Consider the following 111,704-nt stretch of genomic DNA (forward strand, 5'->3'; position numbering starts at 1 on the left):
CGTCAGGAGGCGCCGGCCGTGTTCCGTACGGAGTTCGGCCCGCGGGTCGACCGGGAGGCCGTGGAAGGAGAGCCCGGCCTCGCGGACCAGGCCGGCGAAGGACTCGTGGGTGACGACGGTGACGTCGTGGCCGGCGAGCGCCAGCCCGTGGCCGAGCCCGGTGAAGGGCGCGACGTCACCGCGGGAGCCTGCTGTGATCAGTGCGACACGCATCGTGACCAGTATGGCCCCGGAACGGCCGTCAGCTTCGCCGCCGCTCCCTGCGTGTTCTTCCCGCCGTGCGGTCGGCCGTGCGCAAACATACGGTCGCAAAGGCACCACCGAAACGCACGACCACATCGCACCACCGAGAAGAACGAGCACAGGAAGAAGGGGCGGACGTGTCCGGCAGCGAGAGCGAGAACCCAGCAATCCCCTCCCCCACCCCCACGCCGACCCGGCCGAGGACGAACAGGGACTGGTGGCCGAATCAGCTGGACCTTCAGGTTCTGCACCAGCACTCGTCCCGTTCGAATCCCATGGACGAGGATTTCGACTACGCGGCGGAATTCGCGACCCTGGACGTCGACGCGCTGAAGCGGGACGTCATCGCCGTGATGACGGACTCGCAGGACTGGTGGCCCGCCGACTACGGTCACTACGGGCCGCTCTTCATCCGGATGAGCTGGCACGCCGCCGGCACGTACCGCATCGCCGACGGCCGGGGCGGCGGCGGCAGCGGTGCCCAGCGGTTCGCGCCGCTCAACAGCTGGCCTGACAACGCCAGTCTGGACAAGGCGCGCCGGCTGCTGTGGCCGGTGAAGCAGAAGTACGGGCGGAAGATCTCGTGGGCGGACCTGCTGGTGTTCGCGGGCGACTGCGCCATGCAGTCCATGGGATTCAAGACCTTCGGATTCGGTTTCGGCCGCGAGGACATCTGGGAGCCCGAGGAGATCTTCTGGGGCCCGGAGGACACCTGGCTCGGCGACGAGCGTTACAGCGGTGACCGGGAACTCGCCGGCCCGTTCGGCGCCGTGCAGATGGGACTGATCTACGTCAATCCGGAGGGCCCGAACGGAAATCCGGATCCGCTGGCCGCCGCTCGCGACATCCGCGAGACGTTCGGGCGCATGGCCATGAACGACGAGGAGACGGTCGCGCTCATCGTCGGCGGCCATACCTTCGGCAAATGTCACGGCGCGGTCGATCCCGAGTACATCGGTCCGGAGCCCGAGGCCTGCCCGATCGAGCAGCAGGGCCTCGGCTGGCGCAACACGCACGGCACCGGCGTGGGCGTCGACGCGCTCACCAGCGGGCTCGAGGGCGCCTGGACGACGGCGCCGACGACCTGGGACAACGGCTACCTGGACAACCTGTTCCGCTACGAGTGGGAGCTGACGACCAGCCCCGCGGGCGCCCAGCAGTGGAAGCCCACCGACCCGGCGGCCCAGGGCACCGTGCCGGACGCGCACGACGCGTCGAAGCGGCACGCTCCGATGATGCTGACGACGGATCTGGCGCTGCGGGAGGACCCGGTCTACCGGCCGATCGCGAAGCGCTTCCACGAGAACCCGGACCAGCTGGCCGAGGCGTTCGCCAAGGCCTGGTACAAGCTGCTGCACCGTGACATGGGGCCGCTCTCGCGCTATCTCGGCCCGTGGGTCCCCGAGCCCCAGCTGTGGCAGGACCCGGTGCCCGCGGTCGACCACGAGCTGGTCGGCGACGAGGACATCGAGGCCCTCAAGCGCCGCGTCCTCGACTCGGGCCTGTCGATCCCGCAGCTGGTCTCCACCGCCTGGGCGTCGGCGGCGAGCTTCCGCGGCACCGACAAGCGCGGCGGGGCCAACGGGGCGCGGATCCGGCTCGCGCCGCAGAAGGACTGGGAGGTCAACGACCTGCCCGAGGTGACCGAGACGCTGCGCGCGCTCGAGGGCGTCCAGCGGGACTTCAACGCGGCGCAGAGCGGCGGGAAGAAGATCTCGCTGGCCGACCTGATCGTCCTGGGCGGCTGCGCGGCGGTCGAGCAGGCCGCGCGGAACGCCGGTCACGACATCACCGTGCCGTTCGCACCGGGCCGTACGGACGCCTCGCAGGAGCAGACGGACGTGGAGTCGTTCGCGGTGCTCGAACCGCGGGCGGACGGCTTCCGCAACTACCTGCGGGCGGGCGAGAAGCTCTCGCCGGAGACGCTGCTGCTCGACCGCGCCAACCTGCTGACGCTGACCGCGCCGGAGATGACGGTCCTGGTGGGCGGCATGCGGGCGTTGAACGCCGGCTTCCGGGGTTCCGCGCACGGTGTCTTCACGCAGCGCCGGGAGGCGCTGACGACCGACTTCTTCGTCAACCTGCTCGACATGGGTACGGAGTGGAAGGCGTCGGAGTCGGACGAGAACGTGTTCGAGGGCCGGGACCGGGCCACGGGCGCGAGGAAGTGGACCGCCACGGCCGTCGATCTGGTCTTCGGCTCGAACTCGCAGCTCCGCGCCGTCGCCGAGGTGTACGCCGCCGGTGACGCGGAGGAGAAGTTCGTCCGCGACTTCACGGCCGCGTGGAACAAGGTGATGAACCTCGACCGGTTCGACCTGCGCTGATCCCGGCGCCCGGCCGGCCGTCCCGCCCGCGGGTCCGGCCGGCCGGGCGCCGTGTACCCCGCAGCGGAGGCATGAGTCCCGGGGGCGGGGACATCCGCGCCCCTATGACACGTACACCTGAATCCGAGCACAGGGAGCCGCGGCACGCGAAGCCCGCACGCCGGGACACGGCTCCGGACCGGCCGGGCGACCTGCCCCGCGGGACGTGGAAGCGGGTGCTGCGCGGGACGGTGCGGGAGTTCAGGAACGACGAGCTGACCGACCGGGCCGCCGCGCTCACGTACTACGGCGTCCTCGCGCTCTTTCCCGCCCTGCTGGTCCTGGTGTCGCTGCTGGGCGTCGCGGGCGAATCCGCGACCCGGCAGGTCCTGGACAACCTCGAGCGGCTCGCTCCCGGCTCCGTCCGTGACGTCGTGGGCGACGCGGTCCGGCAGTTGCAGGGGAACGCCGGGATCGGTTCGCTCCTCGCGGTCGTGGGACTGGTTCTGGCGGTGTGGTCCGCCTCGGGCTACGTGGCCGCGTTCATCCGCGCCGCCAACGCCGTCTACGACGTGCCCGAGGGCCGGCCCGTCTGGAAGGTGCTGCCGCTGCGGCTGTTGCTGACCGTGGCCCTGCTGCTGCTCGCGGTCGCCAGCGCGCTGATCGTGGTCTTCACCGGCGGTCTGGCGCGGCAGGCGGGGGCGGCGCTGGGCGTCGGCGACAGCGCGCTGGCCGTCTGGTCGATCGCGAAGTGGCCGGTCCTCGTCCTCCTCGTCATGCTCATGATCGCGCTCCTGTACTGGGCGGCGCCCAACGCCAAGGGCCGCGGTCTGTGGTGGATCACCCCGGGGAGCTTCATCGCGCTGGCCGTCTGGATGGCGGCCTCGGCCGGCTTCGCCTTCTACGTCGCGCACTTCGGCTCGTACAACAAGACCTACGGCACGCTCGCCGGCGTGATCGTCTTCCTGGTGTGGCTGTGGCTCACCAACCTCGCGTTCCTGCTCGGCCTGGAGTTCGACGCCGAGCTGAGCCGTCGGCGCGCGGTCGCCGGCGGTCTGCCGGAGGGCGAGGAACCGTATGTCGAGCCCCGGGACACGCAGGCATGGACCGAGGACGAACGGGCGTGAAACGGACGTGAAACGGACGGGGGCGGGCACACGCGCAGAGAACGCACGAACGTACGAGGACGACGAGGAGGCGCTGTGCCGTGACTGTCGTGGCCGTTCTGCTGCTGCCCGTCCTGGGGCTGATGCTGTACGCGATGGACCGCATCGAGGACCGTCTGACGGGCCCGCCGCCGAAGCCGGCGCGGCACGCCCGGGAGCGTCACCTGCGCCTGGTGCCGCCGCATCGGGATCCGCCGGCGCGCGAGGAGGGCCGGGACGCGGCCTGAGGTCCCGGGCGGCCTCGAAGGTCAGGGGCTCGCGCCGCCGGTCAGCTCGGAGAGCGGCCGGTCCGGGGAGAGCGCGACGCCGAGGGCCCGCAGGTTGCCGTCGAGGACCGACCAGATCGAGCAGGTCAGCAGGTCCGCGAGCTGGGGCCCGGTGAGTTCGTCGTGCCGGTCGGAGAGCCAGTGGTTGACGGTGGCGTCGACGAATCCCACGATGCCGAAGGCGATCGACGGCGCCAGGGCGGAGTCCCGGCCGAGGGCCTTCAGCACCACCGCGAACAGTTCTCCCACCTGGACGGCGATGGCCGCCTTGGTGCCCGCGACGACTCCGGCGCCCTCACCCGGTGCGGGAGCTCCCGCGCCGAGGAAGGCGTGCAGCCGGGGATGCCGGCGGATCCAGTCGAGATAGACGTCGACCGTCCGGCGGATGGCGTGGATGACGGTGCCGTCGGGCTCCAGCGTGGGCGCGAGGTCGGCCATGAGGGAGTCGACGATGCGCCTGCGGATGAGTTCGTCGAGGTCCGCGCGGTCCTTGAAGTGACGGTAGACCACCGACCTCGGAAGCCCGAGCCGGTCGGCGACCTGCTTGACGCCGATGCCCGGCCCGTCCTCCTCGATGGCGGCCACGGCGGCGTCGACCAGATCGCTCTGGCGCCGGGCCTTGTGCGCGTTCCATCGTGTCGCGCGCCCGTCGGGCCCGGCCTCCCGGTTCGATGTCTCCGCCATCCCGGCAGGATACGTGCGCCCCGGCGGCCCGGCCGCGGGCGGGTGGGAGCCGTGGAGGCGGTTCAGGAGCCGCTCCGGCCGGAGCCGCCGAGCCGTCGCCCGGGCAGACGGCGCGGCGTGCCCGGGACCGCGGCCTTGGCGGAGTCCGGTGGCGGGACGGCGGAACGGGCGGTGGCGAGCAGCGCCGCACGGTCGGTGATCTTGACGCGCGGGCGTCCCTGTGCGGCGCCGGCCGCGCGCTCGGCCGCGTCGACGGCCCGCCAGCCGTCGAGGTCGACGGCGTCCGGGAGCGGCGCGGCGAGGGCCGTGGGGCCCTCGCCGGCCGGTGCGGTGAGCAGACCGGCCTCGAAGTCGTCGAGGAGCGCGGTGACGGTCTCCCCGGCGCAGGTCTTGTTGGTGCCGATGAAGCCGGTGGGTCCGCGCTTGATCCAGCCGGCGACGTACACGCCGGGCGCGACCCGGCCGCTCTCGTGCGGCACGGTGCCGGTGGTCTCGTCGAACGGCAGTCCGGGGACCGGCTGTCCGCGGTAGCCCACGGCGCGCAGGACGAGCCCGGCCTCCAGGACCTCGCGTCCGGCCGTGACGACGGCCCGTACCGTGCCGTCGTCGTCCGTGCGTGGTGCGGTCCTGGCGACCTCCACGCCGGTCACCCGGTCGTCGCCGAGGATGCGCGTCGGGGCCGTACGGAAGCGCAGGACGATGCGCCGCCGTCCGGCGACGGGCCTGCGGGCGGCGAGTTCGGCGAGCACGGCGGCCTTGGTCGGGGCGACGGACGCGGCGGGCGCGGACGGGACGGCGGGCGCGGCGGGCGCGGGCGGGGCGACGGACGCGGGCGGGGCGACGGACGCGGCGGGCGCGGTGGGCGCGGACGGCACGGCGGGCGCGGACGGGACCGCGGCGGGTGCGGGCGCCGGTGCCAGGTCGTCCGGGTGGCCCTCGACGAGGACGTCGACGTCGTCGAGCGCGGCGAGCGCGAGCAGCTCCGGCAGCGTGAACGCGGCCTCGGCCGGGCCGCGCCGGCCGAGGACGACCACCTCGCGGATGCGGCCGGCGCGCAGCGCCGCCAGGGCCCGGTCCGAGACGTCGGTACGGGCCAGGACGGCGGGGTCGGCGGTCAGGAAGCGGGCGACGTCCAGGGCCACGTTGCCGTTGCCGATGACGACGGCGCGTTCGCCTGCGAGGTCGTGCACGTCGGCGCTGTGGTCCGGATGGCCGTTGTACCAGGCCACGAAGTCGGTGGCGGAGACGCTGCCGGGCAGGTCCTCGCCCTCGATGCCGAGGCGCCGGTCGGTGGCGGCGCCCACCGCGTAGACGACGGCGTGGTACTCGCGAACCAGGTCCTCGTGGCGCAGGTCCCGGCCCATCTCGATGCCGAGGCGGTAGGCGAAGCCCGGCTGGGACTCGATCGCCCGGAAGAGCCGCGTGACCTGGCGGGTGTCCTGGTGGTCGGGGGCCACGCCGGTGCGCGCGAGGCCGTACGGGGTGGGGAGCCGGTCGTGGACGGTGACGCGCACTCCGGGGTGCCGCAGCAGCTCGTCCGCGGTGAACATCCCGGCCGGCCCGGCGCCGACGACGGCGACGCGCAGCTCGCCCGCCGGGAGCCGGCGCGGCCGGGGCACGAGGGCCAGCGGGGTGCGCTCGGCGTGCGGGTGCGCGTCGTAGTAGGCGGCGTTGAGGGCGAGGTAGGGCCGCTCGGCGGGCGTGAGCGTGGTGTGCGGCTTGAGCGCGTCCACCGGGCAGGCCGTCACGCAGGCGCCGCAGTCGACGCAGGTGCGCGGGTCGACGTACAGCATCTCGGTCTCGGCGAAGCCCGGTTCGCCCGGCGCCGGGTGGATGCAGTTCACCGGGCAGGCGAGCACGCAGGAGGCGTCGGCGCAGCACGACCGGGTGACGACGTAGGGCATGGCGGGCCTCTCTCCGCTTCGGGAACTCACACGGCTTCGGACGGGCGCGCGGGTCAGGCGGGCTGGCTGCGGTAGCGGGACGGGCGCCCGTCGATGCGCAGCATCCGCCACACCCGCCGGGACGCCTTGTTCATCAGACCGATGTCCTCGGCGAGCATGCGCACGTCGGCATAGAGGTCGCGCAGCAGCGTGCGGCCGTCCTCGGACCGCCAGAACACGTCCTTGATCACCTGCTGGGGCACGCCCATCTTCTCGGCGGTCCTCCGGTCGGGTATCACCATGACGTCGCCGAGGACCCGCATGATCACCGGGAACGTCAGGGACAGCGCGCCCCGGCGCACCTTGCCGTATCCGGGCACCTTGTCGCGCAGGAAGGCGTGGGCGAAGGAGATGTGCCGGGCCTCCTCGGCGACGTGGATCTGCATGATCCGGCGCAGCAGCGGATGGCCCTGTTCGCCGGAGCGCAGGATCGCCTTCTGGAGGTGGTCGATCGGCTCCTCGCCGGCGAGCACGCCGGTGAAGAACGCCTCTGGCAGTACGGAACCGGCCAGCGGCAGCAGGCGGCTGACCAGCCGGAAGGACAGGCGGCCGCCGTGGACGTCGACGCCGGTCCGGTTCACGAACTCCTGGAACATCTGGGTGTGATGGGTCTCCTCGGTGATCTCGTGGGTGAGGTAGCGGAATTCGGGGTCCTGGTTGGGCAGCGAGAAGAGGTAGTCGAGCGCGCCGCGCATGAGCACGTTCTCGAACTGCATGCCCACCTTGGCGATGTTGGCGTACCGCCACAGCCCGATCTCCGCCTGGCGCTCGGGTGTCTGCGCCCGGTACCAGGGGTGGCCGCCCAGCGGGTCGGCCTCGGGCAGCACCCAGCGCGGGTCCTTCGGGTCGACCGCGAAGTCGGGGTTGTCCCAGTCGATGTCGGTGAAGGCGTCGAAGTGGACGCGCACCGAGCCCTCGGACAGCGTCCGGAGCGTCTCGTCGTACGTCTGCCGGCTGGTCGTCATCACGGTCCTCGATCCCTGGGTGTGGTCGGGTGTGCCTTCCTCACGCCGCGGGCGCGCCCGCGGAGTCCTCGCGGTCCTCGCGGTCCTCGCCGCCCCGGCGGCCCTGGGCCTCCCGGCGGTCCTCGCCGCTTCGGCGGTCCCGGCCGTCCTCGTGCGGGGCGCCGGCCGGCCGGGTGCCGCCGAAGCGGAGCGCCGGGTCGTCGATCGGGGAGCGCCGCAGGGCGCGGCGGTCGCGGTAGTAGTCGTTCCTGATGCGCCACGGGGCGCGGGTGCCCTGGCGGGGCATGACCGCGTCGCCGCGGGCGATGTAGCCGGACGTCAGGGAGTCGCCCATGGCGGACTCCGCGGCGCGGTCGGCGTCGGTGGCCACGGGGGTGACGTGGGTGTGGCCGTGGGCGTCCATGTGGGCGATCAGGCGGCTGAGGTAGGCGGACGCCAGGTCGGCCTTGAGGGTCCAGGAGGCGTTGGTGTAGCCGAGGATGATGCCCAGGTTGGGGACGCCGTCGAGCATCACGCCCTTGTAGACGACGTGGTCGCGGGTGGTGACGGGTCGGCCGTCGACCTCGAGGCGCGCGCCGCCGGCGATCTGGACGCGCAGGCCGGTGGCGGTCACGACGATGTCGGCCGGGATCTCCTCGCCGGAGCGCAGGACGACGCCGGTCTCGGTGAAGCCCGCGACGTGGTCGGTGACGACGGACGCCCGGCCGCTCTTCAGCACCTTGAACAGGTCGCCGCCGGGCACCACGCACAGCCGCTGGTCCCAGGGCCGGTAGGACGGCGTGAAGTGGCGCATGTCGACGTGCGTGCCGAGCTGCGCGCGCACGCGGGCGAGCAGCAGCCGGCGCATGGTGCCGGGAGCGGTGCGGCACAGGGCGTAGAGGGCGCGCTGCAGGGCGATGTTGCGGGACCGGCCGAACCGGTGGACCAGGCCGGCCGGGACGCCGGCCTTGCGGAGCAGGACGGCGAGCGGGTCGTGGCGGGGCAGGCTCATGACGTACGTGGGCGAGCGCTGGAGCATGGTGACGTGGGCGGCGTCGTCGGCCAGGGCGGGAACGAGCGTGACGGCGGTGGCGCCGCTGCCGATGACGACGACGCGCTTGCCGCGGTGGTCGAGGTCCTCGGGCCAGTGCTGCGGGTGGACGAACGTGCCGCCGAAGCGCTCCTCGCCGGGGAAGCGGGGCCGGTGGCCGGCGTCGTGGTCGTAGTAGCCGGTGGCGTTGACGAGGAAGGCGCAGGTGTGGGTCTCGGTCGCGCCGGTCTCCTCGTCGCGGGTCTCGACGGTCCAGCGCTCCGTCCGGCTGGACCAGCTCGCCCGTACGGCCCTGCGTCCGAAGCGGATGTGCGGGCCGACTCCGTACTCCTCGGCGGTCTCCTGGACGTAGCGCCGGATGTCGGCGCCGTCGGCGAGGGTCTGGGTGCCGTGCCAGGGGCGGAAGCGGTAGCCGAAGGTGTACATGTCGGAGTCCGAGCGGATGCCCGGGTAGCGGAAGAGGTCCCAGGTGCCGCCGATCCGGGTGCGGCGCTCCAGGACGGCGTAGGTCTTCCCGGCGTTGTCCCGGGTGAGGTGGCAGGCGGCGCCGATGCCGGACAGTCCCGCGCCGATGATCAGGACATCGACATGAGGTTGCTGCTGCACGGGCCGTCTCCCTTGTCCACGTGTCCTGCTGTCCGTTCCTCGGCAATGTACCTGCGACACGATGTTTCAGATACCGCCGGTAACGTGATCTGGGTCACAGCATCCCGCCTTCCACCCGTCCCGGAGGAATGCCATGCGGCATCTCGGAGCAGGCGCAAAACTGGTCAATGCCATACCCAAGGGGCCAAAGCCGTGCGCCCGCGCCCGGGGCCCCTCGTCCGTGCGCCCGCCTGCCACCTTAGGAAAGGACCTCCGTCATGACCGCAGCGCCCTCGGCCGTCACGCTCGGCCCCGAAAGCGACCTCTCCGAGGTCTTCGAACTCGCGCAGCAGCTGAGGGTGGACTCGGTGCGCGCCAGCACGGCGGCGGGATCCGGCCATCCCACCTCGAGCCTGTCCGCGGCCGATCTGATGGCGGTGCTGATGACCCGCCATCTGCGCTACGACTGGGAGGCGCCGGACAACCCGGCGGCCGACCACCTGGTCCTGTCCAAGGGCCACGCCTCGCCGCTGCTGTACGCCATGTTCAAGGCCGCCGGCGCGATCGACGACGACGAGCTGATGACCACCTACCGCCGCTTCGGCCACCGCCTCCAGGGACATCCGACGCCCGTCCTGCCCTGGGTCGACGTGGCCACCGGCTCGCTCGGCCAGGGCATCGCGTACGGCGTCGGGATCGCGCTCGCGGCCCGCGACCTGGAGAAGCAGCCGTCGCGGGTGTGGGTGCTGTGCGGCGACAGCGAGATGTCCGAGGGCTCGGTCTGGGAGGCGCTCGACAAGGCCGGCCACCACCGGCTCGCCAACTTCACCGCCCTCGTCGACGTGAACCGCCTCGGCCAGAGCGGCCCGACCGAACTGGAGTGGGACACGGACGCCTACGCCCGGCGCGCCGAGGCCTTCGGCTGCCGGGCGATCGTCGTCGACGGCCACGACCTGGAGGCGGTCGACCGGGCCCTGACCGTGGCCGCCGACGGCACGGCGCCCACCGTCGTCGTCGCGCGGACGGTCAAGGGCCGCGGCGTGTCGGAGGTGGCGGACAAGAACGGCTGGCACGGCAAGCCGCTGCCCGAGGACATGGCCGAGCGTGCCGTCGCCGAACTCGGCGGCGTCCGCCGTCTGGCCGTGCGCGGTCCCCGGCCGCCCGCCACGCCGGACACCGCCCGGCCCGCGGACGCCTCGAAGGCGGCCACGGTCGAGCTGCCCCGCTACGAGATCGGGGACAAGGTCGCCACCCGGGCCGCCTTCGGCGCGGCCCTCGCCGCGCTCGGCGCCCGTCCCGAGGTGGTCGCCCTGGACGCCGAGGTCGGCAACTCCACGCACACCGAGGACTTCAAGAAGGCGCACCCGGAACGCTTCTTCCAGACGTACATCGCCGAGCAGCAGATGATCGCCGACGCCGTCGGCATGGCCGTGCGCGGCTACCGGCCCTACGCCACCACCTTCGCCGCGTTCCTCACCCGCGCCCACGACTTCATCCGCATGGCCGCCGTCTCGCAGATCACCATGGCCCTGTGCGGAACGCACAGCGGCGTGGAGATCGGCGCCGACGGCCCCTCGCAGATGGGCGTCGAGGACCTCGCCATGATGCGCGCCGTCCTCGGGTCCACCGTGCTCTACCCGAGCGACGCGACCTCCGCCGCCGCGCTGACCGCCGCCATGGCCGACCGCGACGGCATCTCCTACCTGCGCACCACGCGCGGCGCCTATCCCGTCCTCTACGCCGCCGACGAGACCTTCCCGGTGGGCGGCTCCAAGACCCTGCGGCAGAGCGACCGTGACCGGGTCACGCTGGTCGGCGCGGGCGTCACGCTCCACGAATGCCTCGCCGCCGCCGAGGAGCTGGCCGCGGACGGCGTGGAGGCCCGCGTCGTCGACCTCTACTCCGTCAAGCCGCTCGACACCGGTACCCTCGCCCGCGCCGCCCGCGACACCGGTGCGCTCGTCGTCGTCGAGGACCACCATCCCGAGGGCGGGATCGGCGAGGCCGTGCTGTCCGCGCTCGCCTCGGGCGGCCACCACCCGGCCTTCGCCCACCTCGCCGTCACGGACCTGCCCGGCTCCGGCACCACCGAGGAACTCCTCGACGCGGCCGGCATCTCCCGCGGCCACGTCGTCCGCGCCGCCCGCGCGCTGCTGGACCGCTAGGCCGTCTCCACCGCCAGGCCGTCTCCTTCGGATCGTGCCGGGCTCTCGACGTCCGGTTCCGGCCTGTTTGGGTACGGACGGAGCGGTCATACGGGACAGCAGGACGTCGCGGGAGGAGGAATGGGGATGAGCACCTACGTGTACGGCATCACGCACGCCGACCGGAGGCTGCCCGAGGACATCGAGGGGGTCGGGGACCCGCCGCGGCCGGTGCGGGCCGTGCGCAGCGGCGACCTGATGGCCCTGTGCAGCGACGTGCCGGCCGGCCGGAAACCCAAGCCGCGCGACCTGCTGGCCCACCAGCGGGTGGTGCTCCGGGCGGGCACGGACGGCCCGGTGGTGCCCTTGCCGTTCGGCGAGGTGTCGCCGGACGACGACACGGTCGCCGCGGTGCTCGACGAGCGGCACGACCGGTACGTGGAATGCCTGAAGTCCCTCGACGGCAAGGACGAGTTCCACGTCGAGGTGCACCACGACGAGGAGGCCGCGCGGCAGGCGGTGCTCGCCGATGACGAGGAGGTGACGCCGCGGACCCTGGTCGACCGGGCGAGGAGCGACGCGGCGCTCGTCGAGGAGCAGCTCGCCGCGCACGCGGCGAGCGTGCGGTACGGTCCGGGCGCGCGGCGCGTACGGCCGGCCGAGCCGGCGTTCGTGGCCGATCTGTCGTTCCTCGTCGAACGGGACGGGCAGGACGACTTCCTGGCCGCGGTCCGTCGCCTGCACCTGGAGCACGAGCACCTCCTGGTGCAGGCGACGGGTCCGCTGCCGCCGTACAGCTTCGGCCCGGCCACGCGGGACTGAAGGGGCCGAGTGCTGAACGGCCTTGGCCCTCGGGTCAGGAACGGCCCTCGTCGGCGTCGCGGCCCAGGAGGTCGTCGGCCTCGAGCTCGATCCGCTCCTTGCGGATCCGGCCGGTGACCGTCTCCTCCTCGGTGACCTCGTCCGTCTTCAGACTCACCCGCTCGACGGGAATGGCGCGGGTCTCGACGACGGGGCGCTCCTCGTGGAGGGTGACCTCGTGCTCGGCCTCGGAGATCTCCGGGCCGGCCATGGCCTGGTCGAGGTTGGCGTCCGTGACGGGCTCGCGCTCCACCCGGACCTCCTCGTGCCGGACCGGCACGGTCTGCTGGACGTCCTCGGTCACGACGTACTTGCGCAGCCGGACGCGGCCGGACTCCACCCGCTCGGTGCCGACGTGCATCCGTTCCTCGGACCGGGTCATGGCGTCGTCGGCCATGGTGTCGTCGGTCAGGGAGTCGTCGGTCAGGGAGTCGTCGGCCATGGCGCCGGCGCCCTCGCCGCGGGCGGGCATCGTTCCTGCGGCTCCGGCCGCGCCCGCGGTCCCGGCTGCACCGCCGGTTCCCGCAGCGCCGTGGGCCCAGCCGCCGTCGCCGGGCTCGTTGGCCCGCTGCCAGGCGTCGTCCCAGTCGATGCCGTAGTACTCGTACAGGCGCCTCTCCTCGCGCGAGGAGAGGTGTCCTCCGCCGTCGACGTCGACGTGCGGGGCGTCCTTGACGCGGTCCTTCGGGTACGGGACCTCCAGGTGGCCGTCGACGACCGTGGCGTCCTGGATCGGCACGAACGACTCACTGCCGCCGAACAGACCGGTCTTGACGGTGACCCATTCCGGCCGGCCGGTGACGTCGTCGACGAAGACGTGCTTGGCGTCGCCGATCTTCTTGCCCTGGGTGTCGTAAACCGGGTGGTCCACAACCGCGGGGATCTGTTCCTGGGCAATCATGGTGGCCCTCCTGTCTCTTTCGCGGTAACCGCGCGACTGTCCGGCCTCGGAGTGATGAAAACGCCTGAATCGCCCCGGAATTGGTTGATTCATCAGCGTTTGACCGGTCAACACACCCGGCACCGCGCGGTCCAGCGGCACCGCCCGGCGCACCGGCGGGCGGGCGGCGCACCGGCGGGCGGGCGGCGGCCGGTCAGGGACGCGGGACTCCGATCGGGTTGGGGACGGGGACGACGCCGGTGTCGACGAGGTGGCGGCTGAGCGGCGCGGCCAGGCGGATGGCCTCCTCGACGCCGGTGGTGCCGAGCAGGGCCACGGGATCGCCGGCCAGCCGGTCGGTGGCGTGCTCGACCTCCCGGCGCAGCGTGCCGCCGGCGCGGGTCAGCCGCCCGTCGCGGTCGAGCAGGATCCGCCCGGTCAGCCGGCGCCTGGCCCGCTCCCACGCGGCGTCACTCCAGCCGCGGCTGGTCTGGAGCAGTTCGCGGGAGACGCCGCCGGTGGCGACATGGACGAGCGAGGCTTCCAGTCCGGTCAGTCCGGCGTGGGCGACGGCGATGACGTGGCCGTCGCCGCGGTGCTCGCGCAGGACGGTGACGGCCAGCCAGAGCCGGCCGAGGAGTTCGGCGGGGCGCGGCACCGTGGACCACGCGGCGGCGAGCGTCCTGCCTTCGTAGCCGCAGCCCTCGACCGCGCGTTCGAGCAGCTCCACCAGCCGCTCCAGGTCGGCGCGGCGGGTGGCCGGCAGCGCGCGTTCCAGAGTGGCCCGGGCCGCGCTCATCCGGGTGTCGAGAACCTTCTCCGGCGGGGCGTACGCCCAGGCGTCGGGCAGCGCGCGGGCCACCCTGCCGGGCGCGAAGGCGAAGCAGAGCGCGTTGGCGGCCGGTGCGGACAGCGGGCCGAGCGGGGCGACCCGGCCCGCGAAGTAGCCCATCCAGAAGCCGACGAGTCCGATCGCGCGGGCGGCGGCCGCCGGCTCGGGCGCGAAGTAGACGACGGCGTGGATCGGTTCGACGGCCTCCCACAGGCGCCTGGCCAGGGTGGGGCTGGGTTCCACGAGCTTCTCCCTGTCTTCCGGCGGCCGGCCGGACGAGGCCGGCCGCGCTGCTCCGGTGATCAGGGTGCTCGCTGTCCGGCCCCTCGGGACAGTGCCAATATGACGGAATGGACCAGGATCTGGGGTGGTGGACGCGGGTCGCGACGGAAGGCTGGCGGGACCGGCCCGGCCCGCGCTACCGGCGGATCGCCGCGGTGCTGGCCGAGACGATCGAACGGCGGCGGGTGGGCGCCGGTGACCGGCTGCCCGCGGAGCGGCTGCTGGCCGACGCGCTCGGCGTGAGCCGGGGCACGGTGGTACGGGCCTACGACGAGCTGGCCCGGGCCGGACTCGTCGAACGCCGTCAGGGCGCGGGCAGCTACGTCCGGCCCCGGCCCGGCTGGACCCGGACTCCGCCCGAGACGTCCGGGTCGGCCCTGTTGCTGCGGCGGCTCGGCGGCGACGCCGACACCATCGACCTGTCGCTGTCGGTCCCGGCGGGCACCGGTCATCTGCCGACGGTGGACGGCACGTTCGAGGTGTCGGACCTCGACGGTCACGGGATGGACCCGGCCGGACTGCCGGAGCTGCGCAGCGCCCTCGCCGACCACCTCACCCACCGGCTGCGGCTGCCCACGACGCCCGACCGGCTGATCGTCACCTCCGGCGCCCAGCAGGCGCTCGCCCTGGTCGTCGAGGCCCTGGTCGCACCGCAGCGCCCGGTCGTCACCGGCTGCCCGGTCTATCCGGGCCTGACCGCGGCGATGACGGGACGTCAGGGGCGGCTGGTGCCCGTGCCGGTGGACGGCCTCGGCCTTCAGATTCCGGCCGTCGAAAGGGCCGTCGCCCGGCTGCGCGCGCCGCTGATCTACCTGGACCCGGCCGCCCACAACCCCACCGGCGCGGTCCTCGGCGCCGCCCGCCGGGAGGCCCTGCTCGCGCTCGCGCGACGCCACCACGCCGTCGTCGTGGAGGACCTCGCGCAGGCCGGTCTCGACCTCGACCCGGACCTGCCGCCGCACGTGCCGCTGGCCGCCGAGGACGACTCGGTGATCGCGCTGGGCTCGCTGTCGAAGACCTTCTGGGCCGGGCTGCGGATCGGCTGGCTGCGCGCTCCGGCGCCGCTGCACGCCTACCTGCTGCGCCTGCGCGCCGCCCACGACCTGGCCCCCGCCGTTCCCGCCCAGCTCCTCGCCACCCGTCTGCTGCGCGCCGCCGACCGCGCGTGGTACGACGAGCTGCGCGGCGCGCTGCGGGAGCGCCGGGACCTGCTGCTCGGCCTGCTCCGGGACCAGCTGCCGGCCTGGCGGGCCGCGGTTCCGCAGGCCGGTCCCTCGCTGTGGCTGACGCTGCCGGTGACCGACACCGAGTCCTTCGCCCATGTGGCGGCCCGCTACGGCGTCCTGGTCGCCCCGGGCGCCACCGCCTGCGTCGACGGCCGCCACCGCGACGGCCTGCGCCTGTCCTTCGCGGAGTCGCCCGGGACGTTGGAGCCTGCCGTCGACCGCCTGACCGCCGCCTGGGAGGACCACGCCCGGCATCTCGCCGCGGTCCGGGTCCGGTGAGGCCGGACGGCCCGGGCCCGCCGGGTCCGGTGAGGCCCGGCGGCCCGGGCCCGCCTCAGGACGAGGCCGGGTGGCTCGACACGACCTTGCCCGTCCGGTCGGCGGCCAGATAGCCCACGGCGCTGTACTCGTTGATGAGGTAGAAGCGGACCGTGGGACGGTCCTCGTTGAAGGTCCAGCGGTCGGCGATGACGTAGCGCATGTTCGGGTTCTCCACCTTCAGGTCCGCCTCGCCCCGCTTCATCAGCGCGGGCAGCGTGTCCCAGGCGAGTCCCGCGACGTCGAACGGCTGCTCGTCCGGGTCGCTGTCGATGGTGCCGCCGGGGCCCGTCTTGCGCACGACGCCGTCGCGGTACTCGTAGCGGTCGTAGGACTTGGCGCCGGGGCGGGTCGGGACGGAGGCGAGGGCGTACTGCTCGTAGACGGTGAGTTCCTTCACCGTCGTCGTGCCGGTGGAGGCGCGGAGCGCGGCGATGACGCCGCGCACGCCCGCCGGGGTGAGCAGGGTGCCGCGGGTCGCGGCGGGTGTGGCGGAGTCCGCGGGAGCGCCGCCGCCCGCTCCGCTCGGTGTGCGGGGCGCGGTCGAGGTGGTCGCGCCGCCCTTCGCGCGCGTGCCGGGATCGCCGTCGGGCAGCAGCTTCACGACGGCGACGACCGCGGCGGCGGTGAGCATGAGGGCGACGGCGGCCGTCACGACGCGGCGGCCGGTGCGGGTCGCCGTCCCGGGCCGGCCGGCCGGTGCCGGTACGGTCGGCGCGCCGCCCCACGGTCCCGGCGGCGGCGCGAGAGCGGGCGAGGCGGGCGAGGCCGGTGGCGCGTAGGCGGGATGGGCGTACGGCGGGCCGAACTGCCCGGGCGGCGCGGCCGCGTTCGCCGTCCGGCCGGCCGAAGCCTCCTCCAGGAGCCGGGCGAGCTCGGCCCCGTCGGGCCGTGCGGCCGGGTCGCGGACGAGCAGCCGGCCGAGGACGGAGGTCAGGGCTCCGGAACGCACCGGCGGCGGGATCGGGTCGTCGAGTACGGCGACCACGGTGGCCAGGCTGGTGGCGCGGCGCAGCGGGTGGTGGCCCTCGGCCGCGACATACAGGAGCATGCCCAGCGACCACAGGTCGGAGGCCGGGTTGCCCTCCTCGCCGCGCACCCGCTCGGGTGCGATGAACTCGGCCGAGCCGATCAGGTCGCCGGTCGAGGTGAGCCGGGACGTGGCCTCGTTCAGGGCGGCGATGCCGAAGTCCGTGAGCACGGCGCCGCCGTCGGGGCGCAGCAGGACGTTGGCGGGCTTCACGTCACGGTGCTGGATGCCGGCGGCGTGGGCGGCGCGCAGGGCGGAGAGGACCTGACGGCCGAGGGTGAGCACCTCCGGCACCGGCATCGGGCCTTCGGCGAGCCGCTCGTGCAGGGAGCGGCCCTCCACCAGCTCCATCACGATCCAGGGGTGCGAGCCGTCCCGGGGTTCGACGATGTGATGGATGGTCACGACGTGCGGGTGGGAGAGGCGGGCCAGGGCCCGGGCCTCGCGGACGGCCCGCTCGCGCAGCTGGGCGGCGAAGCCGGGACTGGCCTCCTCGACGGCCGGGTCCGGCGGGCGGACCTCCTTCAGGGCGACGTCTCGCTCCAGGGCGATGTCACGGGCCCGCCAGACGGTGCCCATGCCGCCGCTGCCCAGCCGCGACACCAGCTGGAACCGCCCGTCGACCAGCGGTCTGCCGCCCTCACCCTCACTCGTACTCATGGGCGGTCATGTTAGGCGGTCCCGGTGACATCCCCGTCCGCCGGTCCGGCCGTCCGCCGGTCCCGGCCACGACCTCCGGCCGGTCCGGCGGGAGTCCCGGCCGGGGCGGGCTCAGTCCTCGGCCGGCAGGCTGTCCATGAAGGAGCTGACGGAGAAGACGGCCCGGCCGGGGCCCGCGGGGCCGTAACCGGGAGGCGAGGTCAGTCCGTTGGCCTCCATGGTCGCCCGGTAGGCCTCGAGGAGCCGGATGTGGTACTCCAGCGGCGCGCCCGCCGGGTTGGCCTTGCCGAGCGGCGTGGTGGGCTCGGGGCACCAGGTGGTGAAGCGGGGCGTGATGCCGCGGGACATGAAGTACTCCAGGCCCTCGGTCGTCGACGCGATGGCCTCGTCGACGGTCGTGAAGCCGAACGGCTCGGCCATCTCCACGCCCGCGACGAAGTTGGGGATCACGTTGCGCGGGCCGAAGACCTCCGCGGAGTCCAGGATCCGGCGGTGCCACTCGTCGCGGCCCACGTACCGCTCCTTGCCGGGGCAGTACAGCTCGAAGAGCCGCTTGTCCCACACCTCGTAGTTGGGGTGGTAGATCTGGATGCCGTAGTCCTTGAAGCGCTGCACGTCCGCCTTGGGCAGCGCCTGGGCGACGACCTTGCCGATCCAGCGGCCGGGGAAGCGCTCCTCGATGGCCTGGGCGTACTCACCGTAGAAGTCGGCCTCGTCCTTGCCGCCGATGTGGGAGGTGACGGCGCCGCCGGTGAGGGTGTACGCGGTGGAGGAGCCGGTCGTGTCGTACCTGTCGATGATCTCCAGCGCCTCCAGGACCTCCTCCACCGGCTTCACCCCGGTGTAGGGGCGTCCGGCGGCCTTGTGCTGGCGCCAGTTGTGGTTGATGTCGCAGTACTGGCACTCCTCCTTGGCGCCGAAGTACTGGCAGACGCGGAAGACCGTGAGGTAGATGAGATAGCCCCACTGGATGGTGGGCGCGACCTCCATCACGGACTTGCCGTTGGCGAGGGTGTGCCGGTAGTACTCCGGCATCGGCGGCAGGCCGACGTCGGCGATCCGGCGGCCGTCGAGGTAGAGCCCGAGCAGACCGTCCTCGCCCGCCGCCACCCGGTAGGGCGAGGCGGGATTGACGCGGACGGAGACGACCGTGCGGCGCAGCTCGTACGGTCCGCCGGTGAGGACGATCTCCTCCGGCGGGCGGCGCAGCGCGGCCTGGCCGAGCTCGGGCAGGGTGCGGTGGTCGAAGGAGAAGATGAAGTACGACTTGGGCTTGACCTCGCCGGAGGCCTCGTCGCCCGACTCGGTGAGGGCGGAGTCGTCGAAGGCGATGCCGCCGCGCAGAAGGTCCTCCTTGATCACCGCCTCCTTGGGGACGTGCGGGAAGCGGTGCATGAGGTCTTCGACCTCGTCGGTGCGGCGGATCATGCGTGGAAACATCTCCTCGGTCGTGCGGATCGCGAGCCGTGGTGGGCCACCGACCACCCTAGGACGGCGCCGCCGCGACCGGCATCCGACCCCGGTCCCGGTCGGCCTCGGCCACGCGACGGAGGCCCTTCCGGTGCCGGCGGCCCTTCCGGCCCCGTGGCCGGGGTCGGGGTCGGGGTCGGGGTCGGGAGGCCGGGACGGCGGCCGGCCGGCCGCCGGGAGTCGCTCAGAAGTTGCCGTAGTTGACCTGCCAGGTCGGCAGGCCCATCCGGCGCCAGACGTCCACGACCCGGTCCCGGTCGTCGAGCGAGACCCGGACGGCGTAGCGGTGGCGGACATGGGTGTCGAACAGCTCCGCCTTGACGATGTCGTCGGAGCGGCCGTCGGCGGAGCCGCGCATCCACAGCTCGTCGTACGGGACGCCGTGGCGCTCCAGCCACGCCTCCGTCAGCTCGCGGTGGTCCTCGCTGCGTCCGGAGAGCAGCACGATCCGGTCCTGGTGGGCGCCCCGGAAGGCGCGCAGGGCGTCGCGCACGGGATCGTTCAGGAGGTCGAGGTCGCAACGGCCGAAGTCGTACGGTCCCCGGTCGCCGCGCAGGGCGAGCGTGCCGTCGATGTCGCACAGGACGGCGGAGGGCAGGGCGGGATCGGGGACGTAGGGAGTGACGGCCGGGCGGGCGTTGAGCCACTCGTCGGTGAGCCGCCAGCCGCCCTTCACCGCCTTGGCGTGCTTGTCGGCGAGCAGCCGGATGATGTCCTCGCCGACCGGCCGCTCGCGGGCGGCGTCGCGCCGGACGCACTCCTCGACGGGCACGCCGGTGAAGTCGTGCACGACGAAGGTGGCCTCGCGGCCGGCGACGGCGGCCTTGAGGCGGCGCGGGATGTGCGGCGTGAGGTGGGTGTTGTCGACGACGACGTCGAAGCCGTCGTCGACGGCGGCGCGGACCGCGGCGTCCTGGATGCCGAGGACGGTCTGCTCATGGGCGCGCGAGCGGCGGTCGCCGCCCGGCGGGCCGCCGGGCAGGTCGAGCATGGTGCGCAGGTCGTCGAGGTTGACGCGGCGCATCCGGCCCTCGGACCGCTCCTGCAGGGCGCGGGCGGCGGTCGTCTTGCCGGAGGCCGGCAGTCCGGTCATGACGTGGACCACGGGCACGGTCAGTTCTCCTCGTCGGTGGCGAAGGGGTCGGTGGCCTCGGGGCGCAGCGAGCGCCATACGAGGAGGTCGACGGGGCGCCCGTCGAGGCGCAGGAAGAGGGCGGAGCGCAGCTGCGGGTCGGGCAGCGCCTTGACCGCCCGGGCGAAGGCGCCGCGGTCGTCGGCGAGGTGCGCGAGCGACGCGTACGCCTCCTCGACGGCCCGCCGTCGCGTCGCGAACTCGTCCTCGAGGCGGGCGACGACGGACCGCACCCAGGTGTCGAACTCGTCGGGCACCTGCTCCAGGAGGGCGTCCAGCGGGCGTCCGCCGTCGGAGCGTATGCCGCCGAGCTCTGCCATGGACAGGCCGAGGCCCTGCGCGAGGATCTTGGCGGAGGTGCCGGCGAAGCGCTGGATGCCGTGGCCGCGCCAGATGTCGCGTTCGGTGACGCCGGTGAGGACTTTGTGGAGCCGTACGTACTCGGCGATCTTGGCCTTGGCGCGGACGCCGGAGGCGAAGCGCAGCACGAAGCCCTCGGCGTCGGTGCCGGTGGCGGCGGCGCCGTCGGGCAGCGTGTTCGTCTCCGTGAGCTTGAGCAGCTCGTCGAGGGCCATGGGCGGGTGGACGGTGACGACCGAGCCGACCGCGCGCCAGGCGTCGGCGGCCTCGGCGAGCGGCGTCTCGGTGCCGTCGGGCCCGAAGGCGGCGAGCAGGACGAGGTCGCGCCGGTCGCCGTAGTCGACGACGATGCGGTTCTGCGGGTAGACGATCTCCGCGAGGTAGGTGACACCGGGCACGAGGGCCGAGGTGTCGGCGGCGTCGAGGCGGCGCTGCGCCCAGGTGGCCTGGGTGCTGACGAAGGAGCCCTTGGAGGCGACCCGCCAGCGGCCGTCGTAGTGGAAGACGACGCCGAGGCTGCCGTCGACCTTCTCGTAGACCTCGAAGGGCTCGTCCGGCAGCGCGGGCGCGTAGGGCCGGCCGGCCTCGTGCTCGGAGACGTTGAAGAACTTGGGCAGCGGCAGCGCGACGATCCGGCCGGTGACGTCGTCGGCGACGAGACCGCGGCAGCGGGTGGTGACCTGGTTCCAGACGCCTTCGTACTGACAGACCCGCGTGTACGTGTAGATCGACAGCGGCAGCTCGGGGTGCGCCTTGCGCGTCACGTGCCCGGCTTCGACCGCTGCCGCCAGTTCCTCCGGCGGCAGCAGCGCGTCAAGAGTCAGGTAGGCCTGGCTCATGGGTCCCCTCCCGTGTTTCGTGAAGGCCCATTCTGGTGCGCCCGGGCGGCCCTGACCAGCGAATTAGCGGCGGGGACCGGCGACTTGGCGGCGGCGCCCGGCCCGGAGCCTCCCGCGTCCCGCGGCGCGTGACCGCGACCGGGAGGGCGCCGCCGAGGCGTACGGGACGGGGCCGGGCTGCCGGCGGCGGCGGGCCGGGCGCGCCGTCCACGGCGAGGTCCGGCATGCGGGCCCGGGCCCGGGGGCGGATGCCGGGCCCCGTAGACTCGCGGCCCGAAGCAGTCGCAGAAGCCGAGGAAGCGAGCGCAATGAATTTCGCGGACACCACCGCCCCCATCTACTCCGAGCTCATACGTGAGCAGGGGGACGTGCCCGGTGACGTGCGCCGGACCGCCGAAGAGGTGCTGCGCGACCTCAGCCGTGTGATCCAGATGCCGCCGTCCGGCCTCGGCCCGGCCGGTGGTCCGATGCAGTAGCCGCGACGGCGCGGCTCGGACGTCACGGGGGTTGTCGTCATGACGGGTACGGGTACGAACGCGGGCTCGGGTCGGGCCGCGGGCTCGGGTCGGGCCGCGGGCTCGGATCGGGCCGCGGGCTCGGGACGGGCCGCGGGCTCGGGTCGGGCCGCGGGTCCGCTGACGGGCGCGGACGGCGGGGCCGCCGGGCACGAGCGGGTACGGCGCAGCTATGACGTCGTCGCCGAGGAGTACCGGGCCCGCATCGGTGACGAGCTCGACGGCAAGCCGCTCGACCGGGCGCTGCTCGGCGCCTTCGCCGAGGAGGCCGGTGAGGGCGCGGTGATCGCCGACCTGGGCTGCGGGCCGGGGCACGTGGCCGCCTGGCTGGCCGGACGCGGGCGCGCCGTGGTGGGCGTCGACCTGTCCCCCGCGATGGTGGAGATCGGTCGTCGGCAGTATCCGGAGCTCGAGTTCCGCGAGGGCGATCTGCTGCGGCTGCCCGCAGGCGACGGGGAGTTCGACGCGGCCGTCGCGCTGTACTCGCTCATCCATCTCGCGCCCGGCGAACTGGCGCCCGCGCTCGCCGAGGCACGCCGGGTGCTGCGCCCGGGCGGCCGGCTCCTCGTCGCCTTCCACATCGGCGCGGAGGTGAGGAGCCTCACCGAGTGGTGGGGCCATGACGTGGACGTCGACTTCCACTTCCTCGAGCCGGCCGCGGTGTCCGCCGCGCTGGCCGAGGCCGGCTTCCGGGTGCGGGCCGAGCTCCAGCGGGCGCCGTACGCGCACGAGGCGGAGACGCGGCGCGCCTATCTGCTGGCCGAGCGCGTGGACTGACGGCACGGAGCAGCCCCGCGCGGGCGCCGGGGCCGCGGTACGGGAGCCGCGGCCCCGGCGTGGCCCTGCCGGGTCCGAGAGTCCGGCTCAGCCGGCCTCGGGGCGCAGGGTCCGCCAGAGGAAGGTGTGCTCCAGGGCGCTGTTGTACGCGGTCTGCTCGTGGTCGCTGGCACCGGCGTGGCCGCCGGAGAGCGTCTCGTGGAGCAGCACCCGGTGGCCGAGCTCGCGCAGCCGGGCCGCGGCCTTGCGGGCGTGTCCGGGGTGGACGCGGTCGTCGCGGGTCGAGGTGGTGAGCAGCACGGGCGGGTAGGGCCGGTCGCCGGCCAGCCGGTGGTACGGCGAGAGCGCGGCCAGGTGCGGCCGGTCGGCCGGGTCGTCGGGGTTTCCGTACTCGGCGGTCCAGCTGGCCCCGGCGAGCAGGGTGTGGAAGCGCAGCATGTCGAGCAGCGGGACGTGGGCGACGACGGCGCCGAAGAGTTCGGGGCTGCGGACGAGCATGGCGCCCATGAGCAGGCCTCCGTTGCTGGCGCCGGTGATGCCGAGCCGCTCGGGCGTGGTGACGCCCCGGGCGACGAGGTCGCGGGCGACGGCCTCGAAGTCCTCGTAGGCGCGGTGCCGGTCGGCCTTGAGGGCGCTGCGGTGCCACTCGGGGCCGTACTCGCCGCCGCCGCGGATGCCGGCCACCACGTACGTACCGCCGCGGGCGAGCCAGGCGCGGCCGCGCACGGTGTCGTACGAGGGCGTGAGGGAGACCTCGAAGCCGCCGTAGCCGGTGAGGAGGGTGGGGCCGGGGAGCCGGTCGTGGCGGCCGACGACGGTGTACGGGACGCGGGTGCCGTCGGCGGAGGTGGCGAAGTACTGGCGGGCGTCGAGGCCGGTCGCGTCGAAGCGTTCGGGTGCCTGCTTGATCCGTTCTCCGGGTCCGCCGATCTCGCCGCGGTGGAGGCTGGGCGGGGTGAGGTGTCCGGTGATCGACAGGAAGTACTCGTCGCCGGTGTCCGGGTCGGTGTCGGTGAGGGCGGCGGAGGCGAGCGGCGGGACGTCGGCGAGCTCGCGGATCTCCCAGCGTCCGTCCGGTCCGGCGCCGGGAGTGAGGACGTGCAGGCGGCTGGCGACGTCCTGGAGGGTCTCGACGACGAGGTGGTGGCGGGTCCAGGAGTGGCCGGCGAGGGAGGTGCGCGGGTCGGGCGTGAACAGGACGTCGGGGTCGCGGTGGCCGGCGAGGAAGTCGTCGAGGCGGAAGGCGAGGAGGGAGCCGGCGGGCCGGTCCAGCCAGGGTGCCTTGGGTGTGACGAGGAGCCACTCGCGGTGCACGGAGCTGTCCGCGTCGTCGGGGACGTCGAGGCGCCGCAGCTCGCCGTCCTGGTCGCGCAGGTAGGTCTCGTGGTGCCAGAAGTCGCGGTAGCGGACGACGAAGTCGCGCGCGAAGCCCTCGGTCGGGTCGTGCCAGGCGGACACGGCGAGGTCCGACGCGGCGCCTTCGTGGACGAGTTCGGCGTCGGTGAGCGGGGTGCCGCGGCGCCAGCGGCGGACGGTGCGCGGATAGCCGGAGGCGGTCAGGGAGCCGGGGCCCTCGTCGGTGCCGACGAAGACGTGGTCCTCGTCGATCCAGCCGATGTCGGTCTTCGCCTCGGGCAGCCGGAAGCCGTCGGCGACGAAGGCCCGCTGCTCGAGGTCGTACTCGCGGACCACGACGGCGTCGCCGCCTCCGCGCGCGAGGCTCACCAGGGCCCGCCGGAAGCCGGGCCGCAGGACCTGCGCGCCGGCCCACGTCCAGTCCTCGTCCTCCTCGGCGGCGAGGGCGTCGAGGTCGAGCAGCACGTCCCAGGACGGCTCGTCGGTGCGGTACTCCTCGAGCGTGGTGCGGCGCCAGATGCCGCGGGTGTGCTCGGCGCTCTGCCAGAAGTTGTAGAGATGGGCGCCGCGGCGCCGGGTATAGGGGATCCGGTCGGGCGCGTCGAGCACCTCGCGCAGCTCGGCGACGAGCGCGTCGAAGCCCTCGCTCGCGGCGAGCTCGGCCCGCGTCTCGGCGTTCCGCTCCCGCACCCAGGCCAGGGCCCGCTCGCCCTCGACCTCCTCCAGCCACAGATACGGGTCGGTCTCGCTCACGCCTGCTCCTCTTCCCGCACGCCGGAGGGCGCCGTGATCTCGCCGAGGTCCGTGCGGCTCTCCATGGTGGTTCCGTCCATGCCGACCATGGTGGACCACGCCTCTGACAACGCGGACCACCACCTCATTGGTTCGAAAATGGACCAATCGTCAGGCCCTGCTGGCCCAACACCGCGCCGTCCTCCGGAAGTTAACCAATCGATTACTGCACGGCCGTATACCTTTGCGCTCCGTTCCCTCATCCTGGCCTCGGCGTGCCACCGGGGCACCCGGGACAGGAGAGGCGGGGCATGATTCCCATCAGCCGCAGAGGCTTCGTAGGGATCGGCGCGGGGCTCGTCGCGGGGGCGGCGCTGCCCGGCGGGTCCGCGGGCGCGGTCGAGGCGACGTCGGCGGCCGCGCAGGCGGCCACCGGCACGATCACCGACGTGAAGCACGTGGTGATCCTCATGCAGGAGAACCGGAGCTTCGACCACTACTTCGGCCGGCTGCGCGGTGTGCGGGGCTTCGGCGACCGGGCCGCGGGCAACATCCCGGGCGGCTGGGGCACCTTCAACCAGCCCAACTGGGGCGGCCGGCAGTACCCGTGGAAGCTCAGCGCCACTCCCCCGGCGGGCGGCGTGGACGGCGAGACCCTCGCCCAGTGCAACGGCGACCTGCCGCACAGCTGGACCTCGCAGCACGCCGCCTGGAACAAGGGGCGGATGGACAACTGGGTCGCGGGCGTCGGCAACACCCGTTCCCTCGGCCACCTGGACCGCGGGGACATACCGTTCCACTACGCCCTCGCCGACCACTACACCGTCTGCGACGCCTACTTCTGCTCCACGCTCAGCGCGACCGGCCCCAACCGCACCTTCCTGTGGAGCGGCAAGGTCGACGCCTCCAGCAAGGACGGCGGCGAGGAGTCCGGGCTGACCTGGGAGTCGTACGCGGAGGCCCTGCAGCGCGCCGGCGTGAGCTGGAAGGTCTACCAGAACGCCCAGGACAACTACGGCGACAACGGGCTGGCCTACTTCAAGAGGTTCACCGACGCCAGGCCGGGCGACCCGCTCCACGACCGCGGCATGGCGTCGGTGCCGAAGGTCACCGGCTCCACGCCGGACGACATCGCGGCCGCGATCCGCGCCGACGTGGTCGCCGGCACGCTGCCGCAGGTCTCGTGGGTGGTGGCGAGCGAGGCCTTCTCCGAGCATCCGTACGCCCCGCCGGGCGACGGCGCGCACTTCGTCGACCTGGTCTACCGGGCGCTCGCCGCGAATCCCGAGGTCTTCGACTCGACCGTGCTCTTCCTCAACTACGACGAGAACGACGGCTTCTTCGACCATGTGCCGCCGCCCGTCGCACCGCCCGGAACGCCGGGCGAGTACATCGACGGAGTGCCGATCGGGCTCGGCTTCCGGGTCCCGATGATCGTCATGTCCCCGTGGACCCGGGGCGGCTGGGTCAGCTCCGAGGTCTTCGACCACACCTCCGTCCTGCGCTTCATGGAGGTCTGGACGGCCGCCCTCGGCACGCCCGCCACCTGCCCGAACATCAGTGCCTGGCGCCGCCGGGTCGTCGGCGACCTGACCGGCGTCTTCGACTTCGCCCACCCGGTGTACGGCGTGCCCGCGAACCTGCCGTCCACGGCGAAGGTCATCGGCCAGTCCACCTGCGGCCCGCTGCCCAACCCCGTCCCGCAGGACAACGCCCTGCCGCCGCAGGAGCCGGGCACGCGTCCGGCGCGCGCCCTGCCGTACCAGGTGAACGGCAACCTGGACCGCTTCGAGTTCGGCGCGGCCGGCAAGATCCTGGCCTGGTTCTCGATGACCAACCAGGGCCCCGAGGCCCGCCGCCCCGCGCACTTCTCGATCCACCCGCACCAGTACCGGGACACGGCGGCCTGGCAGTACACGGTCGACCAGGGCACCACCGCCACCGACTACTTCAACATCGGGCTCGGCTCCGGCTCGGGCAAGTACGACATCTCGATGATGGGCCCCAACCGCTTCCTGCGCCGCTTCATCGGCGACGCCTCCAAGGCCGGCAAGGACATCGAGGTCGCGGCGCGCTACGCGACGGAGCCGGGCACCGGCAAGACCGCGCTGTGGTTCAGGATGACGAACAACTCGTCCTCCGCCGTCACCTTCACCATCCGCTCCGACGCGTACCGCACGGACGGCCCGTGGACGTACACGGTCCCGGCGAAGTCCGCGCGCGAGGACTGGTTCAACGCCGTCGCGTACAACGACGGCTGGTACGACTTCACGATCCTCGCCGACCTCGACGGCACCTGGTCGCGCCGCTACACCGGTCACATCGAGACCGGCGCGCCCAGCGTCTCCGGCTGAGGCGCGCCCGCGCGCCGGCGCGTCGCCTCAGCACCGTCCCGCTCCCGCGCCGCCGCCTCGGCGAGGCACCTCCTAGCGCGGGGGCAGGACCGTGAGGACGCGCTCGACGAAGGCCTTGAAGTCCTCCATGAAGTCGGTGAGGAAGGCCTGCGTCGTCGGGTCGGTGACCTCGCCGTCCTCGCCGAACAGCCCCGGGGTGAACTGGATGTACGCCTCCGGGGCGTTCATCTGCGGCGAGTTGCAGAAGCTCAGCACCGACCGGAGGCTCTGCTGGGCCACCGCCGTGCCGATCTTGCCGGGCGAGGTGCCGATCACCGCCGACGGCTTGTGCAGGAAGGAGTTGGTGCCCCACGGGCGGCTCGCCCAGTCGATGGCGTTCTTCAGGCCGCCGGGGATGGAGCGGTTGTACTCGGGCGTCACGAAGAGGATCGCGTCGGAGGCGGCGATGGCGTCCTTGAGGGCCCGGCCCTCGGGCGGGTAGTCGGCGTCGTGGTCGTGGTTGTAGAGCGGCAGGTCCTTGATGGGGATCTCGCGGAACTCGAGGCCGGGCGGCGCGACCCGGATCAGCGCCTTGGAGAGGATCCGGTTGATGGAGTGCGCCGACAGGCTGCCGACGAAGTAGCCGACCTTGTACGTGGTCATGCGCGTGCCGTCCTTCTTGCCGTCCGTGGGCGTCGTGCGGGAGAGGCCCCTCGCGAACGTATCCCGGCCGGAACGCGTCGGCGACCGGGCCGGGCGGTCGCCGCCACACGTCCACCCGTCGTCCACGACGCGTCCACGCCCGCCCGGCTCCGCCCGTCCTCGCCCGTTCTCCGTCCGCCCTCGTCCGTCTCTCGTCCACTCATCGCCCTTTTGCCGGATATGAAGGGTTTACGGATGATGGGTTCGGTTAGGGAGGCTGGGAGGGCCGCGCCGACGGCCCGTACAGCCCGTACAGCAGGACAAGGCGTGGAAAGGCGGTCTTTCGCCGTGTCTCGACCCAGAATCCTCGTGGTGGGCGCCGGTTTCGCCGGGGTCGCGTGCGTACGGCGCCTCGAACGGCGGCTGACCGGCCGGGAGGCCGCGATCTCGCTGCTCTCGCCCTTCTCGTACCAGCTCTATCTTCCGCTGCTTCCGCAGGTCGCCTCCGGCGTGCTCACCCCGCAGTCGGTCGCGCTGTCGCTGCGGCGCAGCGAACGGCACCGGACGCGGATCATCCCGGGCGGCGCGGTCGGCATCGACACCGACGCCCAGGTGTGCGTGGTGCGCACCATCTCCGGCGAGCTGGAGACCGAGCCGTACGACCACCTCGTCCTCGCTCCCGGCAGCGTCACCCGCACCTTCGACATCCCGGGGCTCGCCGAGCACGCCCGCGGCATGAAGACCCTGGCCGAGGCGGCGTACATCCGTGACCACGTCATCGCCCAGCTCGACCTCGCCGACGCGAGCCAGGACGAGGCCGAGCGGGCCGCGCGGCTGCAGTTCGTGGTGGTGGGCGGCGGCTACGCCGGGACCGAGACGGCGGCCTGTCTGCAGCTGCTCACCCACAACGCGGTCAAGCGCTATCCGCGGCTCGACCCGAAGCTCATCAAGTGGCACCTGATCGACATCGCGCCCACGCTCATGCCCGAACTCGGGCCGAAGCTGGGCGCGGCGGCCCTGGACATCCTGCGCAAGCGCGGGGTCGAGGTCTCCCTCGGTGTGTCGGTGGCCTCCGTCGACGAGCACCACGTGACGCTCACCGACGGGCGGGTGCTGCCCAGCCGCACGCTGATCTGGACGGCCGGCGTCGCGGCGAGCCCGCTGATCGGGACGCTCGGTGCCGAGACGCTCCGGGGCCGGCTGGTGGTGGACGCGGACATGTCGGTGCCGGGACTGCCCGGCGTGTACGCGCTGGGCGACGCGGCGGCGGTGCCGGACCTGGCCAAGGGCGAGGCGGGCGCCGTGTGCCCGCCGACCGCCCAGCACGCCATGCGCCAGGGCAAGGCGATCGCGGACAACCTGGTCGCCACACTGCGGGGCGAGAAGACCCGTCCGTACGAACACAAGGACCTGGGTCTGGTGGTGGACCTCGGCGGCATGGACGGCGTCTCCAAGCCGCTGGGCGTCGAACTGCACGGCATGCCGGCGCAGGCGGTGGCCCGCGCCTACCACTGGGCGGCGCTGCGGACGAACGTGGCGAAGACGCGGGTGATGACGAACTGGCTGCTGAACGCGGTGGCCGGCGACGACTTCGTCCGCACCGGCTTCCTGGCGTCGAAGTCCGGCACGCTGCGGGACTTCGAGTACACGGACGCCTACCTCAGCCGCGACCAGGTCCGCGCCCACACGGCCTCGCTGCGGGCCGCGGCGTCCTGACGGCGTCGTGCCGCCCGCGCCCGGGTGTCCGGGCGCGGGCGGGTGCCGACGCCGGGCGGATCAGATGTCGATGACGCGGTAGGCGATCGTGTAGACGCCGCCGGAGCCCTCCAGGGAGCGGTACTGGACCTCGGCGCCGACCTCGCTGCCGGTCACCAGGGTCGCGCCGAGCTTGTCGTCGCCGCCGAAGGTGTCCTTGTCCCAGAGCGTGAGGGTGCGGGCCTGCTCGCGGCCGAGGATCAGGGCCGCGTTGCCGTTGCCGTCGGTCATGGAGCGGACGTAGCCGGGGCCCATCGTCTGGTACGAGATGCCGTTGCCGGGCCACACCTTGACCTGGTTGCCGTTGGCGTCGGTGGCCTTGAGGTAGGCCTCGTCGTGGTCGCCCTCGCTCTGCTGGTGGCAGGTCAGCTCCAGGAGCTCGATCTTCACGTAGTCGATCGGCTCGGCCTGGGCGGTGCCGGCGAAGACGCCGAGGCTGCCGAGTCCGAGCAGCGCGGCGGCGGCCATCCGGACGGTGCGGTTCCTGCTCATGTCGAATCCCCCTTGGTGACGTCACGTCAAGTGACGTCCAGTGGCGTCGTCCCGCCCTTCCGGCGGGCCGTTTCGTGCCGTTCCCCTCGGCACGTCCCTTACTGTGCCGGGCCGCGCCCGGCCCGTTCTACGCGCGTTCCGCTGGACGGAACATCGCGGCCTGAGCCACCGCGGGCACGCCACGGGCGAGGCCCCGGCTCAGGGCGGCGCCGGCCTCGGCGACCGCGTCGGCCAGCGGTTCGAGCCGCCGCCCCGCCCGCACCATCCCGGCGACGGCCGCCACCGTCCGCCCGTCCCGCGACCGTACGGGCACGGCCGCGCAGCACACGCCGTCCATCACGTCCTCCCGGTCGAGCACGGCGCCGGTGCGCCGCGGCCCGCACAGCGCGCGGCCCGCCGCCGTGTCGAGGCGGAAGCCCACACCGTCCCGCACCGGCAGCACGGGGTCGAGCTCGCCCGGCACCGACGAGACCGTCAGCGCCTGCTCCTCGCCCATCACCACGAGCAGCACGCTCGCCCCGGTCGCCGCGCGCAGCCGGTGCAGCGGCAGCCGGGCGGCGGCCCGCAGTCCCGGGTGCGGTTCCCAGGCGAGGCCGAGCCGGTAGAGCTGCGGTCCGACCCGGTAGCGGCGGTCACGGCGTTCGACGGCGCCGACCGCCACGAGCTGGTCGAGCAGCCGGTGCGCGGTGCCCTTGGGCACACCGCACGCCTGGGCCAGTTCGGTGACGCCCGCCGCGTCGTCGCCGTGTCTTCGCAACGCCTCCAGGAGCGCGAAGGCCCCTTCGAGCACTCCTCTGCCCCGGTTCGCCGCGGTCTCCTTCGTCGCGTGTCCCGTCCCGTTCATCTGTGTCCCCCCTGGACCTCTGACGCCCGGCCGCGGTCCCCCGACGGCGCGCGGCTCACGGACGCAGAGGACACCATGCGGCAGAACGGACGTACCGGCCAAGACCTTGCGCGCCGTGGCGTGCCGGGGCGGGTGACGGCCGCGGGACGCTCACGCGGCGAGCCGGGCCGCCGGTCCCATCACGACCACGGGCTCCCGGGCCGGGTCGAGGGCGCGCAGCAGCCGTCTCATGTCCTCGCGGAGCAGCGAGACGCAGGCCTGGGTGGGGCCGCCGTGGTCGACGTGGATCCAGACGCCGCCGCCCTTCTCGGGGCCGAGGGGGCGCTCCTTGTCGAGCGGGCTGGTGCCGGGGACCCGGTTGTAGTCGATGGCGACGACGTAGTCGAAGGAGCCTTCGAGCGGCTCGTCGAGGAAGCCGGTGCCGGTCACGGCGAACTCCTCGTCCTGGTCGTACGGGAGTCGCGCCCCGGGATCGGGCAGCCGGCCGCCGGCGTCGCCGAGCCGGAAGACGCCGATCGGCGAGCGCAGGTCGTCGGCGACGTGGTCGTCGGTCCAGCCGCGCAGGGCGTTGTGCCCGGTCCAGGGACCGGCCGTGCGGTGCCACCGGCCGGCCGCGGTGCGCTCGTAGAGCACGGCGGTGGCCACGCTGCCGTCGACGTCGTCACCGCTGACGACGAGGACCTGGCCGGTGCCGTGGGGAATCCGGGCCTGGGTGCGGGGGCCGACGCCGGGGATCCGGGAGGGTGCGCGGTTGGCGCCGTCGCGCCCGTCCGGCGTCCGGGCGCCGGGCGACGCGGAGGGGTGTGCGGGCGGGGCGGGCGCGCCGGCCGGCGGGGTGGTCGCGGCCGGCCGCTGCGCGGCGCAGCCGGTCAGCACCAGGGCCACGGTCAGGGCGCAGGTCAGCACCGTTGCGGTGCCCTTGCGGACGGGCATGGGTCGGCCACCTCCGGAGTGCGGGGCAATGCGGCCATCCGTACCCGGTCCGCGTCCGGGCCTGTCGCCCGGCCCGGTCCCCTCCCCCGTCCGGCGGAGGCGGGAAAGGAGTTGACGTGCCGTCCGCTGCCCGGTTCGCTGCGGTGGTGACCGAACTTCGCATCGCCCGTGTCGATCCCGCCGACCCGTCGGCGGCCGCGCTCCTCGCCGACTGGCGGATGATCCACAACGCGATCATTCCCACGGCTCCGCTCCGCGCCGACCAGGTCCGCGAGCGGGCTGCGCGCAACACCCTCGACGTGGCCTACGCGGACGGCGCCGCCGTCGGCTGCTCCACCGTCCGGCCGCCGGACGAGGAGACGCCCGCGGCGACCGTCATCTCCCGCGTCCTGCCCGGCCACCGGCGCCGCGGCTTCGGCACGGCGCTGTACGAGGCGGGTCTGGCGCACGCCCGGACGCTCGGCGGCGAGGGCGTGGAGACCGTGGTCCTGGCGAGCAACGAGGAGGGCCTGCGGTTCGCGCTGGCCCGCGGCTTCGTGGAGACCGAGCGGTACGTCCTGCCGGGCGACACCGTGCCGTTCGTGACGCTGCGTCTGACCTGAGCGTGCCGCTGCGGCTGACCTGAGCGGAAACTCGCTGGACGGCGGCCGGGGCGTGCGCGATCATCGGCGCGTGACCGACAGAATCGAGTACACCTCCGCCCGATGAGCGCCCGGACCGAGCGCGAAGCGCTCTCCTCCCGGCCCTCGCTGTACGCCTACGTCCTCGGCCGGCTCGGCGCCGACGCCGGCCCGGTCGGCCGCCGAGCGGTGGGCGGCTGCCCGCCACCGGAGGCGGATCCGCCGCCCGAAGGGCCCCGGTTGCGCGGCAGGAAGGCCGCCGCGGCCGTACGCACGGCCCTCGGCCCGCTCCTCGCGGGTCCCGACACACCGGCCGCGGCCGCCCTGCTCCAGCGCCGCCTCACCGAACTGCCCCTCGTCACGGGCTCCTTGGTCGGAGCCGTCCTGTCCCTGCCGCTCGACGACGAGGCCGCGGCCCGTGCGCACGGGCGCCGCCTGGTCCGCACGGGCACCACGATCCGTGAGGTGAGCGTGGGCCTGGCGCTGCTGCGGCGGCTCGGTGAGCCCGAGGACGTGCCGTATCTGAGGACGATCTCCCACCTGGACGGCCTGTCCTCCCTCGCCGTGGCGGCGCTGGAGCCGCTGGATCCGCAGGTCGCGGCCCTGTGCTGGCTGGACGACCGGATCAAGCGGCCCGAGCTGCGGCCGCTCGTGGACGCGCTCCTGTCCGGCTCGGCGCGGGAGGCGGGAAGGCTGCTCGTCGCGCGGCCGCTGGACGCCCGCACGCTCGGGCCCTCGGCGGCGCGGCGGATCGCCGAGGCCGCCGGCCTCGCCGGGCTGCTGCGCCGCGACCGGGTCGATCCCCGGCTGCTCGCGCAGGCGGGCCGGCTGCTGGTGCGGATGGCGAGCCCGCGCGACTACCGGACGGAGATCCTCGCCTACGGCGAGGCGGTGGAGGTCTGCGAGGCCTTCGTGCGGCGCGCCGCCGCGCTGCCGCCGGGCGTCGACCACGCGGCCGTCGTCCTTTCGCTCGCCGCCGATCTGCACAGCGGGCCGGCGCATCTGCTGCCGTGGCACCAGGGACAGCGCGAGCAGCTCCTCGACGCGCTCGGCGCGCTGCTCGCCTCGCCCGCGTGGCAGGAGGCCCTCGCGGAGCCCGGCCCGGACGCCGCGCCGGCCGTGCGGCGCCGGGCGGCATGGCTGCGCCACACCTCCGGGCTCGTCTTCGGCGCGCCCGCGCCGCCGGGCCGGCTGCGGATCGAGGTGCTCGCCCGCGATCCCGCCGAGGAGAACCACGTCGAGACCCGTTTCCTCGTCGACGGGCGGCCGCTCGTGCCGGAGGTGTTCGGCCGGGGCTCGGGCGACGCGCCGGAGGGGCTGCTCCACGAGGGCCGGCTGGTCGCGACGGAGGAGCCGCGTGAGGTCCGGCTCGCGGAGGCGTGGTGCAGCGAGGGCTGCTGCGGCGCGCTGCGGGTGACCGTCGTCCGCGAGGGCGGCGAGGTGGTGTGGCGGGACTGGCGGCACCCGGCCCGGCTGCCGTCCGGCGAGCCCGCGCCCGAGCTGCCGGAGTACCGCTTCGACGCGGCCGCCTACGACGCGGAGCTCGCCCGGGCGACCGCCGACATCGGCTGGTCGTCGCGGGCCCGGACGACGGGACGGCTGATCGCCGAGGGCCTGCGCGAGCGGCCGGCTCTGCTGGCCCGCTGGGACTGCCGGCTCGCGCACGCGGGCGCGGACGGCCGCACCGCGGACACCACGGAGGTGTGGTTCGACTACCGGCCGGGGACCTTCGAGGGCGAACCGGCCGAGGACGGGCCGTGGCTGCAGTTCGTCTGGCGCCTGCCGGACGACGGCAGCGCGCCGGCCGATCGGGCGGCGGGCGCCCTGCGCCGTCTCGCCGAGGAGGACCCGAGAGCGTACGCCGAGTGCCGCTGGGGCCGCCGCTAGGTCGTTTCTTTCGGATCAGGCCGGATCAGCGAGCGGCGTCCGGTGTCGTGCATCGCAAGGCGGAGGAGGGAAGCGATGCGGTGGGGGCACCGCCCAGCGGTAGCTGGGGGACATCGGCGACCGACGACAACGCGGCGAGGTGCGGCACCGGGCGTCGAGAGCCCGGCAAGATCCGGAAGAGTCAGCCTAGGGCGGGCGGTTCCGATCGGGCCGGCAGCGGCACGGCGCCGCCCGCGGACGCTGCCTGACAGGTCGTCAGATCGGGGCGGTCCCGGCTCTGGGAACCTCGCGGTCCCGGCGCTACCCTCCGCGCATGATTCCGACCGTGGTATGGGGAACCGGAAATGTCGGGCGCGCGGCCATCCGGGCCGTCGACGCCCATCCGGCGCTCGCGCTCTCGGCCGTCCTCGTCGCGGATCCCGCCAAGGTCGGGCGCGACGCGGGCGAGCTCGCGGGGCTCGGGCGCCACCTGGGCGTGGCGGCGCGCTCGGACGTGGAGGCGGTGCTGGCCGAGGGCCCGCGCGCCGTCGTCTACGCGGCCTCCGGCGACCTGCGCCCGGACGACGCGCTGGCGGACGTGGTACGGGCGGTGCGGGCGGGTGCGGTGGTGGTGACGCCCTCGCTGTATCCGCTGTACGACCAGCGGGGCGCGCCGCCGGAGTTCCGTGAGCCGGTGCTCGCGGCGGTGAAGGAGGGCGGCGGCTCGCTGTTCGCCTCGGGCGTCGATCCCGGCTGGGGCAACGACGTGCTGCCGCTCCTGGTGAGCGGGCTCGGCAGCACCGTCGAGGCCATCCGCTGCCAGGAGATCTTCGACTACTCGACGTACGAGCAGGAGGACTCGGTCCGCTACCTGGTCGGCATGGGGCAGCCCATGGACTACGAGCCGCCGATGCTGCTGCCGTCGGTGCCGACCATGGTCTGGGGCGGCCAGCTGCGGCTGATGGCCCGGGCGCTCGGCGTCGAGCTCGAGGAGATCCGCGAGACGCTGGACCGCCGGCCGCTGGCGGCGACGGTGCGGACCCGCACGATGGGCGAGTTCGCGGCCGGCACGCAGGGCGCGGTCCGCTTCGAGGTGCAGGGAATCGTCGACGGCGAGCCGCGGCTCGTGATCGAGCACGTGACCCGGATCCACCCGGACTGCGCCCCGGACTGGCCGGTGCCGCCGGACGGCTCGGGCGCGCACCGGGTGATCGTGGAGGGCCGGCCGCGGATCGAGGTCACCGTCGAGGCGTCGGACGAGGGCGAGAACCGGTCGGCGGGCGGGAACGCGACCGCCGTGGGCCGGCTGGTGGGCGCCGTCGACTGGCTCGTGGCGGCGGAGCCGGGGCTGTACGACGCGCTGGACGTGCCGTTGCGTCCGGCGGTGGGGAAGCTGGGAAGGAGAGCGCGGTGATCATCGACATTCCCGAGGGCCAGGAGCCGATCGGGTACGTGTGGGGCGACATGGTGCCCGGGATCGGGATGGCGGCGGCGAACTTCTCGCTGTCCGTGTACTCCCACACGACCCTCGGGCTGCGCGAGTTCGAGGCGGCCCGGCTGCGGATCGCCCAGATCAACGGGTGCCGGTTCTGTCTGGACTGGCGCACGGACCGGGACGGCGAGAAGGTCGAGGAGGAGTTCGCGGACGCGGTCCTGGAGTGGCGGACGACGGACGTCTTCGACGAGCGGACCCGGCTGGCCGCGGAGTACGCCGAGCGGTACGCGCTGGACCACCACCACCTGGACGAGGAGTTCTGGGCGCGGATGACGGCGGCGTACAGCCAGGTGGAGATCGTGGAGCTGACGATGAGTCTGGGCTCGTGGCTGGCGTTCGGGCGGCTGAACCGGGTGCTCGGGCTCGACACGGTGTGCGTGCTGCCCACGCACTGAGCGGCCGGGGCGCGCAGCGGGGCCGGCCGGGAGGATCCCGGCCGGCCCCGTTCGCCGTGTGTGCCGTCACAGGTCGGTGGCGATGATCTTCTCGATGTTGCGTTCGGCGAGCGCCGTGATGGTGACGAACGGGTTGACCGTCGTGCTGCCGGGGATGAGCGCGCCGTCGATGACGTAGAGCCCGGCGTAGCCGTGCAGCCGGCCGTAGTTGTCGGTGGCCTGGCCGAGGACGGCGCCGCCGAGCGGGTGGTACGTGAGGTGGTCGCCCCAGATCTTGTAGGAGCCGAACAGGTCCGTGCGGTAGATCGTGCCCTCCTTGGCGTTGATCTTGTCGAAGATGGTCTTCGCCGCGTCGATGGAGGTCTGCTTCCAGGCCCGGTCCCAGCCGAGGTCGACCCGTCCGGTGGCCGGGTTCCAGCTGAACGCGGCGCGGTGCGGTGTCCTGGTGATGGAGAGGTAGAAGGACGCGTAGGTCTCGATGCCGGTGGGCAGCGGCGCGACCTCGGCGAAGGCGCCGCCCGCGTCCCAGTTGTCGATGCCGGCGGTGGGCATGGCGGACTGGAGCTTGCCGGTGGGGTCCCACATGTGGTTGGCGCGGCCGCACATGACGTTGCCGTTGTCGCCCCAGCCCTTGCCGACCCGGTCGTTGAGGGCGGGCAGGGCGCCGGTGGCCTTCAGGCGGGTGAGGAGCTTGCTGGTGCCGACGCTGCCGGCGGCGAAGAACACCCGGTCGGCGGTGACGCACTTGGTCTCGACGGTGGTGCCGGTGGTGTCGAGCCGCTCGACGGTGACGGTGTAGCCGCCGCCCGGGGCGGGTGTGACCGTGGTGACCTTGTGGAGCGGTGAGACGGACACCCGGCCGGTCTCGGCGGCGCGGGCGAGGTAGGTCTTCCGGAGGCTCTTCTTGCCGTGGTTGTTGCCGTAGATGACCTCGCCCTCGAGGGCGGACTTCGGCACCGTCCCGGCGGCCTCCTGCTTCATGTACTCCCAGTCGTAGACGTTGGGCACGAAGACGAAGGGGAAGCCGGAGCGTTCGGCGTGCTTGCGGCCGACCCGGGCGTACTGGTAGCAGTCGGCGCTCTCCCACCAGGAGCGGTCCACGTCGGTGACGCCGAGGCCGGCGTTGGCGCGCGGGTAGTAGGTGGCGTACATCTCGGCGGGGTCGACGGTCGGCAGGACGTACGGGAAGACCTCGCGGCGAGGGGTGACGGCCATGCCGCCGTTCACGAGGGATCCGCCGCCGACGCCGCGGCCCTGGTAGACGGTGATGCCGGCGAAGTCCTCGGCGTCGAGGATGCCGGTGTGGAGCGGCACGTCCTTGTCGAGCGGGAAGCCGAGGAAGTTGCTCAGCGGCTGCTTGGTGCGGGTACGCAGCCAGAAGGACCGGTAGTCGGGTTTGGTGGTGTTCGCGAAGATCTTTCCGTCCGGGCCGGGAGTGTCCCAGGCCATACCCATCTCGACCATGTGGACGTCGACGCCGGCCTGGGCGAGCCGGAGGGCGGCGACGGAGCCGCCGTAGCCGGTTCCGACGACGAGGGCCGGGACGCGGGCGCCGTCGGCGAGCGGCATGAGAAGGGTGCGTGGGGCGGTGGCTTCGGCGGGGCTCGCGGCGTGCGCGGCTCCGGTGTGTCCGGCGAGCGCGAGGCCGCCCAGAAGAGAACCGGTTCCAGTGACGAACCGACGGCGGGTCAGGCCGCTGGAACCCGAGGCTGAAAAGGATCTATCACTCATGTGATGTTCCTCACCCTGGGAGTGAATGGGAACTTGTTCTACTGGCGTGTTCTTGGGAAGTCACGAGAAACCGCCGAGTAACTTCCGGCCGAAAATCACCGTTCTCGATCACCGGGCGCCCGACGGCGGGCCCGGAAGGGGACCCCGCGTGCGTGCGCCCGGCGGCGGCCTGATAGATGTTCACGTCTGGTCGTCGTAGCGCCGCCGCAGGCGGACGGGAACGGCGCCGGGGGGGTTCCACGCGTACCGGGCTCGAGCGCTGCCGCGCCGCGCCCGGAGGTCTGCAGATTCGTTTCTCCTTCCGGGGTCGCTTCCTGCCCGTGCCCTGCCCGCGCGGCCGTGCGACGCGGAACGTGAGAGGGAGCGTGTGCATGGGCCGAACCGCCCGTGAGAAGGCATTCAGATGGGGTGCGGCCACCGTCGCCGCCCTGGCCGTCGCCGCGGCCGCCGTCCCGGCGTCGGCCGCGACGCCGGCGCCGTCGGACGACCCGGGAACGCGCCGGGTCGGCTCGGCACCGAAGGCGCCGCACGGCGCCGTCCGCACGGCCGATCCGGCTCCCGGTGCGAAGCTCGAGCTGAGCGTCGTCCTGGAGCCCCGTGACCCGGCCGCGCTGCAGCGGTTCGTCACCGAGGTCTCCACGCCCGGCTCGCCGCGCTACCGCCAGTACCTCGGTACGGGCGAGTTCGCGAAGGTCTTCGGCGCCGAGCAGGCCACCGTCGAGCGGGTGCGGGCCGAGCTGACCGCGAAGGGCCTGACCGTCGGCGCGCTGGAGTCCGACGGCCTCACGCTGCCGGTCACCACGACCGTCGGCGAGGCGTCCAAGGCCTTCGGCACCGAGTTCGACGGCTACAAGCTGAAGGACGGCACGACCGGTGTCCTCAACACCGCCGCCCCGGCGTTCGCCGGCCGCGTGGCGGGCGAGGTGCGCACGGTCGTGGGCCTCAACACGCTGGGCTCCTTCAAGCCGCTCAACACCGGCCCCAAGGGTCCGCACCGGGTCCAGAAGGACGGCGAGGGGTCGGGCGACGGCGCGCTGCGTCCGCGCCTGACCGGGACCACCCCGGCCATGTGCAGCAGCATCAAGAACCTGTACGCGAGCGGCGACTACCCGCAGATCGACGGCCAGGACTACTGGAGCGCCCGTACGCTGGCCGGCCAGTACAACATGGCGAACCAGCCCAACGTGCAGACCGGCGCCACCATCGCCGTGTACGCGCTGGAGAACTACAACCCGAAGGACATCGCGGCCTTCCAGGCCTGCCACGGCACCAAGGTCCCCGTCACCGCGATCCGGGTCGGCAGCGGCCCGAGCGAGCCGGTGAACGAGGACGAGGGCGTCGGCATGGAGACCGCGCTCGACGTCGAGACGATCGTCGGCCTGGCCCCGCAGTCCAAGATCCTCGTCTACCAGGGCGAGAACACCTGGAACGACGCGACGGCCACGTACAAGAAGATCGTCAGCGACAACCGGGCCAAGGTGGTCTCGGTCAGCTGGGGCCTGTGCGAGGCGAACACCCCGGCCGACGTGGTGACCGCCCAGAACCTGGTCTTCCAGCAGGCCGCGGCGCAGGGCCAGAGCGTCGTCGTCGCCTCCGGCGACAGCGGCTCGACGGGCTGCTACGTCCCGTCCGACGCCAACGGCACCCCGGCTCCCGGCGTGCCCAACCAGGACCAGCTGGTGACGGACTTCCCGTCCTCCTCGCCGTACGTCCTCGCGGTCGGCGGCACCACCATGCGCGGCTCCGTCGCCCAGCAGACCACCTGGACCGGCTCCGGCGGCGGTGTCTCCCGCCGCTTCACCGTGCCCTCCGACGGCTTCCAGGCCGGCCGCAGCGGCGCGGGCTACTCGGACCTCTGCTCGGCGGCCTCCGGCACCACCTGCCGTCAGGTTCCCGACGTCTCCGCGGTCGGCGACGGCGCCACCGGCTACCCGGTCGCCTACGGCCAGACCGGCGGCCAGGGCTGGTGGGTCATCGGCGGCACCAGCGGCGCCGCGCCCGTGTGGGCCGCGCTGCTCGGCCAGGCCAACCAGGACCTCGCCTGCCAGGCCAACGGCTCCGTCGGCTACGTGCACCCGGCGCTGTACAAGCTGCCGGCGACGGCGTTCCGTGACGTGACCACCGGTCACAACAACGAGACGCTGTCCGGCAACTACAGCGGTCTCTACCAGGCGGGCGCGGGCTACGACCTCGCCACCGGCCTCGGCACGCCGAACGGCCGCGAGATCGTCGCCGGTCTGTGCAAGGCCGTCCCGGCCTCCCCGGCCGCGACGTTCAACGCGCTGCCGCCGTCCCGCATCCTCGACACCCGGTACGCGATCGGCCGCGCCGGCACCGCTCCGGTCCCGGCCAAGGGCACGGTCAAGCTGAAGGTCACCGGCCAGGGCGGCGTGCCGGCCACCGGTGTGACCTCCGTCGTCATGAACGTGACGGCCACCGCGCCGACCACCGGCGGCTTCCTCATCGCCTACCCGACCGGTGCCACCCGCCCGGACTCGTCCAACTCCAACTGGCTGAAGGGCGAGACCGTCCCGAACCTGGTGACGGTCCCGGTCGGCAAGGACGGCTCGGTCGACCTGTACAACGCGGGCGGCGGCACCGTGCACTTCATCGCCGACATCTCGGGCTACTACTCCACCGAGGCCGGCGGCGGCACGTACATGCCGACGGGCCCGGCCCGTATCCTCGACACCCGCTCCGGCATCGGCCGCGCCGGCACCTCGCCGGTCGCCGGCAAGGGCACCGTGACCCTGACCGTCGCGGGCGCGGGCGGCGTGCCCGCCACCGGCGCCACCGCGGTGGTGCTCAACGTCACCGCGACCGCGCCGAAGTCGAACGGCCACCTCATCGCGTACCCGAGCGCCACCGCCCGGCCGACCTCGTCGAACATCAACTGGCTCACCGGCCAGACCCGTCCGAACATGGTCGTCCTGCCGATCGGCCCGGACGGCAAGGTGAACCTGTACAACGCCGGCAGCGGCACCGTGCACTTCATCGCGGACGTGTTCGGCTACTTCACCGCCGGCGGCGAGGGCTCGACCTTCCACTCGGCGGGCCCGGCCCGGCTGCTCGACACCCGTTCGGCGCTCGGCACCGGCGCGGCCGCCCCGCTCAAGGGCGGCACGAACCTGGTGCTCAGCCTGAACGACGGGCACACCCTGGCCAACGCCAAGGCGGTCGTCCTGAACGTCACCGTCACCGCGCCGACCACCGGCGGCTTCCTGACCGTGTGGCCGGACGGAACGGCGCTGCCCAACGCGTCCAACGTCAACTGGACCACCGGCCAGACCGTCGCCAACCTCGTCACCGTCCCGGTCGTCAACGGCAAGATCGACTTCCGGGCGAACACCGGAACGGTGCACGTGATCGCCGACCTGTTCGGCTACTACTCCTGATCCGCAAGGACCACGGGATCCGGGAGCACTACTCCTGATCCCGGGAGCCCTCGGGCCCCGTCCCCGCCGCGTGAGCGCCGGGGGCGGGGCCCTCGGCCTTGCGGCCCGCGGTGGAGCACAGCCCGGCCACCAGGGCGCCGGCGAGCCCGGCCCAGGCCAGCGCGCCGGGACCGGCCGCGCGCACGGCGGGCCCGGCGAGGAGCAGGCCGGCCAGGAGACCGGCGGCGAGCGCGCGCCGGTCGCGCGTGAAGGCGAGGACGCGGCGGGCCGTGCCCGGCGCGCGCCGTTCGCGCAGCGCGAGGCGGCAGACGAGCAATGCCGCCGCGACCGCCGCCGTCAGGGCCAGGATCATGCCGTCAGTGTCCCCGCGCCGGGCCGTCCGCGCGCGTCAGGCCGCCAGAAAGGCCTCGATGGCCTCGGCGAGGGCCTCCGGGGTCTCCTCGGGCGCGTAGTGGCCGGCGTCCGGGATGACCTCGAGGCGCGCGTTGGGGTACCAGCGCAGCCAGGTGGCCTCCATCGCCTCGGCGCCGAGCGCCGGGTCGTGGGCGCCGACGACGAGGAGCACGGGCGCCGGGTTGTCCCGGACCCGCTCGTGGAAGTCGGTGCGGGACCAGGAGTCGAGGTAGGCCCGGAAGGCGGTGGCCGAGGAGCGCTCGAGCGACCGCTTCACCAGGCCGGAGAGCCAGGCGTCGTCGTACCGGCCGCCGGTGGTGCTGTCGATGATGGCCCGGCGGTTGCCGGGGCTCTCGGCGGCTCCCGCGAACAGCTCCCAGGTGTCCGCATCGAGCGGGAAGCCGGCCGCGGAGACCGGCGAGATGCCGATGATCGAGCGCACCCGTTCGGGCGCGTCGAGCAGCATCAGCTGGGCGGCCTTGCCGCCCATGGAATGCCCGACGACGGAGAACGAGTCCCAGCCCAGGTCGTCGGCGACGGCGAGGGCGTCGGCCGCGACCTCCTCCATCGTGTACGCGCCGTCCGCGTCGATCGCCTCGCCGTAGCCGCGGCAGTCGAGGAAGGCGTAGCTCCCGGAGGTCTTGTCCAGGTGGTCGCGCAGCGGCGCGAAGCTGGTGCGGTCGCCGAACCAGTTGTGCAGCACCAGGGCCCGGCGTGGACCGCTGCCCTCTACGTCGTACGGAAGAACCCGGCCCGTCATCACGCCCCCTGGTCACGAGGTGGTGGGGCTGCGCGCCCGGCGCGGCAGCCGACGACCGAGTCTCGCGAGCGGTGGCGGCCGAGGTCAATGCCCCCACCGGGTGGTTCCCGCCGGGGGCGGGCCGGGGCGGGCGTCCCGCGCGGCGGCGAGGCTGGGGATGCGTGGGGCTTCCGGGCGGGAGCATCCTGACTGTGTGACCTCGCACGGCGCGGCAGGCCCCACCCCGTCGGCCGCGCCCGGGCTGCCGCCCCGGGACGCCGGTGCCGACGGGCGGTCGGCGGACGCCCTGACGGTGGTGCTCGCGGAGTCCGTCCTGCGGGCCGTCGAGGCGGCGGGCGGGTACGCGGGCGGGGTCTATCTGCGTTCGGGTACGGACGGGCTGCTGCGGCTGGCGGTGCTCGCGGGCCTGCCGGGGCCGCTGTTCCGCCCGTGGTGGCGGATGCACCTGAACCGGCCGTTCCCGGTGGCGGAGGCGCACCGGTCGGGCCAGCCGGTCCACCTGGAGGACGTCGAGGAGGCCATGCGGCTGTTTCCGCAGCTGGTGGCGAGCCTGCCGTTTCCCTTCGCCTCGTTCTACACGCCGGTCGTCGGCGGCGGCGAGCGGTACGGCGTGCTCGTGGTGCTGCGCGACCCGACGCCCGGGGTGCCGGTGGACAGCCGGGACCGGCGCGGCATGCTGCAGGAGGCGCGGCGGCTGGGCGAGACCCTGACCGGGCTCGCCGGGCACGGGACGACGGTCGAGTGGCCCGGCGAGCCGGTCTCCGTTCAGCTGCCCACCCGGCACGGGCCGCCGGTGCGGATCGGCTACTTCGACTGGGACCTCGACGCCGGGATCGTCACCGCGGACGCCGGCCTGCGCGACATCCTCGGTGAGACCACGCCGTTTCCGTGGAGCGTGTCGGCACTGACCGCCCGGCTGGTGCCGGAGGACGCCTACGCGCTGTGGGCGCTCGCCCGGCAGGCGGCGGGATCCGGCGGTCCGGCGGCGCGCCGGATCCGGCTGAAGGGCCCGGACGGCGGCCTGCACCTGCTGGAGGTGACGGCCCGCCCGCTCATGCCGGGCCGGCCGGGGAACGTGCTGACCGGTTCGCTGGTCGACCTCGGCACCGGTCTCGTCGGCTCCGATGCCACCGACCGGCTGCCGCGGGCGATCCTGGCGATCGACCGGCTCGGGCGGATCACCTATGTCAACGAGCGCACGGAGGCGCTGCTCGGCCTGTCCCGCGGCCACCTGGCGGGCCGGCCGCTGTGGGAGGCGGTGTCCTGGTTCGCGCATCCGTACCACGAGGAGCAGTTGCGCGGCGCGCTGCTGTCGGACCAGCCGATCCACTTCCTGGCGCATCCAAGCCGCGGGCAGTGGCTGTCGGTGTCGCTCTATCCGGGGCAGGACGGGGTGACGCTGGTGCTCGTGCCGGAGGACGACCCGGCGCACCGGCCGCCGGGCGGCGAGGTCGACGAGGCCGACGGGCTCGCCTCTCCGGAGGGGCGGGCCGCGGCCCTGTACCGGCCGGTGGCCCTCGCCATCGCGCTGTCCGAGGCGGTGACGGCGCGCCAGGTGTCGGCGGTGGTCACGGAGGAACTGCTGCCGGCGTTCGGCGGGCGGCAGCTGGCGATCTATCTGCTGAGCGAACGGCATCTGTACCTGGCCTGGGAGACGGGCTTCCCGCAGGGCTTCCTCGAGCCCTTCGACGGGGTGGGCCTGGACGCCCATGTACCGGGCGTGGAGACGCTGACGACGGGCCGGCCGCTGTTCTTCGAGTCGATGGACCAGCTGGGCGCGGCCTACCCGGGGCTGCCGCTGGACGCGCACACGGGCGCCCGGGCGTTCCTGCCGCTGATCGCCTCGGGGCGGCCGGTGGGCTCGTGCATCCTCGGCTTCGACGGGCCGCGCGGCTTCACCGCCGAGGAGCGGACGGTGCTGACGGCCCTCGCGGGGCTGATCGCGCAGGCGCTGGAGCGGGCGCAGCGGTACGACACGGAGTCGGCGCTCGCCCGCGGCCTGCAGGACGCGCTGCTCCCCCACCGGCTGCCGGTGTACGACGGCGTGGACACCGTGGGCCGCTATCTGCCGGGCACGCAGGGCATGGACGTGGGCGGCGACTGGTACGACGTGATCGAGACGGGGCCCGGGCGGCTGGCGCTGGTCATCGGTGACGTGCAGGGCCACGGTGTCGCGGCGGCGGCGACGATGGGCCAGCTGCGCAGCGCGGTGCGGGCGTTCGCGCTGGGCGGGCTGCGGCCGCAGGACGTGGTGCGGGGCACGAACCGGCTGCTCATCGATCTGGACCCGGGCCAGTTCGCGAGCTGCTGCTACGTGGTCCTCGACCCGGAGACGGGCATGGCGCGGGCGGCTCGGGCGGGGCATCCGCAGCCGCTGCTGCGGCGGGCGGACGGCACCACCGAGGTGGTGGAGCTGGCGGGCGGGGTGGTGCTCGGCGTGGACGACACCGCGACGTATCCGGTGACCCGGCTGCGGCTCGAACCGGGCGAGGTGCTCGCCCTGTTCACGGACGGACTGGTGGAGCGGCCGGGCACGGACATCGACGAGGGGATCGAGCAGCTGCGCCGCGCGCTCGCCGCGACCGGGACCGCGCCGCTGGCGGAGACGGCCGACCGGCTGATCCGCGAGGCCCGGCAGTCGGCTGACCGGCCGGACGACATCGCGCTGCTGCTGGCGGCGCGGTGGGGGCCGCACGGGCGCGGTTCGTGAAGGCGCCGCGCGCGGGCGATGCGAGCGGTGCGGCGGCGAGGTCCTGGAGGCCGGGACCCGAGGGCCGGTCTCCGTGGAGGCCGGAGAGGCCGGGTCACCCGGTCGGGCGTGCGGCGCTGGTCGTGGGCGCGGCGCCCGGGGAGGCTGGGCGCACCGGGGGATGACTGGCAGGCCGTCCGAGGAGGACATGTGCAGCAGGACAAGCAGCCGGAGTACGGACCCGTGGTGTTCCGCGACCGTTCCGCCGGGTTCGCGTTTCTGACCCGGTCCACGGCGACGAGCGACCAGACCATCGAGTGGGACGACGGCAACACGTATCCGGTCGTGGACGTCGAGATCTCCTCGGAGAGCCACCCGTTCTACACGGGCAAGGCCCGGACCGTGGACAGCGAGGGCCGGATCGCGAAGTTCGAGCGCCGCTACGGCGAGGGCGACGGCTGACCGGCGTGCGACCGCCCCCGGCCGGTCGCGGCTCGGGGGCGGTGGTCGGCGCGCGGGCGAGCCGTGCGGTGGGTCAGGCCTTGACGACGCCGGACTCGGCGACGCGGATGTCGGAGCTGGTGGCGCCGGAGCGGGAACCGAGCTTCTCGATCGCGTCCACGACCTCCTGGCCCTCGACGACCTCGCCGAAGACGACGTGCTTGCCGTCCAGCCAGTCGGTCACGATGGTGGTGATGAAGAACTGGGAGCCGTTGGTGTTGCGGCCCGCGTTCGCCATCGACAGCAGGTAGGGGCGGTCGTGCTTGAGCTTGAAGTTCTCGTCCTCGAACTTCTCGCCGTAGATGCTCTTGCCGCCGGTGCCGTTCTCGTTGGTGAAGTCACCGCCCTGGAGCATGAACTGGGGGATGACGCGGTGGAACGGGGAGCCGGCGTAGCCGTAGCCGTTCTGGCCGGTGGCCAGCTCGCGGAAGTTGCGGGCCGTCTTCGGGACGTCCTCGTCGAAGAGACGGAAGACGATCCGGCCGGCGGCCTTGCCGTCGATGGTGATGTCGAAGTAGACGTTCTCGTTGCTCATGGGGACATCCTGTCATTCCCCGTACGCTCTGCGCGCACGGGCCACCCCCTCGCGGGTGTCGGCATGCGTCAGGGACGGCGACGGGCTTCCGGCAGGGCTCCGGGAAGCCGACGGCGCGGACGTGCCAGGCGGGCACGTCCGCGCCGAGCGAGCCGAAGGTCAGAGGAGGCCGCCGGCGTCCGGGGTCAGACCCTCACCGGCGGCGCCCGCGGTCTCGCCGAGGAGGGCGCCGACGCCCTGGTCCTCCTGGAGGAGACCGGTGACACCGTCGGCCGCGCCGCCCATCTCGGCGGCGGAGGCGTGCGGCGGCGGGGTGACGAGGGCGGTGACGACGCCTGCGGCGAGGGAGGCGATGGCGAGCATGCTGCGCTTCTTCATGACCGGGTCAACTGCCGAGGGCCGCGGAGGTTACGGCGGGGCCGGCACCGATTCCGTACGCCATAAACTCCGCAATTCGGGTGGAACCATACGATAGAGGCGGATGTCTTTCCCAGTGACACCGCTGTCCCCGTCACAGAAGAATCCGGGGGACGTCATGCTTCATCGCCAGACCCTCGCGGCCACGGCCGCGGGCATCCTTCTCGCCGCCGGGATCGGCGCCACGATCCCCGCCGGCGCCACCGCCGCCCCCTCCCACCGCACGGCCCCGCCGGCCACGGCCCAGGTCGTCAACGTCCGCTGGGGCGGACACCCCTCCTTCGACCGGCTCGTGATCGACGTCCGGGGCGCCATGCCCTCGGTCGGCGTGCGGACGGTCAAGGAGCTGCGCTACGACGGCTCGGGCAACAAGGTGCCGCTCCCCGGGAAGTTCTTCCTGGAGATCAGGCTCTCGCCCGCCGCCGCCCACGACGACGCCGGCCGCTCCGTCTACCAGGGCCCCCGGCTCGTGAGGATCCATCTGCCCGCCCTCAAGGGCGTCGCCCTCACCGGCGACTTCGAGGGCGTGGTGACCGTCGGAGCGGCCTTCGACTCCAAACCCTCCTACAAGGTGGGCGCCCTGCACTCCCCCGAGCGTCTCGTCCTCGACATCGCCCACCACCCGCCCCACCACCCGACCACCTGCGGCAGGTGAGCCCGCCGTCCCAGCCGGGGCGGGACCGTCCCCCCGACGGTCCCGCCCCGGCGCGGCGCCGCGACCGGTGACGGTCAGCGCGGCTCGACCGCGGGTGGCTCGCGGTGCAGGCGGCGCAGCACCAGCACCTCGTGGACGAGGCGTCCGGCCAGGGCGCCTCCGTACACGACGAAGCCGACGCCGACGAGCCAGGACTGCAGCACGAGGACGGTGCCGAACTGGCCGTAGGTGATGGCGTTGGAGGCGATCAGCGGCGAGAAGACGAACTGGGAGAAGACCCGCAGGCCGAGGAGGCCGAAGGCGGTGAGGACGGCGCCGGGGATGAGGGCGCGCCAGCGGATGCGGCCGCAGAGCAGGAAGCGCTGCGACCACCAGAAGAAGAGGAAGGTGCCGGCGACGTCGCTCGCGGCGACGAGGACGGTGACGGCGGCGTGGGCGTGCTCGGGGGCCGGGTTCGCGACGAAGAGGAGGAGGGCGGCGACGAGGACCGCGAGCCACACGACATGGCGCCACATCGTGTGCCAGCGGGCGGTGGGCAGGTCCCAGACGCGCTCGTATCCGGTCTGGACGGCCGATCCGAAGGTCACACCGAAGGCGGCGAGGGCGGCGAGACCGAAGGCGGTGGTGCGCTGGAGCGCCGCGCCCGGCTGGCCGAAGAGCCGTTCGATCTGCTCCTGGGACACCTCGGAGACGCCGAGGCCCTGGACGAGCCAGCGGGCGAAGCCCTGGCCGCTGGCGAGGTCGGCGGCGGCGACCACGATGAGGAGGGGCACGAGGGTGAGGAGGCTGAGCGCGGCGAACCCCATGGCGCGGTGCATGAGTTCCATCTCGCGTCCCCGGTTCCAGGCGAGCCCGACCGGTGAGACGAGGATCCTTCGGTGGAGCCGGTGGAACCAGTGGCCGTGCTGGGTGGGGGCACCGTCGTGTGGCGCACCGGAAATGGGGGGCATGCCTCGTCGGTTACCCCGCCGGCCGGCCGAACCCGTCCGGCATGCCGCCGAACGGGTGCGTGCGCGGCGTTCAGGACCGCCGGCGGCGGGCGCCGGGTCCGGAGCGGACGGTGACCTCGTACGGCGTGAGGGTCGCGTGGTCCTCGCCGCCGCAGACGACCTCGACGCGGACCGGGGCGCCGCACGCCTCGTGGCGGATGTCGAGCGGGGTGCCCTCGGGGTCGGCGGCGTGGGTGTCGCCCCACTGCTTGAGGGCGAGCATCACCGGCCACAGGTCGCGGCCCTTGGGCGTGAGCCGGTACTGGGAGCGGGTGCGGGCGCCTGGCTCGCGGTAGGGCTCGACGCGCAGGACGCCGGCGGCGACGAGTTTGCGGAGCCGGTCGGCGAGGACGGCCTCGGAGAGCCCGAGGTGGCGGCGGAAGTCGTCGTAGCGGCGCACTCCGTTGAGGGCGTCCCGCAGGATCAGCAGGGACCACTTCTCGCCCACCACGTCGAGCGTGCGGCGGACCGGGCAGTTCTCGGTGTCCATCTCCAGGTACTGCATCGTCCCACTGTAGCCAGCTGGCTTCGGCATTGACAGCCAGCGCGGAAGACATCTAGCTTCGATCTTCGAAGCCAGATGAGGGGCGCGGGCCCCGGACGGAAGGACGGGACGATGGAGCGGTCACGGACGGTGCGGTGGCAGGACCCGGCGGCCACGGCCGGCGCCGCGAGCACGATGGCGGGCCTGGACTTCCTCCGCGAGCTGGTCGCGGGCCGTCGGCCCGGCCCGCCGATCGGCGCGCTGCTCGGCTTCGGCCTGGAGGAGGTCGAGCACGGCCGGGCGGTGTTCGTGTTCGAGCCGGGCGAGGAGCACTACAACCCGATCGGCAGCGTGCATGGCGGCGTCTACGCGACGCTGCTCGACTCGGCCGCGGGCTGCGCGGTGCACACCACCCTGCCGCAGGGCATGGCGTACACCTCGCTCGACCTGTCCACCCGCTTCCTGCGCCCGATCACCCTGGACACGGGCAAGGTCCGGGCGATCGGCACGGTGCTGAGCCAGGGCCGCCGTACGGCGCTCGCCGAGGCGGGACTGTACGACGACCAGGACCGGCTGCTGGCGCACGCGACCAGCACCTGCATGCTGTTCCCGGTCGGCTGACCCGGCCGGGGCGGGCGCGCGGCCCGGCCGCGGATCAGGAGCGGACGAACGGGCGTCCGGTGCGGGTGCAGTGGTCGGGAGCCAGGTCGCCGGCCGGATAGGGCGCACCGGTGGCCTGGAGGGCCGCGCTCACCAGGGTCGCGAGCAGGTCGATGTCCGATCCCATGTCCAGACGGACCGTCACCCACCCGGACCCGGCGCGCAGTCGCACGGCGCTGGAGCCGAGGATCGCCGGGCGGAGCCGGGCGATCATGGCGCGGGTGAGGTGGACATCGGCCTCGTGCTCACCGTGGAAGTGCACGATCTCCTGCGTCTCGGTGCGCAGTCCGAGTTCGGCGCCGCACGGTGCGCGGTCGGCGACCAGCGAGGGCCAGCTCATCAGGCGTTCACTGGCGTGCCTGGCTGTGTTCATACGGAGGAGCGTGCTACTCCTCGGAGGTCCGCACAAGGTCTGCGGACATATTCCCGCCACGCTCTGTGGGGCCCGACTGCCGGCGGGGGGCCGGAGGTTCGCGCACCGGGGCCGGAACCGGGCGGAACCGGGCGCGCCGCCGCCGGGCGGCGAGGCGATGTCGGTGGTGACCGCTACGGTGCCCGCATGATCGCGACGAACGACCGCACCTTCCCCGAGGCGCTCACCGCCGTGGCCGGGGCCCGCTTCGACTACGCCCGCGGCGAGGGCATCGACTACGAGCCGTACGCGGCCTTCCCGAGCGCCGAGGAGACCACCGACTGGATACGCGCCTGGACCGGGAACCAGGAGCTGACGGGCGACGCCTTCCTGCCCTTCGGCATGGACGGCTCCGGCGGCCAGGTGGCCTTCTGGCGCGTCCGCGCCGGCCGGCCGCCGGCGGAGCAGCCGGTGGTGTTCCTCGGGTCCGAGGGCGAGGTGCGGGTGCTGGCGCAGGAGCTGACCGGGTTCCTGTGGCTGCTGGCCGACGGCATCGGCCCGGTCGACGTGGTCTGGCACGAGGAGCGCACCCCGCGGCCCAGCGCGGAGCTCGCCGCGATCGCCGAGCGCCACGCGGGCACGGCCGCGCGCCGGCCGGCGGCGGAGATCCTGGCGGCGGCCGCGGCCGAGTTCCCCGGATTCGAGGAGGAGATCTTCGAGATGTGCCGCTGAGGACCGGTGCCCGGCGGCGTACCGGCCGGTAGGCTCTGACTACCAGCGGGTAACCCAGGTGCTTCTCGGGGGGAATCAGCCATGACGACCGGATACTTCAGCTCCGTCGACGACGTCGCCGCGCGGCTCGCCACCACCGGCTATCTGGCCTCGCCCGCCGTCGCGACCACGGTCTTCCTCGCCGACCGGCTGGGCAAGCCGCTGCTCGTCGAAGGTCCCGCCGGCGTCGGCAAGACCGAGCTGGCCAAGGCCGTGGCCGAGGTGGCGGGCGCGCGGCTGGTCCGGCTCCAGTGCTACGAGGGCGTGGACGAGGCCCGCGCGCTCTACGAGTGGAACCACGCCAAGCAGCTGCTGCGGATCACCGCGGGCCGCGACGAGAGCTGGGAGGAGACCCGTACCGACATCTTCGGCGAGGAGTTCCTGCTCTCCCGCCCGCTGCTCACCGCGATCCGCTCCGACGAGCCGACCGTGCTGCTGATCGACGAGACCGACAAGGCCGACGTGGAGGTCGAAGGACTGCTCCTGGAGGTCCTGAGCGACTTCCAGGTGACCGTGCCCGAGCTCGGCACCGTCACCGCCACCCGTCGCCCCTTCGTCGTCCTCACCTCCAACGCCAGCCGCGAACTCTCCGAGGCGCTGCGCCGCCGCTGTCTCTTCCTGCACATCGGCTACCCGGAGGCGGAGCTGGAGCGCCGGATCGTCCGCGGCAAGGTGCCGGGCATCGACGAGGCGCTGGCCGCGTCGGTGGTGCGGGTCGTCGGCGCGCTGCGCGCCATGGACCTGCGCAAGGCACCGTCGGTGGCGGAGACCGTCGACTGGGCCCGCACGCTCCTCGCGCTCGGCGCCGACTCGCTCTCCGAGGAGGTCGTACGCAGCAGCCTGGGCGTGATCCTCAAGCACCAGGAGGACATCCGGAAGGCGGCGGCGAAGCTCGACCTGGACGCGGTGTGACCGCGGCTCACGGGCCCGCGCCCGCGCCGCGCGACGCCGCCGCCGACACCGACACCGACACCGACACCGACACCGACGCCGACGAGCGGGTCGCGGACCGGGTCACCGGGCTGGTGCGGGCACTGCGCGCGCACGGCTTCGGCATCGGCACGGGCGAGAGCGTCGACGCGGGCCTGGCCCTCGCGGCGGTGGGCTTCGACGACCGGGAACGGATGCGGGCCGCGCTCGCCGCGGCCCTCCTCCACTCAGAAGCCCAGCGGCAGGTGTTCGACAAGGTCTTCGACCTGTACTTCCCGCTCGCCGAAGGACGCACGCAGGAGCCCGGCCCGGCCGGCGACGATCCGGCGGCGGACCTCGCCCGGCTGCGCGAGAGACTCGCGACCGCCCTCGCCGCGGGCGACGACGCCGCGCTCGACCGGCTGGCCGGCGAGGCCGTGGGGATGCTCGGCGGCTACGGTTCCGCGCCCGGCTCCGACGGCTGGTCCTCGTACCAGACGCTGTCCCGGCTGCGCCCGGAGACGCTGCTCGCCCGGGTCCGCGGCCTGCTGCGGGAGAACGGCGCCGAGCCGGACTTCGCCGACCGGCTGACCGACGACGAGATCCGCCGGCGCATCGAGGACCTCCGGGAGCGCGTGCGGACCGAGGCGCGCCGCCGGGTGGCCGGGCGCCGGGGTCGCGAGCACGTGGCCCGGCGGGCCGTCGCCGCCACACCGGACCGGGTCGACTTCCTGCTCGCCGGGCGGGACCAGTTGGACGAGCTCCGGCGCACCGTGCGACCGCTCGCGCGCAGGCTCGCGACCCGGCTCGCGGCGCGCCGCCGGCGGGCCGCCCGCGGCGAGATCGACCTGCGCCGCACCCTGCGCCGTTCGCTGTCGACCGGCGGCGTGCCGATGCGGCCCGTGCTGCGGCGACGGCGGCCCGGACGTCCCGAACTGGTGCTGCTGTGCGACGTGTCGGGCTCGGTGGCCGGCTTCGCCCACTTCACGATGCTGCTGGTGCAGGCACTGCACGACCAGTTCAGCCGCGTACGGGTGTTCGCCTTCGTCAACCGGGTCGACGAGGTCACCGACCTGGTCGCCCGCGGCCGGGCGGATCCGGCGGGGCTCGGCGAGCGGATCCTGGCCGAGGCGACGCTGACCGGCTGGCACGGGCAGAGCGACTACGGAACGGCGCTCGGAGAGTTCGCCGAGCGGTACGCCGACGTGCTCGGGCCCCGGTCCGTCGTGTTCGTCCTCGGCGACGCCCGCACCAACCGCAGCGACCCGAACCTGCCCGCCCTCAAGGCCGTCGCGGACCGGGCCCGCCGGGTGTACTGGCTCAATCCGGAGCAGCGCGCGCTCTGGTCCACCGGCGACTCCGTCGCCGACGCGTACGCGGAGCTGGTCGAGATGCATCCGTGCCGCAACGCCCGGCAGCTCGCCGAGCTGGTGGGTCGGCTGCTGCCGGTCTGAGCGGAGGGCCCCGGGCGGGAGGCTGAGCCTGGGCGGGAGGGCGGGACAGGAGGTCAGGGCGGGGCAGCGGGTAGCGTGAGGCCCATGGAACTCTTGGGTGAGATCACGACCGGCCGTCCCCTGCTCGTCCTGGCGGTCAAGGAGGAGGCCCAGCACCTCGACACGGACCTGCCGGTGCTGCTGACCGGCATGGGCAAGGTGAACGCGGCGTCCGCGCTCGCCACCGTGCTGGCCCGCGGCCCGCGGCCCTCCGAGGTCGTCAACCTCGGCACGGCGGGCGCGCTGCGCGCCGGCTGGACCGGCACCCATGTCATCGGCACCGTGATCCAGCACGACCTCGACGGCGCCCTGCTCGCCACGCTCACCGGCGAGACGTACGGCGCGCCGCTCAGCCTCCCGGGCGGCGGCGAGGCGGTCCTCGCGACCGGCGACGCCTTCATATCCGACGAGGCGGCCCGCGAGCGCCTCGCCGCCCGCGCGGCCCTCGTGGACATGGAGGGCTACGCCCTCGCCGCCGCGGCCGCCCTCGCCGGAGTCCCGCTGCGCATGGTCAAGCACGTCAGCGACGAGGCCGGCGACGGCGCGGCCCGCAGCTGGCGCGAATCGGTCGCGGAATGCGCACGAGCCCTGGCGACCTGGGCGGAGGCGAACACGCCGTACCGCGCCTGAGCGTCATGATCGGGCGCCGAGGCGCTCACCGGTAGGGCCCGGACGTGGAGGCACAGCGCAGGGCACGCGGAGGCGGCCACGGGCGGCTGAGGGCGCGCCACGGCCGTCGGCCGGGAGCGGGCCCGCTCGGGGCGGGTCGCCGCCGGAGTGCCCGGCGGCAGCCCGACGCGCCTCTGCCACCGACCACCGCCGTGGTCGTCACAGCACCGACGAGCCCCTGGTCGGGGAACCCGAACCGGTGACCGGCAGAACCACCACCGGGGCGTAGCCCGATGCGCCCCCTGCCACGGCCTTCGGCCGGTGCGGCCACGAGCCGTCCACAGCGCCCCTCGGGCGCCCGCACCGCCACCGAGCGCGGCCCCTCAGCGGGCTCAGCGCCGCGGCCCCTGCGGCCGCCACGGCCCTCGGCCCGGCCCGTCGCCCTGACGCGGCACGGTCCCGTGTCCGGCCACGGCGCCGCACGCGGGCCGGCCCCGTCCTCCCCCGCCGGCCGAACGCGCCCCGTGCCGGGTGGAGTTCACAGGCGGAGGCAGCCTCCGTCCCTTGACATGGGGGAACCGACCCTGCCTAAGCTGGGGCGTTCCCTTCCGGACCCGTGGAGGCTCCCCGTGCACGCACCGATCGCCGCGCAGCGTCGTGGTCGTCGTGCCCTGCGGGCGGGGGCGCTGTTGAGCTGCCGGCGGCATGTGGACTTCTGCCGCACCGCCTCCGCCATCTGTCCTTCCGCGCACCGCTGATCCGCATCCCGCCGCCGCGCGCTCGCGTCGCGCCGGCGGGTCGTCGTACGCCGTTGCCGCGCATCCGCTGACACGCCACCGCGCCGTCAGGTCACCTCGCCGTGCCGCTCCGCCGGCACGGCGACCCATCGACCTGTCGACGTATCGCCGTATCCCCGTATCGGTGTTTCGCCGCACCGCCGTGTCGCCATGGCGCCGTGCCGACGCCACCCTGCCTTCGGAAGGACCCTCATGCCTCACCCCGCCCTGCACCTCGCCGTCGAGATCGACGGTGACGGTGCCCATCCGGCCGCCTGGCGCCGGGCCGCCCACGCGCCCGGTGCACTGCTGACCCCGCGTCGGGTCGCCAAGGTCGCGGCCGTCGCCGAGAACTCCGGTTTCACCCTCGTCACGCTCGACGACGACATCCTGCCGCCCGCCTCCGCCGCGTCCGGCGGGCCCGCCGGGCGGATCGGGGCCGTCGAGCGGGCCGCGTTCGTCGCCGCGTCCACCAGCGTGATCGGGGTGGCCCCGGTGGTCGCCACCACCTACGCCGAGCCGTTCCACGTCTCCACCCGGCTGGCCTCGCTCGACCATGTGTCGGTGGGCCGGGCCGGGTGGGTCGTCGGCGTGGAGGACGACCCGGCGGCCGCCCGGGCCTGGGGCAGGCCGCTCGTCGAGGGCGCGGCGGCGCTGCGCCGCGAGGCCGTCGACGGCGTCCAGGTGGTGCGTGACCTGTGGGACTCGTGGGAGGACGACGCCGTCATCCGTTCGGTCGCCACGAGCCGCTATCTGGACCGCGGGCGGCTGCACTACATCGACTTCGCCGGTGAGACGTACAGCGTGAAGGGCCCGGCGATCGTGCCCCGGCCGCCGCAGGGCCGGCCCGTGGTGTTCGCGCCCGCCGGGCTCGTGCCGCCGGCGCTCGTCGACGTCGCCCTCGTCGAGGGCTCCTCGCCCGCGCTGCTCGGCGAGGCGGCCGCGGCCTCCGGCGCGCCGCTCGCCTTCGCCGAGATCGAGGTGGCCCTGGACACCCCGCGCGAGTCCGCCGCCGAGCGCATCGCCGACCTGGAGCGCTACGCCTCCTGGGACGACGCACCCGGCAGGCCGTCGAACCGCCTGCGCTACACCGGTCCGGCCGGCGGACTGGTCGAGCTGCTCGAGGAGTTGAGCGGCGTCGTCGACGGGGTGCGGCTGCATCCGCTCGTGCTCGACGAGGACCTGTCGGTGCTCTCCCGGCTCGTCCTGCCCGAGCTGTTCGTCCGGCGGGTCGCCGCGCGCCCGCTGCCGGGCGCGACGCTCCGTACCTCGCTCGGACTCCCCCGTCCCGAGAGCCGCTTCGCCACCGCGGCCGACGCCGCCGACGCCGCCCACGCCGCCACCGCCACCACGGCCGCCGCCGCTGCCGCCGCCGCGACCGCCCCGGAGGGGAACCGATGACCGCCACCGACCCGTACGACGTCCCCCGCCCCGACGCCCAGCTCCACTTCGGCGTCTTCTTCCAGGGTGTGAACCACTGGACCATCTGGTCGCACCCGGACAGCGGTTCGCAGATCGACCCGGCGTCCTTCCGCCGGGTCGCCCAGACGGCCGAACGCGGGCTCTTCGACGCCTTCTTCCTTGGCGACGGGCTGCGCCTGCGCGAGACCGGCGGCGAGATCCACGACCTCGACGTCGCCGGACGCCCCGACTCGCTCGCGCAGCTGTCGGCGCTCGCCGCCGTCACCCACCGGATCGGCCTGGTCTCCACCTCCAACACGACCTACAACGAACCGGTGGACCTCGCCCGCCGCTTCGCGAGCCTCGACCTGCTGTCCGAGGGTCGGGCCGGCTGGAACGTCGTCACCACCGACAACGCCTGGACGGGCGCCAACTTCCGGCGCGGCGGCTTCCTCGACCACGCCGACCGCTACCGGCGGGCCGAGGAGTTCCTGACCGTCGCCCGTGCCGTCTGGAACGGCTGGGCGGACGGCGCGGTGACCGACTCCACCGACGCCCGCCACTGGTCCGTGCCGGGCACGATCGGCCGGGTCCGGCACGCCGGGCCGCAGTTCGACGTGGACCTGGCGCCGACGCTGCCGCGCAGCCGGCAGGGCCATCCGGTGATCTTCCAGGCGGGCGACTCGCCGGACGGCCGCGACTTCGGTGCGCGCAACGCGGACGTCATCTTCTCCGCCCACGGGCAGGACTTCGACGACGCCCTGGCCTTCGCCGAGGACATCCGGGCCCGGCTGCGCGCGGCCGGGCGGCCGGAGGACGCGCTGCGCATCCTGCCGGGCACCGAGATCATCATCGGCGCGACCGAGAAGGAGGCCGAGGAGAAGGCCCGCTGGGTCCGGCTCGAGCAGGTCACCCCGGCGACCGCCCTCGCCATCGCCGGCCGGGTGTGGAACCTCGACCTGTCGGACCGGGACGCCGACGGGCCGCTGCCCGCCGAGGACCCGGTGGTGGTGGAGCACACCGGCGTGTTCGGCACGCGGCAGTTCCACGACCCGCGGGCCGTGGTCGCCGAATGGCGGGAGAAGGCGGAGGCCAACGGCTGGTCGCTGCGCGAGACGGTGATCGAACTCGGCCCGCAGCGCGGGCACGTCGGCACGCCGTCCGGGCTCGCGGAGAAGTTCACCCGCTTCGTCCGGCACGGCGCGATCGACGGCTTCAACATCTCGCCGTACCTGATCCCGGACGGTCTCGACGACATCGTCGACCTGCTGGTCCCGGAGCTGCAGGAACGGGGCGTCTACCGGACGGCGTACGAGGGCAGCACGCTGCGCGAGCACCTGGGGCTGCGGCCGCCGGCCTGACCCGGCCGCGTCCCCCGCCCCTTGCCTCCTGCCGGTCTCGGCCCGGCGGCGGCTCGGGAGCGGCCGGTGGGGGCGCCGGCGACGAAACCCCGTTCCCAGCTCGGCTCCGTCCCGTCCGCGTCGGCGGCCGGGACGAGCCGGCCTCCGCGCGGCAGCCGGACGGCCGCGACGGGGCGCACGCCGTCGGCGTGAAGGCTGGAGGTGGCGACGGCGGCATGGGTGACGGCCTCGCCGATGAGCGAGTTGACGCGGGAGTGGTGGACCTCGGGCACGTGCGGGCGTTCCTCTCGTCCGGTCGGGTGGTTCGCGTCGCGTTGCGGTCCGGCGGTGCCGGTCGGGCGGACCGCCGGGCCGGTGTGCGGGTCGGGCGGACCGCCGGGCCGGCGGTGCGGGTCCGGCGGTGCGCCGCGAGGAGCAAGCCTGACCCATTGCGGACAGAGCCGCCAGAGAGCGCACGAAGGGCGCGTGAGACACCCAACCGGGGCAGGGGCGACACCGGTTGCCCGGTTTCGCACGTTTGAAACGGGCCGGGCCCGTTACGGCAGTGCGGCCGGGGCCCCCGGTCCGGGCGGCACGGCGGCCGGTTCCGACGGTCGTACGACGAGCAGCGCGGCCACGTCGTCGTCGAGGCCGTCCGCGCCGTAGCCGGTGAGGTCCTGGTGGAGCAGGCTCAGGACGCGGCCGCCCGGCTCGTCCGCCCAGCGGCTCAGCCGCTCCTCCAGCGGATAGAAGTCGCCGTCCCGGTCGCGGGTCTCGCTGACGCCGTCGGTGAACAGCAGCAGCCGGTCGCCCGGCCCGAACGGAACCTCCTCGACGTGGTGGCGGGAGGTGTAGAGGCCGGCGAGGTTGACCGGCAGGGACGGGTCGGTGAACGGGACGGGCCGCACCCGGCCCTGCCGCTGGAGCAGCGGGGCGGGGTGGCCGCAGCTGAGGAGCCGTACGACGTTCCGGTCCTCGGGGATCTCCAGGAGCAGCACGGTGGCGAAGCGTTCGGCGGCGTCGGTGTCGGGGTCCCAGGCCCCGTAGCGCTCCAGGCCTTGTTCGAGGCGTTGGGCGAGGGCGGCCAGGTCGGGCGCCTCGGTGACGGCGGCGCGGTAGGAACCGAGCAGCACGGAGGCGGTCTCGACGGCGGAGAGGCCCTTGCCCTGGACGTCGCCGATCATCACGCGGACGGCGCCGGGGACCTGGACGGCCTCGTAGAAGTCGCCGCCGATGCGGGCCTTGGCCGCCGCGGCGACGTAGAGGAGGTGGAGTTCGACGCCGTCGAGCCGGGCCGGCAGCGGCCGCAGGAGCACCCGCTGGACGACCTCGGCGACGGCGGTGACGGCCCTCAGGTCGTCCTCGTAGCGGGTGCGGACCCGGCTCACCCAGACGGCGGTGGCGATCACGGCGGCCAGGACCAGTTCGGCGGCGACGGTGTCGGCGACCGGATCCTGCTGCGCCACGGCGAGGACGAGCCGCAGCACCATCGCCAGCACTCCGACGGCGACGGTGCCGCGCACGTTCCAGGTGACGGCGGCGAGCGCGGGTCCGATGACGAGGAGCCGGTCGAAGTGCTGCCCCTGCGAGGTGATGAGGTCGGCGACCACCACGAGGACGAGGGCCAGGAAGGGCAGCGCGAGGCCGACGTTGAACTGGGTGCGCGTCCCCGTCGTGGCGGGGAGCCGGTGACGACCACCTGAGGGCATTTCATGATCGTACGTACGGGGACGGGACGGATCGGGACGTTACGGCCCTACGGGCGTGTCCACCGCCCGCCGCCGGGCACCGTCCTTGTCCTCCGGGCGGGCCGCGCCGGGGCCGGGCAGGGCGAGCGCGGCGGGAACGGCGAGCGCGGCGACGAGCGCGAGCGCGGGCAGCGCGGTCCCGGAGCTGAGCAGCAGGGTCGCGAGGGCGACGCCGAGGACCGGACCGGTGTTCATGGCGGTCTGCTGGAGCCCGCCGGCGACGCCCGCGTGCTCCTCGGGAGCCCGGTGGACGACGACGGAGGTGGCCGTCACCATGACGGCTCCGAACCCGGCTCCGATCAGAGCGGCGCAGACGCCGGTGGCGAACGCCGAGGCGGTCACGGCCGGGCGGGCGAGCAGCAGCACTCCGCCGGCGAGGAGCACGGCGCCGGCGGTGGCGGTGCGCCGGGCGCCGAAGCGCTTCTTCAGCAGGGCGGTGACCGGCGCCCCGACCACGATGAACAGGGCGAGCGGCACCATCCGCCGGGCGGTGGGCAGCGGTCCGAGACGGAGGGTGTCCTGCAGCAGGTAGGTGGCCGTGAACAGGGTGCCGGAGAGCGCGGCGGAGGCGGCGAGCAGCGCGGCGAGCCCGGCGAGGACGGGGCCGGGCCGCAGCATGCCGGGCGGCAGCAGCGGCTCGGGGGCGCGCCGTTCGTGCCGTACGAGGACGGCGACGGCCGCCGCGGCGGCGACGAACGCGGGCAGGGCGGACAGGGCCGTGGGACGGACGAGGCCCTGGACGAGGCAGGCGAGCGCGAGGCCGAGCAGGCAGGCGCCGGGCAGGTCGAGCGCGGCCGCTTCCTCGCGTACGGACCGTCCGCGGGCGGCCGGGACGCGGCGGGCGCGCGGCGGCGCGGGCTCGGCGCCGCGATTCGCACGCCCGGCTGCTCGCCGTACGGCCGTCGGCCCTCCCGGCTCGGCGCGCGCCGCGTGCGGGCCGGGCACGGCGAGGCAGAGCAGGGCGATCGCGAGGGTGGGCGGGACGCCGAGGAGGAACACCGAGCGCCAGCCGTACGCGTCGACGAGCATGCCGCCGATCAGCGGCCCGGCGGCGGCCGACAGGCCGATGGCGCTGGTGCGCAGGGCCACGGGCATGCCGAGCCGGTCGGGCGGATAGGCGCCGCGCAGCATGCCGAGCGTGGCGGGCTGGAGCAGCGCCCCGGACACGCCCTGCGCCACGCGCAGGGCGACGACCCAGCCGATGCCGGGCGCGGCGGCGATGCCGGCGGAGGTGGCGGCGAAGCCGAGGCAGCCGAGGGTGAAGATCCGGCGGTGCCCGTAGCGGTCGCCGAGCCGTCCGGCGAGGACGAGGAGGCCGGCGACGGCGACGAGGTAGCCGGTGCTGGTCCACTGGACCTGGCCGGTGGTGGCGCCGAGGTCGTGCTGGAGGGCGGGCTGGGCGATCGTCAGGACGGTCCCGTCGAGGGCGACGACGGCGGCGCCGACGATGCTGCAGGTGAGGGTGAGCGGGCGCTGCAACCGTTGCTTCACCGGCCGGCCTCCGACGGCCCGAGGTGGGCGTCGAGCACGGCGGCGAGGAGCGGCTCCAGGTCGTCCGCGCCGGTGGCGAGGCGGAGGCTGCCCCAGCGCCACAGCTGGGCGAGGCCGTGGAGGTTGGCCCACAGGGCGCCGGCGAGGGTTGCGGGCTCGCCGGCTCCGGGGCGGGCCAGGGCGACGAGGTCGGCGAGGCGGGCGAAGAGCGGGAGGCTCGTGTCGCGCAGGCCGAGCCGGCCGCTTTCCAGCAGGTCGTGGCGGAACATCAGCTCGTACATCCCGCCGCGGGCGCGGGCGAAGTCGAGGTAGGCGCGGGCCAAGGCCTCGATCCGGGCGCGCGGGCGGTGGACGGCGAGGTCGGTGCCTGCGCCGGTGGCGAAGGCGGTGTCGGCGCCGGTGACGGTGCCGGTCCCGGTGTCGGTGCCGGCGCCCGTTGCGGTGCCGGTGGCCTCCGACGCGGCGATCCGCTCCGCGAGCTCGCGGAAGCCCTCCCGGGCGATCGCGGAGAGCAGGTCGAGATGGGTGGGGAAATGCCGGCGCGGTGCGCCGTGGGAGACGCCGGCCCGGCGGGCGATCTCGCGCAGCGACAGGGCCTGGACTCCTTCGGCGTCGACGAGTTCGACACCGGCCTTCACGAGCCGGTCCCGGAGGCCGTCCTCCGAGCTGCCCGTGAGGCCGGGGCCGGCTTTGGCGCTCGGGCCGTCCTTCGGGCCGCCGGTCGGGGTGTCCTCCCGGGCGGCGCTGGGTTCTGAGGTCATGGCGCATGTCTACACGATCTTGGTAGACACTGTCTACGCCGTTCGTAGACAGTGTCTACCAAGATCGGCGACGGCGTCCGTTACACTGAGGAGCAGCGAAGGGGAGTAGCCCTGCGAACCGGTCGTCGACACACTGGAACCTCCGGGTTCCCGGTGACCGGGCCCACGCGGACAGCGCGCGGGCGGGCGAGACCTTCGGCCAGGCAGTACCGCCACGTCCGCATTCCTGTGGGCGTGGTCCGTCATGCCGGGCCGAGTGGTCCTCCCGTCGCCCACCGAGGCGCCGTGTCGGTCCCGGGCCCGGTCCGAGCAGAGAGCCTCCCGGAATGCACCTCGACCCCTTGGCGATCGTCACCGCCTTCGGGCTGATCTTCCTCGCCGAGCTTCCCGACAAGACGATGTTCGCGTCCCTCGCCATGGGCACGCGCATGCGTCCGCTCTACGTCTGGTTCGGCACCTCGACCGCCTTCGTCGTCCATGTGGCCATCGCCGTCGGCGCGGGCAGTCTGCTCGGGCTCCTGCCCGGCTGGACCGTCAAGCTGGTCTCGGCCCTGATGTTCGCCTTCGGCGCGTTCATGCTGCTGCGCGGCGGCGACGACGAGGGCGAGGAGGACGCGGGCGGTAAGACCGTGACGGGCTTCTGGCCCGTCTACTCCACCGCCTTCATGGCCGTCTTCATCAGCGAGTGGGGCGACCTCACGCAGATCACCACGGCCAACCTCGCCGCGACCAACGGCACCTGGTCGACCGCGATCGGCTCCGCCGCCGCCCTGATGAGCGTCTCGGCCCTCGCCCTGGTCGCGGGCCGCTTCATCGCGAAGCGCGTACCGCTGAAGACGGTGCAGCGGATCGGCGGCCTGTGCATGGCGGCGCTCGCGCTGTGGTCCTTCGTGGAGGTCTTCACCGGCTGACGCCGCCTCCCGTCCGGGACGCCTCGGCAAGCCGGCCCCCGAGCGAACGCTCCCGCGGCCCGCTCTCCGAGCGGGCCGGCGGGGTCGGCGCGCAGTCTTGATGAAGCACTGAATCACTGCTTCACTCCTTCCATGCCCTACCGCCGCACGCCCGCCGTCCAGGCCCGTCTCGACGCCCAGCGCACCGCTGTCGTCGAGGCGGGCCTCGGTCTGCTCGCCGAGCACGGCTACGCCGGCTGCACCGTCGCCGCCGTCGCCGCGCGGGCGGGCATCGCCACCGGCAGCGTCTACCGCCACTTCCCCAGCAAGGCCGAGCTCTCCGTCGAGCTCTTCCGGACCGTCGTCGGGCGCGAGGTGGCCGCCGTCTCCGAAGCCGCGGCCCTGCCCGCGCACCGGACCGCCGCCGACCGGGTCGTCGCGGTCATCGAGACGTTCGCGAGCCGCGCCCTCAAGGCCCCGCGCCTGGCCTACGCGCTGCTCGCCGAGCCGGTCGACCCGGCGGTCGACGCCGAGCGGCTGGTCTTCCGGCGCGCCTTCCGCGACGTCTTCGCCGAGCGGATCGCCGCCGGCGTACGGGACGGCGAACTGCCGCCCCAGGACGCCCGGCTCACCGCCTCCGCGCTCGTCGGCGCGGGCGCGGAGGCGCTCATCGGACCGCTGACGGCCGGGTCCCCCGGACCCGGCACCGTTCCCGCCCTGGTCACCTTCACCCTGCGAGCCCTGGGAGTTCCCGATGCCGACCACGCATGAGGTCACCAACCAAGTCCCGCCGCTCACCGACTACGACGTCTCCGCCGACCCGGCGCTCCTGGAGGCGCTGCGCCGCGAGGGCGCGGGCTGGGCGGAGGCGGACGTACGCGAGCTGGGCGTGCGGGCGGGCGGCCGGGAGGCGCAGGAGTGGGGCCGCCTCGCCGAGCGCCACTCCCCCGTCCTGCACACCCACGACCGGTTCGGCCACCGCGTCGACGAGGTCGAGTTCCACCCGTACTGGCACGAGCTGATGACCGTCGCCGTGCGGCACGGCCTGCACGGCGCGCCCTGGAGCGACGGCCGGCCCGGCGCCCATGTGGCGCGCGCCGCGAAGGTGTTCGTGTGGGGACAGGCCGACCCGGGACATCTGTGCCCGATCTCGATGACCTACGCGGCCGTGCCCGCGCTGCGCGCCGAGCCGGAGCTCGCCGCGGTCTACGAGCCGCTGCTGACCTCCCCGTACTACGAGTTCGGGCTGCGGGTGCCGACGCGGAAGCGCGGCATCATCGCCGGGATGTCGATGACCGAGAAGCAGGGCGGCTCGGACGTCCGCGCCAACACCACCGGCGCGGAGCCGACGGGCGAGGCCGGGCTCTACGCGCTGACCGGGCACAAGTGGTTCACCTCGGCGCCGATGTCGGACGTCTTCCTCACCCTCGCCCACGCGCCCGGCGGCCTGTCCTGCTTCCTGGTGCCGCGGGTGCTGCCGGACGGCTCGCGCAACGCGATCCGCTTCCAGCGCCTGAAGGACAAACTGGGCAACCGCTCCAACGCCTCCGGTGAGATCGAGTACGAGGGTGCCCTCGGCCGGCTCGTCGGCGAGGAGGGCCGCGGCGTCGCCACCATCATCCGGATGGTGAACATGACCCGGCTCGACTGCGCGGTCAGCTCGGCGTCCGGGATGCGGCTCGGACTCGTCCAGGCCGTGCACCACGCCCGTCACCGCAGCGCGTTCGGCGCCCGCCTGGTCGACCAGCCGCTGATGACCAACGTCCTCGCGGACCTCGCGGTCGAGGCGGAGGCCGCGACGATCGCCGCGATGCGTCTCGCGGGCGCCGTGGACCGCGCGGCGGCAGGCGACGCCGAGGAGGAGCAGCTGCGCCGCCTGGGCCTCGCCGTCACCAAGTACTGGGTGTGCAAGCGCGCTCCGGCCCACGCGGCCGAGGCCCTGGAGTGCCTGGGCGGCAACGGCTACGTCGAGGACTCGGGCCTGCCCCGGCTCTACCGCGAGGCGCCGCTGCCCTCGATCTGGGAGGGCTCGGGCAACGTGGCGGCGCTCGACGTGCTGCGCGCCATGGCCCGGCAGCCGGCGGCCGTCGAGGCCTTCTTCGCCGAGGTCGACCGCGCGGCCGGCGCCGACCGCCGCCTGGACGCCTCCGTCGCCCGCCTGCGCAAGGACCTCGCCGGGCTCGCCGACCCGGCCGCCCTCCAGTACCGCGCCCGCCGCCTGGTCGAGCAGCTCGCCCTGGTCTTCCAGGGCTCCCTGCTGGTCCGCCACGGCCATCCGGCGGTCGCCGACGCCTTCTGCGCCTCCCGGCTCGACCCCGACCGGGGCATCGCCTTCGGCACCCTCCCGACCGGCCTGGACACCACCGCGATCGTCGAGCGCGGCGCGCCGGGCTTCCCGGTCGCGTAGCCGGGAGACGGACGGGCCGGCGTGCGACGCTGGTGTGCCGGCGTCATCCCCCGGGCGAGACGGAGGCCTTGGTGAGCACGGAACCCGCGCACGACGAGGTACGGGCGGAGCTGGACCGGGCCGCGGAGGCGGCGGCCGAGCGGGTGATCGCCTGGCGGCGTCATCTGCACCGGCATCCGGAGCTGTCCAACCGCGAGGAGAGGACGGCCGCCTACGTGGCGGACCATCTCCGGTCGCTCGGTCTGGACGAGGTGCGCACCGGCATCGCGGGCCACGGCGTGGTCGGCGTGCTGCGCGGCGGGCGGCCGGGTCCGCGGGCGGTCGCGCTGCGGGCGGACATGGACGCGCTGCCGGTGAAAGACCTGTGCGGGGCCGCGTTCGCGTCCGAGGTCGTCGACTCCGCCTATCCGGGCGGCCCGTTCCCGGTGTCGCACGCCTGTGGGCACGACTGTCACACCGCGATGCTGATGGGCGCGGCGAGCGTGCTCGCCGGGGCGCGCGCACGGCTTCCCGGCACCGTGCTGTTCGTCTTCCAGCCGGCCGAAGAGGGCCCGCCGGTCACCGAGGACGGCGGCGCGCGGGCCATGGTGGCCGCGGGCGCGTTCGCCGGCCCGGTGCCGACGATGGTGTTCGGGATGCACGTCACGCCGTATCCCAAGGGCTACGTGGGCTGTCGCGTGGGCAATCAGTACGCCGCGTCGACGCTGGTCAGGATCGTCGTCACGGGCCGGCAGGTGCACGGCTCCACGCCCTGGCAGGGTGTGGACCCGATGTCGGCGGCGGGCGCGATCCTCACCGGCATCGGGCAGATCTACCGTCAGGTCTCGGCCTTCGACCCGGTCACGGTCACCATCGGGCACGTCGAGGACGTCGGCCGCTTCAACATCATCGGCGAGACCGTCACCCTGTGGGGAACGGTCCGCTGCGCGGTGGAGTCCGACATGGCGGAGGTGCAGCGGCGGCTGACGACGCTCGCCGAGCACACGGCGGCCGCGTATCACGCCACGGCGGCGGTGGACTGCCTCCAGTCGGTGCCGCCGGTGCACAACAGCGCTGCCTGGGTCGCCGCGGGCCTGCCGACGCTGCGCCGGGTGGTCGGCGCGGACCGGGTCGTGGAGACCGGGGCGACGCTCGGCTACGACGACGTGTCCGAGTTCGTCAACCGCTTCGGCGGCCTGTACGTGATGCTCGGCGTCCAGGACGCCACGCTGGACGACCGGGGCCGGCCGGTGCCGGTGCCGGGCGGCCGCGGTCTGGTGACCAACCACCATCCGCGCTTCTACGCGGACGACGACACCCTGGTGACGGGTGTGCGGCTGCACGCGCACGTCGCGTACGACCATCTGACGGGCGCGCTGACGGCGCCGCCGCCCACCGGACAGCCGCCGCCCGCGTCGCCGGACCGGTCCGCGGGATAGTCGGGGTGTTCACTCGTTCGTGAGTTTGCCCCGCGCGGCGGGCGGCGCCTGACCAGGCTTGATCCCATGGCGATGGGGAACGGACACGAAGGCCGGGACGACCGGGCGGTGCTGCTGGTGGCGGGGCTCGCCGATCTGGCGGTGAGCACGCTGGGTTCGGCGCTGGGAACGGTACGCGGGCTGTTACGGCGCTCCGACACGGCGCAACTGGTCGAGGAGGCCGAACAGGAGCTCGTGGCCCGCGGGCGGCTCGCCCTCGACCGCCACGCGGCCGGGCCTCCGGCCCACCTGGAGGTGCTCGCCCGGCACGTCCTGGCCCGGCGGGCCGGCGACGATGGCTGAGCCGGCCTGGGACCCGGGTGCGTTCAAGGCCCGGGTCGACGCGGTGCTGCGCGACTTCACCGCCCGCGAGGCCGACGGCCTGACGGACGTCGACGCCTCGCTGGCCCCGGTGGCCGAGCAGCTGGAGACGGCGGTCGCGCACGGCAAGCGGCTGCGGGCCGCGTTCTGTTACTGGGGCTGGCGCGGCGGCGGGCAGCCCGACAGCGACGCCCTGGTGCGCGCCGCGGCGTCCATGGAGCTCGTGCACGCGGCGGCGGTCGTGCACGACGACCTGATCGACGACAGCCCACTGCGGCACGGCCGGCCCAGCGCGCACCGGGCGCTGCGCTCCGCCGTGCCGGACCATCCTCGGCCGGCCGGGGCCGCCCGTTCGCTCGCGATGCTGGTGGGCGACCTGCTGATGTCGCTGGCCGGGCAGCTGTTCGTCACCAGCGGTCTGCCCGCGGCCTATCTCGGGCGGGCGCGTCCGCTGTGGGCGGCGCTCGCGCGGGACCTGGTCGCGGGCGAGTGCCTGGAGATCCTCCGTACCGGCACGGTCCCGGACACGGCGGCCTCGCTGAAGGTGATCCGCTACAAGACCGCCAAGTACACCGTGGAGCAGCCGTTGCTGATCGGCGGGGCCCTGGCCGGGGCCGGGCCGCGGCTCGCCGAGGGCTACGCCGCGTACGGGCTGCCGCTCGGCGAGGCGTTCCAACTCCGGGACGACCTGCTGGGCCTGTTCGGCGATCCGGAGCGCACCGGCAAGGCGACCGCCGACGACCTGCGCGGCCGGCGGCCGACCGCCCTCCTCGCGGAGACCTGGCGGGCCGCGGACACCGGCGAACGCGCGCGGCTGGGCGTCCTGCTGGGCCGGGAGGACACCGACCCGGAGGACGTGCGCGCCCTGATGCGCGGCCTGAAGGCGCCCGAGCGCGTGGAGGACCTGATCGCCGCCCGGGTCGAGGAGGCCCTGCGCGCGCTCGACGAGCTGGACGCGCCGCCGGCCGCCGTCGCCGCGCTGACCTCCCTGGCGCACTCCGCCTCGACACGGCTGTCCTGACACCCGCCCCGGCACCGAAGCCGCACCCAGCCCCGAAGGAGCACCCCGCATGATTCCCACCGAGGCGTCGATGGACGCCCTGCGCCAGGCCGGCGACGAACTCGCCGACGCCACCGTCGCCACCCTCTTCGAGCGCGGCGAGGTCGGCACCTTCAACACCTTGATGCGGTACGTCTCCACGGCCGGCGCTCCGCTGCCGGACGGGCTGCCGGAGGTCGCCCGGGAGTATCTGCGGGCCACCGCCGCGCCGCCGAGCTGGGTGGACTGGGGCGAGATGGAGAAGGCCCGGCTCTTCTTCACCGACAACGACGTGCACATCACGACCGCGCTGTCGTTCGCCGCGATGCCCGCCTGCTACCTCGTCCCGCACGTCGCGAAGCTGCTCGCGACCACGCACGGACTGCGCTACCCGGCCAAGCGGATGGCGGAGACCGGCCAGTTCACGGTCTATCTGATGCGGCCGGACGCCTTCGAGGCGGGCAGCCGTTTCGTCCCGGCCGCGCAGAAGGTCCGGCTGCTGCACGCCTCGATCCGGCACCATCTGCGGCGCGAGGACCGCTGGGACACGGCGGCGCTCGGTGTGCCGATCTGTCAGGAGGACATGATCGGCGGGCAGATGTTCTTCTCGATGCTGGTCCTCGACAGTCTGCACCGGCTCGGCATCCACATGTCCACGGAGGGCGCGGAGGCCTACTTCTACGCCTGGCGGGTGGTCGGCGCGATGCTCGGCGTCGACCAGGACGCCGTGCCCCGGGACCTGGACGAGGCGCGGCGGTTCCTCGACCTGTACATGATCCGGCACATGGGTCCGTCGGAGGAGGGCGCGCTGCTGACCCGGCAGCTGATCGACCTGTACGAGGAGGTGGTGCCGGGGACGTTCTTCGACCCGATCGTCTCGGCCCTGATCCGCCATCTCGTCGGCGACACCTGCGCCGACTGGCTCGAGGTGCCGCGCACCCCCTGGGACACCGTCGTCAAGGCGGTGCCTCCGCTGCTGGGCGTGCTGGAGACCGTCGAGGACCGTTCGCCGCTCGGCGCCTGGATCCTGGACCGGCTCGGCCATCTCACCACGCTGTTCGAACTGTCGTCCCTCACCCGTGGCCGGGTCATGCACTACGCGATCCCCGAGCACCTCAAGAAGGACTACGGCGTCTCGTCCTCGGTGAGCCGCGCCCGCCGGTGGAGCCCGCCACCGGCGGTGCTCGAGCCCTAGGCGGTGTCCGTAGGGTGCCGCCGGGGCCGGCGCCGCAGCGCTCCCACGTAGACGCCGGCGAGGATCAGCGGGGTGCCGAGGAGCAGGGAGGCGGTCAGGGGTTCGTCGTCGAGCCAGGCGGAGAGCACGATCGTGACGACCGGGATGACGACGAAGACGTACGCGGCGCGGGACGCGTTCCAGCGGTGCACCACGAACAGGTAGAGCACGAAGGTGACCACGGAGCCGGCGACGACCAGGTAGGCGAGCGCCCACCAGGTGGCGGGCCGGTCCGGGAGGCGCCAGGTATCTCCCGCGACGGCCGAGCCGGCGAGCAGGACGACGGCGCCGGCGGTCATGCCCACGGCGTTCATCGTGACGGGATGGACGTCGGGCAGCCGCCGGACCAGCACCGTGGCCTGGGCGAAGCCCAGCACGGCGCCGAGGATCGCGAGGAACGACAGCACGGGCACGTCGCCGGTCAGCGGTGTGCGGCTGATGAGGGCCACGCCGCCGGCGGCGAGGACGGTGCCGACGGCGGCGGCCGGCCGGAAGCGTTCGAGGCCCTGGGCGACGGCCAGGAGCAGGGTCGCGAGCGGCGTGAGCGCCAGGATCGTCTGGCCGAGTCCGGCGTGGAGGTGCACGAAGGCGTAGTACGCGAGGGCGGACGTCACACCGAAGTTGAGGACGCCGAAGAGGGCCGCCCCGGCGAGGGCTCTGCCCCTGGGCAGGGGCATTCTTCTCAGGCCCGTCACGGCCAGCAGCAGGAGGGAGGCGGCGCCGAAGCGGAGGGCGGCGCCCCACAGGGGCTCCAGTTCACGGTTGCTGAAGCGGACGCCGACCGCGTTGCCTCCCGCGAGGAGCGAGGCGGCGGCGAACGCGGCGAGCGCCTGCCGGTCCTCGGTGCGCTCCACCGCCTCACCGTAGCCCCGAAGGATCCGCTCCTGTGCCGGGGACACGCGCCGCCGTCTCGACGAAGGCCCTGATCAGGGCGTTCTCGTTCGCGGTCGCCCACACCAGGCCGTACTCCAGCGGCGGGGCGTCGTGGAAGGGCACGTAGGCGATGCCGGGGCGCGGGTGGTAGCGGGCGCCGCGCGCCGCGCCCGGGGCGACGCCGCGGCCCGCGCCGACGAGGGACAGCAGCTCCTCCCAGGTGGCGGCCGCCGGGCCGTGGTGGACGGTGGCACCGGACGGCGTGCGGGTCGGGTAGTGGGCCTCGCGCCAGGCGCGGGACTGCGTGCGGCCGGTGGTGACCAGGGTCTGCCCGGCGAGGTCCTCGAGGCCGAGGGAGGCGCGGCCGGCCAGCGGATGGGCGGCGGGTACGAGCAGGACCCGGTCGTCCCGCACCAGGACCGGCCCGGCGGTGAGCCCGGGGACGGCGACGGGGAAGGTCGCGTACTGGACGTCGAGTGCGCCGTCCTCGACGGGCCGGGTGCCGGCGTCGACAGGCACCTCGCCGAGGGTGAGTTCGCAGCCGGGGTGGCGGGCCAGGAAGGCGTCGGCGGTGGCGGTGAGCAGTTCGCCGCCCCAGGGCGAGCCGAAGCCGACCCGGAGGGTGCCGAGCAGGCCGCGGCCGGCGGCGGTGGCGCGTTCGAGGGCGGCCAGGATCCGGGCGTGGGCGGGGCGGAGCTCCTCGTGGAGGCGGCGGCCGACGGGCGTGAGGGCGACGCTGCGGCTGGTGCGGGCGAAGAGCGGGGTGCCGACGCGGCGCTCCAGCTTCTTGACGGTCTGGCTGACGCGGCCCGTGGTGACGCCGAGGCGTTCGGCGGTGCGGCCGAAGTGCAGTTCCTCGCCGAGGGTCAGGAACGTCTCGAGTTCGTGCCGTTCGAGCACCGGTCGCCTCCGGTCGGTCCGCGATCGTTGAGTTCCGCTCAACGCCGCTTGCATTCTTTCACCTTGTTCCCCGCATGCGCCCGGCGGGAGCCTGGTGCGCGTGCCCCTCCTCTTCTCCCGCCGGCGCACCGCCGCCGCGCCCGCCCCGGTGTCCGCACCCGCTCCGGCGCCCGTGCCCGCCCGCGTGAACGTCCTTCTGTTCGCCGTGGCCGGGGCCGTGACGGTGGCGAACCTCTACTTCCCGCAGCCGCTGCTCGCCGCCGTCGCCCGCGGGCTGGCCGTCTCCGACCGGACGGCGGGCCTGGTCGCCACGGCCGCGCAGGCCGGCTACGCGCTGGGCATCCTGCTGCTCGTGCCGCTCGCCGACACCGCCCGCCTGCGGCGGCTCACCCGGGTGCTGCTCACGGCGACCGCCGCCGCCCTGCTCGCGGCCGCCGCGGCCCCGAACATCCTGACGCTCGTCCTCGCGACACTCGCCCTGTCGACCACGACGGTGCTGCCGCAGATCCTCACGCCGGTCGCGGCCGCCCTCGCGGGCCCCGAGCGGCGCGGCCGGGTCGTCGGCGTCGTCGGCCTCGGTCTGACGCTGGGCTCCACCCTGTCCCGTACGGTCTCGGGCGCCGTCTCGGACGCGAGCGGGAGCTGGCGGACGGCGTACGTGTGCGCCGCCGTGGCGACGGCCGCCCTGCTGTGGGTGCTGCCGCGTGCGCTGCCGGAGCGGCTCGCCGCACCGGGCGCGCGCCCCGTCCCGTACGGCAGGATGCTCGCCGGACTGCCCCGGCTGCTGTCCGTCCATCGCGCGCTGCGGGTCTCGGCGCTGGCGGGCGCGTGCGTGTTCGCGGCGTACAGCGTCTTCTGGGCGGCGTTGGTCTTCCATCTGGCCGCGCCGCCGCTCGGGTACGGGCCGGCGGCGACGGGGCTCTTCGGGCTGCTCACCGTGCCGGCGGCGCTGGCCTCGGCGTACGCCGGGCCGCTCACCGACCGGTACGGCGCGGGGCCGGTCGCCCGCCGGGCGCTGGGCTGCGTGGGTCTGGCCCTCGTGACCGCCGGCGCGGCGCCGGTGTCGCCGGTCGCGCTGGTCGCCGCCGCGGGCCTGGTGGTGCTGGGGACGAGCGCCTGTCAGATCGCGAACCAGTCGCGGGTCCTCGGGCTCGGCCGGGAGGTGGCGGCCCGGGTGAACACGGTGTTCATGCTGTCCACCTTCGGCGGCGGCGCGCTCGGCTCCCTGACCGCGGCCTGGCTGTACGAGGCGTACGGGTGGACGGCGACGCTGCTCGCGGCGGCCGGCTTCGTGCTGCTGGGGACGGCGGCGGGCGGGCGGCGACGTCGAGTTGCGTGACGCGCGGCAGGCGCAAGGCTGGGGAGTACCGGTCCGCCACCTTGCAGGGAGAGACGATGCAGCAGCCCGAACCCTTCGACCTCGGCGCCCTCGTCGACGAGCACCTGGAGAAGGCCCGCTCCGACGCGCACGGCCGCAGCGCCCATCTGATCGTGCACGACGGAGTGCTCCGGCAGAGCGTGATCGCCCTGGTCAGCGGCATGGCCCTCGACGAGCACAACGCGCCGCCGGCCGCGAGCCTCCAGGTCCTGCGGGGCCGTGTCGAACTGACGGCCTCGGGCCGCACGCAGGTGCTGGCGTCCGGCCGGCTCCAGATGCTCCCGAAGGAACGGCACGGGCTCACGGCCCTGGAGGACGCGGTGGTGCTGCTGACGGCGGTGAACGACTAGGCAAGGGGGCAGGGGCGGGCGCGGGCGGCGTCGGCCTCGCGGCGGGCCTCGGGCGGCGCCGGCTGCCGGTGGGGCACTCCGGCTCGTCATCGGGATCGCGCTGTCCCCGGCCCGCGGCGACCGGGCCGGGGCCGGCGCGAGCTGCTGCCGGCTCCGGTGCTGGACGGCGTGCGCGCACCGCGTCGAAGGACGTGATCGCGAGGCGGCGCCGGGCGTGTCCTTCCAGGTCGTGGAGCGCCATACTCCGGGCCCGCGTTTGTGGCGGCCGGGCCCATAGGGGTCGCGTCGGTGTCGGCCCTACGCTCCGGCGCATCCCCACCCGTTCGAGCCGCACGGAGTCCGTATGCGATCCTCACGCACCACGGCCGGGCCACCCCGGCGGCGCCTCGCGGCGCTGCTGGTGTCGGCCGCCACCGCCGCCCTGCTCCTCGCCGCGCCCGCGGCACCCGCCGAGGCCGCGGCGCCCGCCCCGGTGCCGGGTTCCCTCACGCCGTACCACGTCGGTGCCGTGTACACCGCCGGAGTCTCCTCGGGCGGCTACATGGCGACCCAGCTCCATGTGGCCTATTCCGGGACGGTGTCCGGCTCGGCGGTCTTCGCCTCCGGGCCGTACGACTGCGCCCGGGGCTCGCTGGCCACCGCGCTCAACGCGTGCATGAACACCACCCAGGACCTCCAGCTCGCGCAGCTGGAGCAGACCACCCGCGACCGGTCGGCGCAGGGGCAGGTGGATCCGGTGTCGCATCTGACGGGCGATCCCGTCTACGTCTTCAGCGGGACCGGCGACACGACCGTGAAGCAGCCGGTCGCGACCGCGCTCGCCGACTACTACGGCCACTTCGGCGCCCGCGTCCGCTACGACCGGACGAGGGCCGCCGGCCATGCCTGGATCAGCCCGCTCGGCCCCAACGCGTGCGGGGTGACGCAGAGTCCGTGGCTCAACGACTGCGGCTTCGACGCGGAGCGGGACTTCCTCGGCCACCTCCTCGGCTCGGTGGCCGCGCCCGCCGCCGCGCCCTCGGGGAGCCTGATCCGCTTCGACCAGAACGCGTACGTGCCGGGCGGTTCGGCGGCCGCGGTGTCGATGAGCGAGGAGGGCTTCGCGTACGTGCCGTCGTCCTGCGCGGGCGGGGCCACCTGCTCGCTGATGGTGGCGCTGCACGGCTGCAAGCAGGGTTACGGCTATCAGGGCTTCGGCACCCGTTTCGTCGAGGGTTCCTACCTCAACGAGTACGCGGACACCAACGCCATGATCGTGCTCTATCCGCAGGCGGCGGCCACGAGCACGCTGGAGAACCCCAACGGCTGCTGGAACTGGTGGGGTTACCTCGGCGACTCGGCGTACGCCCGGCACGGCGGGCGGCAGATCGAGGCCGTGATGGGCATGGTCCGCGCGCTCGGCGGCGGCGCCGGCACCACCCCGCCGCCCGGCGGCGGCTCGGTGACGCTGTCGAGCGTGGACGCGCAGGACGGGTACGTGAAGGCGGCGGCCGACGGTTCGGGCGCGGCGGTCGGCACCCTGGAGGACACGTACGGCTACGCGCTCGGCCGGGGCACGGACGGGAAGGTGAACCGGACCGTGCTGTCCTTCGACACGTCACGGATCCCGGCGGGGAAGGAGATCACCCGGGCGTATCTGACGGTGACGAGGGCCGGCGGCTCGGGCGACCCGTGGTCCTCGCCGGCGGACAACCGGCTGCTCGTCGACGTGCGGACGGGCTGCTTCGGCGGGTGCGCGACCGAGGCCGGGGACTGGTCGGCGCCGGCGACGGTGGCGGGTGCGGCGCAGATCGGGGCGTTCTCGTCGGGGAGCGCGGTGTCCACGGATCTGTCGCCGGCGGCGCTCGCGGCCGTGGACCGGAGCGGGACGACCCAGCTGCGGCTGGGCTTCGCGTCGGCGCCGGCCGGGGCGGCGTACCTCTTCGTCAACCAGGCGGCTCCGGCGGCCTTGACGGTCGAGTACCGCTAGGCAGCGCCCGCGGGCGGCCGTTCACCGCGCCGGGCGGGCGCTCCGGACGGGTGCCGGGGTCACTCCGTGGTCACGAGGACCAGCTCGGTGCCGGTGCAGGGCGTCAGGCGCAGGGCGCCGTGGCGGTGGACGGCCGGCGGGGCGGCGAGGACCGCCGCGAAGTCGGGGCCCTTGGTGAGGTCGCCCGCGAGATGGGCCGGGTCGGTGGAGGCGGCGACCCGGCCGCGCGCGTTGACCAGGCGGGCCGGGACGGGCAGTTCCTGGAGGACGGGCAGGACGGCCGCCTCGAAGTGGCGCAGATAGACGTCGGCGGCGGCGACTCCGACGAACGTGTCGCCGAGGTGGACGGGGGCCGAGAGCGTGAGGCCGTACTCGTCGGAGCAGAGGTAGTCGACGTAGGGACCCGCTACGGCCCGGCGTCCGGTCTCGCGCGGCAGCGCGTACCAGTCCCAGTGGGTGTAGTCGGAGTACGCGGAGTGCTCCGGGTCCAGGTCGAGCAGCAGCGGACGGACCGTGCCCTCGGGTCCGCGCTGCCACCACTCCAGCCAGGCGGGCACGTCGCCGAGGAGCCCGGGCGCGGCGACGAAGCCGACGCCGGAGACGAGCGGCTGCCGCGCGAGCCGTCCGTGCAGGCCGGGCCGGAGCGCGGCCAGGTCGGCGGAGACGGGGGCGCGGCCGTCACCGGCCACCCGCGCGAGCAGCTCCGCCGTCTCGGCACCCACGGCGGCGACCACCGCGAACACGCCTTCGAGCGTCTCTCCGACCCGCGCCGGGACGGTGTCGTCGGTGTCAGGCGCGAGGCCGGTGGGGTGGGCGGGACCGGTGGGCCGGGCCATCGGTGTCCTCCTCGGGTGCGCGAGTGGGGGGCGCGAGCCGCAGGGCCACCAGGCGGCCCACGGACTCGCGTACGCACTGCTCGGCCAGCGTTCTGGCCCGCTCGTCGGCCTCATCCTGCACGGCGGAGATCACGGAGCGGTGACGATCCGCCACGGATTCGACATACGCGGGGTCCTGGAGCACGAGCAGCGGCAGGGCGCCCAACTCGGCCTGGAGGGCGATCTCCTCGCGGGTGAGGCGTGCGGACTGGGCCGCGGCGGCGAGTTCGACGTGGAAGCGGCCGTAGAGCCGGCTGCGCGCCGCCGGGTCCTCGGCCCGGGCGAACTCGTCGACGGTACGGGTGAGCTGGCGCAGGTCGCCGGGCTGGGTGCGCTGGGCGGCGAGCAGGGCCGCGGCCCCGGAGACCGCCGCCCAGTGGTCGCCCAGGTCGCGCAGCTCCTCCGTGGACCAGTCGGCCAGCCGCCCGCGCAGCCGCTCCTCGGGCGGCCCGTCGGGAACGGTGACGAAGCTGCCGCCGCCGCGCCCGCGGCGGGTGGTGACGAGCCCCTGCTGCCGCAGGGCCATGAGGGCCTCGCGCAGGGTGACGGTGGAGACGCCCAGCTGCCCGGCGAGTTCGGTCTCGCCGGGCAGTTGCTCGCCGTCGGCGAGGAGGCCGAGTTCGATGGCGTCGCCGAGGCGGCGCACCACGGTGTCGACCCGGGCCCGGGTGTCGACGGGGGTGAACACGGCTCGGCGGGCGCTCCCCTGCGCGCCCTCGCCCCGTCTGCCGTCTGCTCTCACGGTCTACCACCTCGCGCGTTGACTCAGGCTTTACCTTACGGGGGTCTTGAGATTTGAACTATGACTTCATATGTTTACGCCCACCCGTCAGACGGCTCCCGCACGAGAAAGGTTCCCGCCCATGGAGGGAATGGCGATCCGGCTCTCCGGACTCCGCAAGAGCTACGGCCGGACCGAGGCGGTCGCCGGAGTGGACCTGGAGATCGCCGACGGCGAGTTCTTCTCGATGCTCGGCCCGTCCGGCTCGGGCAAGACCACCGTGCTGCGGATGATCGCCGGGTTCGAGACGCCGAGCGCGGGCACCGTCGAACTCGCCGGCCGGGACGTCACCCGCCTCGCGCCCTTCGAGCGGGACGTGCACACCGTCTTCCAGGACTACGCCCTCTTCCCGCACATGACGATCGAGCAGAACGTCGCCTACGGCCTGAAGGTGCGCGGCGTCGCCAAGGCCGAGCGCCTGGTGCGGGCCCGCGCGGCGCTCGCGCAGGTACGGCTCGAAGGGCTCGGCCGGCGCCGCCCGGGCGAGCTGTCGGGCGGCCAGCGCCAGCGGGTGGCGCTCGCCCGCGCGCTCGTCGGCCGCCCGCGGGTCCTGCTCCTCGACGAACCGCTGGGCGCCCTGGACCTCAAGCTGCGCGAGCAGATGCAGGTCGAGCTGAAGGCGATCCAGCGTCAGGTCGGGATCACCTTCGTGTTCGTCACCCACGACCAGGAGGAGGCCCTGACGATGAGCGACCGGATCGCCGTCTTCCACCAGGGCCGGATCGAACAGGTCGGCTCGCCGGCCGAGATCTACGAGCGGCCCGCCACCCCGTTCGTCGCCGGCTTCGTCGGCACCTCCAACCTGCTCAGCGGGGACGCGGCGCGGACCGTGCTCGGCGCCTCCGGGACGTACAGCATCCGCCCGGAGAAGATCCGGGTCGTCAAGGACCCGGCCGCGGCCGTCGAGGAGGGTCACGCGCACGCCGCCGGCACCGTCGCCGAGGTGGTCTACCTCGGCGACGCCACGCGCTTCCTCGTCGACCTGGACGCCGGCGGCCGGCTGACCGCTCTGCAGCAGAACCTGGAGACCTCCTCCGAGGACCTCGCCGCCTTCCGCGGGGCCCGGGTGGCGCTCCACTGGCACCCACGGCACGCCGTCCCGGTCCCCGCCCCGGCCCCGCGCGCGGCCGCCGGCCCGGTCCCGGCCTCCTCGGCCCCGTAAGCCCCCGATCCGCTTCCCTTCGTCCCCCGCTCCTGCACCACTCCCCGTACCGCACCCTCACGCAACGGAGAACCCCGTGCGCCTGCACCGCTCGCTCCTGACCGCCGCCGCCGTCTCCGGCCTGCTGCTCGTCACCGCCTGCGGCTCCGCCGACCAGGCGGGATCCGGAAAGTCCGGCGGCCTCAACCCGCCCGCCCTCAAGGCGCCCACCGCCCTCGGCGCCGCCGAGGGGCAGGTCAACCTGATCGCCTGGGCCGGCTACGTCGAGGACGGCTCCAACGATCCCGAGGTCGACTGGGTGTCCGGCTTCGAGAAGCAGACCGGCTGCCAGGTCAACGCCAAGACCGCCGCCACCTCCGACGAGATGGTCGCGCTGATGAAGACCGGCGAGTACGACGCCGTCTCCGCCTCCGGGGACGCCTCGCTGCGCCTGATCGCGTCCGGCGACGCCGCGCCCGTCAACACCGCGCTGGTGCCGAACTACGCCGACGTCTTCGCCGGCCTGAAGAACAAGGAGTGGAACTCCGTCAAGGGAGTCGCCTACGGCATCCCGCACGGCCGCGGCGCCAACCTCCTCATGTACGACACGACGAAGGTGACGCCCGCGCCCGACTCCTGGTCGGCCGTCTTCGACAAGGCGTCCGCCCACAGCGGCAAGGTCACCGCCTACGACTCGCCGATCTACATCGCCGACGCGGCCCTCTACCTCAAGGCGACCAAGCCGGAGCTCGGCATCAAGAACCCGTACGCGCTCGACCAGAAGCAGTTCGAGGCCGCCGTCGCGCTGCTGAAGGCGCAGAACGAGCACGTCGGCGAGTACTGGAGCGACTATCTGAAGGAGATCTCCGCCTTCAAGAGCGGCGACTCGGTCGTCGGCACCAGCTGGCAGGTCATCGCCAACCTCGCGAAGGCCGAGGGCGCCAAGGTCGAGGCCGTGCTGCCGAAGGAGGGCGCCACCGGCTGGTCCGACACCTGGATGGTGTCCGCCAAGGCCAAGCACCCCACCTGCGCCTACAAGTGGCTCGACTGGATCGTCTCGCCCAAGGCCAACGCCCAGGTCGCCGAGTACTTCGGCGAGGCACCGGCCAACGCCAAGTCCTGCGCCGAGACCGCCGACAAGGCCCACTGCACCACCTTCCACGCGAGCGACGAGGGCTACTGGAAGAACGTCCACTTCTGGACCACGCCCATCGAGCAGTGCCTCGACGGCCGCACGGACGCCCGTTGCGTGCCGTACGCCAAGTGGGTGCAGGCCTGGAACGAGATCAAGGGCTGACGACACCGCATGACCTCGCTCGCCACTCCCCCGCGGGCCGCCGACCGGGCCGCCGCCGACCGGGCTCCCGGCCCGGTCCGGCGGCTCGCCGGAGCCCTGCACCGGCGGCCCCGGCTCCGGCTCGCCGCGCTGCTCACCGCGCCGCTGCTGTGGCTGGTGCTCGCCTATCTCGGCTCGCTGGCCGCCCTGTTCCTGTCCGCCTTCTGGACCACCGACTCCTTCACCTCCGAGGTCGTCCGGGTCTGGTCGGCGCAGAACTTCCAGGAACTGCTCGCCTCACCGGTCTACAAGGTGGTCGCCCTGCGCACGGTCGGCGTCGCCCTGGCCGTCACCGTGCTGTGCGCCCTGATCGCCTTCCCGCTCGCCTTCTACACCGCCCGGGTGGCGAGCCCGCGGCGCCGCCCGCTGCTCGTGGTCGCGATCCTCACCCCGCTGTGGGCCAGCTACCTCGTCAAGGTGTACGCGTGGCGGCTGATCCTCTCCGAGGGCGGGCCGCTCGACTGGGCGCTGCGCCCGCTCGGCCTGGACGGGCCGGGATACGGGCTGACCGCCACCGTCCTGGTGCTGACCTACCTCTGGCTGCCGTACATGATCCTGCCGGTGCACACGGCGCTCGAACAGCTCCCGGACAGCCTGCTGCACGCCTCGGCCGACCTCGGCGCGCGGGCCGGGCGGACGTTCTTCTCGGTCGTGCTGCCGCTCGTGTGGCCGGCCGTGGCGGCGGGCTCGGTGTTCACCTTCTCGCTCAGCCTCGGCGACTACATCACGGTGCAGATCGTCGGCGGCAAGACCCAGCTCATCGGCAACCTCGTCTACTCCAACGTCACCCTCAACCTGCCGCTCGCCGCCGCGCTCGGCACCGTGCCGGTGGCCGTCATCGTGCTCTACCTGCTCGCGGTGCGCCGCACCGGGGCGCTGCGCAGCCTGTGACCGGGCCGCACTCGCACGGCCGGACCCGTCCGCGGAAGGACCGCCTCCGATGAACCTCTCCCGTCCCGCGCGGATCGCGCTGCGCACCGCCGCCGGGCTCGGCTTCGCCGTGATCTACCTGCCGCTGCTCCTGGTGCTCGTCGGCTCCCTCAACCCGGACCGCTCGGCGAGCTGGCCACCGTCCGGGCTCACCCTGAAGTGGTGGTCGGCGGCCTGGGCCAACGAGGGCGCCCGGGAAGCGCTGTGGACGTCGGTGCGGACCGGGCTCGCGGCGACCGCCGTCGCGCTCGTGCTCGGCACGCTGATCGCCTTCGCGGTGCAGCGGCACGCGTTCTTCGGGCGCGAGGCGGTGTCGTTCGCGGTGGTGCTGCCGATCGCGCTGCCCGGCATCGTCACCGGCATCGCCCTCAACTCGGCGTTCGGCACCGTCCTCGCACCGCTCGGTGTGGGCCTCGGCCTCTTCACGGTGATCGTCGGGCACGCGACCTTCTGCATCGTCGTCGTCTTCAACAACGTGGTCGCGCGGCTGCGCCGGCTGCCCGGCTCGTACGAGGAGGCGGCGATGGACCTGGGCGCGCACACCTTCCGTACCTTCTGGGACGTCACCTTCCCGCTGCTGCGCTCGGCGCTGCTGGCCGGCGGACTGCTCGCCTTCGCGCTCTCCTTCGACGAGGTCGTGGTGACCACGTTCACGGCCGGTCCCGGTGTGCAGACCCTGCCGCTGTGGATCTTCGACAACATGACCCGTCCTCAGCAGGCGCCGGTGGTGAACGTGGTGGCGGCGCTGCTCGTGCTGCTGTCCGTGATCCCGATCTACGCGGCGCAGCGGCTGTCCTCGGACACGGCGGGCGGCGGGCGCGTCTGACGGGCCGGCCCGCCCTCAGAGGGCGGGCGGCGGCTGCGTCGGACCGGCCGGGCCGTCCCGTCCCGTCCTCAGAGTGCGGGCCGCAGCGCGGTCGCGCCGGGAGCGGCGCCGGAGGCGGCGGGGCCGAAGGCGCTGCCGCGGCGCCACGCGGCCCAGCTCAGGTTCCAGTCGCCGTAGCCGTTGTCGAACGGGCTCATCTCCTCGCCGTACCCGTTGACCACCCGCACCAGGTCGCCCACGCGGACGGTGCGGAAGAGCCAGGCGGCGTCCTCGGTGCTCATGCCCGTGCAGCCGTGGCTGACGTCCTCGGTGCCCTGCGCGTCCAGCGACCAGGGAGCGGCGTGCAGGTACTCGCCGCTCCAGGTCACGCGGGTGGCCCAGCGCACCTTCAGGTCGTAGAAGTCGCGGCTGCCGCGGGCGATGCCGATGCTGTCGCCGCGCATGCGGACGGTGGGCTCCTTGCCGAGCACGACCTTGACGCCGCTTCGGGTGCGGTAGCCCGCCTTGCCGGTGGTGACGGGGACGGTGCGGAGCACCTCGCCGTCCCGCAGCACGGTCAGGGTGTGGGCGGCGACGTCGGTGACGGCCTCGATCCGGTCGCCGGTGGTGAAGGTCAGCGGCTCCGAGGGCCCGCCGTAGAGCCGCTCGGTGACGTGCACCCGGTCGAGGGCGCTGCGGACCCGGACGGTGGCGTGGGCGGGCCAGTAGGCGCGGGGACGGTAGTGGAGGGTGCTGGGTCCGACCCAGTGCCAGGCGCCTTCGACGTGGGGCTCGGAGTCGACGTGCAGGGCGTCCTCGACGGCGCGGCGGGCCTCGGGGTCGTCGGCGGGCACGGAGTGGCTCAGCTCGGCGGTGACGGGCTGGCCGACGCCGTACGTGCCCGCCGACGGCCCGAACGCGGCGGTGAGCCGCTCGCCCTCGGCCGCGGGCGGGGTACGGAGTTCGAGCCGGGCGACGCGGTGCGAGGGGCGGCGGCGGGCGGCGGCGGCCTCCGGCGGCGCTTCGAGCGTGAGGCGCGCGGTGTAGCGGCCGTCGGCGCGCAGCGGCACGGTGCTGGTCCAGTGGTTTCCGTCGGCGCTGACGGCACCGGCGATCCGGCGGCCGTCGCGGTCGGTGACGGTGACGTCGGCGAACCGTCCGCCGGTGCGCAGGGTGAGGTCGAGCGGGCCCGCGGCGCGGGCGTCGAGGGTGAAGGGCCGGCCGTCGAGGACGACGTTGTGGCGGGGTGCGCCGCACATGCGGCCGGTCGCGGGGCAGGCCTCGACCGACACGAGCACGGCACCGGCACCGGCACCGGTCGCGGCGGCGCCGACGGGGGCGGCGGGCGCGGAGGCGCCGGCGGCCGGCGGCTGGGCGGCGTTGAGGGCGAGGACGGCCCCGGCGGCGACGGACAGCGCGCCCAGGCCTCTGAGGGGGCCGATGCTCCTGCTGTTCCCGCGTGACGGCACGTCGGTCACCCGCCCTTCTCGCCGGTGCTGAGCTGGTGTGACCGGTGCATCAAAACGGATCGGAACCGAAAAGAATGATCAACTGACCGGGCGTGGCGCGGGACAGGCCCGAGAGACGACTCGAATGCATCAACGGGAACACGTGGGCGGGGCGGTCAGCGCGGGACCTCGGGAAGTTCCTCGCCCGTCTCGAGCAGCGACTTGAGGCTGGAGACGAGCGCGGGCCAGCCCTCGCCGACGAGGCCGCGGACGGTGCCACCGGGCGCCAGGTCGTCGTGGACGACGGTGAGTTTGACCATGTCGCCGGCCGGCTCGATCCGGTAGGTGACCTTGGAGCGGCCTTCGTCGGCGAGCCGGGCGCAGACGTCCTCGCCGATGCCGACGGCCCGGGCCCACTCGGGCGTGAAGGTGTGCCAGGTGTAGGAGAGGAGCCGGCCGGGCTCGGCGGCGAGGACGACCTGCTCGGGGTCCGCGGTGACCCGTCCGCCCTCCTCCCAGGCCATGGGCGATCCGGCGTTCCAGTCGGTGTCGAAGGCCACGCCCCAGTAGCGACGGGTGAGGTCGGGGTCGGTCAATGCCTTCCACAGGTCGTCGGGAGTGGTGCGGATGTAGGTCGTGTAGACGTACGCGTCGCTGTCGGTGTGTCCCATGCTGTCCATCGGAGCCTGCTCCATCGGTGAGGTGGGCCGGTTGCGCCGGCGTCGGACCCCCTGAGGACGGGTCGGCCGGTGTCCGGTCGGCCGAGGCCGGGTCGACGGCCGGCACGCGCCCGCGCCGTCACGGTCGGAGGGCCGCGGCGACCAGCCCCTCGACCTCCTCGGTCCCCCCGCGCAACGCCTCCTCTCCGGCGACCACCCGGTCCAGGACCAGCCCGTCCACACAGGCGAGCAGGGTCAGCGTGCGGGCTTCGGGATCCGCCACGCCCCGGGCGGCGAGGAAGGCCCGTGCCGCTTCGCGGGCCGGGTTCTCCCTCGGCACCAGGATGTCGCGCAGTTCCGGGTCTCGCACGCTCTCCAGGACGCAGGCGTAGCGGGCGAGGGAACGGCGCCGTCCCTCGCCGGTGGTCCGCGCGGCGACCAGCGCGGTCAGTCCCCGCACCAGGTCCTCGGGCGTGCGGAGGGCGGGAGTCTGCTCGGCGGCGGCCGTCAGCTCCGCCTGGTCCAGTGCGACCAGGCGCCGGACCAGGGCGGTGAGCAGAGCCGAACGGGTGCGGAAGTAGGCCGAGGTCGTCCCGGCCGGAAGCCCCGCGGCGGCGTCGACGGCCCGGTGGGTGAGGCCGCGCATTCCGGCGTCGGCGAGGACGCCGAGGGCGGCGTCGGCGAGCAGGGTGCGGCGGGACGGGGGCGGCGATGCGGAAGTCACCCCCTCTTTCTACACCTGTAGAGGGTGGGTCTACGCTTCCGAACGCGCCTTCTACAGATGTAGAAGGCAACGAAGGTGCGTACACGCGCACGCAACAGCCCGTACCGGCGAAGCGGGGACGGGAGAGGGGAAGGGACCATGGGACTCCACGCCGTCGTCGTGGGCGCCGGGATCGGCGGGCTCGCCGCCGCCGTCGGACTTCAGCGGACCGGCTGGGAGGTGACGGTCGTCGACCGCGCGTCCGTCCTCGCCGACGAGGGAGCCGGGATCTCGCTCGCCGCCAACGGCATCCGCGCCCTCGACGCGCTCGGCGTCGGCGCGGCCGTGCGGGCCGCCGGCCGCGGCCAGTACACCGGAGGCACCCGCACGCCACGCGGCTCCTGGCTCGCCCGGATGGACGGCGCCGCGCTCGAACGCGCCCTCGGCTCGCCCATCGTGGGCATCCCGCGGGCCGAACTCCACCGGCTGCTGCGCGCGGCGCTCAGGCCAGGAACCCTGCGCACCGGTGTGACGGTCACGCGCGCGACGACGCTCCCGGGCGGCGCCCGGGCGCGGGTGGAGTACGAGGCCGCGGACGGGCCCGGGGCGGCGGCGGAGGGCGGATGCGCGGAGGCGGATCTGGTGGTGGCCGCCGACGGGATCGGCAGCCGGCTGCGGACCGCGCTGTTCCCGGCGCATCCCGGCCCCGTGCACAGCGGTTCGACCGTGCTGCGGGCCGTCACGGACCGGCCGCTGGACCTGCGTACCGACTTCGAGATCACCTGGGGACGCGGCGCCGAGTTCGGGCACATCGCGTTCGCCGACGGGCGGGCCGAGTGGCACGCCGTCCTGAACGCGCCCGCCGGCGTACGGCACGCGGATCCGCTCGCCGTGCTGCGCCGCCGCTTCGCGCACTGGCACGCGCCGATCCCCGAACTGCTCGCCGCGACCCGCCCCGAGGCCGTGCTCCACCACGACGTCGGCGAACTGGCCACTCCCCTGCCGTCCTTCGTCTCCGGCCGTGTCGTGCTGCTCGGCGACGCCGCCCATGCGATGACGCCGAACCTCGGCCAGGGCGCCTGCCAGGCCCTGGAGGACGCGGTCGTCCTCGCCGCCGAGCTGGAAGGAGCGGCGGACGGAGGCGGCATCGACACCGCGCTCGCCCGGTACGACGGCGTGCGCCGCCCGCGCACGACCGCCGTCGCCGCGGCCGCCCGGCAGGCCGGCCGGATGGGCCAGCAGCTCAGCCATCCGCTCGCCGTGCCGCTGCGCGACGCCCTGATGCGGCTGGCGCCGTCGGGCCTCGCGGTGCGCGCGATCCTGCGTCACGCTGCCTGGACCCCGCCCCTCACCAGGGGTTTCGCGGGTGAATAGGTGCCGAGGAAACTATTCAACGGACTGCTAGCGTGTCCGGATGTCTCTCAAGCACGCGGTCCTGGCGGCTCTCCTGGAGGGCGAGGCGTCGGGGTACGACCTGGCCAAGCTCTTCGACGTGTCCGTGGCCAATTTCTGGGCGGCGACGCCGCAGCAGCTCTACCGGGAGCTCGAGCGGCTCTCCGAGGCCGGGCTGATCGCGGCCCGTGTGGTGCAGCAGGAACGGCGCCCCAACAAGCGCATGTTCACGCTCACCGATTCGGGTCTCGCGGACCTCGTCGCCTACACCACCCACCCGCCGAAGCCGACGGCCGTGCGCGACGAGCTGATGGTGCAGGTGCAGGCGTGCGACGAGGGTGACACGGCGGCCGTACGCGCCCATGTGCGCGAGCGGATGGAGACGGGGCGCGGGAAGCTCGCTCGCTACGAGCGGCTGCGGGAGCGGTTGCTGGACGGGCGCGACGAGGAGACCTATCTGCGCGAGGCCGGGCGCGTCGGGCCGTATCTGACCCTGATGCGCGGCATGGCCTTCGAGGAGGAGAACCTCCGCTGGGGCGAACGGGTCCTGGCGGTGCTGGCGGAGCGGGAGGCCGGCCGGGGAGCCGGCGGACGCCGGTCCGTCGGCCCGTCCGCCCGTACGGGTGACGCCGGTACTACCCTGCGGTAACGTCCGTGCCCATGAACGTCGGTGACATCGTCGAGGACTTCACCCTTCCGGATGAAACGGGGCAGCCTCGCTCCCTTTCCGGGCTGCTGGCCGAGGGCCCCGTCGTCCTCTTCTTCTATCCCGCCGCCCTGACGCCCGGCTGCACGGCCGAGGCCTGCCACTTCCGCGATCTCGCGAGCGAGTTCCGGGCGGCCGGCGGGCGTCCGGTCGGCATCAGCACGGACGAGGTGGAGCGCCAGCAGGAGTTCGCCGACCGCCACTCGCTGGGCTATCCGCTGCTGTCCGACCCGTCGGGCGAGATCCGGGACCGGTTCGGCGTGAAGCGCGGCTTCTCGCTGGCGCCGACCAAGCGGGTCACCTTCGTCATAGACCAGGACCGCAGGGTGCTGGAGGTGGTGCGCAGCGAGCTGCGGATGAACGCCCACGCGGACCGGGCCCTGGCGGCGCTGCGCGCCCGTACGGCCTGAGCGCCCGTACGGCCTGAGCCGGGCGCCGAACGGTCGGGGCCTCCTTCGCCGGGGCCGCGCGAGGCGGTCACGGCGTACGCGGTTCACGGCACGCGGTACGTCACGACACGCGGCGGGCCATGACGTGCGGCGACGCGGCGGGTCGGCAACACTCGTGGCGTGCTGAAGGCGAAGACCAAGGTCCTGTCCTGACCGGCGGCGGAGAGGAGACGCCGGCCCGGCTCTCCCGGTCGCTGCTGCGCGCCGGAATCGCCGAACCGGGCCGGCTGCCGGAGCTGCTCGCCGCCTTCGCGGCGCGCCGGCACGGCCCGCGGGCGGAGCGGGAGGTCCGGCGGCTGCGCGAGGCCGCGCCGGACGCGAGCCCGGACGAGCTGCGCGCCCGGGTGGTCGCCCGCGGCATCCGGCGGGTGGCCGCGGAGGGCGCGTTCGTCGGCGGTCCGTTCCTCCTCCTCGTACCGTTCGCGTTCTGCGGGGCGCTGCTCTCGCAGGCGCGCACGATCCTGGAGCTGGCCGCGCTGGAGGGCCGCGATCCGGTCGATCCCGAACGCGCCGCCGAGCTCCTCGTCCTCCAGGGCGTGTACGCGGACACCGAGGCGGCGGCCGCCGGGCTGGCCGCTCCCGGCGCCGGCGGGCCGGACGGGCCGCGGCCGGGGCGCACGGCGGCGCTGTGGCGCCTGGTCATGCGGATGGCGCGACTGCTCGGCATCATCACTCCGGCCGACCCGAAGGCGAGCCGGCTCGACCGGATCGGCCAGTGGGCCCTGCTGATCACGGTGTTCCTGCTGGGGCTCGTGGCGCCGCTGGTGTGGCTGCCGTACCTGGCGTGGTCCTACCGCCGCTCGACGGCCCGGCTCCTCGACCGGGCCGTCCTGTTCTACGCGGCCACGCCCGGCCCGCGCCTCACGACGCGGGTCGAGCCTTCCTCCCTGGTGGCGTTCACGCGGGCGGTGCTGTCGCTGCTCCTTCCGGCGATCGGGCTCGCGCTGGTCGTCGCCGGGGACCTGCGGCTGGCCGGCAGCCGGTGGCCGGTCTTCGCGATCGTCGTGTTCAGCACCTCGGTGGCAGTGGGCGGCTGGTGGGTGTGGCGCCAGACACGGCGGGACGACCGCGCCGCCCCTTGATGCGAGGGAGCGGCGATCGTCGGCGTCCGTGCGTACGGTCACCGCGCCCGGCTCCCCCGTGTCGGCGAGGGGGACGGACGGGTGACCGCCGTGCGCGGGCGGGATCAGCAGCCGGTGGACCAGATGTGGGAGTCACCCCGGTCGTTGGCGGCGCCGTTGTAGCCGACCTCCTGGCCGGGAGCGAGACAGATCGTCATCGCGCCGCCCTGCCAGGCGGACTCGTAGACCTGGACGTAGTCCTTGATCCCTGGGCCCGAGATGCCGTGGTTGGCCCAGGAGGAGTCGGTGTCGGCGATCCAGCTCTCCCACCAGCCGTCGTCGCCGCTCCAGTTGGCGCGCTGGCCGCCGAAGTCGGCGTCCTGCCAGGCGCAGAAGTTCCCGGAGGGGCATTCGGCGGCCGTGGCGGGCGCGGTCAGGGCCAGCCCGCCGGCGAGGGCGAGGAGAGCCGCGGCGGGGCCGAGAAGTCGCTTCATGAAGCGTCGGTGCCTTTCTTCTGCGTGGTGTTCGCGGGCAGTTCGGCTGCCCGCAGCAGTGCGCGGGCGCGCAGCTGCTCGTAGGTGGCGACCTGGTCGCGGTGGAGGGTGCGTACGGTGGCGAGCGCGGCCGGTTCGAGCCGGGCCCGCACGTCGGAGAGTCCGCTCTCGCGGGCGCAGCGCTCGGCGACGACCGGGTCGGGGCGGCCGGCGCGCGGCACGCCGGCGGGTGCGGCGCAGCGGGTCCAGCGGTCGAGCGCGGCCCGGTGGGCCGGGTCCTCCTTCATCCGGGCCTGGGCCTCGGCGCGCAGGTTGTCGACGGTGACCTGGGCGCGGAACCACCGGGTCTGGTCGCCGTACAGGCGGCCGCGGGCCGCGGCGACGCAGCCGTCACTGTTGGCGGTGACGGTGAGGCCGGTGGCGAGGGTGACGGAGAGCTCGCGAGGATCCTTGCCGAAGAGGGCGGTCCGGAGCCGCTCGTCCCGGTCGTCGGGAGCGCGCGCCTGGGAGGCCGGGGCGAGGGCGAGGCCCTGGGCGTGGAGACACTCGGCGACGAGACGTTGTTCGGCGGCCTTGAGGAGCCGGTCCTGCTCCGGCCGGGCGGCGGGCGCGGCGCCGGGCGGTCCCGCGGACTCGGGGCGTACGGTGGCGCAGCCGGCGAGGACGAGCGCGGCGGCGGCCGTGAGGAGTGCGCGGCGGGTCGCGTGGCGCATGATTCCCCCTGGTGACGGGCCTGATCGGCGGTGTCCGGCGGCTGATCGCGCCGGTTTCGTGGCGATCAATGCCCGGTGCGGGGCGGGCCATGCGGAGGCTCGGCGCGACTCACTCGAAGGGGTCGAACGCGCCGGAGTGCGCGCCGCCGACGGGGCGTCCGAGCGGCGCCCGGCACGAGGTCGGGGCGGCCCGGGCCGGGCCGGGTCGGGCGCACGACGCCGTGGGCATGACGGCGTGCGCATGACGGCGTGGAGACGACAGAGCCCCGGTTGGACGGGGGATTCCAACCGGGGCCGTTTGCCGTGACGTGGGAAGGGCGGTCGCCTCTTGGGGGGGACCTTGGGGACCGGGCCCCTTCGGCGTCACATAAGAATGAACGGTAAACCTTCACCCAATGTTCCGCACTGTCCCCTGTGCCGGATGTGAGTCACCTCACCCCGTTTGGGAGCCTCAGTCGTCTTCCTTCTCCGGGCGGTAGACGACGCCGGGCTCGGCCTTGCCGGGAGCCAGGAGCTGCGGGACGGTCACGAAGGTGTAGCCGCGACGCTTGAGTTCGTCGATGATGCCGGGAACGGCCGGGACCGTTCCGTCGTAGATGTCGTGGAGCAGGATGATGCCGTCGCCGTGGGCCTGCTCGAGCACGCGCCGGCGGATGAGCGCGGTGTCCTCGGTGGAGTAGTCCTTGGCCGTGATGCTCCACAGCACCTGCGAGAGGCCGAGTTCGCGGCTCACGTCCGAGACGGTGCCGTCGGTGCGGCCCTGCGGCGGCCGCATGAGGGTGGGCTTGCGGCCGGTGATCTTCGCGATGGCCTCCTGGGTACGGGAGAGCTCGTCGCGGACCTCGTCGGCGTCCAGGTCGGTGAGGATGCGGTGGGACCAGGTGTGGTTGGCGACCTCGTGGCCCTCGTCCGCTATGCGCTTGACGACCTGCGGGTAGCGCTCGACGTGCTTGCTGCCGAGCAGGAAGAACGTCGCGGGGACCTGCTTCTCCTTGAGGACGTCGAGGAGGTGGGGCGTGTCCTTGCCCGGTCCGGCGTCGAAGGTCAGGGCGATGCACTTGGCCTTGGCGCAGTCGACGGGCGCCGCGGCCCGGCCGGGCGATGCCGCCCTGCCGTCCGTCGCCGCTCCTCCGCCGTCCGATCCGGCCTCGCCGCGCGCCTGTCCCGGGGTGACCGTGTCGACGGAGCAGCCGCCGAGCGCGAGGACCAGCGACGCCGCGGCCAGGAGGGCGAGGGCCGGTCCCCGACGCCGGCCCTGCTTGGTTCGGAACATGTGCAACCCGCTTTCCCCGACGATGGTTCGACCGCCGGGGCCCACACCTGGTCATGGCGCGGCCCTCCGGCTCGCCGAGAACTCTACACACGGTGTATAGCTGGGGAGCGGGAGGGGCAGGTGGGAGGCGCGGCTGCCTACGGGGCGGGCCGCGTGTGCGGCGGGCCGGAGGGGTGACGAGGGCGCGGGCGCCGCCCGGGCACGACGGCCCCGGGCGGCGCCCGTCCGCTCCGCCCGGGGGTCCTGGGGCGTCCGTCAGCGGGACGCGAGGAGGAGCCTCGCCTCGGTCTCCTGGTCACCGGAGACGGACTCCAGGGACTGGACGTCGAACGCGCGGGCCAGCACCTTCTCCACCTCGTCCACGGCGTGGTAGCCACCGGTGAGCACTGCGCCGACCGTGCCGGTGAGCGGCGCGGGCGAGAACTCCTCGTGGCGGCCGTCCGCCGTGTCGAAGGTGGCCATCCAGACGGTGGGGGCGGGCGCCGTCGCCGCGCTCGGGCCTGGCGCCGTCCTGTCCTCGCGCTGGTAGGCGTGGTCGAGGACCTCGAAGACGGCCTCGGCGTCCTCCCGACCGCATTCGCTCAGCTGCACGGTGACATCGGTGTCGATGTGCAAGTCGTACACGTCGATCATCTCCCTCGTGTGCCGGCTTCCAGCATGCCCCCGGACGGGCCGTCCCGCGAGGTTGTGCCACCGTGGAAGGACCAGCGACACGGGAGGCATGTGTGACCGAAGGAGGCAAGGGGCCCATCGGGCCCGAGGCGCCCAAGGGCGACGGCAACGGCAACGGCAACGGCGATACGATCAAGGGCCGGCACGAGACGCCCGAGGAACGGGCGGACCGGCGCTGGATCGAACTGATGCAGGAGATCCGGGTCGCCCAGACCGGCGTCCAGATCCTGCTGGGCTTCCTCCTGACCGTCGTCTTCACTCCGCGCTTCGCGCAGCTGCCCGACAGCGACCGGATCATCTACATCGTCACCGTCTCCCTCGGCGCCGCCGCGACCGGGGCGCTGATCGGCCCGGTCTCCTTCCACCGGATGGTCGCCGGGCGCCGGATCAAGCCCCGCGCGGTGATCTGGGCCTCGCGCCTGACCTTCGTGGGTCTTCTGCTGCTGCTCGCGACCATGGGCGCCGCGCTGCTGCTGGTCCTGCGTGTGGCCACCGGCGCTTCCTACGTGCCCTGGCTGGTGATCGCACTGATCCTCTGGTGCCTGCTGTGCTGGTTCGTCCTCCCGCTCTGGGTCCGCCGGCGCCACACCTCCGACGACCGCTGAGCCGCGCTCCCGGGGCCCGGTCAGGCCACCAGGCCCCGGCCGATGGCGAGGACGTGTTCCACGGTGTCCGCCTCGGAGGCGCGCTTGTCGGGGCGGTGGCGCAGGACGCGCGCGAAGCGGAGGGTGACGCCGGCCGGATAGCGGCTGGAACGCTGGAGGCCGTCGAAGGCGATCTCGACGACCAGCTCGGGCCGTACGCGGACGGTGAAGCCGTCGTCGGAGACGGCGAGTTCGCCGAGGCGGGCGGTCTGCCAGCGCAGCATCTCGTCGGTCAGGCCCTTGAACGTCTTGCCCAGCATGACGAACGAGCCGTCCGCCGCGCGGGCGCCCAGGTGGAGGTTGGAGAGCGTCCCGGTCCGCCGGCCGTGCCCCCGTTCGGCGGCGAGGATCACGAGGTCGAGGGTGTGGACGGGCTTCACCTTCAACCAGGTCCTGCCTCTGCGGCCGGCGACGTAGGGCGCGTCGAGGGCCTTCACGAGGACGCCTTCGTGGCCGCGGGCGAGGGTGTCGCGGAAGAACCGTTCGGCTTCCTCGACGGCGTCGGGGGCCGCGGGGTCGTCGACGACGGTGCGGCGCACCCGGAGCGGTTCGGGCAGCAGCCGGGCGAGGACGGCGTGCCGCTCGTGGCCGGGCCGGTCGACGAGGACCTCGCCGTCCGCCGCGAGGACGTCGAAGAAGACGGGCGACACGGGCACGCCGGCCCGTGCGGTGTCCACGTCGAGCCGGGAGCCGACCCGCGAGGCGATGTCCTGGAACGGCAACGGCCGGCCCGTCGCCGGGTCGAGCGCGATCACCTCCCCGTCCAGGACGATCCGGTCGCCGCCCGCCTCCCGGGCGGTGGCGACGACTTCCGGCAGCCGTGCGGTGATGTCGTCGAGCGAACGGGTGTACACCCGCACCTCGTCGCCCCACCGGTGGACCTGGACCCGGATCCCGTCGAGCTTCTCCTCGACGACGCACGGCCCGAGGGCCGCGACGGCCTCCGTGACACTGCCCGCGGTGTGGGCGAGCATCGGCTGCACGGGACTGCCAACGCGCAGGACGAAGCTCTCCAGGACCGCCGGGCCCTCCGCGAGGACGGCCCGGGCGACCCTCGGCAGCGATCCCTCGAGCATCACGGCCCGGCGCAAATCCTCCGGCGGGACCTTCGCCGCCCGGGCGACGCCTTCGAGGGCGACGGCGTCGAGGGCGCCCTGGCGGACGTCGCCGGAGAGCAGCCGGAGCAGGAACTCCTGTTCCGGAAGGGTCGCGGCGGCCAGCAGATCGCGCATCAGACCGAGCCGCCGGGCCTGAGCGCCCGATCCGGCGACGGAGGCGAGTTCGGTCATGACCGCGTCCGTGGCGGCCAAGGTGAGCGCCGGCCGTTCCGCGGCCGGCACCGCCGGCGGCAGTACGTGTTTGAGCACGCTCCAGCCGACCCCGATCCGCCCCTGCGGCAGCCGCCCGGAGAGATAGGCGATGACGAGCGGGCTCTCCTCGGGCTCGGCCTCCGCGAACAGCTGGGCCAGCAGGTCGGTCTTCCGCGACCGCGCCGACGTCGCGGCGACCTGCCCCGACACCTCGGCGACTCGGGCTAGGAGCATGCGCCCATCGTGCCCGCGCCCGCCGCGCCCCGCACCCCGACCCGGGCACCGAATCCGGTCCGCCCCGCCCCGGGCACCGGTCCCGGCCCGGGCACCGAATCCGGCCCGCCTCACCCCGCACCCCTACCCGGGCACCGATCCCGCCCCGGCCCTCACACGGTCGGGCGCGGCGCGCCCTCCTTCCTTCTGCGCAGCCGGTCCAGCAGTCCGCGTCGGAGCCGCCGGCCGGCCGGCCGGGCCACCGCCGCCGGCCGCACCACCGGGCTCGGAGCCGGCACCGGGCCCGGCACCGGCATCAGCGCCGGCGCCGTCTCCGGGTGCCCCGTGGCGCCCGGGGCAGGGGCCTGGCGGTCGGCGCGGGCCTCGTCCAGGGCGAGGGCGAGGCTCATGCGGTGCCACAGGGTCTCGTCCGGGTCGTCCGCGAGGAGCAGCCGGTCGGCGATCTCCCGGGCCGCCGCGGCGTGGGGCCGCCAGACGGGCGGGTCGGGGCGCAGCCGGTCCAGATAGAGCCGTTCGTAAGGGTCGTCGACGACCTCCGCCAGATGGACGGGATCGAGGAGGGCGGCGATGGCCGCCGCCCGCACCCATGGATCGTGGCTCGCCCGCAGCAGCATCCCGAGCCGGCGCGCCCGCCAGTTCCGCGGCCGCCAGTCCTCGCCCTCGTCCGCCCTCGCGCGGACGTCCAGGGGAAGCCGGCCGGTGAGCAGTCCGCGGTGGGTCAGGGCGAACTCGGCCAGCTCGGCGGCCGGGTAGAGCCAGACGACGGACCGGTAGCGGCTGACGTAGAACCGCACGGGGCTGAAGTGGCCCGTGCGCGCGAGCCGGGCGAACCGGTCCAGGGTCACTCCCATGAGGCGCGCGCCCTCCGTCGCCCCCACCGCCCGGACCCGTTCGCGCAGTCCGACGGGGAAGTCCGGGGCGGCCTTGTGCCGTTCGATCTCGCCGCGGGCCACGCGCCGGCGTCGGGGATCCGCGGTCCGGTCACCGGTGCCGGGCTCGGGGCCCGGCACCGTACGGACGATGCCGAGGTCGACGGCGAGCTGGAACTCGTCGCGCCGCAGCCCCAGTTCCCGCGCGGCCCGCCCCGGAGCGAGCATGGACGCGAGGTCCACGTCCCCCGGCGCGGTCCGCCCGGTCGGCATCGTGTCCGTCGTTCGTGTCGTCGTCGGTTCGATCGTCATGCGGTCGGTCTCCCCCGTGTGCCGTGTCTCGTCGGTTCGAGCACTCTCGGTGATGACCGTAACGCGGAGTGACGACCCCTCGCACGCCCTGTGGATAACTCCCTGTGGACGACGCTCAGCGCCCGGGCTGACGCGCCGACACCCCCAGGTGTTCACCGACCCTGTTGACCAGCAGCGTCATCTCGTACGCCACCTGGCCGACGTCGGCCTCGGCAGCGCTCAGCACGCACAGGCAGCTGCCCTCGCCCGCCGCCGTGACGAACATCAGGGCGTCGTCGAACTCGACCATCGTCTGCCGCGCCCGCCCGGCCTTGAAATGCCGGCCCGATCCCCGGGCCAGGCTGTGCAGGCCGGAGGAGACCGCGGCCAGGTGCTCGGCGTCCTCCCGCTCCAGGCCGCTGCTCGCGCCCGTCACCAGGCCGTCGTTCGACAGCACCAGCGCGTGCCGTATCGCGTCGACCCGGCGGGTCAGGTCGTCCAGAAGCCAGTCGAGTCCTCTGTCCAGCGCCATGCGTGGTCCTCCCCCAGTGTGGTGCGTCCCCGTCGCCCCGTGGTCCCCCGTCGGTCCCCGTGGTCCCCGTGGTCCGGGGAGCGCGTGTCCGCGGTCGGCCGCGTACCGGTCGACCGTCTTCCGGTCAGCCTTACGCACTGTCGTGGACAGGGCAAGCACCCGTGACCACCCGCGTGCCGCCACCCCGCCCGACACCGACCGACACCGACCGCAAGCGACGGCAGCGACGGCAGCGACGCGTCAGCCCACCGAGTCCAGCAGACGCGCGGTGTGCATCCGTCCCGCGTACTCCACGAGCCGGATGAGCACCTCCTTGCCCGAGTCGCGGTCCCGCGCGTCGCAGAGCACGACGGGCGTGCCCCGGTCGAGGTCGAGCGCGCGCGACACGTCGTGGGCGCCGTAGGAGCGGGCGCCCGCGAAGCAGTTGACGGCCACGACGAACGGGATCCCGCGGTGCTCGAAGTAGTCGACCGCGGGAAAGCAGTCCTCCAGACGCCGGGTGTCGGCGAGCACGACGGCTCCCAGGGCGCCCTGCGAGAGGTCGTCCCACAGGAACCAGAAGCGGTCCTGTCCCGGTGTCCCGAAGAGGTAGAGGGAGAGGCCGGAGCGGATGGTGATGCGGCCGAAGTCCATGGCCACGGTCGTGGTGGTCTTCTGGTCGACGCCGCCGGTGTCGTCGACCGACTCCCCGGCGCGGCTGAGCTGTTCCTCGGTCCGCAGCGGCCGGATCTCGCTGACGGCGCCGACCAGCGTGGTCTTGCCGACGCCGAAGCCGCCGGCGACCAGGATCTTCAGGGCGAGTGCCGTGGTGTCCACGTCGTCCGCCGCGTCGCTGCTCTCAGAGCGCTCGTAGGCCATCGATTACTTCCCTCAGGATCCGTTCGTCAGGCAGCTGCGCGGGCGGTACGGGCCTGCTGACCCGGACGAAACCCGCTTCGAGGAGGTCGCCGAGGAGCACCCGGACGACTCCGACGGGGAGATCGGCGTCAGCGGCCAGTTCGGCGACCGACTGGGTCTCCGCCCGGCACAGCGCGAGCAGGGCCCGGTGTTCCGGACCGAGGAGGGACTCCTCGGCCGGGCCGGGCGGGTCGTCGTCCACGACGACGAGCGCGATGAGGTCGAACCGTACGTTGCTCGGCCCGGGTTTCGTCCGGCCACCGGTCATGGCGTACGGCCGGACGAGCGGTCCGGCGTCGGCGTCGTACCACCGGCTGTCCGGGCGCGGGCCGGCGGCTACGGCCCGGCCCGCGCCGCTGCCGGCCCCACCGCCGACGGCCGGACCGCCGACCGCCGGACCGCGGACGGCCGTACCACCAACGGCCCCGCCACCCGCCTCGCCGATACCGCCGCCGGCCCAGCCGGCACCGCCACCGGCCCCGCCACCGTTCCAGCCGGACTCGGTCCCGCCTCTTCCTCCTCCGTCCGCCTCCGGGCCGTCGGCGCCGGGGCGCACCGCTCCGGTGGTGCGCTCACCGGCGCCGCCCTCGCCGCTTCGGCCGGCCGCGCCGGTGCTGTGCTCGTTCATGGGAGTCTCCGGGACTGGACGGGTCAGCCGGCGGCCGGCGGAGGCACCGTCAGCCGCGGCGGGGTGTACAGGTGCTCGCCGACCCGCTTCACCAGGCGGGCCATCTCGTACGCGATGAGGCCGATGTCGGCGTTGGCGGCGCTGAGCACCGCCAGGCAGGAGCCGTCACCGGCGGCGGCGACGAAGAGGAAGCCGTCGTCCATCTCGACCATCGTCTGGCGCACGCCACCGGTGTGGAACTGACGTCCGGCGCCCTTGGCGAGGCTGTGGAAGCCGGACGCGATCGCCGCCAGGTGCTCGGCGTCCTCCCTGCTGAGCCCGCTGGACGCGCCGACGGCGAGCCCGTCGTTGGAGAGCACCACCGTGTGCCGGACCTCGCGGACGCGCATGACGAGGTCGTCGAGCAGCCAGTCGAGTTCGCCCGAGCGGTGGTGGGAAACCCTTTCGTGGTCGATCATGCGTCGTCTCCTTCACTGCCTTCACTGCCATGGGCGGGGTGTCCGGTGCCGAGAGGGCGCCTGGTGGCGGTCGGGGTGCCCGGAGCGGGGCCGCCGCCGCGCCGCCAGCCGTCGCGGTAGGCGGTCATGCGGTCCCGTACCTGCTCGGGAGTCCGCCCGTCGGGGTCGGGCGCGGCGCTCGCGGGTACGCCGTACGGGCCGGGCGGCGGCGCGGGCGCCTCCCGCAGCTGCGGCACGAGGCTGGCCTGTCGCACCCGTCGCGGCAGGTCCGCACTCGTGTCCTCGCCCGGGTCGGGGGCGGCGTCGTCGCCGGAACGGGAGGACCCGCGCGGTACGCGCAGCGCCGTGACGGCGGCAGGAGGCCGGGCGGGTTCCTGCTCGGGCCGCGGGGCGAGGGCGGAGGCCCGGGCCGGGCCCGCCGGTTGCGGCGTGCCCGCGGACGAAGGACCGGCGGACGGGCCGGCCTCGCCGCCGTGGCCGGCCGTCGCACGCAGGCGGCCGGGCGCCTCGGGCTCGTGCCCGGCCACGGCGACGGGACCGAAGGCGCGGGTCACATCGGCGCCTGGCGTGTCCGAGGACGGCGCCGACGACCGCGCCGACGCGGGTGCCGACGTCGACGTGGATCCCGGCGGGGACGGCGGCGGCGCGCCACGCCCGGGTGGGAGGGCGCTCTGCAGCAGGTCGGTGGGCAGCAGGACGACGGCGGTGGTGCCGCCGTAGGGCGAGGTGCGCAGATGCACCTTGATGTCGTGCCGCGAGGAGAGGCGGCTGACGACGAACAGCCCGAGCCGGTCGCTGTCGAAGAGGTCCAGGGCCTCGGACTGGGCGATACGGGCGTTCGCCTCCGCCAGGCTCTCCCGGCCCATGCCCAGGCCCCGGTCCTCGATCTCCAGGGCGTAGCCGTTGCCGACGGGTTCCCCGCTCACCCGTACCTTGGTGTGCGGCGGTGAGAACTGGGCCGCGTTCTCGATGAGTTCGGCGAGCAGGTGGGTGAGGTCGGCGACGGCGCCGCCGACGACGGCCGTCTCGGGCAGTTGGCGCACCTCCACGCGCGCGTAGTCCTCGATTTCGGAGACGGCGGCGCGGACGACGTTCGTCAGGGGCACGGGCGTGCGCCAGGCGCGGCCGGGTGCGGCGCCCGAGAGGATGATGAGGCTCTCGGCGTGCCGCCGCATGCGGGTGGTGAGGTGGTCGAGCCGGAAGAGGTCGCCGAGCTCGTTCGGGTCGTCGGCGCGCCGTTCCATGCTGTCGAGCAGGTTGAGCTGGCGGTGCACCAGGACCTGGCTGCGCCGGGCCAGATTGACGAAGACTCCGGAGATGCCGCTGGCGAGCTCGGCGCGTTCGACGGCGGCGTAGAGCGCGGCGCGGTGCACGGTCGTGAGCGCCTCGCCGACCTGGCCGATCTCGTCCTGGGGCGCGGGTCCCGGCGGCGCCTCGGCGCGGACGTCGATCTCCTCACCGGCGCGCAGTCGGCGCATGGCGGCGGGAAGTTTGCGGCGGGCGATCTCCAGGGCGGTGTTGCGGAGGCTGACGAGTTCGACGACGAGCCCGCGGCCGATCCGTACGGAGATGACGAGGGAGGCGACGACGGCGCTCAGGCCGAGCAGCACGGCCGCGCCGCCGGCGCTGAACACGCCTCCGCCGAACGGGTCGTAGCGCTCCGCCGCCCGGGCGCGGGCGGCCTTCTCGACGTCGCGGGCACCGTCGCGTACGGCGGCGTGCGCGGCCTCCCAGTCGCCGGAGGTGACGGCCTGGGCGGCGCGCCGGCCGGGCTCGGCGGCGCTCACCCGGTCCTCCGCGGCGGCGAGCTGGAGGAAGGCGGGCCGCCCGGCGAGGTCGCGCCAGGCGGTGCGCTGGGCCGCGGGCAGGTCGGCGGTCGCGGCCGCGATGAGCGTACGGCGGGCCGCGACGGCCCCGCCGAACTCCCGGAGCCGGTCGGCGTCGAGGCGGCCGGTGAGATGGGCGGCGCTCAGGAGCGCGTCCTCGCGGGCGAGCATCTCGCCGGCGCGGGCGAGCTCCAGCAGGACGCGGGCCTCGGCGCCGCCGCCGGTGTCCTCGTCGGCGGCGAGGGCGCCCCCGACGGCGAAACCGGCGGTGACGGCCGCGGTGTACGCGTCGTAGACCCGGTCCGCGTCGGCGTGCCCGTCGGCCGCCGCGGTGCGCAGCCGGCTCAGGCCCTCGACGCTGACGACGAAGGCGGCGACGCGACCGGAGACGTCGGCGCTCAGACCGCCGCCGTCGCCGACCGTGTGCCGGTCGTCGAGGCGGAGCCGGGCCACGGCGGCGTCGGTGGCCCTGGCGCGGTCCTTCAGCTCGGCGGCGCGCCCGCCGCCGGGCGCCGCGGCCTGGCGGACGGCGGCGCGGCGCTCGTCCTGGAGGGCGGCGACGGCGAGGGCGACCGGCTGCCGTACGCCGGTGTCCACGGCTTCGAGATGGCGGAGCCGGGCGACGTCCTGGGCGGTGGTGACGGTGGCGAAGCCCCAGAGGGCGAGCAGCGAGACAACCGGGACCATGAGCAGCGAGACGATCTTCGCGCGGACGGTCCGTGGCCGAAGTCCTCGGCGCCGGCCCTGGACCCGCTCCGGACCTGACGCCCGCCCGGCAGCCCGGTCGGATCCTCGCGCGGGTGCGACGGTCGCCGGCTCGTCCTCAGGCGTCCGTACGTCGTCGCCCGGCGCCGTCTCGTCGGCGGGCGGTCCTGCGTGGGCGCGGCGTCCGCGGGACGCCGGGTGTGGCGCTGCGGAGTTCACGGAGGCCGGCCCGTTCGGTGCGTCCGGCCCGTTCGGTGCGTGGGAGCCGTCCGGCCCGTTCGGTGCTTCGCGCCCCTCGCGGGTGCCCGGTCCGTCCGGTCCGTTCCGTCCGGCGGATCTGGCCGGGCCGGCCGATCCGGACGCTCCGTCCGGGGTCCTGCGGGGAGTTCGCATGGCCTCCTCGTTCCTCGTTCCTGGTGCCTTGTCCGCCGTGCGCGCGGTGCGCCTGCTTGTGCCGACGTCGCTGCCCGCGTCGCTGCCTGCCTCGGTGCCTGTGTCCGCGGTTGTCGCGGTGTCCGCGCCTGTCTCGCTGTCCGCGCCTCGTCGCGGCTCACGGGTTCCGCAGCTGCCGGCTCCCGGGCGGCGGGGCCGTCGGTCGCAGGCCGGCGGGTGCCACGTCCACGGCGCGTTCGTCCGGTTCGGTCAGCCGCTCGGCGGACGCGTAGGCGGCGCGTTCGCTCGCCGTCGGCGAGAGGGCGACGAAGGCCGAGGTGATGAAGAGGTAGGAGCCGAGCCCGACGGCGAGCGGGAAGATGAACTGCATGACGGTGGCGCCGGGCAGGTCGGCCGGGGACGGCGCGACCTGGACCCGTACGGCGAACATCCCCGTGTAGTGCATGCTGCTGACCGCCGCGCCCATGACCAGGGAGGCGAGGGCCACGGCCGCCGGCGCGTGGATGTTGAGCGCCGCCCACAGCGCCGCGGTGGCGGCCACGACCGCGATGACGACGGAGAGCGCGACGAGTGCCGGGTCGTAGCGCACCTGACCGTGCAGCCGCAGCGCGGCCATGCCCATGTAGTGCATGCTCGCCACGCCGAGGCCCGTGGTCAGGCCGCCGATCAGGAGCGATCGGACCCGGTCGCGGCCGTGTCCGACGGCGAAGACGCCGACGCCCACCACGGTCATGGCGACGAGCAGGCTGAGCAGGGTGAGCGGTACGTCGTAACGGATGTCGGTGCCGGTGACGCCGAAGCCGAGCATCGCGACGAAGTGCATGGTCCAGATGCCGGTGCCGATGGCGGAGGCGGCGGTGAGCAGCCAGTTGCGGCGCGAGCGGCCGGTCGCGTCGAGGGCGCGTACGGTGCAGCGCAGTCCGAGGGCGGCGCCGACGCAGGCCATCGCGTACGACAGCACGGGTGTCAGCCAGCCGTAGGTGGCGTGGTCCAGGTGTCCCATGACCCCGGGACGCTAGGCGCCGTCGGGGGCGCACCAGGGGCGCATTTCGAAAGCTGATGGAATATGACACAGAGATGTTCCTGAACGATCGCGACGGACTCGAACGGGTGCGCAGATCGCTCACTCGGTCGAGGGAACGCGACGCGGGAAACTCACACCTGTGGGTGATCCTCGCGTGAGGGATCATGGGCGCATGAGCGATGACCCCGCACACGTACGCGAGTTCTTCGGCGTCCGCGCCGCCGGCTGGGACTCCCGGTTCCCCGACGACGGACCCGCCTACGCCGCCGCCGTCGCCGATCTCGGCCTGCGCCCCGGCGACGCCGTGCTCGACGCCGGCTGCGGCACGGGCCGCGCGCTGCCGCCGCTGCGCGCCGCGGTCGGGCCGACGGGCACGGTGCTCGGCGTGGACCTGACGCCGGAGATGCTCGCCCAGGTGGTGAAGGAGGGCCGCGACCAGGACGGCACGCCGGTCCTCGCGGACGTGGCGCGGCTGCCGCTGCGCGACGGCGCGCTCGACGCCGTCTTCGGGGCGGGGCTCGTCTCGCACCTCGCCGATCCGGCCCGGGACCTCGCCGAACTCGCCCGGGTGGTACGGCCCGGCGGCCGGCTCGCGCTGTTCCATCCGATCGGACGCGCCGCACTCGCCGCCCGCCACGGCCGCCGGATCACCGACGACGACCTCCGGGCCGAGCCCCGCCTCCGGCCCCTGCTCGCCGGCTCCGGGTGGGAGCTGACCGCATACACGGACGAGGACCACCGCTTCCTGGCGCTGGCCGTGCGCCGTACGGACTGACCCGACCCGGGTTCCGGAAGAGGCTCAGGTCACCGTGCGGAGACTCTCGACGTGCGCGTTACTCACTGGTTAGGGTGCGCCGACGGCCAGAAGGACGGCGAGAACGACGACCAGAAGGGGAGGCTGACGTGGGCGAACCGGAACCCGCCTCGATCGGCGCGTCCGACGACGACGGCGACGCGCTGTACGTGCTGACGGCGGCGCTGCTCACGCCCGCGCAGTTCCCCAGTGTGCTCGGCGACGACTACCCGGCGTCGTGCGCGGCGCTGGGGCTCGAGCCGTACGCGGAGGGCTACGGGCTCGTGCTCGGCCAGGACGGCACCGGGGCGCGCTGGACCGTGATCGTCGACGACGTGTCCCTCGTCGCGGTCGCCATCGCCTCCTGGGACTGCGGCATGGAGTACGACCTGTCGCCCGACGAGCGGTCCGTGGTGTCCGCTCTGCCCGGCTGGCCGCTCGCCGTCGCCACGGCCGCGCCCGGCCTGCCGGCGCCTCACGACCCGGTTCCGGAGGAAGGCGACCTCGCGCCGCTCGCCCCGCCGGACGGCACGCGGTGGGGCCCGGCCCAGCGGCGCCTCGGCGCGGACATGGTGGCGCTGCAGTGGAGCGCGTGGCGGGCCCGCGTCGGCGACGACGACGCCGGCGCCGGGACGGACCGCGCCGGGGCGGACGGCGCGGCCCCGGTCGAGGACGGCGCCCGGGCGGGCGGCGGCGTGACCGCCGCACCGCACATCGGTGTCCGGCGCGCGCTCGACGAGCTGGGCTCGTACGTGACGCAGGCGCCGCCCGTCGGGCGCGTGCGGTCCAGCTTCGCCGGCGGCGAGGCCCGGATGCTGCGGGCCGACGGTCCCGGCTGGTCCCTGGTGGCGCGGACCGACGACATGGCGTTCGTGCTCCTCGACGACGAGCCGAACGAGGTGCTGCCGGTGACGCGCGGCCCGAAACTCCCGGCGCTCCTGGAGGCGCTGGAGGCGATGGCGGTACGGCCGAGCTGAGCGTGTCCCACACCTCGCGGACCGAGGAGGTGTGGTGCGAGCCCATGGCCCGCCGGCCGGGGCGCGGCACAGGATGCCTGCGCATCCGTACCGTCGTCCCACCGGAGGCCCTCCATGCGCGTGCCCCTGTCCCGAGGCGTTCCGCTGTTCTCGGCGTTCGCCGCACTCCTGACGGGTCTCACCGTCCTCGGTCCCGCCGCGCCGGCCTCGGGCGCCGGGCCGCGGGAGTCAGGTCACTGCGCGCGCCAGGACCGGCTCGCGGTGCCCGGGGCCGAGCACCAGGAGACCGCGTGTCGGGCCGATCTGACGACGGCGGGGCTCGCCGGGACGCCGTACACCGACATGGCGGACCAGGCGGGACTCTCCGCCAAGGGCACGGTCAACCCGTCCGGCGTCCCGGGCGTCCAGATCGACGGCTACTTCCCGGACGACTCGCGGCTCAACGCCACGCACGGCTGGGCTCACGACGCCCAGTTCGTGATCCGGCTGCCCGACCGCTGGAACGGCGGTCTGGTCGTCACCGGTGCGCCCGGCACCCGCCGCCAGTACGCGACGGACGCCCTCATCTCCGACCAGGTCCTGGCCCAGGGCTACGCGTACGCGGCGACCGACAAGGGCAACACGGGACCGGACTTCTTCACCGACGGGCGCGAGCCCGGTGACGCCGTCGCCGAGTGGAACCGCCGGGTGACCGAGCTGACCAGGGCCGCGAAGAAGGCCGTGCGGCAGCGGTACGGCACGGCGCCGCGGCGCACGTACATGACCGGCATCTCCAACGCCGGCTATCTGACCCGCTGGCAACTGGAGAACCGGCCCGAGCTGTACGACGGCGGGGTGGACTGGGAGGGCGTGCTGTGGACCACCCGCGGCCCCAACCTGCTCACCAGCCTGCCCGTCACCGTCGCCCGTCACTTCGGCACGGCCACGGACGAGGACCTGATCGGCGCCGGCTTCGCGCCCGGCTCGCGCTTCCTGTGGCCGTACCACGACAAGGCCTACTGGGGACTGACGCAGAAGATCTTCCGGGCCGAGTTCGACCCGACGTACGACTCCGGCTGCCCGGGTGCGACGGCCGGTTCGAGCCTGGAGCAGATCCTCGCGCCGTGCGCGTCGGACGCCGCGTACGACTACGCCTCCCGGCCCGCGGCGGTGCGACGGGCGGTCGCGAAGGTGGCGCTGACGGGACGGATCGGCAAGCCGCTGATCACGCTGCACGGCGACCTGGACACGCTGCTGCCGATCGCCACCGACTCGGACGTCTACGCGCGGATGGTCGACGGCCGCGGACGGGGCGGCCTGCACCGCTTCTACACGGTCCAGGACGGCACCCACACCGACGGTCTGTACGACACCTTCCCGGACCGGCTGCGGCCGATCCTGCCCTGCTACCGCTCGGCGTTCACGGCGCTGACGCGGTGGGTGGAGGCCGGTGTGGCGCCGCCCGCGGACCGGGTGATCGCGCGGCCGGCGGGCGGTGACGTGGTCAACTCCTGCGCGCTGGATCAGCGCTCGTAGGGACCGGAGCCCGGACGGGCCGGAGCGGTCGGGCGGTCCTGGGGTGCGGTCCCGGCGCGGAGCCCCGCCGCGCGGTCCGGTCGCGCGGTCCGGTCGCGAGGTCAGACCATTTCGAGCGCGCGGTGCGGCGGCGCCGGCAGTTCGACGCGGATCGCGTCGCCGGGCCGCACCTCCCCGCCGGTCAGGACGACCGACATGATGCCCGCCTTGCGGACGATCCGGCCGTTCTCGTCGCGGCCGAGGACCTGCTTGAGCAGCCCGTGCCGGAAGTTGTCGATCTGCGCGCACGGGTTGCGCAGTCCGGTGACCTCCACGACGGCCTCGGCGCCGAGGTGCAGCCGGGTGCCGGTGGGCAGGCCGAGCAGGTCGATGCCGCGGGTCGTGATGTTCTCGCCCAGGTCGCCGGGAGCCACCTCGAAGCCGACACCCGCCACGTCGTCGAACAGCTCGGCGTGGATGAGGTGGACCTGGCGCAGGTTCGGGACGGTCGGGTCCTTCGCGACCCGGGAGCGGTGCTTGACGGTGACGCCGGCGTGCACGTCGCCCTCCACGCCCAGGCCCGCCAGGAGCGTGATGCTCTCCCGGTTGGGCTTGGTGAACGAGTAGACGCCGTTGCTGCTGACCGTCGTGACGGTGCCGGTCCCGGTGGCGGTGCTCATGACGTGGGGCTCCCCTTCTCCCAAGTGCGTGCGTGTCGCGCCTGTCGACCCTACGCGACGGCCTCCTCGGCCCGGAGCGGTGCTCCGACGTCGTGCAGGTGGCCGAGCGCCTGACGGTAGGAGTCGACGAAGCCGGTCTCCGTGTACGGGATGCCGACCGTCCGGCAGTGCGCGCGTACGGCGGCCTGGGCGAGGCGCAGGTGCGGGCGCGGCATGCTGGGGAAGAGGTGGTGCTCGATCTGGTAGTTGAGCCCGCCGAGGAACCAGTCGGTGAGGGCGCCGCCGCGGATGTTGCGGGACGTCAGCACCTGGCGGCGCAGATGGCCCCAGGAGTCGCCGTCCGGGTGGGCGTCGGGCATCTCCATGCCCTTGTGGTTGGGCGCGAAGGCCATGCCCAGGTGGACGCCGAGGAGCATCTGGTGGAGCAGGGCGAAGACGAGCGCCTGGAGCGGGTGGAGCAGGGTGAGGAGCAGGGTCGCGTAGCCGGCGACGTGGGCGAGGAGCAGGGCGCCTTCGGTGAGGCGTTCGCGGCGGGTGCGGTAGGGGCCGGTGCGGGAGAGCAGGGCCTGGATTCCGTACACCTTGAGGGCGATGCCCTCCAGCGTGGTCAGCGGGAAGAACAGCCAGGCCTGGTGGCGGGTGAGCCAGCGGCGCAGGCCGGTGCGGTCGGCGGTCTGGTGGGCGGCGAAGACGAGGACGTCGGCGGCGACGTCCGGGTCCTTGTCGAGGTGGTTCGGGTTGGCGTGGTGGCGGTTGTGCTTGTCGTTCCACCACTCGCGGCTCATGCCGAGGAGCAGGTTGGCGTGGACGAGCTGGATGACCCGGCCGAGCCCGCGGCGGTCGGTGATCTGGGCGTGGCCCGCGTCGTGGCCGACGAAGGCGGCGCGGGCGGAGAACAGGGCGAGCGGGAGGGCGAGGGGCAGCGCCCACCACGACGGGCCGATGAGCGCGAGGGCGGTGAAGACGGCGGCGAGGCCGAGGAGGTTGGCGGCGATGTCGCGGGCGTACCAGCCTGCGCGGCGGGCGAGGAGTCCCTGTTCCTTGACGGTGCGCAGGAGCGGGGAGAACTCGCTGGCCCCGCCCGTGCCGTGACGGCGGGTGGGGCGCGGTCGGTGCGCGGCGGAGGGCGGCGCGGCGAGCGTCGTGGCGGCCTGGGGCATGGCGGTCTCCGGGTCCGTGGAAGTGTCCGTGGAGGTGTCCGTGGAAGAGGCCGTCGCGCGGGCCGCGCCGGCTCCCAGAAACGTACGGACCGGCGATCGCCCGCGACCATGGCGTCACCACCCGGACCGGGTCGGGGGCCGCCCCGGGTGCCGTGGTGGGGTCTTCCCCACCCTCCGGCGAGCGGCATGACGCACGTCACACCCCGATCGCGTGCGCGGCGAGGAAGGGTTCGGGTACCCTCGGCCGCTCGACCCAGTAGTCAAATTTGAGGAATGCGTTGTCGCCGTCGCCGTCGCCCTCCCTCCGCACCGACGAACTCGCCCGCTGTACCGCCCTGTTCCTCCCCGCCGATCCGCCAAGGACCGGCCGGATCGCCTTCTGGTCCCCCGATGCCGACCTCGGCACCGACGCCGTCGACGACCTGACGGTCGTCGACGAGGACGTCCGGCCGCGCACCGTACCCGCGGTCCTGTTGTCCGTACGAGAGGCTCTGCCCGTCCTCACCCGCGCGCGGTTCGCGCCGGACGCGACCCCGTCGGCCGCCTTCTGGGGCGCGGCCTCGCTGTTCGCGCTCGACCTGGTCGCCCGGGGCCTGCTGCTGCCCGGGCTCACCGCCACCGACCTCGACGCCTGGCGGGCCGGGCCGCTCGGGCCCGAGGACCTGGGCGCGCTGCGCGACCTCGCCGCCGCCATGCCGCCGTCGGCGCACGCCGTACCGCTGCCGATGCCGGAGTCGGAGCCGGGTGCGGACGGCGACCTGCTGCTGCCCGAACCCGAGGGGCTGCTGCGGGCGTTCGCCGACGCCGTCGCCGACGTCCTGCCCCGCACTCCGGCCGCTCCGCTCGCGGCCGGCGGGCCCGCCTTCGCCGCCGACGAGCACCACGACGCGCGGGCCCTGCCGCACCAGCGGGCCTGGGCGGCGGACGTGGCGGCCGGACACGACGCGGGCGTACGGCTCTCGCTGCGCGTCGAGATCGTCGAGCGGGGCCGTGTAGAGCCGAGCGAGACCGAGCCACGTCGTGGCGAGCCCGGCCCCGAGCAGCCGCAGTCCGTCGCGGCGGACCTCACCACCGGAGGCCCCGTCGCGGCGGACCTCGCCTCCTCGGAGCTCGGCGCGTCGGACCTCGCCTCCTCGGACCTCGCCTCCTCGGAGCTCGCAGCGTCAGACCTCGCCGCGTCGGACCCCGCCGCGCCCCGGCCGGAGGTTCCCGCCTTCCGTGCCGTGCTGCAGATGCACGCCGCGGCCGACCCGGCGCTCGTCGCGGACGCGGCCGAGGTGTGGGCCGGAACGGCCTCGGCGGGCGCCGCGTTCGGGCCGCGGGCCCGGATGGACGCGCTGCTCGCGCTGCGCCGCGCCGCCCGCGCCTGGCCGCCGCTGTCTCCGCTGCTCACCGCCGCCGTGCCCGACGCCGTCGAGCTGGCCGACGAGGAGATCGCCGAACTCCTCGGTCCGGCCGCCCGCGCCCTCGCCGCCACCGGCGTCCGCGTGCACTGGCCGCGCGAGCTCGGCCACCGGCTCACGGCGCGCGCCGTGATCGGGCCGTCCGACGAGCCCGCCGCCGCCCGCGGCCGCGGCGACGCCCTGCCGTCGTTCCTCTCCGCCGACGCCCTGCTCGCCTTCCACTGGCGCTTCGCGATCGGCGACGAGGAACTCACGCGCGCGGAACTCGACCGGCTCGCCGAGGCAGGACGGCCGCTCGTGCGGCTGCGCGACCAGTGGGTCCTCGTCGACCCCGAGGAACTGCGGCTGGCCCGCGAGTCCCAGGAGCACAAGCTGACGCCCGTCGACGCGCTCGGCGCCGTGCTCACCGGCACCACCGAGGTCGGCGGCCGGTCCGTCGAGGTGCAGGCCACCGGCTGGCTGGAGCGCCTTCGGGCGCGGCTCGCCGACCCCGAAGGCGACACCGGCGGCGCAGACACCCGTGGGGACGGAGGCGGCGGCGAGGAAACGGCGATCGCTCAGCCCGCCGCGCTCGCCGCCACGCTGCGCGACTACCAGCTGCGCGGTCTGCGCTGGCTGCACCGGATGACCTCACTCGGGCTCGGCGGCTGCCTGGCCGACGACATGGGCCTGGGCAAGACGATCACGCTCATCGCCCTCCATCTGCACCGGCAGGGCGACGAGACCACCGCCGGCCCCACGCTGGTGGTCTGCCCCACCTCGCTGATGGGCAACTGGCAGCGCGAGATCGAGCGGTTCGCGCCCGGCACGCCGGTGCGCCGCTTCCACGGCGCGGCGCGCAGCCTGGACGGACTCGCCGACGACGGCTTCGTCCTGACCACGTACGGCACGATGCGCCTGGACGCGCCGCGGCTCGCCGCCCACCGCTGGGGCCTGGTCGTCGCGGACGAAGCGCAGCACGTCAAGAACCCGTACTCGGCGACGGCGCGCGCCCTGCGCACGATCGGCGGCACGGCGCGGGTCGCGCTGTCCGGCACGCCGGTGGAGAACAACCTGTCCGAGCTGTGGGCGATCCTCGACTGGACGACGCCGGGGCTGCTCGGCGGACTCGGCGCGTTCCGGAACCGGTACGCGTCCGCCGTCGAGGGCGGCGGCGATCCGGCCGCGGCGGCGCGACTCGCCGCGCTCGTCCGGCCGTTCCTGCTGCGCCGGCGCAAGTCGGACCCGGGCATCGCGCCCGAACTGCCGCCGAAGACGGAGACCGACCACCCCGTGGCGCTGACCAAGGAGCAGGCCGGACTGTACGAGGCGGTGGTGCGCGAGACGCTGGCCGCGATCGCCGAGGCGGACGGGATGGAGCGGCGTGGTCTGGTGGTCAGGCTGCTGACCTCGCTCAAGCAGATCTGCAACCATCCCGCGCAGTATCTGAAGGAGACCGGCCGGCCGCGCCTGTCGGGCCGTTCGGGCAAGCTGGAGCTGCTCGACGAACTTCTCGACACGATCCTCGCGGAGGGCGCGAGCGTGCTCGTCTTCACGCAGTACGTGGCGATGGCGCGGCTGCTCGAGGAGCATCTGGCGGCGCGCGGCGTGGCCGGCCAGTTCCTGCACGGCGGCACGCCGGTCGCCGAGCGGGAGGCCATGGTGGCCCGCTTCCAGGCGGGCGAGGTGCCGGTCTTCCTGCTGTCCCTGAAGGCGGCGGGCACGGGCCTCAACCTGACCCGCGCCGGGCACGTGGTGCACTTCGACCGCTGGTGGAACCCGGCCGTGGAGGCGCAGGCCACCGACCGTGCGTACCGGATCGGGCAGACGCAGCCCGTGCAGGTCCACCGGCTGATCGCCGAGGGCACGGTCGAGGACCGGATCGCCGACATGCTGCGGCGCAAGCGGGCGCTGGCCGACTCGGTGCTCGGCGGCGCCGGCGAGGCCGCCCTGACGGAACTGACCGACGCGGAGCTGGCGGAACTGGTGCGCCTGCGCGGGGAGGACGGACGATGACGGAGCACATGCGGGACGACGACGCACGGACGTTCGCCGCGCTGCCGCCCGTGGCGGGCGGGGCGTTCGCCCGGACCTGGTGGGGCCGGGCGTGGCTGAAGGCGCTGGAGGACACGGCGCTCGACGGGCAGCAGCTGAAGCGGGGCCGGCAACACGCGCGGGCCGGGGCGGTCGGCGCGGTGTCGGTGCGGCCGGGCCGGATCACGGCCCTGGTGCGGGATCCGGACGGCACGACGCATCGCAGCGACGTGCTGCTCCAGGAGTTGTCCGACGAGGAGTGGGACGGCTTCGTGGACCTGGCGGTGGACAGCGCCGGTCACATCGCGGCCCTCCTCGACCGCGAGATGCCGCCGCACCTCGTCGAGGACGCGGCGGCGGCCGGTCTCGAACTGCTGCCGGGCATCGGCGACCTGGAGCCGGAGTGCGGCTGCGAGGCCTGGGACCACTGTCCGCACACGGCGGCCCTGTGCTACCAGGTGGCGCGGCTGCTCGACGAGGATCCGTTCGTCCTGCTGCTGATGCGGGGCCGCGGCGAGCGGGCGCTGATCGAGGCGCTGCAGGAGCGCAGCGCGCGGGCGGCGGCCGGCGGGTCGGACCCGGTCGGCGCGGTGTCGGACGGGGCGGCCTCGGACGGGAGCGGGTGGCACGTCGGCGTGTCGGCGGCGGAGGCGTTCGCGGCGCGGGACATCCTGCCGCCGCTGCCCGGCCCGCCGTCCGCGCCGGCCGCACCCGGCGAGCCGCCGTCGCTCGACACGGAGACCGCGCCCGAACCGGGGATCGATCCGGCCGCTCTGGAGTTCCTGGCGGCCGACGCGGCGGCCCGGGCCCAGCGGCTGCTGTCGGGAGCGGCGTCCTTCGACGAGCCGCCGCTGACACCGAACGAGGACGCGGTACGGCTCGCCGCCGGGTCTCCCGCGCCGTGGCTCGCGGCACGGCTCGCCGAGGGCTCCGGGCGTGACCGGGACGGCCTCGAACTCGCCGTACGGGCCTGGCGGTTGGGCGGGCCCGCGGGCCTGGCCGTGCTGGAGGAGGACTGGTCTCCGGGACCGGAGGCGCTGCGGCGCGCCGAGACCCGACTGGCGGAGGCCTGGGACGACGACGAACGGCCGGCCCTGGTGCCGGCCGGCCAGACCCGCTGGACGGTCGCCGGCTCGACGGCCCAGCTCCGCCTCGGCGAGGACGGCCGCTGGTGGCCGTACCGCGAGGAACACGGCCGCTGGTGCCCGGCGGGCCCGCCGGAACACGACCCGGCGGCGGCGTTGGCAGTGGCGGTGACGGGGACGGTGACGGCGGTGCCGTAGGACCGGCGGGACCTGGCGGGCCCTCGCACGCGTCGCGCCCCCGCCAGGTCCCGCCGGCCACCGGAGCGGGCCACCGGGCGGAAGGCCGGCACCGCGCCCGGCCCGGCACGCCGGCCGCCGTACGGGCGGGCGGCCGGCGTCGGGCATCGCTTGCCCGACGGCCCGGGGCCCGCCGGAGCGAGCCCCTGCCGTCCCCGCGCCGTCAGGGAGCGGTGGCGCCGGGGCGTACGGAACGGGCGAGGGAGTCCGTCAGCCACAGGTGCGACGCGCCGAGCGTCACGGGGTCGCCACCCGCGCGAGCCACGAGCTGCCAGTAGCGGCGCATCCTGGGATCGCGGTCGGCGGCGACGTGGGACAGCAGCCGGCGCCGGAAGTCCGGCGTGTCGCGGCTGCGCCGCGCCACGGCGTGGGCCTCGACGAACCGGTCGAGTCCGGGGCCTGCGCGAGGCGCCTCGCCCGCCCGGACGAACGGCTCGGCGAGCGTGCACGCTTCACCGATGCCGGCCAGCAACGCGTCCTCGTCGACGACCAGTTCGGCGTTGTCGCGCGCCATCGCTTGTAGCAGACGGATCAGTTCGCGGTCACGCGCCAGGGCGAACAGCTCGGCGAAGGCGACGACGTGCGGCGGAGTCGGGTCGGCGGGCGGCTCGGGCACGGCCATGGCCACGAAGGAGGCGAACATCGCGTCGGACACCGGGGCGGCGAACGTCCGCTTCCAGAAACCGATCAGCGTGTCCCGGGCGGCGGCGCCGTCCGCCACCGCCGCCAGCAGCTCCAGCCGTGCGGCCCGTTCGGCCGGCCCGGCCTCCTCGACCGCCCGCAGCGAGGCCCGGCGCCAGGCCAGCTCGGCGAGCCGTACGTCGAGTGCCGCGCGTTCCGCCGCGACGGCCTCGGGCAGCGAGCGTTCGCCGGCCACCACCTGCCGCACGGCGGTCAGTCCGAGGCCGAGCCCGCGCAGCCGTCGGACCAGGTCGAGGCGGTCGACGGCCGCCCGGTCGAACCTGCGGTGCCCGCCCGTGCTGCGGACGCAGTCGAGGACGCCCTCGTCGCAGTAGAAGCGGACGGTGCGCACCGGGACGCCGGTCAGCCGGGCCAGGTCGCCGATCCCGAGCGGCGACTCGTCACGCAACGGCACTTGAACCTCCACCGGACTGGAGCTCCTACCGTAACCGCGAACGAGCGAGAGGAGCCTCGGAGATGACGTCGACCCCGGACACCGCCCGGCTGGTGGCGGGACTGCGCGAGCAGACCGCCGCGTTCACGCGCGCGGCCGCCGGACGGGATCCCGGCACCGCGGTGCCCACCTGCCCGGACTGGCCGCTGCGGACCCTCGTGGCGCACGTCGGCCAGGAGCACCGCTGGACGGCCGAACTCGTGCGCCGGCGCGAGCAACTGGCCGTGCCCGACCCGTGGCAGGCCGATCCCGGCGCGCCGGACGAGTGGGCCGCATGGCTGCGCGATGGCGTGGAGGAGCTGATCGGCGCGATCCGGGAGACCGGGCCGGAGACCGGGATCCAGACGTTCTTCGGGCCGCGGCCCGCGGTCTTCTGGCTGCGCAGGATGTTGAGCGACACCGGCGTGCACCACTTCGACGCGGCGGCCGCGACGGGCAGGGTGTTCACCATCGCCGACGACCTCGCGGCCGAGGTGATCGAGGAGGGTCTCGACCTGCTGGCCGAGCCGGCGTTCGAGACGGTGAAGCCGGAGGTCGCCGGGCTGCGCGGCCGCGGCGAGCGGATCGCGCTCCGGCCGGCGGCCGGGCCGGGCTGGCTGATCACGCGGACGCCCGACGGGCCGCGGTGGGAACGCGGGCCGGGCCGGGCCGACGTGGTGGTGTCGGGTGCGGTGGCGGACCTGATGCTGGTGTGCGCACGGCGCGTTCCGCCGCACGACGAACGGGTGACGGTGACGGGCGATCGGGCGCTGTTCGATCACTGGCTGGCCCACACGGCGCTCTAGCCGCCGGGTCCGCTCAGGCGCGACCCGTCCCGCCCTGTTCCGGTCCCCCGCCCGGGTCCGGCCCGTCCCGCCCGGTTCCGGCGCGTCTCGCGCACCGCACGGGGGCGGCCGCGTCACTGCAGCGGCGCGGTGAGGTGCCGGCCGGTGGCCGAGGGCGCGGCGAGGCTGCAGGTCACCGTGTCGTCGCCGAGCAGAAAGCTGGTGCGGTACGGGTACTGGACGAAGGTCGTCCAGCGGGTGCCGAGCGGCTGCTCCGCCGCCTTGGCCCGCAGCCGTGGCCGGCACAGGGCCGCCGCCGCGTCCCGTACCGCCCGGTCGTCGGCGAAGGAGCCGGTGAGCCGCAGCCGGGCGACTACCTCGGCGTCGTGCGGCGTGTCGCAGGCCCGGCGGACGACGGTGCCGGGCGCGTCGCGGTCGATGTCGAAGCAGTCGCCGACGCGCAGCCTGTCGTACGGCGTGCCGGCGGGAGCCGCCGGTGTGCGGCGGGTGGTGGGTGTGGTCCGCGGCCGTGGGCTCGTCGTGCCGGGCCCGGCGGTGCCGGCGCCGGGCGTGCCGGTGGACGGGGCGCCGCCGGTGTGGTCCCGGCCGGTGCGGGGCGCCGGGCCGCGGTCCCGGGTGGGCGTGGGCAGCGGTGAGGGGCTCTCGCCCTGGGCCGACGGCTGCTGTCCCCGCGTACCGGCGGACGTGCCGTCCGTACCCGCGCCCGTGTTCGTACCCGCCCCGGCGCCCGGCGGCGTCGGCGTGTCGGACCCGGCGGCGGCCGGGAGGGCGGGCGTGGCGCGCGGGTCGCCGCCGTCGGTGCCGCCGCCCACGGTGAGGGCGACGGACAGCGCGACGAGCGCGGCGAAGGCGGAGACCGGCAGGACGACGACGCCCGGCCGTCGCGGTGGCCGGGCGTCGCGGGACGGGGAATCCGTCGGCGGGCGGAGCATAGGAATCAGGTTCACCCGTCCGCGCGCGTGTGGCGAGCGATACCGGTGAGTTCGGACCCGCTCGTACAGAACCGTGACAATCCCGCGGCTCGTACGAGACCCGGTA

101 protein-coding genes (1 of these 101 only partly in view) are annotated in these 111,704 nt (G+C 74.3%); 50 read left to right on the plus strand and 51 right to left on the minus strand.

Annotated features, from left to right (window positions below):
* Window positions 1–213: the 5' portion of a glycosyltransferase gene (locus tag ACIGO8_RS28440; RefSeq protein ID WP_399736561.1), read on the minus strand. It extends 1,068 nt beyond the left edge of the window; only the first 213 of its 1,281 coding nucleotides appear in the window; it begins with the start codon at window positions 211–213; its stop codon lies off the left edge, out of view.
* A gap of 167 nt (window positions 214–380) precedes the next feature.
* Here ACIGO8_RS28440 and katG point away from each other — a divergent pair, with 167 nt between their 5' ends.
* The 3 genes from katG (at window position 381) to ACIGO8_RS28455 (ending at window position 3,942) form a co-directional block, all read left to right on the plus strand.
* Window positions 381–2,570: a catalase/peroxidase HPI gene (katG, locus tag ACIGO8_RS28445; protein ID WP_399736564.1), complete on the plus strand. Its 2,190-nt coding sequence runs from the start codon at window positions 381–383 to the stop codon at window positions 2,568–2,570.
* 104 nt (window positions 2,571–2,674) lie between these two features.
* On the plus strand, window positions 2,675–3,676 hold the full coding sequence (locus ACIGO8_RS28450) for a YihY/virulence factor BrkB family protein (RefSeq protein ID WP_399736567.1): 1,002 nt from the start codon (window positions 2,675–2,677) through the stop codon (window positions 3,674–3,676).
* Window positions 3,677–3,756: 80 nt separating this feature from the next.
* Window positions 3,757–3,942: a hypothetical protein gene (locus ACIGO8_RS28455; RefSeq protein ID WP_399736570.1), complete on the plus strand. Its 186-nt coding sequence runs from the start codon at window positions 3,757–3,759 to the stop codon at window positions 3,940–3,942.
* Window positions 3,943–3,963: 21 nt separating this feature from the next.
* Here ACIGO8_RS28455 and ACIGO8_RS28460 read toward each other — a convergent pair whose 3' ends face one another.
* From ACIGO8_RS28460 to ACIGO8_RS28475, 4 genes are all read right to left on the minus strand, one after another.
* Window positions 3,964–4,665, minus strand: a complete 702-nt coding sequence (locus ACIGO8_RS28460) for a TetR/AcrR family transcriptional regulator (RefSeq protein WP_399736572.1) — start codon at window positions 4,663–4,665, stop codon at window positions 3,964–3,966.
* 62 nt (window positions 4,666–4,727) lie between these two features.
* A complete protein-coding gene (locus tag ACIGO8_RS28465) occupies window positions 4,728–6,569 on the minus strand; it encodes an FAD-dependent oxidoreductase (RefSeq protein ID WP_399736575.1) in 1,842 nt (613 codons plus the stop codon).
* 53 nt (window positions 6,570–6,622) lie between these two features.
* Window positions 6,623–7,573 (minus strand): diiron oxygenase, encoded by a 951-nt coding sequence (locus ACIGO8_RS28470; RefSeq protein WP_399736577.1) that lies wholly within the window; start codon window positions 7,571–7,573, stop codon window positions 6,623–6,625.
* A 40-nt stretch (window positions 7,574–7,613) separates the two neighbouring features.
* A complete protein-coding gene (locus ACIGO8_RS28475) occupies window positions 7,614–9,209 on the minus strand; it encodes a flavin-containing monooxygenase (RefSeq protein ID WP_399736579.1) in 1,596 nt (531 codons plus the stop codon).
* A 257-nt stretch (window positions 9,210–9,466) separates the two neighbouring features.
* Here ACIGO8_RS28475 and ACIGO8_RS28480 point away from each other — a divergent pair, with 257 nt between their 5' ends.
* Together ACIGO8_RS28480 and ACIGO8_RS28485 are read left to right on the plus strand one after the other, a co-directional pair.
* Window positions 9,467–11,353 carry a transketolase gene (locus tag ACIGO8_RS28480; protein WP_399736581.1) on the plus strand — a complete coding sequence of 629 codons (1,887 nt, stop codon included), beginning with the start codon at window positions 9,467–9,469 and terminating at the stop codon, window positions 11,351–11,353.
* A gap of 126 nt (window positions 11,354–11,479) precedes the next feature.
* Window positions 11,480–12,154 carry a GvpL/GvpF family gas vesicle protein gene (locus ACIGO8_RS28485; protein WP_399736583.1) on the plus strand — a complete coding sequence of 225 codons (675 nt, stop codon included), beginning with the start codon at window positions 11,480–11,482 and terminating at the stop codon, window positions 12,152–12,154.
* A gap of 34 nt (window positions 12,155–12,188) precedes the next feature.
* Here the strand turns inward: ACIGO8_RS28485 and ACIGO8_RS28490 are convergent, their stop codons facing one another.
* Both ACIGO8_RS28490 and ACIGO8_RS28495 read right to left on the minus strand, forming a co-directional pair.
* Window positions 12,189–13,094 carry a DUF2382 domain-containing protein gene (locus ACIGO8_RS28490; RefSeq protein ID WP_399736585.1) on the minus strand — a complete coding sequence of 302 codons (906 nt, stop codon included), beginning with the start codon at window positions 13,092–13,094 and terminating at the stop codon, window positions 12,189–12,191.
* A gap of 193 nt (window positions 13,095–13,287) precedes the next feature.
* The gene (locus ACIGO8_RS28495; RefSeq protein WP_399736587.1) at window positions 13,288–14,148 is read right to left on the minus strand and encodes a hypothetical protein; all 861 of its coding nucleotides are present in this window, start codon (window positions 14,146–14,148) and stop codon (window positions 13,288–13,290) included.
* A gap of 107 nt (window positions 14,149–14,255) precedes the next feature.
* On the opposite strand from ACIGO8_RS28495, the gene ACIGO8_RS28500 reads away from it, so the two are divergent.
* A complete protein-coding gene (locus ACIGO8_RS28500; protein ID WP_399736589.1) occupies window positions 14,256–15,692 on the plus strand; it encodes a PLP-dependent aminotransferase family protein in 1,437 nt (478 codons plus the stop codon).
* Between the two features lie 55 nt (window positions 15,693–15,747).
* On the opposite strand, the gene ACIGO8_RS28505 is transcribed toward ACIGO8_RS28500, so the two are convergent.
* The 4 genes from ACIGO8_RS28505 to ACIGO8_RS28520 form a co-directional block, all read right to left on the minus strand.
* Complete coding sequence (locus tag ACIGO8_RS28505) at window positions 15,748–17,421, minus strand: serine/threonine-protein kinase (protein WP_399736591.1); 1,674 nt, start codon at window positions 17,419–17,421, stop codon at window positions 15,748–15,750.
* Window positions 17,422–17,532: 111 nt separating this feature from the next.
* Window positions 17,533–18,849, minus strand: a complete 1,317-nt coding sequence (locus tag ACIGO8_RS28510) for a radical SAM protein (RefSeq protein ID WP_399736593.1) — start codon at window positions 18,847–18,849, stop codon at window positions 17,533–17,535.
* A gap of 226 nt (window positions 18,850–19,075) precedes the next feature.
* Window positions 19,076–20,002 carry an AAA family ATPase gene (locus ACIGO8_RS28515; protein ID WP_399736595.1) on the minus strand — a complete coding sequence of 309 codons (927 nt, stop codon included), beginning with the start codon at window positions 20,000–20,002 and terminating at the stop codon, window positions 19,076–19,078.
* Between the two features lie 2 nt (window positions 20,003–20,004).
* Window positions 20,005–21,222: a T4 RnlA family RNA ligase gene (locus ACIGO8_RS28520; protein WP_399736597.1), complete on the minus strand. Its 1,218-nt coding sequence runs from the start codon at window positions 21,220–21,222 to the stop codon at window positions 20,005–20,007.
* 308 nt (window positions 21,223–21,530) lie between these two features.
* On the opposite strand from ACIGO8_RS28520, the gene ACIGO8_RS28525 reads away from it, so the two are divergent.
* Window positions 21,531–21,698 carry a hypothetical protein gene (locus ACIGO8_RS28525; protein ID WP_399736599.1) on the plus strand — a complete coding sequence of 56 codons (168 nt, stop codon included), beginning with the start codon at window positions 21,531–21,533 and terminating at the stop codon, window positions 21,696–21,698.
* A gap of 39 nt (window positions 21,699–21,737) precedes the next feature.
* The gene (locus tag ACIGO8_RS28530) at window positions 21,738–22,514 is read left to right on the plus strand and encodes a class I SAM-dependent methyltransferase (protein WP_399736601.1); all 777 of its coding nucleotides are present in this window, start codon (window positions 21,738–21,740) and stop codon (window positions 22,512–22,514) included.
* A gap of 87 nt (window positions 22,515–22,601) precedes the next feature.
* Here ACIGO8_RS28530 and ACIGO8_RS28535 read toward each other — a convergent pair whose 3' ends face one another.
* Window positions 22,602–24,623: a prolyl oligopeptidase family protein gene (locus ACIGO8_RS28535; RefSeq protein ID WP_399736603.1), complete on the minus strand. Its 2,022-nt coding sequence runs from the start codon at window positions 24,621–24,623 to the stop codon at window positions 22,602–22,604.
* Window positions 24,624–24,913: 290 nt separating this feature from the next.
* Between ACIGO8_RS28535 and ACIGO8_RS28540 the strand changes: the two genes are divergently transcribed.
* A complete protein-coding gene (locus ACIGO8_RS28540; protein ID WP_399736605.1) occupies window positions 24,914–26,956 on the plus strand; it encodes a phosphocholine-specific phospholipase C in 2,043 nt (680 codons plus the stop codon).
* Between the two features lie 72 nt (window positions 26,957–27,028).
* Here the strand turns inward: ACIGO8_RS28540 and ACIGO8_RS28545 are convergent, their stop codons facing one another.
* On the minus strand, window positions 27,029–27,598 hold the full coding sequence (locus ACIGO8_RS28545) for an NADPH-dependent FMN reductase (RefSeq protein ID WP_399736607.1): 570 nt from the start codon (window positions 27,596–27,598) through the stop codon (window positions 27,029–27,031).
* A 327-nt stretch (window positions 27,599–27,925) separates the two neighbouring features.
* Here ACIGO8_RS28545 and ACIGO8_RS28550 point away from each other — a divergent pair, with 327 nt between their 5' ends.
* Complete coding sequence (locus ACIGO8_RS28550) at window positions 27,926–29,293, plus strand: NAD(P)/FAD-dependent oxidoreductase (protein ID WP_399736609.1); 1,368 nt, start codon at window positions 27,926–27,928, stop codon at window positions 29,291–29,293.
* Window positions 29,294–29,353: 60 nt separating this feature from the next.
* Here ACIGO8_RS28550 and ACIGO8_RS28555 read toward each other — a convergent pair whose 3' ends face one another.
* From ACIGO8_RS28555 to ACIGO8_RS28565, 3 genes are all read right to left on the minus strand, one after another.
* On the minus strand, window positions 29,354–29,824 hold the full coding sequence (locus tag ACIGO8_RS28555; protein WP_399736611.1) for a hypothetical protein: 471 nt from the start codon (window positions 29,822–29,824) through the stop codon (window positions 29,354–29,356).
* Window positions 29,825–29,951: 127 nt separating this feature from the next.
* On the minus strand, window positions 29,952–30,668 hold the full coding sequence (locus ACIGO8_RS28560) for an IclR family transcriptional regulator (protein WP_399736613.1): 717 nt from the start codon (window positions 30,666–30,668) through the stop codon (window positions 29,952–29,954).
* A 150-nt stretch (window positions 30,669–30,818) separates the two neighbouring features.
* Window positions 30,819–31,601, minus strand: coding sequence for a hypothetical protein (locus ACIGO8_RS28565; RefSeq protein ID WP_399736615.1), 783 nt, complete (start codon window positions 31,599–31,601; stop codon window positions 30,819–30,821).
* A 146-nt stretch (window positions 31,602–31,747) separates the two neighbouring features.
* Between ACIGO8_RS28565 and ACIGO8_RS28570 the strand changes: the two genes are divergently transcribed.
* From ACIGO8_RS28570 to ACIGO8_RS28585, 4 genes are all read left to right on the plus strand, one after another.
* A complete protein-coding gene (locus ACIGO8_RS28570; protein ID WP_399736617.1) occupies window positions 31,748–32,203 on the plus strand; it encodes a GNAT family N-acetyltransferase in 456 nt (151 codons plus the stop codon).
* A 102-nt stretch (window positions 32,204–32,305) separates the two neighbouring features.
* Complete coding sequence (locus ACIGO8_RS28575) at window positions 32,306–34,108, plus strand: hypothetical protein (protein WP_399736619.1); 1,803 nt, start codon at window positions 32,306–32,308, stop codon at window positions 34,106–34,108.
* A gap of 313 nt (window positions 34,109–34,421) precedes the next feature.
* The gene (locus ACIGO8_RS28580; RefSeq protein ID WP_399736621.1) at window positions 34,422–35,501 is read left to right on the plus strand and encodes a dihydrodipicolinate reductase; all 1,080 of its coding nucleotides are present in this window, start codon (window positions 34,422–34,424) and stop codon (window positions 35,499–35,501) included.
* Complete coding sequence (locus ACIGO8_RS28585; RefSeq protein ID WP_399736623.1) at window positions 35,498–35,977, plus strand: carboxymuconolactone decarboxylase family protein; 480 nt, start codon at window positions 35,498–35,500, stop codon at window positions 35,975–35,977. The genes ACIGO8_RS28580 and ACIGO8_RS28585 overlap by 4 nt, the downstream gene beginning before the upstream one ends.
* A 66-nt stretch (window positions 35,978–36,043) precedes the next feature.
* Here ACIGO8_RS28585 and ACIGO8_RS28590 read toward each other — a convergent pair whose 3' ends face one another.
* A complete protein-coding gene (locus ACIGO8_RS28590; RefSeq protein WP_399736625.1) occupies window positions 36,044–37,708 on the minus strand; it encodes a GMC oxidoreductase in 1,665 nt (554 codons plus the stop codon).
* Between the two features lie 371 nt (window positions 37,709–38,079).
* Between ACIGO8_RS28590 and ACIGO8_RS28595 the strand changes: the two genes are divergently transcribed.
* Complete coding sequence (locus tag ACIGO8_RS28595) at window positions 38,080–41,103, plus strand: protease pro-enzyme activation domain-containing protein (protein ID WP_399736627.1); 3,024 nt, start codon at window positions 38,080–38,082, stop codon at window positions 41,101–41,103.
* A 28-nt stretch (window positions 41,104–41,131) separates the two neighbouring features.
* Here the strand turns inward: ACIGO8_RS28595 and ACIGO8_RS28600 are convergent, their stop codons facing one another.
* Both ACIGO8_RS28600 and ACIGO8_RS28605 read right to left on the minus strand, forming a co-directional pair.
* The gene (locus tag ACIGO8_RS28600) at window positions 41,132–41,455 is read right to left on the minus strand and encodes a hypothetical protein (RefSeq protein WP_399736629.1); all 324 of its coding nucleotides are present in this window, start codon (window positions 41,453–41,455) and stop codon (window positions 41,132–41,134) included.
* A 36-nt stretch (window positions 41,456–41,491) separates the two neighbouring features.
* On the minus strand, window positions 41,492–42,256 hold the full coding sequence (locus ACIGO8_RS28605; RefSeq protein WP_399736631.1) for an alpha/beta fold hydrolase: 765 nt from the start codon (window positions 42,254–42,256) through the stop codon (window positions 41,492–41,494).
* Window positions 42,257–42,449: 193 nt separating this feature from the next.
* Between ACIGO8_RS28605 and ACIGO8_RS28610 the strand changes: the two genes are divergently transcribed.
* Together ACIGO8_RS28610 and ACIGO8_RS28615 are read left to right on the plus strand one after the other, a co-directional pair.
* The gene (locus ACIGO8_RS28610; RefSeq protein WP_399736633.1) at window positions 42,450–44,966 is read left to right on the plus strand and encodes a SpoIIE family protein phosphatase; all 2,517 of its coding nucleotides are present in this window, start codon (window positions 42,450–42,452) and stop codon (window positions 44,964–44,966) included.
* Window positions 44,967–45,155: 189 nt separating this feature from the next.
* Window positions 45,156–45,407 (plus strand): type B 50S ribosomal protein L31, encoded by a 252-nt coding sequence (locus ACIGO8_RS28615; RefSeq protein ID WP_399736635.1) that lies wholly within the window; start codon window positions 45,156–45,158, stop codon window positions 45,405–45,407.
* A gap of 73 nt (window positions 45,408–45,480) precedes the next feature.
* On the opposite strand, the gene ACIGO8_RS28620 is transcribed toward ACIGO8_RS28615, so the two are convergent.
* Together ACIGO8_RS28620 and ACIGO8_RS28625 are read right to left on the minus strand one after the other, a co-directional pair.
* Window positions 45,481–45,981, minus strand: coding sequence for a peptidylprolyl isomerase (locus tag ACIGO8_RS28620; protein WP_399736637.1), 501 nt, complete (start codon window positions 45,979–45,981; stop codon window positions 45,481–45,483).
* A 159-nt stretch (window positions 45,982–46,140) separates the two neighbouring features.
* Window positions 46,141–46,359, minus strand: a complete 219-nt coding sequence (locus tag ACIGO8_RS28625; RefSeq protein ID WP_399736639.1) for a hypothetical protein — start codon at window positions 46,357–46,359, stop codon at window positions 46,141–46,143.
* Window positions 46,360–46,516: 157 nt separating this feature from the next.
* Between ACIGO8_RS28625 and ACIGO8_RS28630 the strand changes: the two genes are divergently transcribed.
* Entirely contained in the window at window positions 46,517–47,053 is a 537-nt protein-coding gene (locus ACIGO8_RS28630) for a hypothetical protein (RefSeq protein WP_399736641.1), read from the plus strand.
* Window positions 47,054–47,127: 74 nt separating this feature from the next.
* On the opposite strand, the gene ACIGO8_RS28635 is transcribed toward ACIGO8_RS28630, so the two are convergent.
* Together ACIGO8_RS28635 and ACIGO8_RS28640 are read right to left on the minus strand one after the other, a co-directional pair.
* Window positions 47,128–48,003 (minus strand): YhjD/YihY/BrkB family envelope integrity protein, encoded by an 876-nt coding sequence (locus ACIGO8_RS28635; RefSeq protein WP_399736643.1) that lies wholly within the window; start codon window positions 48,001–48,003, stop codon window positions 47,128–47,130.
* A gap of 70 nt (window positions 48,004–48,073) precedes the next feature.
* Window positions 48,074–48,547 carry a winged helix-turn-helix transcriptional regulator gene (locus tag ACIGO8_RS28640; protein ID WP_399736645.1) on the minus strand — a complete coding sequence of 158 codons (474 nt, stop codon included), beginning with the start codon at window positions 48,545–48,547 and terminating at the stop codon, window positions 48,074–48,076.
* A 111-nt stretch (window positions 48,548–48,658) separates the two neighbouring features.
* On the opposite strand from ACIGO8_RS28640, the gene ACIGO8_RS28645 reads away from it, so the two are divergent.
* Window positions 48,659–49,147: a PaaI family thioesterase gene (locus tag ACIGO8_RS28645; RefSeq protein WP_399736647.1), complete on the plus strand. Its 489-nt coding sequence runs from the start codon at window positions 48,659–48,661 to the stop codon at window positions 49,145–49,147.
* Window positions 49,148–49,181: 34 nt separating this feature from the next.
* Here ACIGO8_RS28645 and ACIGO8_RS28650 read toward each other — a convergent pair whose 3' ends face one another.
* Window positions 49,182–49,559, minus strand: a complete 378-nt coding sequence (locus tag ACIGO8_RS28650) for a luciferase family protein (RefSeq protein WP_399736649.1) — start codon at window positions 49,557–49,559, stop codon at window positions 49,182–49,184.
* A 186-nt stretch (window positions 49,560–49,745) separates the two neighbouring features.
* Between ACIGO8_RS28650 and ACIGO8_RS28655 the strand changes: the two genes are divergently transcribed.
* The 6 genes from ACIGO8_RS28655 to ACIGO8_RS28680 all read left to right on the plus strand — a co-directional run bounded on the left by ACIGO8_RS28655 (window position 49,746) and on the right by ACIGO8_RS28680 (window position 56,858).
* Window positions 49,746–50,270 (plus strand): SMI1/KNR4 family protein, encoded by a 525-nt coding sequence (locus ACIGO8_RS28655; protein WP_399736651.1) that lies wholly within the window; start codon window positions 49,746–49,748, stop codon window positions 50,268–50,270.
* A gap of 81 nt (window positions 50,271–50,351) precedes the next feature.
* Window positions 50,352–51,221 (plus strand): AAA family ATPase, encoded by an 870-nt coding sequence (locus ACIGO8_RS28660; RefSeq protein WP_399736653.1) that lies wholly within the window; start codon window positions 50,352–50,354, stop codon window positions 51,219–51,221.
* A gap of 110 nt (window positions 51,222–51,331) precedes the next feature.
* The gene (locus tag ACIGO8_RS28665; RefSeq protein WP_399736851.1) at window positions 51,332–52,672 is read left to right on the plus strand and encodes a VWA domain-containing protein; all 1,341 of its coding nucleotides are present in this window, start codon (window positions 51,332–51,334) and stop codon (window positions 52,670–52,672) included.
* An 84-nt stretch (window positions 52,673–52,756) separates the two neighbouring features.
* Complete coding sequence (locus ACIGO8_RS28670; RefSeq protein WP_399736655.1) at window positions 52,757–53,341, plus strand: nucleosidase; 585 nt, start codon at window positions 52,757–52,759, stop codon at window positions 53,339–53,341.
* Between the two features lie 968 nt (window positions 53,342–54,309).
* Entirely contained in the window at window positions 54,310–55,497 is a 1,188-nt protein-coding gene (locus tag ACIGO8_RS28675) for an LLM class flavin-dependent oxidoreductase (RefSeq protein WP_399736657.1), read from the plus strand.
* Complete coding sequence (locus tag ACIGO8_RS28680) at window positions 55,494–56,858, plus strand: NtaA/DmoA family FMN-dependent monooxygenase (RefSeq protein WP_399736659.1); 1,365 nt, start codon at window positions 55,494–55,496, stop codon at window positions 56,856–56,858. Before ACIGO8_RS28675 ends, ACIGO8_RS28680 begins: the two co-directional genes overlap by 4 nt.
* Here ACIGO8_RS28680 and ACIGO8_RS28685 read toward each other — a convergent pair.
* From ACIGO8_RS28685 to ACIGO8_RS28700, 4 genes are all read right to left on the minus strand, one after another.
* On the minus strand, window positions 56,795–57,130 hold the full coding sequence (locus tag ACIGO8_RS28685; RefSeq protein WP_399736661.1) for a hypothetical protein: 336 nt from the start codon (window positions 57,128–57,130) through the stop codon (window positions 56,795–56,797). The genes ACIGO8_RS28680 and ACIGO8_RS28685 overlap by 64 nt on opposite strands.
* A 264-nt stretch (window positions 57,131–57,394) precedes the next feature.
* Entirely contained in the window at window positions 57,395–58,546 is a 1,152-nt protein-coding gene (locus tag ACIGO8_RS28690; RefSeq protein ID WP_399736663.1) for a PP2C family protein-serine/threonine phosphatase, read from the minus strand.
* A 39-nt stretch (window positions 58,547–58,585) separates the two neighbouring features.
* Window positions 58,586–60,076 carry an MFS transporter gene (locus ACIGO8_RS28695; protein WP_399736665.1) on the minus strand — a complete coding sequence of 497 codons (1,491 nt, stop codon included), beginning with the start codon at window positions 60,074–60,076 and terminating at the stop codon, window positions 58,586–58,588.
* Window positions 60,073–60,837, minus strand: coding sequence for a TetR/AcrR family transcriptional regulator (locus tag ACIGO8_RS28700; RefSeq protein WP_399736667.1), 765 nt, complete (start codon window positions 60,835–60,837; stop codon window positions 60,073–60,075). The genes ACIGO8_RS28695 and ACIGO8_RS28700 overlap by 4 nt, the downstream gene beginning before the upstream one ends.
* Before the next feature lie 326 nt (window positions 60,838–61,163).
* On the opposite strand from ACIGO8_RS28700, the gene ACIGO8_RS28705 reads away from it, so the two are divergent.
* The 7 genes from ACIGO8_RS28705 (at window position 61,164) to ACIGO8_RS28735 (ending at window position 68,146) form a co-directional block, all read left to right on the plus strand.
* Entirely contained in the window at window positions 61,164–61,748 is a 585-nt protein-coding gene (locus ACIGO8_RS28705; RefSeq protein WP_399736669.1) for a TMEM165/GDT1 family protein, read from the plus strand.
* 132 nt (window positions 61,749–61,880) lie between these two features.
* The gene (locus tag ACIGO8_RS28710) at window positions 61,881–62,498 is read left to right on the plus strand and encodes a TetR/AcrR family transcriptional regulator (RefSeq protein WP_399736671.1); all 618 of its coding nucleotides are present in this window, start codon (window positions 61,881–61,883) and stop codon (window positions 62,496–62,498) included.
* Complete coding sequence (locus tag ACIGO8_RS28715; protein ID WP_399736673.1) at window positions 62,482–64,134, plus strand: acyl-CoA dehydrogenase family protein; 1,653 nt, start codon at window positions 62,482–62,484, stop codon at window positions 64,132–64,134. The genes ACIGO8_RS28710 and ACIGO8_RS28715 overlap by 17 nt, the downstream gene beginning before the upstream one ends.
* 71 nt (window positions 64,135–64,205) lie before the next feature.
* Window positions 64,206–65,552, plus strand: a complete 1,347-nt coding sequence (locus tag ACIGO8_RS28720; RefSeq protein ID WP_399736675.1) for a M20 family metallopeptidase — start codon at window positions 64,206–64,208, stop codon at window positions 65,550–65,552.
* A 66-nt stretch (window positions 65,553–65,618) separates the two neighbouring features.
* On the plus strand, window positions 65,619–65,894 hold the full coding sequence (locus ACIGO8_RS28725; RefSeq protein ID WP_399736677.1) for a polyprenyl synthetase: 276 nt from the start codon (window positions 65,619–65,621) through the stop codon (window positions 65,892–65,894).
* Complete coding sequence (locus ACIGO8_RS28730; protein ID WP_399736679.1) at window positions 65,887–66,933, plus strand: polyprenyl synthetase family protein; 1,047 nt, start codon at window positions 65,887–65,889, stop codon at window positions 66,931–66,933. The genes ACIGO8_RS28725 and ACIGO8_RS28730 overlap by 8 nt, the downstream gene beginning before the upstream one ends.
* 49 nt (window positions 66,934–66,982) lie before the next feature.
* Window positions 66,983–68,146, plus strand: a complete 1,164-nt coding sequence (locus ACIGO8_RS28735; RefSeq protein WP_399736681.1) for an oxygenase MpaB family protein — start codon at window positions 66,983–66,985, stop codon at window positions 68,144–68,146.
* Here ACIGO8_RS28735 and ACIGO8_RS28740 read toward each other — a convergent pair.
* Both ACIGO8_RS28740 and ACIGO8_RS28745 read right to left on the minus strand, forming a co-directional pair.
* Entirely contained in the window at window positions 68,143–69,039 is an 897-nt protein-coding gene (locus ACIGO8_RS28740) for a DMT family transporter (RefSeq protein WP_399736683.1), read from the minus strand. The two genes, ACIGO8_RS28735 and ACIGO8_RS28740, sit on opposite strands and share 4 nt — an antisense overlap.
* A gap of 4 nt (window positions 69,040–69,043) precedes the next feature.
* Window positions 69,044–69,958, minus strand: coding sequence for a LysR substrate-binding domain-containing protein (locus ACIGO8_RS28745; RefSeq protein WP_399736684.1), 915 nt, complete (start codon window positions 69,956–69,958; stop codon window positions 69,044–69,046).
* A 100-nt stretch (window positions 69,959–70,058) separates the two neighbouring features.
* Here ACIGO8_RS28745 and ACIGO8_RS28750 point away from each other — a divergent pair, with 100 nt between their 5' ends.
* The 3 genes from ACIGO8_RS28750 to ACIGO8_RS28760 all read left to right on the plus strand — a co-directional run bounded on the left by ACIGO8_RS28750 (window position 70,059) and on the right by ACIGO8_RS28760 (window position 73,655).
* Entirely contained in the window at window positions 70,059–71,297 is a 1,239-nt protein-coding gene (locus ACIGO8_RS28750) for an MFS transporter (protein ID WP_399736686.1), read from the plus strand.
* A 56-nt stretch (window positions 71,298–71,353) separates the two neighbouring features.
* Window positions 71,354–71,686, plus strand: a complete 333-nt coding sequence (locus ACIGO8_RS28755) for a cupin (RefSeq protein ID WP_399736688.1) — start codon at window positions 71,354–71,356, stop codon at window positions 71,684–71,686.
* A gap of 343 nt (window positions 71,687–72,029) precedes the next feature.
* The gene (locus ACIGO8_RS28760; protein WP_399736690.1) at window positions 72,030–73,655 is read left to right on the plus strand and encodes a poly(3-hydroxybutyrate) depolymerase; all 1,626 of its coding nucleotides are present in this window, start codon (window positions 72,030–72,032) and stop codon (window positions 73,653–73,655) included.
* A 59-nt stretch (window positions 73,656–73,714) separates the two neighbouring features.
* Here the strand turns inward: ACIGO8_RS28760 and ACIGO8_RS28765 are convergent, their stop codons facing one another.
* Window positions 73,715–74,491 carry a cache domain-containing protein gene (locus ACIGO8_RS28765; RefSeq protein WP_399736692.1) on the minus strand — a complete coding sequence of 259 codons (777 nt, stop codon included), beginning with the start codon at window positions 74,489–74,491 and terminating at the stop codon, window positions 73,715–73,717.
* Window positions 74,445–75,218 (minus strand): FadR/GntR family transcriptional regulator, encoded by a 774-nt coding sequence (locus ACIGO8_RS28770; RefSeq protein ID WP_399736694.1) that lies wholly within the window; start codon window positions 75,216–75,218, stop codon window positions 74,445–74,447. Before ACIGO8_RS28770 ends, ACIGO8_RS28765 begins: the two co-directional genes overlap by 47 nt.
* Window positions 75,219–75,393: 175 nt before the next feature.
* Between ACIGO8_RS28770 and ACIGO8_RS28775 the strand changes: the two genes are divergently transcribed.
* From ACIGO8_RS28775 to ACIGO8_RS28790, 4 genes are all read left to right on the plus strand, one after another.
* Window positions 75,394–76,473, plus strand: a complete 1,080-nt coding sequence (locus ACIGO8_RS28775) for an ABC transporter ATP-binding protein (protein ID WP_399736696.1) — start codon at window positions 75,394–75,396, stop codon at window positions 76,471–76,473.
* Window positions 76,474–76,549: 76 nt separating this feature from the next.
* On the plus strand, window positions 76,550–77,749 hold the full coding sequence (locus ACIGO8_RS28780; RefSeq protein WP_399736698.1) for an ABC transporter substrate-binding protein: 1,200 nt from the start codon (window positions 76,550–76,552) through the stop codon (window positions 77,747–77,749).
* A 9-nt stretch (window positions 77,750–77,758) separates the two neighbouring features.
* A complete protein-coding gene (locus tag ACIGO8_RS28785) occupies window positions 77,759–78,679 on the plus strand; it encodes an ABC transporter permease (RefSeq protein ID WP_399736700.1) in 921 nt (306 codons plus the stop codon).
* A gap of 49 nt (window positions 78,680–78,728) precedes the next feature.
* Complete coding sequence (locus ACIGO8_RS28790) at window positions 78,729–79,544, plus strand: ABC transporter permease (protein WP_399736702.1); 816 nt, start codon at window positions 78,729–78,731, stop codon at window positions 79,542–79,544.
* A gap of 68 nt (window positions 79,545–79,612) precedes the next feature.
* Here the strand turns inward: ACIGO8_RS28790 and ACIGO8_RS28795 are convergent, their stop codons facing one another.
* The 3 genes from ACIGO8_RS28795 to ACIGO8_RS28805 form a co-directional block, all read right to left on the minus strand.
* Entirely contained in the window at window positions 79,613–81,001 is a 1,389-nt protein-coding gene (locus tag ACIGO8_RS28795) for an Ig-like domain-containing protein (protein WP_399736704.1), read from the minus strand.
* Window positions 81,002–81,147: 146 nt separating this feature from the next.
* Window positions 81,148–81,651 carry an SRPBCC family protein gene (locus ACIGO8_RS28800; RefSeq protein WP_399736706.1) on the minus strand — a complete coding sequence of 168 codons (504 nt, stop codon included), beginning with the start codon at window positions 81,649–81,651 and terminating at the stop codon, window positions 81,148–81,150.
* Window positions 81,652–81,769: 118 nt separating this feature from the next.
* A complete protein-coding gene (locus ACIGO8_RS28805; RefSeq protein ID WP_399736853.1) occupies window positions 81,770–82,276 on the minus strand; it encodes a TetR/AcrR family transcriptional regulator in 507 nt (168 codons plus the stop codon).
* 216 nt (window positions 82,277–82,492) lie between these two features.
* Here ACIGO8_RS28805 and ACIGO8_RS28810 point away from each other — a divergent pair, with 216 nt between their 5' ends.
* The 4 genes from ACIGO8_RS28810 to ACIGO8_RS28825 all read left to right on the plus strand — a co-directional run bounded on the left by ACIGO8_RS28810 (window position 82,493) and on the right by ACIGO8_RS28825 (window position 85,962).
* The gene (locus tag ACIGO8_RS28810) at window positions 82,493–83,707 is read left to right on the plus strand and encodes an FAD-dependent monooxygenase (RefSeq protein WP_399736708.1); all 1,215 of its coding nucleotides are present in this window, start codon (window positions 82,493–82,495) and stop codon (window positions 83,705–83,707) included.
* A 40-nt stretch (window positions 83,708–83,747) separates the two neighbouring features.
* Window positions 83,748–84,374, plus strand: a complete 627-nt coding sequence (locus ACIGO8_RS28815) for a PadR family transcriptional regulator (protein ID WP_399736710.1) — start codon at window positions 83,748–83,750, stop codon at window positions 84,372–84,374.
* Between the two features lie 11 nt (window positions 84,375–84,385).
* Entirely contained in the window at window positions 84,386–84,841 is a 456-nt protein-coding gene (locus ACIGO8_RS28820) for a peroxiredoxin (RefSeq protein WP_399736712.1), read from the plus strand.
* A gap of 119 nt (window positions 84,842–84,960) precedes the next feature.
* Entirely contained in the window at window positions 84,961–85,962 is a 1,002-nt protein-coding gene (locus ACIGO8_RS28825; protein ID WP_399736714.1) for a hypothetical protein, read from the plus strand.
* A 104-nt stretch (window positions 85,963–86,066) separates the two neighbouring features.
* On the opposite strand, the gene ACIGO8_RS28830 is transcribed toward ACIGO8_RS28825, so the two are convergent.
* From ACIGO8_RS28830 to ACIGO8_RS28845, 4 genes are all read right to left on the minus strand, one after another.
* Window positions 86,067–86,435 carry a peptidase inhibitor family I36 protein gene (locus ACIGO8_RS28830; protein ID WP_399736716.1) on the minus strand — a complete coding sequence of 123 codons (369 nt, stop codon included), beginning with the start codon at window positions 86,433–86,435 and terminating at the stop codon, window positions 86,067–86,069.
* Window positions 86,432–87,148 (minus strand): hypothetical protein, encoded by a 717-nt coding sequence (locus ACIGO8_RS28835; RefSeq protein ID WP_399736718.1) that lies wholly within the window; start codon window positions 87,146–87,148, stop codon window positions 86,432–86,434. The genes ACIGO8_RS28830 and ACIGO8_RS28835 overlap by 4 nt, the downstream gene beginning before the upstream one ends.
* A gap of 451 nt (window positions 87,149–87,599) precedes the next feature.
* Window positions 87,600–88,421, minus strand: coding sequence for a polysaccharide deacetylase family protein (locus tag ACIGO8_RS28840; RefSeq protein WP_399736720.1), 822 nt, complete (start codon window positions 88,419–88,421; stop codon window positions 87,600–87,602).
* Window positions 88,422–88,676: 255 nt separating this feature from the next.
* Entirely contained in the window at window positions 88,677–89,054 is a 378-nt protein-coding gene (locus ACIGO8_RS28845) for a hypothetical protein (protein WP_399736722.1), read from the minus strand.
* Between the two features lie 116 nt (window positions 89,055–89,170).
* Between ACIGO8_RS28845 and ACIGO8_RS28850 the strand changes: the two genes are divergently transcribed.
* Entirely contained in the window at window positions 89,171–89,698 is a 528-nt protein-coding gene (locus ACIGO8_RS28850; protein ID WP_399736855.1) for a DUF6328 family protein, read from the plus strand.
* Between the two features lie 20 nt (window positions 89,699–89,718).
* On the opposite strand, the gene ACIGO8_RS28855 is transcribed toward ACIGO8_RS28850, so the two are convergent.
* From ACIGO8_RS28855 to ACIGO8_RS28890, 8 genes are all read right to left on the minus strand, one after another.
* Window positions 89,719–91,281 carry an ATP-dependent DNA ligase gene (locus ACIGO8_RS28855; RefSeq protein WP_399736724.1) on the minus strand — a complete coding sequence of 521 codons (1,563 nt, stop codon included), beginning with the start codon at window positions 91,279–91,281 and terminating at the stop codon, window positions 89,719–89,721.
* 152 nt (window positions 91,282–91,433) lie between these two features.
* The gene (locus ACIGO8_RS28860; RefSeq protein WP_399736726.1) at window positions 91,434–92,462 is read right to left on the minus strand and encodes a DUF6397 family protein; all 1,029 of its coding nucleotides are present in this window, start codon (window positions 92,460–92,462) and stop codon (window positions 91,434–91,436) included.
* A gap of 115 nt (window positions 92,463–92,577) precedes the next feature.
* The gene (locus tag ACIGO8_RS28865) at window positions 92,578–92,973 is read right to left on the minus strand and encodes a roadblock/LC7 domain-containing protein (RefSeq protein WP_399736728.1); all 396 of its coding nucleotides are present in this window, start codon (window positions 92,971–92,973) and stop codon (window positions 92,578–92,580) included.
* 240 nt (window positions 92,974–93,213) lie between these two features.
* A complete protein-coding gene (locus ACIGO8_RS28870; RefSeq protein ID WP_399736730.1) occupies window positions 93,214–93,831 on the minus strand; it encodes a GTP-binding protein in 618 nt (205 codons plus the stop codon).
* The gene (locus ACIGO8_RS28875; RefSeq protein ID WP_399736857.1) at window positions 93,812–94,315 is read right to left on the minus strand and encodes a DUF742 domain-containing protein; all 504 of its coding nucleotides are present in this window, start codon (window positions 94,313–94,315) and stop codon (window positions 93,812–93,814) included. The genes ACIGO8_RS28870 and ACIGO8_RS28875 overlap by 20 nt, the downstream gene beginning before the upstream one ends.
* Window positions 94,316–94,521: 206 nt before the next feature.
* On the minus strand, window positions 94,522–94,956 hold the full coding sequence (locus ACIGO8_RS28880; RefSeq protein WP_399736732.1) for a roadblock/LC7 domain-containing protein: 435 nt from the start codon (window positions 94,954–94,956) through the stop codon (window positions 94,522–94,524).
* A complete protein-coding gene (locus tag ACIGO8_RS28885) occupies window positions 94,953–97,469 on the minus strand; it encodes a nitrate- and nitrite sensing domain-containing protein (RefSeq protein ID WP_399736735.1) in 2,517 nt (838 codons plus the stop codon). Before ACIGO8_RS28885 ends, ACIGO8_RS28880 begins: the two co-directional genes overlap by 4 nt.
* A 568-nt stretch (window positions 97,470–98,037) precedes the next feature.
* Window positions 98,038–98,883, minus strand: coding sequence for an MHYT domain-containing protein (locus tag ACIGO8_RS28890; protein ID WP_399736737.1), 846 nt, complete (start codon window positions 98,881–98,883; stop codon window positions 98,038–98,040).
* Between the two features lie 193 nt (window positions 98,884–99,076).
* Here ACIGO8_RS28890 and ACIGO8_RS28895 point away from each other — a divergent pair, with 193 nt between their 5' ends.
* From ACIGO8_RS28895 to ACIGO8_RS28905, 3 genes are all read left to right on the plus strand, one after another.
* Window positions 99,077–99,679 (plus strand): class I SAM-dependent methyltransferase, encoded by a 603-nt coding sequence (locus tag ACIGO8_RS28895; RefSeq protein WP_399736738.1) that lies wholly within the window; start codon window positions 99,077–99,079, stop codon window positions 99,677–99,679.
* 128 nt (window positions 99,680–99,807) lie between these two features.
* Window positions 99,808–100,674: a hypothetical protein gene (locus tag ACIGO8_RS28900; protein ID WP_399736740.1), complete on the plus strand. Its 867-nt coding sequence runs from the start codon at window positions 99,808–99,810 to the stop codon at window positions 100,672–100,674.
* A gap of 114 nt (window positions 100,675–100,788) precedes the next feature.
* Window positions 100,789–102,189 (plus strand): tannase/feruloyl esterase family alpha/beta hydrolase, encoded by a 1,401-nt coding sequence (locus ACIGO8_RS28905; protein WP_399736742.1) that lies wholly within the window; start codon window positions 100,789–100,791, stop codon window positions 102,187–102,189.
* A 101-nt stretch (window positions 102,190–102,290) separates the two neighbouring features.
* Here the strand turns inward: ACIGO8_RS28905 and ACIGO8_RS28910 are convergent, their stop codons facing one another.
* Entirely contained in the window at window positions 102,291–102,848 is a 558-nt protein-coding gene (locus tag ACIGO8_RS28910; protein WP_399736744.1) for an MOSC domain-containing protein, read from the minus strand.
* Window positions 102,849–102,898: 50 nt separating this feature from the next.
* The gene (locus ACIGO8_RS28915; RefSeq protein ID WP_399736746.1) at window positions 102,899–104,008 is read right to left on the minus strand and encodes a fatty acid desaturase family protein; all 1,110 of its coding nucleotides are present in this window, start codon (window positions 104,006–104,008) and stop codon (window positions 102,899–102,901) included.
* Window positions 104,009–104,286: 278 nt separating this feature from the next.
* Between ACIGO8_RS28915 and ACIGO8_RS28920 the strand changes: the two genes are divergently transcribed.
* Both ACIGO8_RS28920 and ACIGO8_RS28925 read left to right on the plus strand, forming a co-directional pair.
* The gene (locus ACIGO8_RS28920) at window positions 104,287–107,406 is read left to right on the plus strand and encodes an SNF2-related protein (protein ID WP_399736748.1); all 3,120 of its coding nucleotides are present in this window, start codon (window positions 104,287–104,289) and stop codon (window positions 107,404–107,406) included.
* Window positions 107,403–108,707 (plus strand): SWF or SNF family helicase, encoded by a 1,305-nt coding sequence (locus ACIGO8_RS28925; protein ID WP_399736750.1) that lies wholly within the window; start codon window positions 107,403–107,405, stop codon window positions 108,705–108,707. The genes ACIGO8_RS28920 and ACIGO8_RS28925 overlap by 4 nt, the downstream gene beginning before the upstream one ends.
* A 202-nt stretch (window positions 108,708–108,909) precedes the next feature.
* On the opposite strand, the gene ACIGO8_RS28930 is transcribed toward ACIGO8_RS28925, so the two are convergent.
* Window positions 108,910–109,842, minus strand: a complete 933-nt coding sequence (locus ACIGO8_RS28930) for a MerR family transcriptional regulator (RefSeq protein WP_399736752.1) — start codon at window positions 109,840–109,842, stop codon at window positions 108,910–108,912.
* A 62-nt stretch (window positions 109,843–109,904) separates the two neighbouring features.
* On the opposite strand from ACIGO8_RS28930, the gene ACIGO8_RS28935 reads away from it, so the two are divergent.
* Window positions 109,905–110,666 (plus strand): maleylpyruvate isomerase family mycothiol-dependent enzyme, encoded by a 762-nt coding sequence (locus tag ACIGO8_RS28935; RefSeq protein WP_399736754.1) that lies wholly within the window; start codon window positions 109,905–109,907, stop codon window positions 110,664–110,666.
* A 113-nt stretch (window positions 110,667–110,779) separates the two neighbouring features.
* Here ACIGO8_RS28935 and ACIGO8_RS28940 read toward each other — a convergent pair whose 3' ends face one another.
* On the minus strand, window positions 110,780–111,598 hold the full coding sequence (locus tag ACIGO8_RS28940; RefSeq protein WP_399736756.1) for a hypothetical protein: 819 nt from the start codon (window positions 111,596–111,598) through the stop codon (window positions 110,780–110,782).
* Window positions 111,599–111,704 lie beyond the last annotated feature (106 nt).

The sequence above is a fragment of the Streptomyces sp. NPDC053493 genome (assembly GCF_044544825.1).
Lineage (GTDB): Bacteria > Actinomycetota > Actinomycetes > Streptomycetales > Streptomycetaceae > Streptomyces.

Excerpts from the sequence above, each read along its gene's own strand:
- ACIGO8_RS28450 (WP_399736567.1), top strand. The coding sequence starts at position 2,675 with ATGACACGTACACCTGAATCCGAGCACAGGGAGCCGCGGCACGCGAAG.
- ACIGO8_RS28460 (WP_399736572.1), bottom strand. The coding sequence starts at position 4,665 with ATGGCGGAGACATCGAACCGGGAGGCCGGGCCCGACGGGCGCGCGACA.
- ACIGO8_RS28465 (WP_399736575.1), bottom strand. The coding sequence starts at position 6,569 with ATGCCCTACGTCGTCACCCGGTCGTGCTGCGCCGACGCCTCCTGCGTG.
- ACIGO8_RS28470 (WP_399736577.1), bottom strand. The coding sequence starts at position 7,573 with ATGACGACCAGCCGGCAGACGTACGACGAGACGCTCCGGACGCTGTCC.
- ACIGO8_RS28480 (WP_399736581.1), top strand. The coding sequence starts at position 9,467 with ATGACCGCAGCGCCCTCGGCCGTCACGCTCGGCCCCGAAAGCGACCTC.
- ACIGO8_RS28485 (WP_399736583.1), top strand. The coding sequence starts at position 11,480 with ATGAGCACCTACGTGTACGGCATCACGCACGCCGACCGGAGGCTGCCC.
- ACIGO8_RS28490 (WP_399736585.1), bottom strand. The coding sequence starts at position 13,094 with ATGATTGCCCAGGAACAGATCCCCGCGGTTGTGGACCACCCGGTTTAC.
- ACIGO8_RS28500 (WP_399736589.1), top strand. The coding sequence starts at position 14,256 with ATGGACCAGGATCTGGGGTGGTGGACGCGGGTCGCGACGGAAGGCTGG.
- ACIGO8_RS28505 (WP_399736591.1), bottom strand. The coding sequence starts at position 17,421 with ATGAGTACGAGTGAGGGTGAGGGCGGCAGACCGCTGGTCGACGGGCGG.
- ACIGO8_RS28510 (WP_399736593.1), bottom strand. The coding sequence starts at position 18,849 with ATGATCCGCCGCACCGACGAGGTCGAAGACCTCATGCACCGCTTCCCG.
- ACIGO8_RS28520 (WP_399736597.1), bottom strand. The coding sequence starts at position 21,222 with ATGAGCCAGGCCTACCTGACTCTTGACGCGCTGCTGCCGCCGGAGGAA.
- ACIGO8_RS28525 (WP_399736599.1), top strand. The coding sequence starts at position 21,531 with ATGAATTTCGCGGACACCACCGCCCCCATCTACTCCGAGCTCATACGT.
- ACIGO8_RS28530 (WP_399736601.1), top strand. The coding sequence starts at position 21,738 with ATGACGGGTACGGGTACGAACGCGGGCTCGGGTCGGGCCGCGGGCTCG.
- ACIGO8_RS28540 (WP_399736605.1), top strand. The coding sequence starts at position 24,914 with ATGATTCCCATCAGCCGCAGAGGCTTCGTAGGGATCGGCGCGGGGCTC.
- ACIGO8_RS28545 (WP_399736607.1), bottom strand. The coding sequence starts at position 27,598 with ATGACCACGTACAAGGTCGGCTACTTCGTCGGCAGCCTGTCGGCGCAC.
- ACIGO8_RS28555 (WP_399736611.1), bottom strand. The coding sequence starts at position 29,824 with ATGAGCAGGAACCGCACCGTCCGGATGGCCGCCGCCGCGCTGCTCGGA.
- ACIGO8_RS28560 (WP_399736613.1), bottom strand. The coding sequence starts at position 30,668 with ATGAACGGGACGGGACACGCGACGAAGGAGACCGCGGCGAACCGGGGC.
- ACIGO8_RS28565 (WP_399736615.1), bottom strand. The coding sequence starts at position 31,601 with ATGCCCGTCCGCAAGGGCACCGCAACGGTGCTGACCTGCGCCCTGACC.
- ACIGO8_RS28575 (WP_399736619.1), top strand. The coding sequence starts at position 32,306 with ATGAGCGCCCGGACCGAGCGCGAAGCGCTCTCCTCCCGGCCCTCGCTG.
- ACIGO8_RS28580 (WP_399736621.1), top strand. The coding sequence starts at position 34,422 with ATGATTCCGACCGTGGTATGGGGAACCGGAAATGTCGGGCGCGCGGCC.
- ACIGO8_RS28590 (WP_399736625.1), bottom strand. The coding sequence starts at position 37,708 with ATGAGTGATAGATCCTTTTCAGCCTCGGGTTCCAGCGGCCTGACCCGC.
- ACIGO8_RS28595 (WP_399736627.1), top strand. The coding sequence starts at position 38,080 with ATGGGCCGAACCGCCCGTGAGAAGGCATTCAGATGGGGTGCGGCCACC.
- ACIGO8_RS28600 (WP_399736629.1), bottom strand. The coding sequence starts at position 41,455 with ATGATCCTGGCCCTGACGGCGGCGGTCGCGGCGGCATTGCTCGTCTGC.
- ACIGO8_RS28605 (WP_399736631.1), bottom strand. The coding sequence starts at position 42,256 with ATGACGGGCCGGGTTCTTCCGTACGACGTAGAGGGCAGCGGTCCACGC.
- ACIGO8_RS28620 (WP_399736637.1), bottom strand. The coding sequence starts at position 45,981 with ATGAGCAACGAGAACGTCTACTTCGACATCACCATCGACGGCAAGGCC.
- ACIGO8_RS28625 (WP_399736639.1), bottom strand. The coding sequence starts at position 46,359 with ATGAAGAAGCGCAGCATGCTCGCCATCGCCTCCCTCGCCGCAGGCGTC.
- ACIGO8_RS28630 (WP_399736641.1), top strand. The coding sequence starts at position 46,517 with ATGCTTCATCGCCAGACCCTCGCGGCCACGGCCGCGGGCATCCTTCTC.
- ACIGO8_RS28635 (WP_399736643.1), bottom strand. The coding sequence starts at position 48,003 with ATGCCCCCCATTTCCGGTGCGCCACACGACGGTGCCCCCACCCAGCAC.
- ACIGO8_RS28640 (WP_399736645.1), bottom strand. The coding sequence starts at position 48,547 with ATGCAGTACCTGGAGATGGACACCGAGAACTGCCCGGTCCGCCGCACG.
- ACIGO8_RS28645 (WP_399736647.1), top strand. The coding sequence starts at position 48,659 with ATGGAGCGGTCACGGACGGTGCGGTGGCAGGACCCGGCGGCCACGGCC.
- ACIGO8_RS28650 (WP_399736649.1), bottom strand. The coding sequence starts at position 49,559 with ATGAACACAGCCAGGCACGCCAGTGAACGCCTGATGAGCTGGCCCTCG.
- ACIGO8_RS28655 (WP_399736651.1), top strand. The coding sequence starts at position 49,746 with ATGATCGCGACGAACGACCGCACCTTCCCCGAGGCGCTCACCGCCGTG.
- ACIGO8_RS28660 (WP_399736653.1), top strand. The coding sequence starts at position 50,352 with ATGACGACCGGATACTTCAGCTCCGTCGACGACGTCGCCGCGCGGCTC.
- ACIGO8_RS28670 (WP_399736655.1), top strand. The coding sequence starts at position 52,757 with ATGGAACTCTTGGGTGAGATCACGACCGGCCGTCCCCTGCTCGTCCTG.
- ACIGO8_RS28675 (WP_399736657.1), top strand. The coding sequence starts at position 54,310 with ATGCCTCACCCCGCCCTGCACCTCGCCGTCGAGATCGACGGTGACGGT.
- ACIGO8_RS28680 (WP_399736659.1), top strand. The coding sequence starts at position 55,494 with ATGACCGCCACCGACCCGTACGACGTCCCCCGCCCCGACGCCCAGCTC.
- ACIGO8_RS28690 (WP_399736663.1), bottom strand. The coding sequence starts at position 58,546 with ATGCCCTCAGGTGGTCGTCACCGGCTCCCCGCCACGACGGGGACGCGC.
- ACIGO8_RS28700 (WP_399736667.1), bottom strand. The coding sequence starts at position 60,837 with ATGACCTCAGAACCCAGCGCCGCCCGGGAGGACACCCCGACCGGCGGC.
- ACIGO8_RS28705 (WP_399736669.1), top strand. The coding sequence starts at position 61,164 with ATGCACCTCGACCCCTTGGCGATCGTCACCGCCTTCGGGCTGATCTTC.
- ACIGO8_RS28710 (WP_399736671.1), top strand. The coding sequence starts at position 61,881 with ATGCCCTACCGCCGCACGCCCGCCGTCCAGGCCCGTCTCGACGCCCAG.
- ACIGO8_RS28715 (WP_399736673.1), top strand. The coding sequence starts at position 62,482 with ATGCCGACCACGCATGAGGTCACCAACCAAGTCCCGCCGCTCACCGAC.
- ACIGO8_RS28725 (WP_399736677.1), top strand. The coding sequence starts at position 65,619 with ATGGCGATGGGGAACGGACACGAAGGCCGGGACGACCGGGCGGTGCTG.
- ACIGO8_RS28730 (WP_399736679.1), top strand. The coding sequence starts at position 65,887 with ATGGCTGAGCCGGCCTGGGACCCGGGTGCGTTCAAGGCCCGGGTCGAC.
- ACIGO8_RS28735 (WP_399736681.1), top strand. The coding sequence starts at position 66,983 with ATGATTCCCACCGAGGCGTCGATGGACGCCCTGCGCCAGGCCGGCGAC.
- ACIGO8_RS28755 (WP_399736688.1), top strand. The coding sequence starts at position 71,354 with ATGCAGCAGCCCGAACCCTTCGACCTCGGCGCCCTCGTCGACGAGCAC.
- ACIGO8_RS28760 (WP_399736690.1), top strand. The coding sequence starts at position 72,030 with ATGCGATCCTCACGCACCACGGCCGGGCCACCCCGGCGGCGCCTCGCG.
- ACIGO8_RS28765 (WP_399736692.1), bottom strand. The coding sequence starts at position 74,491 with ATGGCCCGGCCCACCGGTCCCGCCCACCCCACCGGCCTCGCGCCTGAC.
- ACIGO8_RS28775 (WP_399736696.1), top strand. The coding sequence starts at position 75,394 with ATGGAGGGAATGGCGATCCGGCTCTCCGGACTCCGCAAGAGCTACGGC.
- ACIGO8_RS28785 (WP_399736700.1), top strand. The coding sequence starts at position 77,759 with ATGACCTCGCTCGCCACTCCCCCGCGGGCCGCCGACCGGGCCGCCGCC.
- ACIGO8_RS28790 (WP_399736702.1), top strand. The coding sequence starts at position 78,729 with ATGAACCTCTCCCGTCCCGCGCGGATCGCGCTGCGCACCGCCGCCGGG.
- ACIGO8_RS28800 (WP_399736706.1), bottom strand. The coding sequence starts at position 81,651 with ATGGACAGCATGGGACACACCGACAGCGACGCGTACGTCTACACGACC.
- ACIGO8_RS28805 (WP_399736853.1), bottom strand. The coding sequence starts at position 82,276 with ATGCGCGGCCTCACCCACCGGGCCGTCGACGCCGCCGCGGGGCTTCCG.
- ACIGO8_RS28810 (WP_399736708.1), top strand. The coding sequence starts at position 82,493 with ATGGGACTCCACGCCGTCGTCGTGGGCGCCGGGATCGGCGGGCTCGCC.
- ACIGO8_RS28815 (WP_399736710.1), top strand. The coding sequence starts at position 83,748 with ATGTCTCTCAAGCACGCGGTCCTGGCGGCTCTCCTGGAGGGCGAGGCG.
- ACIGO8_RS28820 (WP_399736712.1), top strand. The coding sequence starts at position 84,386 with ATGAACGTCGGTGACATCGTCGAGGACTTCACCCTTCCGGATGAAACG.
- ACIGO8_RS28825 (WP_399736714.1), top strand. The coding sequence starts at position 84,961 with ATGACGTGCGGCGACGCGGCGGGTCGGCAACACTCGTGGCGTGCTGAA.
- ACIGO8_RS28830 (WP_399736716.1), bottom strand. The coding sequence starts at position 86,435 with ATGAAGCGACTTCTCGGCCCCGCCGCGGCTCTCCTCGCCCTCGCCGGC.
- ACIGO8_RS28835 (WP_399736718.1), bottom strand. The coding sequence starts at position 87,148 with ATGCGCCACGCGACCCGCCGCGCACTCCTCACGGCCGCCGCCGCGCTC.
- ACIGO8_RS28840 (WP_399736720.1), bottom strand. The coding sequence starts at position 88,421 with ATGTTCCGAACCAAGCAGGGCCGGCGTCGGGGACCGGCCCTCGCCCTC.
- ACIGO8_RS28845 (WP_399736722.1), bottom strand. The coding sequence starts at position 89,054 with ATGATCGACGTGTACGACTTGCACATCGACACCGATGTCACCGTGCAG.
- ACIGO8_RS28855 (WP_399736724.1), bottom strand. The coding sequence starts at position 91,281 with ATGCTCCTAGCCCGAGTCGCCGAGGTGTCGGGGCAGGTCGCCGCGACG.
- ACIGO8_RS28860 (WP_399736726.1), bottom strand. The coding sequence starts at position 92,462 with ATGACGATCGAACCGACGACGACACGAACGACGGACACGATGCCGACC.
- ACIGO8_RS28865 (WP_399736728.1), bottom strand. The coding sequence starts at position 92,973 with ATGGCGCTGGACAGAGGACTCGACTGGCTTCTGGACGACCTGACCCGC.
- ACIGO8_RS28870 (WP_399736730.1), bottom strand. The coding sequence starts at position 93,831 with ATGGCCTACGAGCGCTCTGAGAGCAGCGACGCGGCGGACGACGTGGAC.
- ACIGO8_RS28880 (WP_399736732.1), bottom strand. The coding sequence starts at position 94,956 with ATGATCGACCACGAAAGGGTTTCCCACCACCGCTCGGGCGAACTCGAC.
- ACIGO8_RS28885 (WP_399736735.1), bottom strand. The coding sequence starts at position 97,469 with ATGGTCCCGGTTGTCTCGCTGCTCGCCCTCTGGGGCTTCGCCACCGTC.
- ACIGO8_RS28890 (WP_399736737.1), bottom strand. The coding sequence starts at position 98,883 with ATGGGACACCTGGACCACGCCACCTACGGCTGGCTGACACCCGTGCTG.
- ACIGO8_RS28895 (WP_399736738.1), top strand. The coding sequence starts at position 99,077 with ATGAGCGATGACCCCGCACACGTACGCGAGTTCTTCGGCGTCCGCGCC.
- ACIGO8_RS28905 (WP_399736742.1), top strand. The coding sequence starts at position 100,789 with ATGCGCGTGCCCCTGTCCCGAGGCGTTCCGCTGTTCTCGGCGTTCGCC.
- ACIGO8_RS28910 (WP_399736744.1), bottom strand. The coding sequence starts at position 102,848 with ATGAGCACCGCCACCGGGACCGGCACCGTCACGACGGTCAGCAGCAAC.
- ACIGO8_RS28915 (WP_399736746.1), bottom strand. The coding sequence starts at position 104,008 with ATGCCCCAGGCCGCCACGACGCTCGCCGCGCCGCCCTCCGCCGCGCAC.
- ACIGO8_RS28925 (WP_399736750.1), top strand. The coding sequence starts at position 107,403 with ATGACGGAGCACATGCGGGACGACGACGCACGGACGTTCGCCGCGCTG.
- ACIGO8_RS28935 (WP_399736754.1), top strand. The coding sequence starts at position 109,905 with ATGACGTCGACCCCGGACACCGCCCGGCTGGTGGCGGGACTGCGCGAG.
- ACIGO8_RS28940 (WP_399736756.1), bottom strand. The coding sequence starts at position 111,598 with ATGCTCCGCCCGCCGACGGATTCCCCGTCCCGCGACGCCCGGCCACCG.